101 protein-coding genes, 1 tRNA gene and 1 rRNA gene (1 of these 103 cut by a window edge) are annotated in these 113,020 nt (G+C 68.4%); 63 read left to right on the top strand and 40 right to left on the bottom strand.

What is annotated here, in order from left to right; translation table 11 throughout:
• Together metZ and DS843_RS05070 are read left to right on the top strand one after the other, a co-directional pair.
• On the top strand, nt 1-1,045 hold the 3' portion of the coding sequence (gene metZ, locus DS843_RS05075) for an O-succinylhomoserine sulfhydrylase (RefSeq protein ID WP_149467799.1). The gene continues 164 nt to the left of window position 1, outside the view; 1,045 of the gene's 1,209 nt are visible here — the last part of the coding sequence; the start codon falls outside the window, past its left edge; the stop codon is at nt 1,043-1,045.
• A gap of 74 nt (nt 1,046-1,119) precedes the next feature.
• On the top strand, nt 1,120-1,635 hold the full coding sequence (locus DS843_RS05070; RefSeq protein ID WP_149467798.1) for a phasin family protein: 516 nt from the start codon (nt 1,120-1,122) through the stop codon (nt 1,633-1,635).
• A 117-nt stretch (nt 1,636-1,752) separates the two neighbouring features.
• On the opposite strand, the gene DS843_RS05065 is transcribed toward DS843_RS05070, so the two are convergent.
• Nucleotides 1,753-2,778: a penicillin-binding protein activator gene (locus tag DS843_RS05065; protein ID WP_286191943.1), complete on the bottom strand. Its 1,026-nt coding sequence runs from the start codon at nt 2,776-2,778 to the stop codon at nt 1,753-1,755.
• A gap of 278 nt (nt 2,779-3,056) precedes the next feature.
• Between DS843_RS05065 and rsmI the strand changes: the two genes are divergently transcribed.
• From rsmI to DS843_RS05040, 5 genes are all read left to right on the top strand, one after another.
• The gene (rsmI, locus tag DS843_RS05060; RefSeq protein ID WP_149467796.1) at nt 3,057-3,878 is read left to right on the top strand and encodes a 16S rRNA (cytidine(1402)-2'-O)-methyltransferase; all 822 of its coding nucleotides are present in this window, start codon (nt 3,057-3,059) and stop codon (nt 3,876-3,878) included.
• Entirely contained in the window at nt 3,875-4,243 is a 369-nt protein-coding gene (locus DS843_RS05055) for a YraN family protein (protein WP_149467795.1), read from the top strand. The genes rsmI and DS843_RS05055 overlap by 4 nt, the downstream gene beginning before the upstream one ends.
• Before the next feature lie 36 nt (nt 4,244-4,279).
• Nucleotides 4,280-5,113 carry a SirB1 family protein gene (locus DS843_RS05050; protein WP_149467794.1) on the top strand — a complete coding sequence of 278 codons (834 nt, stop codon included), beginning with the start codon at nt 4,280-4,282 and terminating at the stop codon, nt 5,111-5,113.
• 33 nt (nt 5,114-5,146) lie between these two features.
• Nucleotides 5,147-6,103 carry a glutathione synthase gene (gshB, locus tag DS843_RS05045; RefSeq protein ID WP_149467793.1) on the top strand — a complete coding sequence of 319 codons (957 nt, stop codon included), beginning with the start codon at nt 5,147-5,149 and terminating at the stop codon, nt 6,101-6,103.
• 297 nt (nt 6,104-6,400) lie between these two features.
• Entirely contained in the window at nt 6,401-7,243 is an 843-nt protein-coding gene (locus DS843_RS05040; RefSeq protein WP_149467792.1) for a hypothetical protein, read from the top strand.
• A 123-nt stretch (nt 7,244-7,366) separates the two neighbouring features.
• Here the strand turns inward: DS843_RS05040 and DS843_RS05035 are convergent, their stop codons facing one another.
• The 5 genes from DS843_RS05035 to rph all read right to left on the bottom strand — a co-directional run bounded on the left by DS843_RS05035 (nt 7,367) and on the right by rph (nt 12,450).
• A complete protein-coding gene (locus tag DS843_RS05035; protein WP_149467791.1) occupies nt 7,367-7,864 on the bottom strand; it encodes a dihydrofolate reductase in 498 nt (165 codons plus the stop codon).
• A 33-nt stretch (nt 7,865-7,897) separates the two neighbouring features.
• Entirely contained in the window at nt 7,898-9,589 is a 1,692-nt protein-coding gene (locus DS843_RS05030) for a methyl-accepting chemotaxis protein (protein WP_149467790.1), read from the bottom strand.
• A 189-nt stretch (nt 9,590-9,778) separates the two neighbouring features.
• On the bottom strand, nt 9,779-10,945 hold the full coding sequence (gene hemW, locus DS843_RS05025; RefSeq protein WP_149467789.1) for a radical SAM family heme chaperone HemW: 1,167 nt from the start codon (nt 10,943-10,945) through the stop codon (nt 9,779-9,781).
• On the bottom strand, nt 10,933-11,535 hold the full coding sequence (gene rdgB, locus DS843_RS05020; RefSeq protein WP_149467788.1) for an RdgB/HAM1 family non-canonical purine NTP pyrophosphatase: 603 nt from the start codon (nt 11,533-11,535) through the stop codon (nt 10,933-10,935). Before rdgB ends, hemW begins: the two co-directional genes overlap by 13 nt.
• Before the next feature lie 195 nt (nt 11,536-11,730).
• Nucleotides 11,731-12,450 (bottom strand): ribonuclease PH, encoded by a 720-nt coding sequence (gene rph / locus DS843_RS05015; RefSeq protein ID WP_149467787.1) that lies wholly within the window; start codon nt 12,448-12,450, stop codon nt 11,731-11,733.
• Nucleotides 12,451-12,664: 214 nt separating this feature from the next.
• Between rph and DS843_RS05010 the strand changes: the two genes are divergently transcribed.
• The 4 genes from DS843_RS05010 (at nt 12,665) to DS843_RS04995 (ending at nt 15,712) form a co-directional block, all read left to right on the top strand.
• Nucleotides 12,665-12,958, top strand: coding sequence for a hypothetical protein (locus DS843_RS05010; RefSeq protein ID WP_149467786.1), 294 nt, complete (start codon nt 12,665-12,667; stop codon nt 12,956-12,958).
• A gap of 438 nt (nt 12,959-13,396) precedes the next feature.
• Entirely contained in the window at nt 13,397-14,437 is a 1,041-nt protein-coding gene (hrcA, locus tag DS843_RS05005) for a heat-inducible transcriptional repressor HrcA (protein WP_149467785.1), read from the top strand.
• Between the two features lie 30 nt (nt 14,438-14,467).
• Nucleotides 14,468-15,106, top strand: coding sequence for a nucleotide exchange factor GrpE (gene grpE, locus DS843_RS05000; RefSeq protein WP_286191969.1), 639 nt, complete (start codon nt 14,468-14,470; stop codon nt 15,104-15,106).
• 240 nt (nt 15,107-15,346) lie between these two features.
• Nucleotides 15,347-15,712, top strand: a complete 366-nt coding sequence (locus DS843_RS04995) for a response regulator (RefSeq protein ID WP_149467783.1) — start codon at nt 15,347-15,349, stop codon at nt 15,710-15,712.
• 54 nt (nt 15,713-15,766) lie between these two features.
• On the opposite strand, the gene DS843_RS04990 is transcribed toward DS843_RS04995, so the two are convergent.
• Complete coding sequence (locus tag DS843_RS04990) at nt 15,767-16,663, bottom strand: DUF1848 domain-containing protein (RefSeq protein WP_149467782.1); 897 nt, start codon at nt 16,661-16,663, stop codon at nt 15,767-15,769.
• Between the two features lie 133 nt (nt 16,664-16,796).
• Between DS843_RS04990 and DS843_RS04985 the strand changes: the two genes are divergently transcribed.
• The gene (locus tag DS843_RS04985; protein WP_286191941.1) at nt 16,797-17,285 is read left to right on the top strand and encodes a hypothetical protein; all 489 of its coding nucleotides are present in this window, start codon (nt 16,797-16,799) and stop codon (nt 17,283-17,285) included.
• A gap of 152 nt (nt 17,286-17,437) precedes the next feature.
• On the opposite strand, the gene DS843_RS04980 is transcribed toward DS843_RS04985, so the two are convergent.
• Nucleotides 17,438-17,641, bottom strand: coding sequence for a hypothetical protein (locus DS843_RS04980; RefSeq protein WP_149467780.1), 204 nt, complete (start codon nt 17,639-17,641; stop codon nt 17,438-17,440).
• Nucleotides 17,642-17,939: 298 nt separating this feature from the next.
• On the opposite strand from DS843_RS04980, the gene dnaK reads away from it, so the two are divergent.
• From dnaK to DS843_RS04965, 3 genes are all read left to right on the top strand, one after another.
• The gene (dnaK, locus tag DS843_RS04975) at nt 17,940-20,105 is read left to right on the top strand and encodes a molecular chaperone DnaK (RefSeq protein ID WP_353618328.1); all 2,166 of its coding nucleotides are present in this window, start codon (nt 17,940-17,942) and stop codon (nt 20,103-20,105) included.
• A gap of 161 nt (nt 20,106-20,266) precedes the next feature.
• The gene (gene dnaJ / locus DS843_RS04970) at nt 20,267-21,412 is read left to right on the top strand and encodes a molecular chaperone DnaJ (protein ID WP_149467778.1); all 1,146 of its coding nucleotides are present in this window, start codon (nt 20,267-20,269) and stop codon (nt 21,410-21,412) included.
• Nucleotides 21,413-21,707: 295 nt separating this feature from the next.
• Nucleotides 21,708-22,835, top strand: coding sequence for a GGDEF domain-containing protein (locus DS843_RS04965; protein WP_149467777.1), 1,128 nt, complete (start codon nt 21,708-21,710; stop codon nt 22,833-22,835).
• 12 nt (nt 22,836-22,847) lie between these two features.
• Here DS843_RS04965 and DS843_RS04960 read toward each other — a convergent pair whose 3' ends face one another.
• Both DS843_RS04960 and DS843_RS04955 read right to left on the bottom strand, forming a co-directional pair.
• Complete coding sequence (locus DS843_RS04960; protein ID WP_149467776.1) at nt 22,848-25,373, bottom strand: ABC transporter permease; 2,526 nt, start codon at nt 25,371-25,373, stop codon at nt 22,848-22,850.
• Between the two features lie 169 nt (nt 25,374-25,542).
• Nucleotides 25,543-26,277: an ABC transporter ATP-binding protein gene (locus DS843_RS04955; protein ID WP_149467775.1), complete on the bottom strand. Its 735-nt coding sequence runs from the start codon at nt 26,275-26,277 to the stop codon at nt 25,543-25,545.
• Between the two features lie 4 nt (nt 26,278-26,281).
• Here DS843_RS04955 and DS843_RS04950 point away from each other — a divergent pair, with 4 nt between their 5' ends.
• The 4 genes from DS843_RS04950 to thpR are packed head-to-tail and all read left to right on the top strand — an operon-like array spanning nt 26,282 to nt 29,809.
• Nucleotides 26,282-27,019, top strand: a complete 738-nt coding sequence (locus tag DS843_RS04950) for an arylesterase (RefSeq protein WP_286191939.1) — start codon at nt 26,282-26,284, stop codon at nt 27,017-27,019.
• A 6-nt stretch (nt 27,020-27,025) separates the two neighbouring features.
• The gene (locus DS843_RS04945; RefSeq protein WP_149467774.1) at nt 27,026-28,201 is read left to right on the top strand and encodes an FIST signal transduction protein; all 1,176 of its coding nucleotides are present in this window, start codon (nt 27,026-27,028) and stop codon (nt 28,199-28,201) included.
• A 12-nt stretch (nt 28,202-28,213) separates the two neighbouring features.
• Nucleotides 28,214-29,257: an NADP(H)-dependent aldo-keto reductase gene (locus DS843_RS04940; protein ID WP_149467773.1), complete on the top strand. Its 1,044-nt coding sequence runs from the start codon at nt 28,214-28,216 to the stop codon at nt 29,255-29,257.
• Nucleotides 29,258-29,272: 15 nt separating this feature from the next.
• Nucleotides 29,273-29,809, top strand: coding sequence for an RNA 2',3'-cyclic phosphodiesterase (thpR, locus tag DS843_RS04935; protein WP_149467772.1), 537 nt, complete (start codon nt 29,273-29,275; stop codon nt 29,807-29,809).
• Between the two features lie 15 nt (nt 29,810-29,824).
• Here thpR and DS843_RS04930 read toward each other — a convergent pair whose 3' ends face one another.
• A complete protein-coding gene (locus DS843_RS04930; protein WP_149467771.1) occupies nt 29,825-31,075 on the bottom strand; it encodes a UbiH/UbiF/VisC/COQ6 family ubiquinone biosynthesis hydroxylase in 1,251 nt (416 codons plus the stop codon).
• A gap of 317 nt (nt 31,076-31,392) precedes the next feature.
• On the opposite strand from DS843_RS04930, the gene glnK reads away from it, so the two are divergent.
• The 3 genes from glnK (at nt 31,393) to DS843_RS04915 (ending at nt 35,855) form a co-directional block, all read left to right on the top strand.
• On the top strand, nt 31,393-31,731 hold the full coding sequence (gene glnK / locus DS843_RS04925) for a P-II family nitrogen regulator (RefSeq protein WP_149165486.1): 339 nt from the start codon (nt 31,393-31,395) through the stop codon (nt 31,729-31,731).
• 296 nt (nt 31,732-32,027) lie between these two features.
• A complete protein-coding gene (locus DS843_RS04920) occupies nt 32,028-33,260 on the top strand; it encodes an aminotransferase class I/II-fold pyridoxal phosphate-dependent enzyme (RefSeq protein ID WP_286191938.1) in 1,233 nt (410 codons plus the stop codon).
• Between the two features lie 81 nt (nt 33,261-33,341).
• Nucleotides 33,342-35,855, top strand: a complete 2,514-nt coding sequence (locus DS843_RS04915) for a DNA translocase FtsK (protein WP_149467769.1) — start codon at nt 33,342-33,344, stop codon at nt 35,853-35,855.
• A 63-nt stretch (nt 35,856-35,918) separates the two neighbouring features.
• Here the strand turns inward: DS843_RS04915 and htpG are convergent, their stop codons facing one another.
• Both htpG and DS843_RS04905 read right to left on the bottom strand, forming a co-directional pair.
• A complete protein-coding gene (gene htpG / locus DS843_RS04910) occupies nt 35,919-37,820 on the bottom strand; it encodes a molecular chaperone HtpG (protein ID WP_149467768.1) in 1,902 nt (633 codons plus the stop codon).
• A 281-nt stretch (nt 37,821-38,101) separates the two neighbouring features.
• Entirely contained in the window at nt 38,102-39,721 is a 1,620-nt protein-coding gene (locus DS843_RS04905; protein WP_149467767.1) for a hypothetical protein, read from the bottom strand.
• Nucleotides 39,722-39,883: 162 nt separating this feature from the next.
• Here DS843_RS04905 and DS843_RS04900 point away from each other — a divergent pair, with 162 nt between their 5' ends.
• The 3 genes from DS843_RS04900 to DS843_RS04890 all read left to right on the top strand — a co-directional run bounded on the left by DS843_RS04900 (nt 39,884) and on the right by DS843_RS04890 (nt 43,831).
• Complete coding sequence (locus DS843_RS04900; RefSeq protein WP_167525200.1) at nt 39,884-42,397, top strand: helicase-related protein; 2,514 nt, start codon at nt 39,884-39,886, stop codon at nt 42,395-42,397.
• Between the two features lie 145 nt (nt 42,398-42,542).
• Nucleotides 42,543-42,977 carry an RNA-binding S4 domain-containing protein gene (locus DS843_RS04895; RefSeq protein WP_149467766.1) on the top strand — a complete coding sequence of 145 codons (435 nt, stop codon included), beginning with the start codon at nt 42,543-42,545 and terminating at the stop codon, nt 42,975-42,977.
• A gap of 122 nt (nt 42,978-43,099) precedes the next feature.
• Nucleotides 43,100-43,831, top strand: a complete 732-nt coding sequence (locus tag DS843_RS04890; protein WP_149467765.1) for a TerC family protein — start codon at nt 43,100-43,102, stop codon at nt 43,829-43,831.
• Between the two features lie 73 nt (nt 43,832-43,904).
• Here DS843_RS04890 and DS843_RS04885 read toward each other — a convergent pair whose 3' ends face one another.
• From DS843_RS04885 to DS843_RS04875, 3 genes are all read right to left on the bottom strand, one after another.
• Entirely contained in the window at nt 43,905-44,336 is a 432-nt protein-coding gene (locus DS843_RS04885; RefSeq protein ID WP_286191937.1) for a CBS domain-containing protein, read from the bottom strand.
• A 127-nt stretch (nt 44,337-44,463) separates the two neighbouring features.
• Entirely contained in the window at nt 44,464-45,078 is a 615-nt protein-coding gene (locus DS843_RS04880; protein ID WP_149467764.1) for a DUF938 domain-containing protein, read from the bottom strand.
• A gap of 10 nt (nt 45,079-45,088) precedes the next feature.
• A complete protein-coding gene (locus DS843_RS04875; RefSeq protein ID WP_286191936.1) occupies nt 45,089-46,282 on the bottom strand; it encodes a YbfB/YjiJ family MFS transporter in 1,194 nt (397 codons plus the stop codon).
• A 112-nt stretch (nt 46,283-46,394) separates the two neighbouring features.
• On the opposite strand from DS843_RS04875, the gene DS843_RS04870 reads away from it, so the two are divergent.
• The 7 genes from DS843_RS04870 to DS843_RS04840 all read left to right on the top strand — a co-directional run bounded on the left by DS843_RS04870 (nt 46,395) and on the right by DS843_RS04840 (nt 52,445).
• On the top strand, nt 46,395-47,318 hold the full coding sequence (locus DS843_RS04870) for a LysR family transcriptional regulator (protein ID WP_149467763.1): 924 nt from the start codon (nt 46,395-46,397) through the stop codon (nt 47,316-47,318).
• A 133-nt stretch (nt 47,319-47,451) separates the two neighbouring features.
• Complete coding sequence (gene fdxA, locus DS843_RS04865; RefSeq protein ID WP_149467762.1) at nt 47,452-47,781, top strand: ferredoxin FdxA; 330 nt, start codon at nt 47,452-47,454, stop codon at nt 47,779-47,781.
• Between the two features lie 334 nt (nt 47,782-48,115).
• Nucleotides 48,116-48,616 carry a CarD family transcriptional regulator gene (locus tag DS843_RS04860; protein WP_014238739.1) on the top strand — a complete coding sequence of 167 codons (501 nt, stop codon included), beginning with the start codon at nt 48,116-48,118 and terminating at the stop codon, nt 48,614-48,616.
• A gap of 198 nt (nt 48,617-48,814) precedes the next feature.
• The gene (locus DS843_RS04855) at nt 48,815-49,630 is read left to right on the top strand and encodes a hypothetical protein (protein ID WP_149467761.1); all 816 of its coding nucleotides are present in this window, start codon (nt 48,815-48,817) and stop codon (nt 49,628-49,630) included.
• A 260-nt stretch (nt 49,631-49,890) separates the two neighbouring features.
• Complete coding sequence (locus DS843_RS04850) at nt 49,891-50,793, top strand: RNA polymerase factor sigma-32 (protein ID WP_149467760.1); 903 nt, start codon at nt 49,891-49,893, stop codon at nt 50,791-50,793.
• Between the two features lie 201 nt (nt 50,794-50,994).
• Nucleotides 50,995-51,672, top strand: a complete 678-nt coding sequence (locus DS843_RS04845) for a LolA family protein (RefSeq protein ID WP_149467759.1) — start codon at nt 50,995-50,997, stop codon at nt 51,670-51,672.
• A 137-nt stretch (nt 51,673-51,809) separates the two neighbouring features.
• Nucleotides 51,810-52,445: an HdeD family acid-resistance protein gene (locus DS843_RS04840; RefSeq protein WP_286191935.1), complete on the top strand. Its 636-nt coding sequence runs from the start codon at nt 51,810-51,812 to the stop codon at nt 52,443-52,445.
• An 18-nt stretch (nt 52,446-52,463) separates the two neighbouring features.
• Here the strand turns inward: DS843_RS04840 and DS843_RS04835 are convergent, their stop codons facing one another.
• Entirely contained in the window at nt 52,464-53,996 is a 1,533-nt protein-coding gene (locus DS843_RS04835) for a YifB family Mg chelatase-like AAA ATPase (RefSeq protein ID WP_149467758.1), read from the bottom strand.
• A 165-nt stretch (nt 53,997-54,161) separates the two neighbouring features.
• Between DS843_RS04835 and DS843_RS04830 the strand changes: the two genes are divergently transcribed.
• The 4 genes from DS843_RS04830 (at nt 54,162) to DS843_RS04815 (ending at nt 58,364) form a co-directional block, all read left to right on the top strand.
• The gene (locus tag DS843_RS04830; protein ID WP_149467757.1) at nt 54,162-54,908 is read left to right on the top strand and encodes a creatininase family protein; all 747 of its coding nucleotides are present in this window, start codon (nt 54,162-54,164) and stop codon (nt 54,906-54,908) included.
• A gap of 99 nt (nt 54,909-55,007) precedes the next feature.
• The gene (locus DS843_RS04825; protein ID WP_149467756.1) at nt 55,008-56,534 is read left to right on the top strand and encodes an ABC transporter substrate-binding protein; all 1,527 of its coding nucleotides are present in this window, start codon (nt 55,008-55,010) and stop codon (nt 56,532-56,534) included.
• A 40-nt stretch (nt 56,535-56,574) separates the two neighbouring features.
• Nucleotides 56,575-57,522 carry an ABC transporter permease gene (locus DS843_RS04820; protein ID WP_149467755.1) on the top strand — a complete coding sequence of 316 codons (948 nt, stop codon included), beginning with the start codon at nt 56,575-56,577 and terminating at the stop codon, nt 57,520-57,522.
• Nucleotides 57,519-58,364: an ABC transporter permease gene (locus tag DS843_RS04815; protein ID WP_286191934.1), complete on the top strand. Its 846-nt coding sequence runs from the start codon at nt 57,519-57,521 to the stop codon at nt 58,362-58,364. The genes DS843_RS04820 and DS843_RS04815 overlap by 4 nt, the downstream gene beginning before the upstream one ends.
• A gap of 58 nt (nt 58,365-58,422) precedes the next feature.
• On the opposite strand, the gene gpt is transcribed toward DS843_RS04815, so the two are convergent.
• The gene (gene gpt / locus DS843_RS04810) at nt 58,423-58,923 is read right to left on the bottom strand and encodes a xanthine phosphoribosyltransferase (protein ID WP_149467754.1); all 501 of its coding nucleotides are present in this window, start codon (nt 58,921-58,923) and stop codon (nt 58,423-58,425) included.
• A 170-nt stretch (nt 58,924-59,093) separates the two neighbouring features.
• Between gpt and DS843_RS04805 the strand changes: the two genes are divergently transcribed.
• Nucleotides 59,094-59,170, top strand: a tRNA-Arg gene (locus tag DS843_RS04805).
• Between the two features lie 62 nt (nt 59,171-59,232).
• Here the strand turns inward: DS843_RS04805 and DS843_RS04800 are convergent.
• Both DS843_RS04800 and DS843_RS04795 read right to left on the bottom strand, forming a co-directional pair.
• Nucleotides 59,233-59,412, bottom strand: a complete 180-nt coding sequence (locus tag DS843_RS04800) for a hypothetical protein (RefSeq protein ID WP_149467753.1) — start codon at nt 59,410-59,412, stop codon at nt 59,233-59,235.
• A 63-nt stretch (nt 59,413-59,475) separates the two neighbouring features.
• Entirely contained in the window at nt 59,476-59,682 is a 207-nt protein-coding gene (locus tag DS843_RS04795) for a hypothetical protein (protein ID WP_149467752.1), read from the bottom strand.
• 414 nt (nt 59,683-60,096) lie between these two features.
• Here DS843_RS04795 and DS843_RS04790 point away from each other — a divergent pair, with 414 nt between their 5' ends.
• Nucleotides 60,097-60,678, top strand: a complete 582-nt coding sequence (locus DS843_RS04790) for a YgjV family protein (protein WP_149467751.1) — start codon at nt 60,097-60,099, stop codon at nt 60,676-60,678.
• Here DS843_RS04790 and DS843_RS04785 read toward each other — a convergent pair.
• Nucleotides 60,630-61,145, bottom strand: coding sequence for a YciE/YciF ferroxidase family protein (locus tag DS843_RS04785; protein ID WP_149467750.1), 516 nt, complete (start codon nt 61,143-61,145; stop codon nt 60,630-60,632). The two genes, DS843_RS04790 and DS843_RS04785, sit on opposite strands and share 49 nt — an antisense overlap.
• A gap of 179 nt (nt 61,146-61,324) precedes the next feature.
• On the opposite strand from DS843_RS04785, the gene DS843_RS04780 reads away from it, so the two are divergent.
• A complete protein-coding gene (locus DS843_RS04780; RefSeq protein ID WP_149467749.1) occupies nt 61,325-61,792 on the top strand; it encodes a PA2169 family four-helix-bundle protein in 468 nt (155 codons plus the stop codon).
• Nucleotides 61,793-61,800: 8 nt separating this feature from the next.
• Here the strand turns inward: DS843_RS04780 and DS843_RS04775 are convergent, their stop codons facing one another.
• The 5 genes from DS843_RS04775 to DS843_RS04755 form a co-directional block, all read right to left on the bottom strand.
• Complete coding sequence (locus DS843_RS04775) at nt 61,801-62,004, bottom strand: DUF1289 domain-containing protein (protein WP_149467748.1); 204 nt, start codon at nt 62,002-62,004, stop codon at nt 61,801-61,803.
• Nucleotides 62,005-62,103: 99 nt separating this feature from the next.
• Complete coding sequence (locus DS843_RS04770; RefSeq protein ID WP_149467747.1) at nt 62,104-62,637, bottom strand: ferritin-like domain-containing protein; 534 nt, start codon at nt 62,635-62,637, stop codon at nt 62,104-62,106.
• Entirely contained in the window at nt 62,634-63,476 is an 843-nt protein-coding gene (locus tag DS843_RS04765) for a 2-oxoacid:ferredoxin oxidoreductase subunit beta (protein WP_149467746.1), read from the bottom strand. Before DS843_RS04765 ends, DS843_RS04770 begins: the two co-directional genes overlap by 4 nt.
• Before the next feature lie 20 nt (nt 63,477-63,496).
• On the bottom strand, nt 63,497-65,221 hold the full coding sequence (locus DS843_RS04760) for a 2-oxoacid:acceptor oxidoreductase subunit alpha (protein ID WP_149467745.1): 1,725 nt from the start codon (nt 65,219-65,221) through the stop codon (nt 63,497-63,499).
• A 214-nt stretch (nt 65,222-65,435) separates the two neighbouring features.
• Entirely contained in the window at nt 65,436-66,104 is a 669-nt protein-coding gene (locus tag DS843_RS04755) for a sulfite oxidase-like oxidoreductase (RefSeq protein ID WP_149467744.1), read from the bottom strand.
• 202 nt (nt 66,105-66,306) lie between these two features.
• Between DS843_RS04755 and DS843_RS04750 the strand changes: the two genes are divergently transcribed.
• A complete protein-coding gene (locus DS843_RS04750) occupies nt 66,307-68,253 on the top strand; it encodes a sensor histidine kinase (protein WP_149467743.1) in 1,947 nt (648 codons plus the stop codon).
• Nucleotides 68,254-68,403: 150 nt separating this feature from the next.
• On the opposite strand, the gene DS843_RS04745 is transcribed toward DS843_RS04750, so the two are convergent.
• Both DS843_RS04745 and aceA read right to left on the bottom strand, forming a co-directional pair.
• The gene (locus DS843_RS04745) at nt 68,404-68,967 is read right to left on the bottom strand and encodes a DJ-1/PfpI family protein (RefSeq protein WP_149467742.1); all 564 of its coding nucleotides are present in this window, start codon (nt 68,965-68,967) and stop codon (nt 68,404-68,406) included.
• 653 nt (nt 68,968-69,620) lie between these two features.
• Complete coding sequence (gene aceA / locus DS843_RS04740) at nt 69,621-70,898, bottom strand: isocitrate lyase (protein WP_145623284.1); 1,278 nt, start codon at nt 70,896-70,898, stop codon at nt 69,621-69,623.
• 189 nt (nt 70,899-71,087) lie between these two features.
• On the opposite strand from aceA, the gene DS843_RS04735 reads away from it, so the two are divergent.
• From DS843_RS04735 to DS843_RS04725, 3 genes are all read left to right on the top strand, one after another.
• Nucleotides 71,088-72,530: a helix-turn-helix domain-containing protein gene (locus tag DS843_RS04735; protein WP_149467741.1), complete on the top strand. Its 1,443-nt coding sequence runs from the start codon at nt 71,088-71,090 to the stop codon at nt 72,528-72,530.
• A gap of 182 nt (nt 72,531-72,712) precedes the next feature.
• The gene (locus DS843_RS04730; protein ID WP_149467740.1) at nt 72,713-73,486 is read left to right on the top strand and encodes a ferredoxin--NADP reductase; all 774 of its coding nucleotides are present in this window, start codon (nt 72,713-72,715) and stop codon (nt 73,484-73,486) included.
• A gap of 204 nt (nt 73,487-73,690) precedes the next feature.
• Nucleotides 73,691-75,502, top strand: a complete 1,812-nt coding sequence (locus DS843_RS04725) for a glycoside hydrolase family 17 protein (RefSeq protein WP_149467739.1) — start codon at nt 73,691-73,693, stop codon at nt 75,500-75,502.
• 48 nt (nt 75,503-75,550) lie between these two features.
• On the opposite strand, the gene DS843_RS04720 is transcribed toward DS843_RS04725, so the two are convergent.
• Nucleotides 75,551-76,261 carry an orotate phosphoribosyltransferase gene (locus tag DS843_RS04720; RefSeq protein ID WP_149467738.1) on the bottom strand — a complete coding sequence of 237 codons (711 nt, stop codon included), beginning with the start codon at nt 76,259-76,261 and terminating at the stop codon, nt 75,551-75,553.
• Nucleotides 76,262-76,535: 274 nt separating this feature from the next.
• Between DS843_RS04720 and DS843_RS04715 the strand changes: the two genes are divergently transcribed.
• A complete protein-coding gene (locus DS843_RS04715; protein ID WP_149467737.1) occupies nt 76,536-78,194 on the top strand; it encodes a DUF3369 domain-containing protein in 1,659 nt (552 codons plus the stop codon).
• Nucleotides 78,195-78,219: 25 nt separating this feature from the next.
• Here the strand turns inward: DS843_RS04715 and DS843_RS04710 are convergent, their stop codons facing one another.
• The 4 genes from DS843_RS04710 to DS843_RS04695 form a co-directional block, all read right to left on the bottom strand.
• Nucleotides 78,220-80,532, bottom strand: a complete 2,313-nt coding sequence (locus DS843_RS04710; RefSeq protein ID WP_286191933.1) for a mechanosensitive ion channel domain-containing protein — start codon at nt 80,530-80,532, stop codon at nt 78,220-78,222.
• A gap of 199 nt (nt 80,533-80,731) precedes the next feature.
• The gene (locus DS843_RS04705; protein WP_286191932.1) at nt 80,732-82,429 is read right to left on the bottom strand and encodes an oligopeptide/dipeptide ABC transporter ATP-binding protein; all 1,698 of its coding nucleotides are present in this window, start codon (nt 82,427-82,429) and stop codon (nt 80,732-80,734) included.
• Nucleotides 82,426-83,241 (bottom strand): ABC transporter permease subunit, encoded by an 816-nt coding sequence (locus DS843_RS04700; protein ID WP_149467735.1) that lies wholly within the window; start codon nt 83,239-83,241, stop codon nt 82,426-82,428. Before DS843_RS04700 ends, DS843_RS04705 begins: the two co-directional genes overlap by 4 nt.
• Entirely contained in the window at nt 83,241-83,954 is a 714-nt protein-coding gene (locus tag DS843_RS04695) for an ABC transporter permease subunit (protein ID WP_149467734.1), read from the bottom strand. Before DS843_RS04695 ends, DS843_RS04700 begins: the two co-directional genes overlap by 1 nt.
• A gap of 327 nt (nt 83,955-84,281) precedes the next feature.
• Between DS843_RS04695 and DS843_RS04690 the strand changes: the two genes are divergently transcribed.
• The 3 genes from DS843_RS04690 (at nt 84,282) to DS843_RS04680 (ending at nt 88,842) form a co-directional block, all read left to right on the top strand.
• A complete protein-coding gene (locus DS843_RS04690; protein ID WP_286191931.1) occupies nt 84,282-86,504 on the top strand; it encodes a VTT domain-containing protein in 2,223 nt (740 codons plus the stop codon).
• Complete coding sequence (locus DS843_RS04685; protein WP_167525199.1) at nt 86,501-87,313, top strand: endonuclease/exonuclease/phosphatase family protein; 813 nt, start codon at nt 86,501-86,503, stop codon at nt 87,311-87,313. The genes DS843_RS04690 and DS843_RS04685 overlap by 4 nt, the downstream gene beginning before the upstream one ends.
• Before the next feature lie 308 nt (nt 87,314-87,621).
• Nucleotides 87,622-88,842, top strand: coding sequence for a polyhydroxyalkanoate depolymerase (locus tag DS843_RS04680; RefSeq protein WP_149467732.1), 1,221 nt, complete (start codon nt 87,622-87,624; stop codon nt 88,840-88,842).
• Between the two features lie 51 nt (nt 88,843-88,893).
• Here the strand turns inward: DS843_RS04680 and DS843_RS04675 are convergent, their stop codons facing one another.
• Complete coding sequence (locus tag DS843_RS04675; RefSeq protein WP_149467731.1) at nt 88,894-89,979, bottom strand: COX15/CtaA family protein; 1,086 nt, start codon at nt 89,977-89,979, stop codon at nt 88,894-88,896.
• A gap of 193 nt (nt 89,980-90,172) precedes the next feature.
• Here DS843_RS04675 and DS843_RS04670 point away from each other — a divergent pair, with 193 nt between their 5' ends.
• Complete coding sequence (locus DS843_RS04670; protein ID WP_149467730.1) at nt 90,173-93,682, top strand: pyridine nucleotide-disulfide oxidoreductase; 3,510 nt, start codon at nt 90,173-90,175, stop codon at nt 93,680-93,682.
• Nucleotides 93,683-93,713: 31 nt separating this feature from the next.
• Here DS843_RS04670 and DS843_RS04665 read toward each other — a convergent pair whose 3' ends face one another.
• Nucleotides 93,714-94,205, bottom strand: a complete 492-nt coding sequence (locus DS843_RS04665; protein WP_149467729.1) for a lysozyme — start codon at nt 94,203-94,205, stop codon at nt 93,714-93,716.
• Nucleotides 94,206-94,345: 140 nt separating this feature from the next.
• Entirely contained in the window at nt 94,346-94,609 is a 264-nt protein-coding gene (locus DS843_RS04660) for an usg protein (RefSeq protein ID WP_149467728.1), read from the bottom strand.
• Between the two features lie 305 nt (nt 94,610-94,914).
• Here DS843_RS04660 and groES point away from each other — a divergent pair, with 305 nt between their 5' ends.
• From groES to DS843_RS04625, 7 genes are all read left to right on the top strand, one after another.
• Complete coding sequence (groES, locus tag DS843_RS04655; RefSeq protein ID WP_109329221.1) at nt 94,915-95,205, top strand: co-chaperone GroES; 291 nt, start codon at nt 94,915-94,917, stop codon at nt 95,203-95,205.
• Nucleotides 95,206-95,259: 54 nt separating this feature from the next.
• The gene (gene groL, locus DS843_RS04650; RefSeq protein WP_149467727.1) at nt 95,260-96,903 is read left to right on the top strand and encodes a chaperonin GroEL; all 1,644 of its coding nucleotides are present in this window, start codon (nt 95,260-95,262) and stop codon (nt 96,901-96,903) included.
• A 198-nt stretch (nt 96,904-97,101) separates the two neighbouring features.
• Nucleotides 97,102-98,796 (top strand): catalase, encoded by a 1,695-nt coding sequence (locus DS843_RS04645; RefSeq protein WP_149467726.1) that lies wholly within the window; start codon nt 97,102-97,104, stop codon nt 98,794-98,796.
• 236 nt (nt 98,797-99,032) lie between these two features.
• On the top strand, nt 99,033-100,040 hold the full coding sequence (locus tag DS843_RS04640) for a cytochrome-c peroxidase (protein WP_149467725.1): 1,008 nt from the start codon (nt 99,033-99,035) through the stop codon (nt 100,038-100,040).
• A gap of 83 nt (nt 100,041-100,123) precedes the next feature.
• Nucleotides 100,124-101,272, top strand: coding sequence for a NapC/NirT family cytochrome c (locus DS843_RS04635; protein ID WP_149467724.1), 1,149 nt, complete (start codon nt 100,124-100,126; stop codon nt 101,270-101,272).
• Between the two features lie 109 nt (nt 101,273-101,381).
• Nucleotides 101,382-101,645, top strand: coding sequence for a hypothetical protein (locus DS843_RS04630; protein ID WP_149467723.1), 264 nt, complete (start codon nt 101,382-101,384; stop codon nt 101,643-101,645).
• Nucleotides 101,646-101,769: 124 nt separating this feature from the next.
• Nucleotides 101,770-103,002 carry a BaiN/RdsA family NAD(P)/FAD-dependent oxidoreductase gene (locus DS843_RS04625; protein ID WP_149467722.1) on the top strand — a complete coding sequence of 411 codons (1,233 nt, stop codon included), beginning with the start codon at nt 101,770-101,772 and terminating at the stop codon, nt 103,000-103,002.
• 8 nt (nt 103,003-103,010) lie between these two features.
• On the opposite strand, the gene DS843_RS04620 is transcribed toward DS843_RS04625, so the two are convergent.
• Nucleotides 103,011-105,197, bottom strand: coding sequence for a transglycosylase domain-containing protein (locus tag DS843_RS04620; RefSeq protein WP_149467721.1), 2,187 nt, complete (start codon nt 105,195-105,197; stop codon nt 103,011-103,013).
• A 208-nt stretch (nt 105,198-105,405) separates the two neighbouring features.
• Here DS843_RS04620 and DS843_RS04615 point away from each other — a divergent pair, with 208 nt between their 5' ends.
• Nucleotides 105,406-105,717 (top strand): polyhydroxyalkanoic acid system family protein, encoded by a 312-nt coding sequence (locus DS843_RS04615; RefSeq protein WP_014239097.1) that lies wholly within the window; start codon nt 105,406-105,408, stop codon nt 105,715-105,717.
• A gap of 6 nt (nt 105,718-105,723) precedes the next feature.
• Here DS843_RS04615 and pspF read toward each other — a convergent pair whose 3' ends face one another.
• Nucleotides 105,724-106,722, bottom strand: coding sequence for a phage shock protein operon transcriptional activator (gene pspF, locus DS843_RS04610; protein WP_149467720.1), 999 nt, complete (start codon nt 106,720-106,722; stop codon nt 105,724-105,726).
• Between the two features lie 164 nt (nt 106,723-106,886).
• Between pspF and DS843_RS31050 the strand changes: the two genes are divergently transcribed.
• From DS843_RS31050 to pspC, 4 genes are all read left to right on the top strand, one after another.
• The gene (locus tag DS843_RS31050) at nt 106,887-107,033 is read left to right on the top strand and encodes a hypothetical protein (protein WP_167525198.1); all 147 of its coding nucleotides are present in this window, start codon (nt 106,887-106,889) and stop codon (nt 107,031-107,033) included.
• Between the two features lie 62 nt (nt 107,034-107,095).
• Nucleotides 107,096-107,767: a phage shock protein PspA gene (gene pspA, locus DS843_RS04605; RefSeq protein WP_149467719.1), complete on the top strand. Its 672-nt coding sequence runs from the start codon at nt 107,096-107,098 to the stop codon at nt 107,765-107,767.
• Between the two features lie 98 nt (nt 107,768-107,865).
• Entirely contained in the window at nt 107,866-108,093 is a 228-nt protein-coding gene (gene pspB / locus DS843_RS04600) for an envelope stress response membrane protein PspB (protein WP_094307183.1), read from the top strand.
• 75 nt (nt 108,094-108,168) lie between these two features.
• Nucleotides 108,169-108,570 carry an envelope stress response membrane protein PspC gene (pspC, locus tag DS843_RS04595; protein ID WP_149467718.1) on the top strand — a complete coding sequence of 134 codons (402 nt, stop codon included), beginning with the start codon at nt 108,169-108,171 and terminating at the stop codon, nt 108,568-108,570.
• Between the two features lie 100 nt (nt 108,571-108,670).
• On the opposite strand, the gene DS843_RS31735 is transcribed toward pspC, so the two are convergent.
• Together DS843_RS31735 and DS843_RS04590 are read right to left on the bottom strand one after the other, a co-directional pair.
• The gene (locus DS843_RS31735) at nt 108,671-108,793 is read right to left on the bottom strand and encodes a hypothetical protein (RefSeq protein WP_286191930.1); all 123 of its coding nucleotides are present in this window, start codon (nt 108,791-108,793) and stop codon (nt 108,671-108,673) included.
• 290 nt (nt 108,794-109,083) lie between these two features.
• Nucleotides 109,084-110,637: a diguanylate cyclase gene (locus DS843_RS04590; RefSeq protein WP_149467717.1), complete on the bottom strand. Its 1,554-nt coding sequence runs from the start codon at nt 110,635-110,637 to the stop codon at nt 109,084-109,086.
• A 304-nt stretch (nt 110,638-110,941) separates the two neighbouring features.
• Between DS843_RS04590 and DS843_RS04585 the strand changes: the two genes are divergently transcribed.
• From DS843_RS04585 to DS843_RS04575, 3 genes are all read left to right on the top strand, one after another.
• A complete protein-coding gene (locus DS843_RS04585) occupies nt 110,942-111,415 on the top strand; it encodes a DUF411 domain-containing protein (RefSeq protein WP_149467716.1) in 474 nt (157 codons plus the stop codon).
• A gap of 97 nt (nt 111,416-111,512) precedes the next feature.
• On the top strand, nt 111,513-112,217 hold the full coding sequence (locus DS843_RS04580; protein ID WP_149467715.1) for a phosphatase PAP2 family protein: 705 nt from the start codon (nt 111,513-111,515) through the stop codon (nt 112,215-112,217).
• Between the two features lie 486 nt (nt 112,218-112,703).
• Nucleotides 112,704-113,020, top strand: a 16S ribosomal RNA gene (locus tag DS843_RS04575); the annotation flags it as partial.

The raw sequence follows: 113,020 nt of genomic DNA, 5'->3' as shown, positions 1-113,020 counted from the left end.
CGCCAACGACGGCGCCCGCCACGTCTATTCGCGCTTCCGCAACCCGACCACGGCCATGTTCGAGGACCGGCTGTGCGAGTATGAGGGTGCCGCCTGGGCCTACGCGACCACCAGCGGCATGGCCGCGGTGCACGCCGCCCTGTGGTCGAACCTGCGCACCGGCGACCGCATCGTGGCGCCGCGCTCGCTGTTCATCTCCTGCTATTGGGTCATCAAGGAACTGTCGGCCCGCTTCGGCGTGGAGGCGGTCTTCGTGGACGGCACCGACCTGTCGCAGTGGGAAGAGGCCCTCTCCAAACCGGCCAAGGTGGTCTTCCTGGAGACGCCCAGCAACCCGGGGCTGGAGGTCGTGGACCTGCGCGCCGTCAGCGATCTGGCCCACAAGGCCGGGGCCAAGGTGGTGGTGGACAACGCCTTCGCCACGCCGGTGCTCCAGCGCCCGTTCGAGATGGGGGCCGACGTCGTCGTCTATTCGGCCACCAAGCACATCGACGGGCAGGGCCGCTGTCTGGGCGGCATCATCCTGACCAACGACAAGCAGTACGGGTCGGACGTGATCCACCCCTACCTGCGCCACACCGGCCCGACCATTTCGCCCTTCAACGCCTGGCTTCTGCTGAAGGGGCTGGAGACGTTGGAACTGCGCGTGTCGGCCCAGAGTGCCTCGGCCCTGACGGTGGCGGAATTCCTGGAAGGCCACGCGAAGGTGGAGCGGGTGCTCTATCCCGGCCTGCCCAGCCACCCGCAGCACGATCTCTGCCGCAGCCAGATGACGGGCGGCGGCACCATGCTGTCGATCTTCCTGAAGGGCGGCAAGGACGAGGCGTTCCGCGCCCTGAACGATCTGCGGATGGTGATGATCTCCAACAATCTGGGCGACTCGAAGAGCCTCATCACCCACCCCGACACCACCACCCACTGCAAGCTGTCGCCGGAGGAAAAGGCGGCGGCGAACATCCGTCCGAACCTGCTGCGCCTGTCCATTGGTCTAGAGGACGCGCAGGACATCGTCGAAGATCTCGACCGCGCGCTCGCTTCCCTGTAAAGACTCGGACCCGGAACCAAATGCTGCAGTGCAGCGTTGGCGTCCGGGTCACAGTTTTTGGTGAGGTTCAAGGAATGGCGAGACGCAAGGCCGGCAACGGCGAACCGACGCAACGCTTCCTGGCGGTGGCGGGCGATCTGACCCGGACCGGCGTCAAGACGGGCGAGATGGGGGTCGCCGCGGCCCAGACCATCGGCTACCGCACGGCCATGATGGCGGCGGCCATGAACAACCCCATCGACCTCGCCAACCCGGAGTTCGTCCGCATGGGCTCCGAGAAGGTGGAGGCGATGGTGGAGGCCACCCACGCGGTCGCCAAGGGCATCGGCGAGATGCAGCAGGCCTGGATGACCCTCGCGCAGGGCCAGCTTCAGGCGGCCATGGTGATGGTGACCGGTCTCGGCCAGTGCCGCACGCCCGCCGACCTGATGGAGCTGCAGCGCCGCACGGTCACCGAGACGGTGGAGGCGGGCATCCACGCCGCGCTCTACATGGTGGAATCGGCCTCGGCCCTGACCCATGCGGGCATGACCCCCGCCTACCGCACCGTCCGCGCCAACGCCCGCCGTCTGGCGAAGCAGCACGGATAGATTTGCGGTTCACCACAAAGACACGAAGACACAAAGGCCGTCACAAAGGTCTTCGTGAAATTCTTCGTGTCTTTGTGTCTTCGTGGTGAAAATCCCTTTCACATCAGGACCTTACAATCACTGCCCCAGAACTTCGAAGCTGGACGGCGCGGGATCGAGCACGCGCGAGCCGGTCGGGGTGACCTCCAGCACGGCCAGCCCGCGCTCCACCACGCCGTCGGCGCGCAGGCGGAACAGGCCGTCGATCCCTTCGAAGCCGTTGGGGTTGTTCAGCGCCGCGCGGTCGAAACCGCCCGTCGGGCCGGGCATTTTGGACAGCACCGCGGCGATGGCCGTGGCGTCGTAGGACAGGGTGGCGATGCGCGGCGGCTTGCGCCCATAGGTCTTCTCGAAGCGCGCCTCGAAGTCGGCGCGGGCCTGCGGCGCCGGGGCGGCGAACCAGGCGCCGGCCAGGGCCGGTTCCTGGCCCAGGCCGGGCTCGTCCCACAGGCCGGTGCCGAGAAGCTTCACCTGCTGTGTGTTCAGCCCGTTGGCGGCCAGCGCGGCGGCCAGCCCCTGGGCGCGCGGCCCGCCTTCGGCCAGCATGACGGCCTGCGGCTGCACACCGGCCTGGGTCACCTGCCGCGCCGGCTGGGCGAGGTCGGTCACCGCCGGATCGTAGCGTTCGACCTGCGCCACCTGCCCGCCGAACTGGCGCGAGGCGGCCTGCACGGCGTTGACCACGGCGTCGCCGTAGGCGGTGCGCGGGGCCAGCGCGACGTAGCGCGTGGCGCCGCGCGACCGGGCGAAGCCGACCACGCGGGTGACCTGATCGGCGGGCACGAAGCCCAGCACATAGGTGCCGTTGCCGGCCTGGGTCCAGTCGTTGGTGAAGGCCAGCACGTCCACGCCCGCGCTCTGGGCGACGGGCTTCACCGCCGCCACGTCGGCGGCGAACAGCGGGCCGAGGATCAGGCCGGCACCCTCCGCGATGGCCTGCCGCGCCGCGTCGGCGGCGCCGGTGGGGGTGCCCTTGGTGTCGCGGGGAAGCAGCTCGAACCGGTCGCCGGCCAGATCGAACAGCGCCATCTGCGCCGACTCCAGCATGGCCTGCCCGATGGCGGCGCTGGACCCGGACAGCGGCAGCAGGATCGCCACCTTCATGGTCTGCGGTGCCACCGGAACGGAGCTGACCGGCGCTTGCGGCGCTTGAGTCGCCGGCGCCGGGGCCTTTACAGTCGAGCAGGCCGATAGCGTGCCAACCACCAACAGGGCGGCGGCAGCCTGCCGCCCCCAAGCGCGCGAGAAAGGTGTCGTCAAGCGTGCCACCAACGATCTCCACATCCGGTCCGGCGCCCGAACCCGTTTCCGGGCCCGGCGTCTCTGGTGACGCTGAAGGTAGCGAGCCGAGGGCCGCAAGTAAACTCGGCGCCGGCCTTTATGTGGTCGCCACCCCCATCGGCAACGCCGCCGACATCACGCTGCGCGCGCTGGACACGCTGCGCCGCGCCGACGCCATCGCCTGCGAGGACACGCGGGTGACGGCGAAGCTGATGGGCATCCACGGCATCCACACGCCCTTCGTCTCCTATCATGAACACAACGCGGCGAAGATGCGTCCGGTCCTGATCGGCCGCATGAAAGCGGGGGAGGCCATCGCGCTGGTCACCGACGCCGGAACGCCGCTGGTCTCCGACCCCGGCTACAAGCTGGTGCGGGAGTGCGTGGCGGAGGGGGTGGCGGTCACCACGCTGCCCGGCGCCTCGGCCCCGCTGGCGGCGCTGGTGTTGTCCGGCCTGCCGACCGACCGTTTTCTGTTCGCCGGCTTCCTGCCCAACAGGAGCAGCGCGCGGCGCGCCGCCGCCGGGGAACTGAAGGGCGTTCCCGCCACGCTGGTCTTCTTCGAGTCGCCGCAGCGCCTGCCCGAGTCGCTGGCCGACCTCGCCGACATCCTGGGCGCGCGGGAGGCCGCGGTCGCGCGGGAGCTGACCAAGCTCTACGAGGAGGTCCGGCGCGGCACCCTGCCGGAACTCGCGGCCCATTACGCCGAAGCCGGCCCGCCGAAGGGCGAGGTGGTGCTGGTCATCGGCCCGCCCGGTGAAGAGGCCACCCCGACCGAGGCCGACGTGGACGCCCTGCTGCGCGAGGCGCTGACCCGCCTGTCGGTCCGCGACGCCGCTGCCGACGTGGCCGCGCGCACCGGCCAGAACAAGCGCGCCGTCTACGCCCGCGCGCTGGAGCTGTCGCGGGAGGGGAAACCGTGAGCGCGCCGGACGCCCTGCGCCGCCGGGCCGAGAATTACGGCCGCTACGCCGAGCAGCTCTGCCGGATGGCGCTGCGGCTGAAGGGGTACCGCATTCTGGAAAGCCGCCTGCGCACCCCCATGGGAGAGATCGACATCGTGGCCCGGCGGGGCGACACTCTGGCCATCGTGGAGGTGAAGGCGCGGGGCGACTGGGACACCGCGAACGAGGCGCTCAACGCCCGCCAGCGGGGCCGCCTTGCGCGCGCCGCGCATGTGTATCTGGGGGCCAACCCCCAATATGCCGGCTATGCCTTGCGATTCGACGTCATGCTGGTTACCCCTTGGTCCTGGCCGCGCCACCTGCCGGATGCCTGGCGGGCCTGACGCGAAGGCTGAAGAAGAAGAGGAAGGACGTCGCCCGTGACCAGCCGCGCCGAAGCCCGTGAGATCCTGCGCCGCGTGGGGCAGCAATCGGACGAGGAGATCGATCTGGCCGAAGCCGCCCTGGCGCTGGGCGCGCTGGAGAGTCCGGGCGCCGTTCTGGCCGACTACCGCCGCCACCTCGCCGACATCGCCCACGATCTGGCCGAGCGCGCCTCGCCCGGGGCCGACGGGCTGGAGGTCCGCATCGCGCTGCTGCACGAGGTCCTCGTGGAGCGGCACGGCTATTCCGGCGACCACGACACCTACGACGACCTTCAGAACGCCAACCTGCTGCGCGTCATCGACCGCCGCCGCGGCCTGCCGGTGTCGCTGGGCATCCTGTTCATCCATGCCGCCCGCTCGCAGGGCTGGCCGGTGCAGGGGCTGAACTTCCCCGGCCATTTCCTGGTGCGGCTGGAGGCCGACGGCGCCCGCGCCATCATCGACCCCTTCAACGACGGGCAGGTGCGCACCGCCGTGGACCTGCGCGACCTGCTGAAGGCCTCCGCCGGCAGCGGGGCGGAGCTGGAGCCCGGCCATTACCAGCCCGTCTCCAACCGCGAGGTGCTGCTGCGGCTTCAGAACAACATCAAGCTGCGCCACCTCTCGGCCCATGACGTGCCCCGCGCCCTGGAGATTCTGGAGGCGATGCGGCTGTTCGCTCCGGGCGAGGCGGCGCTGTGGCGGGAAACCGGCCTGCTGGAGGCCCATGCCGGCAGGATCGGCGCCGCCATCGCCGCGCTGGAAACCTTCATGACGCTGTCCGGCAGCGAACGGCACCGCCATCAGGTCGCCGCGCTGATCCAGCAGCTCAAGAACCGACTGAACTGACCTTATTCAAAGCCCGTTTCGGAGATCCGCAGGATGAGCCTTGCCGTCGCCTTCCAGATGGACCCCATCGAGTCCATCAACATCGACACCGACTCGAGCTTCATGATGGCGCTGGAGGCCCAGAAGCGCGGGCACACACTCTACCATTACCACCCGCGCGACCTCAGCCTGACCGGCAACGTCCTGACCGCCCGCGTGCGGGAGATGACCGTGGTCCGGCAGAAGGGCGCGCACTACACGCTGGGCGAGCCGCAGGTCGTGGACCTGTCCACCATGGACGTGGTGCTGATGCGCCAGGACCCGCCCTTCGACATGGCCTACATCACCGCCACCCATATGCTGGAGCACATCCAGCCCAAGGTTCTGGTGCTGAACGACCCGGCGGAGGTGCGCAACGCGCCGGAAAAGCTGTTCGTTACCCATTTCCCCGACCTGATGCCGCCGACGCTGATCACCAGCGACAAACAGGCCGTGCTGGACTTCCGGGCGCAGCACAAGGACATCATCGTCAAGCCGCTGTTCGGCAACGGCGGGGCCGGCGTCTTCCACCTGAAGCCGGACGACGAGAATCTGGGCTCGCTGCTGGAACTCTTCACCCAGCTCTACCGCGAGCCGGTGATCGTGCAGAAGTACTTGGCCGAAATCCGCCAGGGCGACAAGCGCATCATCCTGATCGACGGCGAGCCCGCCGGCGCCGTCAGCCGCATGCCCCAGGAGGGCGAGGCCCGCGCCAACTTCCACGCCGGCGGCAGCGCGAAGAAGACGGAACTGACCCCGCGCGAGCAGGAAATCTGCAAGGCCATCGGCCCGGTGCTGCGCGAAAAGGGCTTGGTCTTCGTCGGCATCGACGTGATCGGCGACTACCTGACCGAGATCAACGTGACCTCGCCCACCGGCATCCAGGAAATCAACCGCCTCGACGGTTCCGCCCTGGAATCCACCCTGTGGGACGCCATCGAGCGCCGGCACCGGGAGAATTTAGGTATTTAAATTAATCTGGAGCATTCTTCGATTGCATAATCCCTGTTTCATTTTGTATGAAGCAGGGATTATATTAGATATTATATACAATGCATTGACTGTTTGGCTTTTATGTTAACGCTCAGATACATATTGTTTTTGTGTGTGTTGGTTTGTTTTTCTTAAGTGGTGCGCGCATCATTTGTGATTTATCTAGCTATGGAATTTTGTTTGAAAGCGAATAAATATAATCATTGACAATTAATAATATATAATTACTTTAATTTAACCTATTGTTTTCTCGTGTCGTCATCCTAGAGGCATTCGATGTGGAAAAGATTTAAAGAGGAAATAAAGAGCCCATACAATGCAGTATTTGGAGCTGTTGGTTTAATAAGCTTTTTGTTTGCAATATATACATGGTATTCAACATTGCAAAGATCAGAGATATCCTATCGCGTTGAACAAGTTCAGCTGATGGATGTTAGCCGAGTGGAAAATAACAAGCAGGGCGCAGAAGAGCCATTTAGTATTTTAGACTCAAATGGAAACAATATTAAGGAAAATATATATGGGGCAAATATTTCTGTATGGAATTCGGGAGATACTGATCTCGGCCGTGATAAAATACGAAAACCTTTGACATTTTTATTTAGTAATAGTGTAAGGATTATTGACGCTAGTATAACTTTTACTACAGACGATAATATATCTGAATTTTATATAAATAAAACTGTTAATATAGACAACATCATATATATTGGTTGGAAATATTTTGATCCTAAATCTGGATTTAGGTTGAGAATTATTTATACATCTCCTGACCAAGCTCAGTTGAGTGCTGGGGGATCAATATTGGGTGTGAAGTCTATATATGACTCATCAAATGGTATTTCAGGTGCAAATTTGATTAAATCTTACAAAGGAATTTTTTCTTTTTTTATGGTATTCGTCCTTTTCTGCAGTTTAAGTGGGTCAACGGAAAACTTTATCGGAGGAATTTTTAGGTATAGAAAAATGAAAATGGAGAGTGGTCATGTTCGCAGATCTGAAAAAATAAGTTCTTTAGTAATTTTAGCATTTAACTTTGTTTGGTGGGTGTCTTCTGTGGGGATTTGTATTCTTATTATAAGCCCTATTATAATGTTTGAGTCAAAGCCACCGTTTTGATTGGTTTCGATCTATGTAGAATATGAAAAGATACTAGTTTTACTTTCCTTGTCATTCGTAGTTTTGTAACTATAAATGTTAGATGGACGGATTTCTAATAATCCAGGATAATTGTAACGTAGGCTATAGATCGCCTTCTTTCATGAAATCTATAAATCGGTAATCCAGCCCGTTCTCGGTCAGGAGCGGGCCGCTCTCCGCCTCCACCCACTCCGGACCCAGCGGGGGCATCAGCGTGTCGCCGTCCACCTCCTGCTCCACGCGGGTCAGGTGGACGACGTCGGCCAGCGGCAGGGTTTCGCGGAACAGTTCGGCGCCGCCGATCACGCAGGCCTCCGCCGCACCCTGCGCCCGGCACCAGTCCAGGGCCGCGCCGATCCCGCCGAACCAGCGCGCGCCGTCCCGCTCCCCCGCCGGGACGCTGCGGCTGACCACCAGATTGTCGCGGCCCGGCAGGGGCTTGCGGGGCAGAGATTCCCAGGTGCGGCGGCCCATCAGGATGGGCTTGCCCATCGTCAATTCCCGGAAGCGCTTCAGGTCGCCGGGCAGGGTCCAGGGCAGGGTGCCGTTGCGGCCGATCACGCCGTTGCGCGCCGCGGCCACGACCAGACTGATTCGCATCCCAACCCCTTTCCCTTGCCCGTTCACCCCAGCTTACGCCGCGCGAAGCTGATGAAGGAAGCCGCCGACCTCGCGGTGCAGCGTGTCCAACTGGTGGCCGAGCTTGCGCGACATCTCCAAAACGTCGCGGGCGGTGGCGCCGCTCTGCGTCGCGGCGCCGGTGACGCCGGTGATGTTGGCCGACACCTCCTGCGTGCCCCCCGCCGCCTCCTGGACGTTGCGGCTGATCTCGCGGGTCGCCGCCCCCTGCTCTTCAACAGCGGAGGCGATGGACGTCGCGATCTCGTTCACCCGCAGGATCACCTGGGTCACACTCTGGATTTCGCCGACCGCCTCCCCGGTGACGGTCTGGATGTTGGTGACCTGGGCGGCGATCTCCTCCGTCGCCTTGGCGGTCTGGTTGGCCAGAGCCTTCACCTCGCTCGCCACCACCGCGAAGCCCTTTCCGGCCTCACCCGCCCGCGCCGCCTCGATGGTCGCGTTCAGAGCCAGCAGGTTGGTCTGGCTGGCGATGTCGTTGATGAGCTGGACCACCGCGCCGATCTTCTGAACCGCCTCGGCCAGCCCGCCGACCTTGTCGTTGGCCCGCCCGCTGAGGTTCACCGCCTCGCCCGCGATGCGCGACGACTCGGCCACCTGACGGCTGATCTCCTGGATCGAGCCGGCCAGTTCCTCCGACGCGGCGGCCACGGTCTGCACGTTGGCGGAGGTCTGCTCCGTCGCCGCGGCCACGGAGGTCGCCAGCGTGTCGGTCTGGGCGGCGGCGCGGTTCATTTCCGCCGCGCGCTCCTCCATCGCCGCAGCCGCGTCGGACACGGTGCGGACGACGGCGCCGATGCTCTGCTCGAAACTGGCGGCCAGCGCCAGCATGGCGCGGTGCTTCTCCTCCTCCGCGCGCTGGGCGGAGGCGGCCTGCTCGGCCTCCAGCCGCCGCTTGTCCCGGGCGTTGTTCTGGAAGACCAGCACGGCCTTTGCCATCGACCCGATCTCGTCGCCGCGCTCGGCTTCCGGAAAGCGGGTGGACAGGTCGCCGTCGGCGAGTTCCCGCATCTTGACGCTCAACCCGCGCAGAACCCGGCTGATGTCGGTGCCGACCCAGGCGATCAGGCCGATGGCCGGCACCGCCAGCGCCAGGATGACGAGGGCCAGCGTCCGGAGCTGCTCCAGGAAGGCGGCCCGAATGTCGTCGATGAAGATGCCGCTGCCGATGAAGATGCTCCACGGCTCGAACCCGTGGACATAGCCCAGCTTCACGGCCATGTCGGTGCCGCCCACCGTGCGCGGCCAGTCGTATTCCAGCACGCCGCCGCCGGACGCACGGACCATGCGGATGAACTCCACGATCATGTGGACGCCGTTGGCCGACTTCAGCGGCTTGACGTCGGCGCCGACCAGCTTCGGGTTGACGTGGGCGAAGCCGTAGCCGTCCATGGTGTGGGCGAAGAGATATTCCTTTCCGCCCGCGTAGCGGATGCCCGTCACCGCGGCCTTGAAGCGGGCCTGGGCCTCCTCGCGGGTGATCTTGCCGGCGGCGGCCTCCGCTTCCAGCGAGGCGGCCAGCGTGACGCCGGTCTCCACGACGCCGCGCAGCGTTTCCAACCGGTCTGCGTGCATGCGGTTGTAGTTCAGGGTGAGGCCGGCGCCCGCGATGGCGAAGCATGCGACCGACGCTGCGGCAACGAGCGCCCACAGCTTGGCCCGGATGGAAAGCCTGGTGAGGTTCATGACGTGTCTGCCTGGAACGGTATGCCCGGCCCGCGCCCGGGCGCGGCGCGGTTGTTCGCTCGTACCCTTTGGCCGGGACGTCAACGATGGCAAACACTCACAAGAAAATTGTAAATGCATGCATAAGAATTGGCGGCAGACGGGAGACTGGGCGCCTTTGTCACACGACCTTTCGTCGAGGACCCGACATCAGGCCAGAAGAGCCCCCAGCACGGCGTTCAACCTTTGTCTTCCTTCATGAGTGGCGCGCAACCTGTCCTTGTCGACCTCCAGAAAGCCGCCGGCCACCAGACGGTCCAGCGCGGCGGCATCGACGAGGTCCTGCAGATCGCGGCCCGTTTCTTCGACCAACCGGGCGCGGGCCACGCCTTCGCGCAGCCGGAGCCCCATCATCAGCAACTCCGACCCGCGGGCCTCGCGGGCGATGGGTTCGGGCGTGGCGGCGCCGTGGCCGTCGCGCTCCACCCGCTCCAGCCAGATTTCCGGGGCGCGGTGGGCGCGGGTGGCGAATTTCTCGCCGTCCAGCGTCAGCCGCCCATGGGCGCCGGGGCCGACGCCGACGTAATCGCCGTAACGCCAATAGGTCAGGTTGTGGCGGCTTTCCTCGCCGGGGCGGGCGTGGTTGGAAATCTCGTAGGCGGGCAGTCCGGCGCGCTCCAGCAGGCTCTGCGTCGCCTCGTACAGGTCGCCGGCCAGATCCTCGTCGGGCAGCACCAGATCGCCCCGCGCGTGCAGGGGGAAGAAGGCCGTGCCCTCCTCGATGGTCAATTGATAGACCGACAGATGGCCGACCGCGTAGTTCAGCGCGCGGGTCAGTTCCGCCTCCCACGCCGCGACGGACTGGCCGGGGCGGGCGTAGATCAGATCGAAACTGAAACGGTCGAAGGTCTTCGCGGCCAGTTCGATGGCGCCGGTGGCTTCCGCGGCGTTGTGCTGACGGCCCAGGAATTTCAGCGAGGCGTCGTCCAGCGCCTGGATGCCCATCGACAGGCGGTTGACCCCGGCGGCCCGGAAGGCGCGGAACTTGTCCGCCTCCACGGAGGTCGGGTTGGCCTCCAGGGACACTTCCAGGTCGGTTCCGACGGTCCAGCGGGCGGCGATGCGCTCCAGCACGGCGCCGACCGTGGCCGGCTCCATCAGCGACGGGGTGCCGCCCCCGAAGAAGACCGAGGTGACCCGGCGTCCGGACGTTGCGTCGGCGTAATGATCCAGCTCCCGCAGCAGCGCGGCTCGCCAGCGGTCATGCTCGACCCGCTCGCGGACGTGGCTGTTGAAGTCGCAGTACGGGCACTTCGCCTTGCAGAAGGGCCAGTGGATGTAGATCCCGAATCCAGGATCAGGAGTCACTTGAAGCATCGCTCCACAAGCTGGCGGAAGGCGTCGGCCCGGTGGCTCATCTCATGCTTCTTCGCCGGGTCCATCTCGCCGAAGGTGATGTCGTACCCGTCCGGCCTGAACATCGGATCGTAACCGAAACCATGCTCGCCGCGCGGCGGCCAGACCAGCGTGCCGGTGCAGCGGCCCTCCACCGTCTCCACATGGCCGTCCGGCCAGGCGAGCGACAGGGCGCAGACGAAGTAGGCGCTGCGGTCGGCTTGGCCTTTCAGCCCGTCCTCCACCTTGCCCATGGCCATCCGGAAGTCCTTCGTGGGACCGGCCCAGCGGGCGGAATAGATGCCGGGGTCGCCGTTCAGCGCCGGGACCACCAGCCCGCTGTCGTCGGCCAGCGCCACATGACCGGCCTTGGCGGCGGCCAGGGCCTTCAGCTCGGCGTTCGCGACAAAGGTCATACCCGTCTCCTCCGGCTCCGGCAGGCCAAGCTCGCCCGCGGACACGAAGGTGGCGGCGTAGGGGCCGAGCAGCTCCGCGATCTCGCGGACCTTGCCCTTGTTGTGGCTGGCGATCACCAGCGTGCCGCCCGTGAAGCGGCGGGGAGGCGTGGTCATGGGGAAGTTCCTTCGATGTGAACTGCTGCCCCCTCCCCGACCCTCCCCCGCCCTTGGCGGGAGAGGAGGCCTGTTCCCCTCCACCGCCAGCGGCGGGGGAGGGTGCCCGCGAAGCTCTCGCGCAAGCGAAGCTTGCGCTGACGCGGCAGGCGGACCCTTTGGGTCCGCCGAGAGCGGGCGGGAGGGGGCGACGCCTTACTTCACCGCGATCGCGGCCTTCTGCAAGACCACCAGCTCGTCGATGCCCTTGCGGGCGAGCGCCAGCAACTCCATGAACTGCGGCTCGGTGAAGGGGCGGTCCTCGGCGGTGCCCTGCACCTCGACGATGCCGCCATTGCCGGTCAGCACGAAGTTCGCGTCGGCCTGGGCGGTCGAATCCTCGGCATAGTCCAGGTCCAGAACGCTGGTGCCCTGGTGGATGCCGCAGGAGACGGCGGCCACATGGTCGGTCAGCGGCATGGTTTTCAGGGCGCCGATCTGCATCAGGTGCTGGAAGGCCAGATGCAGGGCCACGAAGCTGCCGGTGATGGCGGCGGTGCGGGTGCCGCCGTCGGCCTGGATGACGTCGCAGTCGATCTTGATCTGCTTCTCGCCCATGGCGGCGCGGTCGGTGACGGCGCGCAGCGCGCGGCCGATCAGGCGCTGGATCTCCTGGGTGCGGCCCGACTGCTTGCCCTTGGCGGCCTCGCGGTCGGTGCGGCTGTGGGTGGAGCGCGGCAGCATGCCGTATTCGGCGGTGACCCAGCCGAGCCCCGTGTTCTTCAGGAAGCGCGGAACGCCCTCGTCCACGCTGGCGGTGCACAGGACGTGCGTATCGCCGAACCGCACCAGGCAGGACCCCTCGGCGTGCTTGCTGAAATGGGGCTCAAGGGAAATGGTGCGCAACTGGTCGTGGGCGCGGCCGGAGGGACGCATCGGGCATGATCCGCAAGTCTGTTGAAATCGGCGGCAAGCTAGCGCCCGACGCCACCGCCGTCCAGCGCGCATCCGCGCCCATGCATACATAAGCATGCGGCATAACCCGGTATGTCTGTTTTTCTTGAAAGCCCTCACGGAAAGTCTTAGTCTAATAAAAGAGTATATAATTGCATACAAACGCGCGCTCTGCTTCGACAGTCCAGGTGACGCCATGAACAACTTAACCCGGAAAGATTGTGTGGGAATGCTGCCAGAAAGCATTCGTCTTGAGTACGAATGTGTGAACCGTTTGCATATCTTCCGCTCTCCGGACTTGCCCGGCCTGCTTGTTGCAAGAACCGAGCTGAACGACGCAGCAAGCGATTTGATTGAAGCTATCAAAGTCATCATCAAGACTGAGTACGGGATTGAAGAAAAAAATCTGATCGATAGCTGCTCCCGCAATCTGCTTGAGAAGATTGGGCGGGGACATATTCCTGATCACCAGTTCAGTTTGGTTTCATAAGAGAAGAGCCCGATGGCGAGGAGTGTCAAGAGCCCCTAAAAGGGGCTTCTTATTTGTCAAAAACCCACAAATTGAAAAACAATCACAGCCATGAAACTTATTAGCGAGCTTAATCTCCATCACGCTTTGAGACATTTAGGCTTCACGCCACCCAGCCTATCACGGCCAGTTAGGGCTGTGCTGAGCCAGCAATTCTGGCAGGCCCCCAGTGGCAAAACGCTGACTGTGCCCCCTCCCAACGAACGAAACCATACTGGGATGTGGTATTACTCTGACTATCTCTATTCCCTCATCATAGAAAAAGCAAAGGATCTACTATAAGTTTATAATTCAATGAATTGCACAACCTTCTGCTAGGCGCGCATTGATTCAATCGGACGGTCCACCTAAATTCGACACGCTCATTTCCCTTCGAGTCGAGCAGGTCCTGTCCCCGCCATGATCACCGAGCTGAACCAACGGTCCCGCGAAATCTTCCGGCTGATCGTCGACGCCTATGTGGCGACCGGCGAGCCGGTGGGGTCGCGCACCATCTCGCGGAGGCTCGGCATGGCCCTGTCGCCCGCGACCATCCGCAACGTCATGGCCGACCTGGAGGAGCAGGGGCTGCTCTATGCCCCCCACACCTCGGCGGGCCGCATCCCGACGGAGGCGGGGCTGCGCCTGTTCGTCAACGGCCTGCTGGAGATCGGCAGCCTGAGCGACGACGAGCGCGGCTCCATTGAGGCGAAATGCGCCTCCTCCGGGCGGTCGTTGCAGGACGTGCTGGGCGAGGCGTCCACCATGCTGTCGGGCCTGTCGCACTGCGCCGGGCTGGTGGTGGCACCGAAGACCGACCGGCCCCTGAAGCACATCGAATTCGTGTCGCTGGCCCCGGGCCGGGCGCTGGTCGTGCTGGTCAACGAGGACGGGCTGGTCGAGAACCGCGTCATCGAGGTGCCGGTGGGCGTGCCCGCCGCGACGCTCCAGATGGTGTCCAATTTCCTCAGCGCGAAGCTGGTCGGCCGCACGCTGGACGAGGCGCGGCAGGCCGTGCTGCGCGAGATCGAGGAGCAGAAGACCGAGCTGGACGAATTGTCGCAGCGCGTGGTTTCCGCCGGCCTCGCCACCTGGGCGGGCAGCGGCGGGCAGAGCAGCGGCCAGCTCATCGTGCGCGGCCAGGCGAAGCTGTTGGAGGACGTCACCGCCCTGTCGGACCTGGAGCGCGTGCGCGCCCTGTTCGAGGCGCTGGAGACCAAGGAGACCATGCTGCGCCTGCTCGACGCCACCGGGAAGGGGGACGGGGTGCAGATCTTCATCGGCGCGGAGAATGTGCTGTTTGGCCATTCCGGCTGTTCGCTCATCATCTCGCCGTTCCAGAACAGCCGCGAGCAGGTGATCGGCGCCATCGGCGTGATCGGTCCGACCCGCATCAATTATGCCCGCATCATCCCGCTTGTGGATTATACAGCCAAGGTCATCAGTCGCCTTGTCGGGTGATGACGGCTTGGCAACGCTTCGACCCAGCAGATCCCATCAGACGACGACACACGAGACGACAACGAGAGAGCCATGAGCGAAGAGCAGAACAAGCCCGCCGAAACCGACGTGGAGCAGACCGAAGCCGTCCAGGACAAGGCCGCGGACGCCGCCGGTGCCGGGGAGCGCGTGGCCCAGCTTGAGGCCGAGGTCGCCAACCTGAAGGACCAGCTCCTGCGCCAGATGGCGGAGGTGGAGAACACCCGCCGCCGCGCCCAGCGCGACCGCGAGGACGCCAGCAAGTTCGCCGTGTCCAGCTTCGCCAAGGAACTGGTGACGGTGGCCGACAACCTGCGCCGCGCGCTGGAGGCCGTTCCGGCGGAGGGCCGCGAGAACGACGACGTGCTGAAGGGCCTCGCCGTCGGCGTGGAGGCGACGGAGCGCCAGCTCTTCGCCGCCTTCGACCGCGCGGGCATCAAGAAGATCGACCCGACCGGCGAGCTGTTCGATCCGAACTTCCATCAGGTGATGTTCGAGATCGAGAACACCGGCAAGCCCGCCGGCACGGTCGTGCAGGTGCTCCAGCCCGGCTACACCATCCATGGCCGCCTGCTGCGCGAAGCCATGGTCGGCGTCGCCAAGGCCGGTCCTCACGAAATGGGCGGCCAGCACGTCGATACGAAGGCCTGATCGACCGGTCCGCGAATCAGGCGGCGCGTCCTGCGGCGGCGCGGCGGCTCGGCCCGCCGCGCCGTCTTTTTTGGTCCGGTCATTTTTCAGGGGCGGAGCCCGTCCGTTGATCCTAGAATATCGAAGGACTTGCGCCGGGCGGATCGTTCCCCTATTCGCATCGGGGAATTTCGCGGCGCACAATGAACCGCCCGTTTCAGGCCGCCGCTCATTCAGCCGCTCATTCAGGGAACCGGACCCGTGCCCAAGAGCATTCTGACCGTCGACGACTCCAAGACCATCCGCGACATGGTTGCCTTCACGCTTCAGAAGGCCGGCTACGCCGTCACCGAAGCGGCGGACGGCACCGCCGGTCTGGCCCAGGTGAACCGGCAGAAGTTCGACTGCATCATCACCGATCTGAACATGCCGGGCATGGACGGTCTGGCCCTGACCCGCGCGATCCGCGGCAGCGCGCTCAACCGCGCGACCCCCGTCCTTCTGCTGACCACCGAGGCCGACCCCGCCAAGAAGACCGCGGGCCGCGAGGCCGGCGCCACCGGATGGCTGGTCAAGCCCTTCAACCCGGACAAGCTGGTCGAGACGGTGAAGAAGGTCTGCCCGTAACCGACCCCATAACCGGGACGCTGCGGAAACTGCGGGCCAGACTTTTCACGGATTTCATACCGACCGTTCCCGGGGAAACAGGAACTCCCCCTCCGAGTCATGCGCCGCGAAGCGCCTTTGCGCGACGGCGCGGTTGGCGACGGCGTAACAGTAGACGCAGCCGTGGGGGCAGGTGTCGTAATCCCCGATGTCGCGGCTTTCCGCGCAGAGACAGCCGGGCCGGTTGCCCTTCTCCCGCGCGCCGATGGGCCTCCCGGCGACGTCGGACAGCCGCTCCGCGTCCACGCAGCGGGCCGGCGCCGTGCCGGGCACGCCGGCCAACTCCGGCTGGGTGCAGAGCGTCAGCGCCATACCGTGCTCCGCGGCGATGCCGGCCAGATCGGCCAGCAGGGCGCGCTTCTCCTCTGGCTCCGGGTCGCGCCAGGGCAGGCCGGCAGCGTCCAGGTTGCGCGCCGTCTTGCGGTAGGGCTGGAGGAAGGACACCACCGCCTCGTCGGTCAGGCCGCGCATCCGCTTCGCCAGCCGGGAGAAGGTTTCGCGGTGCCAGGACGGCGGCGAAGCGCCGGCCGTCACGATGGGCGCCGTCACGATGGGGTCGTAGCGCCACACCGCGGCGCGCGGCCCCCAGCGGTCGCGCAGCCGGGCGATATGTTCGACCGCGCGCTCAGCGTCGGGGACGGAGCGTTCCAGAGCGACCGGCAGGCCGGTGATGCTGTACTGGACGACGAAGGGAAAGCCGCGCCCGGACACATCCTCCAGCACCGGCAGGAAGGGGCCGAGGTTCTTGGTCCAGAAGACGAAGCCGTCCACCTCCCCGCGGGTCAGGCCGATGCGGTAGGTCTGGCCGCCGTAGGGGTTGACCATGCGGCAGTACCCGGCCTCAAGCCGGTTGAGGAACCAACGCCCGTAGAAGGCGGGGATGTCGGTTTTGTAACTGGCGGAAACGATCATCGGCGGACCATGGTGGCTCGGCGGACCGCGATCAAGGCTGGATTCGCGGACGCATCGGCCTAAAGTGCCGGCACAGGAGCCGGCACAGGACGAGGGGGAGGATGCCGTGACAGGCGGACAGGATGGCCACGCTGTGGGCAACGATGGGGGCCACAGCGTTGAATGGGACGGGTTGGTGCGGTTCCGGCTGCCGGACGGCTGGCGCGCCGATGTGGAGGAGCATGAGGGCCACGCCGTGGCGACCTTCCATCCGCCGGCTCCGGCGGGCGGCGTGCTTCGGCTGGTCACCGACCGGGTGGCGCCGAAGGACGGGCCGGACGGCGTCGTGGCGGTTCTGCGCGAGATGGCGCTGCGCTTCGTGCGCCCCGACGACCAGCGGGCCAGCGACCGCACCGTGGAGCCCTGGGGCGACGACGGCGTTCTGGCGCAGGCGGTGATGGTGACGGAGGAGGACGGCGGGACCGACGCCCATTATCTGTGGCTGGTCGGGACGGAGCGGGACGGCAAGGCGGCGGTCGCCATGTTCAGCTACCGCCTGCCCATGGTCATGGACGGGGACGAGTCCTGCGCCGGCACGCTGGCCCTCCTCGACGGAGCCATTCGCGCGGCGGACATCCTGTAGAGCGCTTCCGGAAACGTCCGGAAACAAGAAAGCCGCCCCGTCGAGGGCGGCTTTTTCTTTTCCGTCAGGTCAATTCTTTTCCGTCAGGTCAACCGTTCCGGCGTTCCCGCGCCGGAAGGGCCTGTCGGCGTGGGGCCGTCAGCGAGCAACCATCAGCAGTGGCCGGCGCCGCCGGACATCAGGGCCTTCAACTGCGCCGCCTTCGGATCGAAGGCCATGGCCGCCTCCTCCGCCGCCATGGCGGCGAGGCTGATGAAGCGCGCCAGATCGTCCAGATCGCACTTCGCCGCGTCGTCCATAAGGCTGTCGAGGCAGGATTTGATGGCCAGAGCCATGTCGCGCCGTTCGTCCATCATCTTGATCCCCCAATGGAATGCTGCACACGGTCCCGCTTCGGGAAGCCATGCCTGCGAACAAGAGCGGCCCCCTTACCACGGACGGATATATCATATTTCCTTCGGCTCTCCACTATTAGAATCTTGGGACAACAAAGAAAGCGGGCAACCGGCAATTGATTGGGCGAAGGAATGCACACCATTACTTGTTAATGAAAAATTAACGGGGAGGGTTGGCGGGACTTTGACTTGTGTTAAAGACCTGTAACAGACGGCTTTCCGCCGGAGGGGAGGGTGAAGGGGTGTCGATGCACGTCCTATGCTTCTGAATACCCCGGTATTCACTTGCGGCGCGAGGGCGCAGCCGCGACGATATGCCCCGGCGCAAGAGGTGGCTTTCGGCCTTTTGACGGTCTGCCGGATGACCGGGACGTTGCAGGCCGAAACGCACCTGCCTATATCTCCGGCGACAGACGTGATCCCACCCAACCGTTCCACTGACCCCAAGGGGATCGCGGCGGTGCCGGAACATACGGGCCGCCACGCATCTGCCGAACAACAGAGGCTGAACATGAGCAAAGTCATTGGCATCGACCTCGGCACCACGAACTCCTGCGTGGCCGTCATGGAAGGCTCCAGCGCCAAGGTGATCGAGAACGCCGAAGGCACGCGGACCACGCCCTCTATGGTCGCCTTCGCGCAGAACGCGGAGCGTCTGGTCGGCCAGCCGGCCAAGCGTCAGGCGGTGACGAACCCCGAGAACACCCTCTTCGCGATCAAGCGTCTGATCGGCCGCCGCTACGACGATCCGCTGACCAAGAAGGACCAGGGCCTCGTCCCCTACAAGATCATCCCCGGCGACAACGGCGATGCCTGGGTGGAGGCCGTCGGCAAGAAGTACAGCCCGTCGCAGGTCAGCGCCTTCATCCTGCAGAAGATGAAGGAGACGGCGGAGAACTATCTGGGCGAGAAGGTGACCCAGGCGGTCATCACCGTCCCGGCCTACTTCAACGACAGCCAGCGCCAGGCGACCAAGGACGCCGGCAAGATCGCCGGCCTGGAAGTGCTGCGCATCATCAACGAGCCGACGGCGGCCGCTCTGGCCTACGGCATGGAGAAGAAGGGCGCCGGCACCATCGCGGTCTACGACCTGGGCGGCGGCACCTTCGACGTTTCCGTGCTGGAGATCGGCGACGGCGTGTTCGAGGTGAAGTCGACCAACGGCGACACCTTCCTGGGCGGTGAGGACTTCGACGCCCGCATCATCGACTACCTCGCCGACGAGTTCCACAAGGAGCAGGGCATCGACCTGCGCAAGGACCGTCTGGCCCTGCAGCGCCTGAAGGAAGCGGCGGAAAAGGCGAAGATCGAGCTGTCCTCGGCCATGCAGACCGAGGTCAACCTGCCCTTCATCACCGCCGACCAGTCCGGCCCGAAGCACCTGAACGTCAAGCTGACCCGCGCCAAGCTGGAAGCCCTGGTGGACGAGCTGATCGCCCGCACGATCGAGCCCTGCAAGGCCGCGCTCCGCGACGCCGGCCTGAAGGCCAACGAGATCGACGAGGTGATCCTGGTCGGCGGCATGACCCGCATGCCCAAGGTCATCGAGGCGGTGAAGCAGTTCTTCGGGCGTGAGCCGCACCGCGGCGTGAACCCGGACGAGGTGGTCGCCATCGGCGCCGCCATCCAGGGCGGCGTGCTGAAGGGCGAGGTCAAGGACGTCCTGCTGCTCGACGTCACCCCGCTGTCGCTGGGCATCGAGACGCTGGGCGGCGTGTTCACCCGCCTGATCGACCGCAACACCACCATCCCGACGAAGAAGAGCCAGACCTTCTCGACCGCCGAGGACAACCAGAACGCGGTGACCATCCGCGTCTTCCAGGGCGAGCGCGAGATCGCCGCGCACAACAAGCTGCTCGGCCAGTTCGATCTCGTCGGCATCCCGCCGGCCCCGCGCGGCGTGCCGCAGATCGAGGTGATCTTCGACATCGACGCCAACGGCATCGTCAGCGTCACGGCGAAGGACAAGGCCACCGGTAAGGAGCAGCAGATCCGCATCCAGGCGTCGGGCGGCCTGTCGGACGCCGACATCGACAAGATGGTGAAGGACGCCGAGGCCCACGCCGCCGAGGACAAGAAGCGGCGCGAGCTGGTGGACGCCCGCAACCACGCGGACGCGCTGATCCACACGACCGAGCGGACCATCAAGGAGAACGGCGACAAGATCCCGGCCGCCGACAAGTCCGCCGCCGAGGCCGCCGTCGCCGAGCTGAAGTCCGTCATGGACGGCGAGGACGTGGAAGCCGTGAAGGCGAAGACCGAGGCTCTGGCCCAGGTGTCGATGAAGCTGGGCGAGGCCATGTACAAGGCCGGCCAGGGTGAGGCGCCGGGCGCCGGCGGTGCGGCGGGTGCCGCCCCGAACGAGCCGGGCGTGGTCGATGCCGACTTCGAGGAAGTGGACGACGACAAGAAGAAGTCGGCGTAAGCGTTCGAAACCGGAGGCAATCGTCGGGCAGCCGCCCGTTGCCTCCGGTGTCACAGCCGGGAGAACCCGGCGCCATGCAGTATCGTCCGGCCCGTCATCCGTCCTGCGGTGGCGGGCCGGAGATACGATTGGTCTATTGTATGTGAAGGCGGTCGGGGCCCATGGCGAAACAGGACTATTACGAGCTGCTCGGGGTGGCGAAGGGCGCCAGCGCGGACGAGATCAAAAAAGCGTACCGCAAGATGGCGATGCAGTATCACCCGGACCGCAACCAGGGTGACAAGGAAGCCGAGCACAAGTTCAAGGAAATCAGCGAAGCCTACGACGTCCTGAAGGACGACCAGAAGCGCGCGGCCTACGACCGCTTCGGCCACGGCGCCTTCGAAAACGGGCGCGGCGGGGCCGGTGGCGGCTTCGGCGGCTTCGATTTCGGCGGCGGTGGCGGCGGCTTCGCCGACATCTTCGACGAGATGTTCGGAGAATTCATGGGCGGGCGCCGCGGCGGCGGTGCCGCGTCGGGCCGCGGCCAGGATCTGCGCTACAACCTGGAGATCGGGCTGGAGGAAGCCTTCAAGGGCACCACGGCCAACGTCCGCGTCCCGACCACGGTCGCCTGCGATTCCTGCAGCGGCTCCGGTGCCGCGGCGGGGACCCAGCCGGTCACCTGCCCGACCTGCCAGGGCCACGGCAAGGTGCGCGCCCAGCAGGGCTTCTTCACCATCGAACGCACCTGCCCGGCCTGCCACGGCCAGGGCCGCGTCATCAAGGACCCCTGCAAGAGCTGCGGCGGACAGGGCCGCCTGCGCAAGGAGAAGACCCTTCAGGTCAACATCCCCGCGGGGGTGGAGGACGGCACCCGCATCCGTCTGGCCGGCGAGGGCGAGGCGGGGTTGCGCGGGGCGCCGCCGGGCGACCTCTACATCTTCCTGGCCATCGCGCCGCACCCGATCTTCCAGCGCGACGGCGCCAACATCCATTGCCGGGTGCCGATCCCCATGACCACCGCCGCGCTGGGCGGCACGGTGGAGGTGCCGACCATCGAGGGCAGCCGCACCAAGGTGACGGTCCCGCCCGGCACCCAGTCCGGCCACCAGTTCCGCATCAAGGGCAAGGGCATGTCGGTGCTGCGCAGCCAGCAGCGCGGCGACATGTACATCCAGGCCGTCGTCGAGACTCCGGTCAACCTGACCAAGAAGCAGCAGGAGCTTCTGCGCGAGTTCGACAACGCCGGCAAGGAAGGCTCGCACCCGCAGTCCGAAGGCTTCTTCGCCAAGGTGAAGGAGTTGTGGGAAGACCTTAAGGACTGATCGCGCCTCTTCTGCCCGTTACCGCCTGAAGGAACAGGCCCGGCCCGCCGCCGGGCCTTTTCTTTTGCGCCCGCGTGCTTTTGTCTCAGTGGTATGACCAATCCGGCGTTGACAGTGTCGGGGCGCGGGAAGATTGTCCCCCCAATTCGCACGGAAAGGCGCGGGTGCCACACCATGCGCCGCATACGCACGTAGCGCCGATCTCACAGGAAATGCCGTTGCCGATGGGGGGCATCGCGTGTATCAACAAGCGCTTAATCTCCTCAGGCAATTCGCGGAGAGGGCATTCCAGGCGGTGAGCGGCGATCTCTCCCTTGAGCAGTTGCGCGACCTGATGCATCCGGGTGGTCACACCCCGATCATCCAGCGTCGCCGGGCCGTGCTGATCCATTCCCGCGTCCGGATGGTCGCGGCGGCTTTCGCCGTGCTGACGCCGCTGTGGATCGTCATCGACGTCGTGATCTTCCCCTGGCCCTTGTGGGGCTATCTGGCCGGGCTGCGTCTGGTGTCCAGCTTCGCCTTCGGCGCGCTGGCGCTCGGCTACCGCATCTGCGACGACATGGGCAGCGCATGGCGGGGGCTGGCCTTGCTGCTGGCGGTGCCGACGGTCTTCTTCCTCGCCTCGCACCCCATGCTGAACGAGGACATGGTCGCGGGAAGCGCTCTCGCGGTGGCCGCCGGCTACGCCTTCCTGCCCTTCGTGATGGTGGCGGGGCTCAGCGTCTTTCCGCTGACCGCGCTGGAGGGGCTGATCTTCGCCACGCCGTTGCTGGCGGCCCATATGCTGGCCGGCGTCTACGGTTCGCTGGTCTTTCCCTTCCCGTCCTATCTGGGGGCCTTGTGGCTTCTGGTGCTCATCATGGTGGTGGCGACGCTGGCGGCGATGAGCCAGTTGCACTTCATGATGGCCCTGGTCGATCAGGCGTCGCACGACGGGCTGACGGGCGCCTTCTCCCGCCGCATCGGCGAGGAGCTTCTGCGGCTCCAGTTCGCCCACGCCCAGCGGTCGGAACACCCGCTGGCCGTGGTCTTCTTCGACCTGGACAACTTCAAGTCCATCAACGACCGGTTCGGCCACGACCAGGGCGACAAGCAGTTGGGACGGGCGGCGGAGGCCATCCGCGCCATGCTGCGCCAGTCCGACGTTCTGGTCCGCTGGGGTGGGGAGGAGTTCGTGGTCATCATGCCCAACACCCCCCGCGAAGGCGCCCTGATCGCGGTGGAGCGGCTGCACGAGCGGGGGTTCGGCAAGCGGCCGGACGGGATTCCCCAGACCGCCAGCATCGGCGTGGCCGAATACATCCACGACCGCCCGGCGGACTGGGAAAAGCTGGTGGAACTGGCCGATCAGCGCATGTACGCGGCCAAGCAGACCGGGAAGAACCGCATCGTCGCCGGGGACCGGGTCGCCCAACCGGCCTGATCTCTCCCGCCGTCAGTCGTTGCGCAGCAGGGGGGCGGAGGGCTGGCCGAGCGCCCGCCACGTCCCGAGGAAGCCGAAGGCCAGCGTGATGGCGGTGCTGAGCAGGGCAGTGGTCAGCACGGCGGACGGCAGGAAGGTCCAGTCCCAGCGCATCAGGAAGGTCATCACCGCCCAGGCCGTGATGGTGCCGATGACCCCGGCGATGGCGGCGGTCAGGATGCCCAGCAGCCCGTATTCCAGAAGAAACGCCTTCAGCACATCGGCCCGCGTCGCGCCCAGGACCTTCAGGACCACCGCGTCGTAGACCCGGCGGCGGTGCCCGGCGGCGACCGCCCCGGCCAGCACCAGCGTGCCGGCGGCCAGCGTGATGCCCGCGGTGATGCGCACCGCCGTTCCGATGTGGCCCAGCATGGTGCCCACCGTGTCCAGCGCGTCCTTCACCCGCACCAGCGTCACGTTGGGGAAGCGTTGCAGGACGGAGCGCTGAACCTCCGGCTCCGCCGCCGGGGTGCTGCGGACGGTGGCGATCCAGGTCTGCGGCGCGCGCTCCAGCGTGCCGGGAGCGAAGACCAGGGCGAAGTTGATGGCCAGCGTCGAGAAATCGGCGGCGCGCACGTTGGCGACCTTCGCCTCGATGGTGCGGCCCAGGATGTTGATCCCCATGGCCGCGCCGGGACCGATGCCGAAGGCGCTCGCCACATTCTGGTGGATGGAGATCAGCGGCGCGCCCTTGTAATCCTCCGGCCACCAGGACCCGGCGACGATCTCCGAATGCTCGGGCAGCTTGGCGGAATAGGTGATGCCGCGGTCGCCGGACAGCACCCAGGACTGCTCGGGATTGACCAGCGCCTTGTCCGCTGGCTGGCCGTTCACCGTCTCGATCCGCCCGCGCATGGACGGCACGGCCTCGAACCCGCTGGTGCCGGGCAGACCGGTGACCATCTGTTTCAGCGGTTCGAACTGGTCGGGCTGGATGTCCACGAAGAAGAAGCTGGGCGCGTCCTTCGGGATCGTCTCGTTGACGCGGCGGGAGAAGTTGCCCTCGATCAGGGCGATGGCGACCAGCACCGTCAGGCCGAGGCCGAGCGACAGCACCACCGCCCCGGTCGGGTTGCCGGGCCGGTGCAGGTTGGCGAGCGCCAGCCGCAGCCCCGGACGGCGCGGACGCCCAGCCGCCGCAGCCCCGCGCACCACCAGCCACGCGGCCACACGGAAGGCGAGGAAGGTGGCGATGGAACCGCCGACGAACCAGGCGGCGAACATCCTGTTGTGCGCCGTGGCGACGGCCAGCGCGGCCAGCGCCGCGACGGTCAGCGCCATCGCCGCCAGATAGACCGCGCGCGGGCGGCCCCCGGCGGGCGCCACGACGTCGCGGAACTGCGCCGCCGCCGGCACCTCCCGCGCGCGGCCCAGTGGCCACAGCGAGAAGGTCAGGGCGGTCAGCAGGCCGTAGAGCGCGGCCAGGGCCAAGGCGCCCGGATAGACGCCGATCCGGACGGGGACTGGCAGCACCGAATCGAGCAGCGACCCCAGCCCCAGCGGCGCCACCGCGCCAAGCAGCAACCCGAACAGGATGCCCAGCCCCGACAGCGCGAGGATCTGCAGCAGATAGACCTGGAAGACCAGATCGCCCGGCGCGCCCAGGCATTTCAGCGTGGCGATGGTGCGGGCGCGCGAATCCAGATGGCTGCGCACCGCGTTGCCCACCCCGACCCCGCCGACCAGCAGGGCGGTCAGCCCGACCAGCGTCAGGAACAGGGTCATGCGGTCGATGAAGCGCTCGATCTGGGGGGAGGCGTTGGTGAAGTCGCGGACCCGCCAGCCGGCGTCGGGAAAGCGCTCCCGCAGCCTCTCCTGCCACGCCGCCACATCGGTGCCCGGCGGCAGGGCCAGCTTGGCGGTCCAATAGACGATGCTGCCGGGCTGGAGCAGGCCGGTGCCCTCCAGCGACGGCAGGCCGATCATCACCCGCGGCCCCAGCGAGAAGGCGCCGTTGGAGGCGCGGTCCGGCTCCCGCGTCAGGACGCCGCGGACGGTGAATTCGCCTTCGCCCAGCCGCAGCGTGTCGCCGGTCTTCAGCCCCAGCCGGTCGAGCAGCCCGTCCTCGACCAGCGCGCCCCAGCGCCCGTCGCGGTTGGCGAGTGCCGTGTGCAGGTCCCCCTCCGGCGCCAGGGCGACGGACCCGTAGAGCGGGTAGAGCCCGTCCACCGCCTTCAGCTCCACCAGCGTGGACCGCACATCGTCGGCGGAGCGGGCCATGGCGCGCATCTCCACCGATTGCGACAGTCGACCGGCCTGTTCCAGCCAGGCACGCTGCGCGTCGGTCGGCGGCGTGTAGATCTGCCGCAGCGCGACGTCGCCGCCCAGGATCGCCCGCCCGTCCGCCTGCAACCCCGACAGCACGCCGCCGGACACGGAGTTCACCGCCGCGATGGCGGCGACGCCCAGCGTCAGGCAGGCCAGGAAGATGCGGAACCCCTTCAGCCCCCCGCGCAGCTCGCGGCGGGCCAGACGGAAGGCAAGGACGAGGTTGGTCATGGCGGTGTCCGGCGGGGAATGTGGCTGTGCGGGTGGATGGGGGAGTGGTCGTGTCGGGCCCCCACCCAACCCTCCCCCACCTTCGGCGGGGGAGGGCTTCATCTCCTCCCCCGCGAAGTGGGGGGAGGCCGGGAGGGGGGCCCAGCGCCCGCACCTCCCTAAAAATCTCTCAATCCCCCGCCACGCGCACGCGCTCGGCGCGGGCGGCCAAGCCGTCGTCCACGATGCGCCCGTCGGTCAGACGCACGGTCCGGTCGCAGCGCTCGGCCAGGGACGGATCGTGGGTGATCAGCACCAGCGTCGTGCCGCGCCGCTCGGCGAGGTCGAACAGCAATTCCACGATGGTGGCGCCGGTGCCGATGTCGAGGTTGCCGGTCGGCTCGTCGGCCAGGAGAAGCGACGGCTCCGCGACGAAGGCGCGCGCCAGGGCGACGCGCTGCTGCTCGCCGCCGGACAACTGGCCCGGATAATGGGTCAGCCGATGCCCCAGCCCGACCGCCTCCAGCCCGTCGCGCGCGCGGTCGAAGGCGTCGGCGGCCCCGGCGAATTCCAGGGGGATGGCGACGTTCTCCAGCGCGGTCATCGTCGGCACGAGGTGGAAAGCCTGGAAGACGATCCCCACATGGTCGCGGCGGAAGCGCGCAAGCCCGTCCTCGTCCAGCCGGCCCAGATCCTGTCCGGCGACGCGCACGGTCCCGCCCGTTGGGCGTTCCAGCCCGGCCATGACCATCATCATGGTCGATTTGCCGGAGCCCGACGGGCCGACCACGCCGACCCGTTCACCGGGCTGGATGCGGAGACTCAAGCCTCTCAGGATGTTGACGGGTCCGGCCGCGCTGTCCAATCTCAGATGCACCTCGTCGAGATCGACGATGGCAGAGGCAACGGAATCGGGTCGGGACATTGGCATGCGTCTCTGGAACGGGCAGGGGAACGGGCGGGAAAACCTCACGCCATATGGCATGGTGCGCCGCCATTTCAACATGGCCCTCCTTCGGTCGGGGCTTGCCGCTCTCGTCGCGGTTGCGGTGGCCGGCATGACGGCGCCCGCGCTCGCCCAGAACGGCGGGGGAAAGGGACCGTTCACGCTGCTCGCGCTCGGCGACAGCCTGACCGCCGGCTACGGCCTTCCCGAAGCACAGTCCTTCACTCCGCAGTTGCAGGCGGCGCTGCGGGAAAAGGGCTACGACGTGACCGTCGTCAACGCCGGCGTGTCGGGCGACACCACGGCGGGCGGGCTGTCGCGGCTCGACTGGGCGCTGGCCGACAAGCCGGACGCCGTGCTGGTGGAACTGGGGGCCAACGACATGCTGCGCGGGCTCGACCCCGCGGCGGCGCGCGCCAACCTCGACGCCATCCTGAAGCGGCTGACCGGCGAGAGGCTGCCCTTACTCCTCGCCGGGATGTACGCCTCACCAAGTCTGGGGCGCGCGTACGGAGAGCGCTTCAACGCCATATACCCGGAGTTGGCGAAGACGTACAACGTACAGCTCTACCCGTTCTTTCTGGACGGCGTGGCGGCGGACGCCGCGCTGAACCAGCCGGACGGCATCCATCCCAACGCGGCCGGCGTGAAGGTGATCGTGGAGCGCATCGCGCCCCATGTCGCCCGCCTTCTGGACGGCATCGCCAAGAACGGAGGCTGAAGACCCATGGCGACCCTGACCAGCGACACCGCCGCCACCGAAACCTTCTTCAAGGCCGCCTCGGCCACCGGCACCGAATGGGGCGCCGTCGTGAAGTCCTGCCTGGACGAACTCGGGAACGTGGAGGGCTGCAACCTCGGCTTCCTCTACATCACCGACGCGCTGGCGGAGCACGCGACCAGCATGGTCACGCTGCTGCGCGGCGTCACCGGCATCCGCGACTGGGTGGGCACGGTCGGCATCGGCGTCTGCGCCAACGACGAGGAAATCTTCGACAAGCCGGGCATCGCCGTCATGGTGGCGCGGCTTCCGGCGGAGGGTTTCCGCCTGTTCCCGGTGGTGTCCGGCGACATGGAGCCGTTGCGCCGCATGGCCGGCGGCTGGCTGGACAAGCACGGCGCCATGCTGGCACTCGCACACGCCGACCCGCGTCACCAGGATTTGGCGGGGTTGGTCGTTTCGCTGGCGGAATCGACGGGGGCTTTCCTGGTCGGCGGCCTGTCGGCCTCGCGGTCGGAGTTCCCGCAATTCACCATCCCCGGCAACACCGCCACGATGACCGCCGGACCGGTGGCGGACGGCGGCGTGTCCGGCGTGCTGTTCGCCCCGCAGGTTCCGGTCGCCACCGGCCTCAGCCAGGGCTGCACGCCCATCGGCCCCGTGCGCACCATCACCGCGGCGGAGGACAACGTCGTCCTGGAGATCGACGGGCGCCCCGCGCTGGACGTCTTCAAGGAGGACATCGGCGAACTGTTGGCCCGCGACCTGAAGCGGGTGTCCGGCTACATTTTCGCCGGGCTGCCCATCGCCGGGAGCGACACGGCGGATTATCTGGTCCGCGACCTGATCGCCATCGACCCGCGCGCCGGATGGATCGCCGTCGCCCACCATGTGCAGAGCGGCCAGCCCATCCTGTTCACCCGCCGCGACCAGCAGAGCGCCGAAGCCGACATGCGCCGCATGCTGGCGAACCTGAAGAAGCGCGTGAAGACCACGCCGAAGGGCGCGCTGTACGTCAGTTGCATCGCCCGCGGCCCCAGCCTGTTCGGCGAGGGCAGCCAGGAACTGGCGCTGATCCGCGAGACCTTCGGCGACATCCCGCTGGCCGGCTTCTTCGCCAGCGGAGAGATTTCCAACGCGCGCCTGTATGGATACACGGGCGTGCTCACCCTGTTCCTCTAAGGACCACATCCTATGCAATACCGTCCGCTCGGCCGCACCGGCCTGTCGGTCAGCGCCATCGGCCTGGGCACCATGACCTGGGGCCGCCAGAACACCGAGGCCGAAGGCCACGCCCAGATGGACTACGCGCTCGGCGAGGGCGTGACCTTCTGGGACACCGCGGAGATGTACGCCGTCCCCCCGACCGCCGACACGTACGGACGTACGGAGGAGATCATCGGCACCTGGTTCAAGGCGACCGGCAAGCGCGACAAGGTGATCCTGGCGACCAAGGTCATCGGCTTTGCCGACGGCGGTTTTTCCTGGGTGCGCGGCGGTCAGGCGAAGCTGGACCGCGCCAACATCTTCGCGGCGGTGGAGGCCAGCCTGCGCCGGCTCCAGACCGACTACATCGACCTGTACCAGCTTCACTGGCCCGACCGCCCCACCAACCGCTTCGGTGCGCGCAACTACGTCCACCGGCCTGAGAAGGATGGCACCCCCATCGAGGAGACGCTGTCCGCTCTGGACGAGTTGGTGAAGTCCGGCAAGGTGCGCCACGTCGGCGTGTCCAACGAGACGCCCTGGGGCGTGATGCAGTTCGTGAAGCTGGCGGAGGAGAAGGGCCTGCCGCGCATCGCCTCGATCCAGAACGCCTACAACCTGCTGAACCGCAGCTTCGAGCAGGGGCTAGCCGAGGTGTCGATCCGCGAGGATGTCGGTTTGCTGGCCTACTCGCCGCTGGCCGCCGGCACCCTGTCGGGCAAGTATCTGGACGGCGCCATGCCCGCCGGCAGCCGCCGGTCGCTGGATCACCGCAAGTCGCGCTACGCCACCGTCAACGCCGACCTCGCCACGAGCGAGTACCTGGACGTGGCCCGGCGCCACGGCCTGTCGCCGACGCAGATGGCCATTGCCTTCACCCTGCACCAGCCCTTCGTGGCGTCCTCCCTGATCGGGGCGACCAACATGGAGGACCTGAAGTCCAACATCGCGGCGGTGAACGTCACGCTGTCGGACGAGGCGTGGAAGGACATCGAGGCGGTGAACGCCCGCTTCCCCGATCCCTGCCCGTAACCGGCCCGTAAACCCATGATTCGTCTCTTCGTCGCTCTCGATTTTCCGGAGGATGTGCGCCAGCGTCTGGCGGGGCTGGGCGGCGGCGTGCCCGGCGCCCGCTGGACCGATGCGGACAACCTGCACCTGACTCTCCGCTTCATCGGGGAGGTGCCGGACGATCAGGCGGCGGAGATCGACGAGGCTTTGGCGCAGATCGCGGCTCCGGCCTTCGATCTGGTTTTGGACGGCGTGGGCGTGTTCGGCAGCGGCCGGGGCGCCCGCATCCTCTGGGTCGGGGTGGAGCGCAGCGACGCCTTGTCGCACCTCCAGTCCAAGATCGAATCGGCGCTGGTCCGCTGCGGCCTTCCGGCGGAGGAGCGCAAGTTCTCGCCCCACGTCACGCTCGCCCGGCTGAAGGACGCGCCGAAGGACCGGATCGGGCGCTTCGTCGAGGAACGCGGGCTGTTCCGCGCCGGCCCGATCCGGATGGACCACTTCACCCTCTACCGCAGCCACCTGGGCAAGGGGGCCGCGGTGTACGAGGCGTTGTCGGAGTATGGGTTGGGGTGATGGGCGAGCCGCCCCTTACAGCGGCACGCCCCGGATCATCCGCGGCAACTCACCCACCACGCCCATCGCGTGCCGCATGAAGAAGCGCTTCAGCGGCGGCAGGCGGTTGACGACGGCCATGCCGACGTCGCGGGCCAGCTTGATCGGCGGGATGTTGTTGGAGAACAGGTGCACCAGACCGTCGCACACCGCGGCCAGGAGCACCGTGTCGAAGCGGCGCCAGCGCTGGAAGCGGGCCAGCACCTCCGGAGAGCCGACGTCCAGCCCCAGCCGGTGGGCGTCCACGATCACCTCCGCCAGGGCCGCCACGTCGCGCAGGCCCAGGTTCAGGCCCTGCCCGGCGATGGGATGGATGGCGTGGGCGGCCTCGCCGATCAGGGCCACGCGCTCCGCGATGAAGCGCTCGGCCAGCAGGACCGACAGCGGCCAGGCGTCACGCCGGGTCAGCAGTTCGATGTCGCCCAGATAGCCACCGGACCGCCGGGTCAGCTCGTCGATGAACTGGTCCTCCGGCAGCTTCAGGTACATGTCCACCAGCGACCGCTTCTCGCTCCACACGATGGAGGAGCGGTTCTCCGTCATCGGCAGAACGGCGAAGGGGCCGTTGGGCAGGAAATGCTCCACCGCCACGCCGTTGTGCGGCTCCGAATGGCGGATCGTGCAGATGATGGCGGACTGGTCGTAGGCCCAGGTGCGCAGCTTGATCCCCGCGCTTTCCCGCGCCAGCGAGCGGCGCCCGTCGGCCCCGACGACCAGCCGCGCCTTGACCACCCGCCCGTCGGCCAGTTTCACGGTGGCGCCGCTGCGGTTGCGCTCGATCGAGACGGCCTGGGCCGGGGCCAGATGGTGCAGGCCGGGCAGTTCCTTCGCGCGGGCGAACAGGGCGCGGCGCATGTCCTTGTTGTCGAGAATCCAGCCGAAGGGCTGGTTCTTGCCGTCCCAGGTCAGGTCCTTGTGGTCGTAATGGACGAACAGGGGCGAGAACTGGTCGGCCACGCGGATGTCCAGGATGGGACCGGCGCAGGGCTCCATGTGCTTCCACACGCCCGCCCCCTCCAGCACCTTCATCGAGGCGTAGGCGACCGCCGTGGTGCGGATGTCGAAATCGTCCCCCGCCTGCCGGTCCGGGCTGTCGCGGTCGATGCAGACCACCGGAACGCCCGCGGTGGCCAGCGCCGCCGCCATGCTGAGCCCGGCCAGTCCGCCGCCCAACACGACGACCTCGGTCGTGATCTCCTGCGCTGCGGTGGTGCCCGATTCGGTCATGATGGCGCTGCCCTTCGATCAGTGTAGACGGGTACGAACAATCGTTCCGCTTGGTCCGGATGTCCAGCGGCGCTGCGTCGCGGCCCCTGGATTGCGTAAAGAATAGGCATGACCTGCCCAATCGAATGGCGAAACAGCCGAAAACCTCTGAAAAGGACGGCTTCTGCAACCGGCACGATTTTTGAAGACGTTGATTTTTGCGGTCGAGGCGAACACGCTCGAGTCACGTTCGGATAACCCGCCGGCAAGGCGGGATCGGCCGAGAGGGACCGGGCGACCGCAAGAGCCCGCAAACATGCATACCAAGGGGAAGCCACATGAAACTGGTTATGGCCATCATCAAGCCGTTCAAGCTCGACGAAGTGCGCGAGGCGCTGACCTCGCTCGGGATTCAGGGCCTGACGGTGAGCGAGGTGAAGGGCTTCGGACGCCAGAAGGGTCAGACCGAGATCTACCGCGGCGCCGAGTATTCCGTGAGCTTCCTGCCCAAGGTGAAGGTCGAGGTCGCCGTGTCCGACGACCAGTACGAGCAGGTGGTCGAGGCGATCCAGAAGGCCGCCAACACCGGCCGCATCGGCGACGGCAAGATCTTCGTGCTGGACATCGCCCAGGCCGTGCGCATCCGCACCGGCGAGACCAACGCCGAAGCTCTCTAAGACGGATCGGGCGAAGGGGGCAGGGGGCGGACAGGGCGGGGCGGAACGGCCCGGCCCCTTCCGCTTTTTCTTTCCGTGCGGCGCCGATGATCTGCTTGGCGACTTGAGGCCGGGGACGCCAGTCTTTCCGCCGCGGTGCCAATGCCGCCGGAACCTGCGGCGTATGCTTTCCCTTGACCGGGCCTCGTCCGGTTTTGTGCCCTTGTGCCGGGACTCCACCGCCGGTAGGATCGTTTCCGTTTCGTATCGGGCCGCGCCTCTTCCGGGCCGTCCTCATGGAAAGGATCTTCGGCGGCATGTCGCTCCCGGACCTCGGCACCTTCGCTCTCGTCAACGACCGGCTCGACCGGCTGTCCGACTACCCCTTCACCCGGCTGGCGGCGCTGCTGTCCGGGGTGACGCCGCGCACCAACGCGGAGCCGATCATGATGTCGGTGGGCGAGCCGCAGCACCAGCCGCCGGCCATCATCGACGAGACGCTGCGCGCCAATGCCCATCTGTGGGGCAAATATCCGCCGGTCGGCGGCACGCCGGAGTTCCGCGAGGCGGTTGGCGGCTGGCTGTCGCGCCGCTACGCCCTGCCGGACGGTCTGTTCGACGCCGAAACATCCGTCCTGCCGGTGTCCGGCACGCGCGAGGCGCTGTTCCTGCTGGCCCTGCTGGCCGTGCCGCAGAGCAAGGCGGGCCGTCAGCCGGCGGTGCTGATGCCCAACCCCTTCTACGCGCCCTACGAGGGGGCGGCCCTGCTGGCCGGGGCGGAGCCGGTGTTCCTGCCCTCCACCCGCGAGACCGGCTTCCTGCCCGATCTGGACGCGCTGACTCCGGAGCTGCTGGAGCGCACGGCGCTGTTCTACCTCTGCACCCCGGCCAACCCGCAGGGGGCGGCGGCGGACGCCGCCTATCTGGAGCGGGCGATCGGGCTGGCGCGCCGCTACGGCTTCATCCTGGCGGTGGACGAGTGCTACGCCGAGATCTACCTGGACAAGCCGCCGGTCGGCGCGCTGCAGGTCGCTTCGGGGCTCGATCACGGTGGGAAGCCCTGGGCGAACATCCTGGTCTTCCATTCCCTGTCCAAGCGGTCGAGCGCCGCCGGGCTGCGGTCGGGCTTCGTGGCCGGCGATCCGGAGCTGATGTCCCGCTTCACCCGCCTGCGCAGCTACTCCAACGCCGGGATGCCCCTGCCGGTGCTGGCGGCCAGCGCCGCCCTGTGGCGGGACGAGGCGCATGTGGAGGAGAACCGCGCGCTCTACCGCGCCAAGTTCGACGCGGCGGAAGCTTCGCTGAAGGGGCGTTACGGCTATTACCGTCCGGACGGCGGCTTCTTCCTGTGGCTGGAGGTCGGCGACGGAGAGGAGGCGACGCGCCGCCTGTGGGCGGAAGGCGGCATCCGCGTCCTGCCCGGCGCCTACCTGACCCGCTGCAACCCCGGCGAGGCGAATCCCGGCGCGCCCTTCATCCGCATCGCGCTGGTGAACGACGCCGAGACGGTCGGCCACGCCTGCGCCGCCATCGCCCGCATTCTGGGATAAGAGTTTTCGTCCATCCCATCACCCCGGCCCGTTTTCCAAAAGGTCGGGTCCGGTACAGCATGTTCTGAGGACCTTCTGCCCATGGCACGACCCGCAAGCCCCCGCAGCGGAAGCGGAAAAAGCGCCGGTGCGCGGCCCGAAAAGCCGCCCTTCTTCTCGCCCGCCACGCGCGCCTTCGTGGTGGCGCGGGCGCGCGAACTGGCGGGATTCGCGCTGGGCGTCGTCGGTCTGGTGCTGATGGTCATACTGGGAAGCTACGACCGGTCCGACCCCTCCTGGAACGCGGTCCCGGCGGCGGGCGCCCACATCCACAACCTGTTCGGGCGGTTCGGCGCCTATCTGGCGGACATCCTGATCCAGTCGCTGGGCTGGACGGCCTATCTGCTGGCGCTCGTCCCGATGATGTGGGGCTGGCGCCTCAGCCTTCAGAAGAGCGTGCGCCACCCGCTGTTCCGCAGCGTGCTGGCGGTGTGGGGCGTGCTTCTGGTCGCCATGTTCCTAGCGGGGATGAGCAGCGGGAGCGAGGACCCGCTGAAGAGCCGTCCTGGCGGCAGCTTTGGCGGTCTGCTTCTGGACGGCGTCAGCAAACTGCTGTTCGGCGCGCCGGGAAACCCGGCGGTCGGCACGGTGGCGGGCGTGGCCGGCGGGCTGATCCTGTTCGTCGCCATGGGCCTGTCGATCCGCGAATGGGTGGCCAGCCTGCGCGAGACCGCCGCCGCCATCGCCCGCATCGGGCGGGGTGCCCGCACCGGCCTGTCCTTCGTGCGCGACAAGGGTGCCGAGGCCGCGCGCAACGCCGCCCGCCAGACCGGCGGTCTGCTGCGGCGGGAACCCAGCCTCGCGGCGGCGGGGAAGAGGGGCGCCGCCCCGTCGCTGGACGACGCTTCGGACGAGAACAGCGGCTCCGCCACCCTGCGCGCCGCGCCGCGCTCGCGCCTGTCCGACTCCATCAGCGTGGAGCCGCGGGCCGAGGCCAGGACCCGCGCCGTTCCCGTGGTGACCCCGCCCGCCGGAGGCAAGGCGAAGGCCGCCGACCAGGGGCGGCCATCCAAGCAGACCGCCCTCGATCTGGAGGAGGCGGACGGCTACGAGCTGCCGCCGCTCGACCTGCTCCAGATCGTCCCGACCAGCGCGCGCGGCGAGAAGGTGGACGAGGCGGCGCTGCGCGAGAACGCGGTGAGGCTGGAGGGCGTGCTGTCCGACTTCGGCGTGCGCGGCGAGGTGCAGAAGGTCCATCCCGGCCCGGTGGTTACGCTCTACGAGCTGGAACCGGCCCCCGGCACCAAGTCGTCCCGCGTCATCGGTCTGGCCGACGACATCGCCCGCTCGATGAGCGCGGTGTCCGTCCGCGTCGCCGTGGTGCCGGGCCGCAACGTCATCGGCATCGAGCTTCCCAACGCCAAGCGCGAAACGGTTCTGCTGCGCGAGCTGCTGGCCGGCGACGTCTTCGACAAGACGGCGGGCAAGCTGCTGCTGGCGCTCGGCAAGGACATCGGCGGCCAGTCGGTGGTGGCCGACCTCGCCCGCTTCCCGCATCTGCTGGTCGCCGGCACGACGGGCTCGGGCAAGTCGGTGGCGATCAACACGATGATCCTCTCGCTGCTCTACCGCCTGCCGCCCGACCGCTGCCGCTTCATCATGATCGACCCCAAGATGCTGGAGCTGTCGGTCTACGAGGGCATCCCCCACCTGTTGACGCCGGTCGTCACCGACCCGAAGAAGGCGGTCGTCGCCCTGAAATGGACGGTGCGGGAGATGGAGGACCGCTACCGCAACATGTCCAAGCTGGGCGTGCGCAACATTGAGGGCTACAACGCCCGCCTGCGCGAGGCCCGCGCCGACGGCGAACTGCTGACCCGCCGCGTCCAGACCGGCTTCGACCCCGACACCGGCAAGCCGATCTTCGAGGAGCAGCCGCTCGACCTGAAGGAGCTGCCCTACATCGTGGTCATCGTGGACGAGATGGCCGACCTGATGCTGGTGGCGGGCAAGGACATCGAGGCGGCGATCCAGCGGCTCGCCCAGATGGCCCGCGCCGCCGGCATCCACCTGATCATGGCGACGCAGCGCCCCTCGGTGGATGTCATCACCGGCACCATCAAGGCCAACTTCCCGACCCGCATCAGCTTCCAGGTGACCAGCAAGATCGACAGCCGCACCATCCTGGGCGAGCAGGGGGCGGAACAGCTTCTCGGCCAGGGCGACATGCTCTACATGGCCGGCGGCGGCCGCATCACCCGCGTCCACGGTCCCTTCGTCGCCGACGGCGAGGTGGAGCAGGTGGTGAAGTTCCTGAAAACGCAGGGCGAGCCCAGCTACGTCGACGCCATCACGGAAGAGGACGACGAGGACGGCGGCTCCTTCGACGACGGGTCGGGCGGGGCCGGCGGCGGCTCGGGCGACGACCTCTACGACAAGGCGGTCGCCGTGGTCTGCCGCGAGCGCAAGGCGTCGACCAGCTTCATCCAGCGCCAACTCCGCATCGGCTACAACTCCGCCGCCCGGCTGATCGAGCGGATGGAGACCGAAGGCGTGGTCAGCAAGCCCAACCACGCCGGCAAGCGCGAAGTCCTGGCCCGCAACATCGAGGAATAAGCGCCCGTTCCCCCGCTCCCGGCGACCCTCAGGTCCGCCGGGAGCGGGGGGCAGGGAGGAACGTTACGCCAGCCCCTTCTCCATCGCGCTCGCCAGACGGCGGGCGAAGGCGGCGGGGTCAGGAAGGGCCTCGCCTTCCACGATGCGGGCCTGGTCGAGCAGCAGCCACGCCGCGTCGTCCAGCGAGGTCGCGGCCCCGCTCGCCTTGGCGCGCTCGGCGAGACGCTTGATCAGCGGATGGCTGGGGTTGACCTCCAGGATGCGCTTGGCCGCCGGGGCGTCCATGCCAAGCTGCTTGTGCTGCTTCAGCAGGCGTTCCAGGTGCATGTCCATGTCGTTCTCGTCGGCGACGAGGCAGACGGCGCTGTCGGTCAGGCGCTCGGACGGGCGGACATCCTTCACCGCGTCCTGGAGCGTCAGCTTCAGCAGGACCAGCAGGTCGGTCAACTCGCCTTCGGACGCCTTCTCCTCGGCGGGCTTCTCCTCGCCGCCCTGGATCTTGCCGAGATCGGCGCCGCCGCGGGTCACCGACTTGAAGGGCTTGTCCTGGAAGCTGCCGACCGACGGCACCCAGAACTCGTCCACCGGGTCGGTCAGCAACAGCACCTCGACGCCCTTGGCCTTGAAGCCTTCGAGCTGCGGGCTGCGCTTCAGTGTCTCGATGTCGTCGCCGCTGATCGTGAAGATGGCCTCCTGGCCCTCCTTCATGCGGCCCAGATACTCCTCCAGCGAGACCAGTTCGTCACCGGCGGTGCTGCGGAAGCGCATCAGCTTCAGCAGATCGTCCCGGTGCTCGTAGTCGTCGTAGAGACCTTCCTTCAGGACGGCCCCGAAATTCTCCCAGAAGGCCGCGTATTCCTCCGCCTTCTCGGTGTCGCGGGCCTTCTTGCCCAGCTCCGACAGGACGCGGCGGGTCAGGCCGGCGCGGATCTTCGCCAGCATCGGGTTGTGCTGGAGCATCTCGCGGCTGATGTTCAGCGGCAGATCCTCGCTGTCCACCACGCCGCGCAGGAAGCGCAGATAGGGCGGCAGCAGACCTTCCGCCGAATCGGTGATGAAGACGCGCTTGACGTACAGCTTCACCCGGTGGGCGCGCTTGGGGTCGAACAGGTCGAACGGCTTGGAGGACGGCACGAACAGCAGGTTCGTGTATTCGATGGCCCCTTCCGCCCGCCAGTGCAGGGTCAGCCACGGATCGTCGAAGGCGTGGCCGACGTGGTGGTAGAATTCCTTGTACTGGTCCGCGGTGATCTCGTTCTTGGAACGCATCCACAGGGCGGACGCGCTGTTCAGCGACTTGGCGTCATCCCCTTCGCCGAACAGGATCGGGATGGCGATGTGGTCGGAGTATTTGCGGACGATGGTGGCGAGCCGGTGCTCCTCCAAATACTCGTCGTCGCCTTCGCGCAGGTGCAGCTTGATCTGCGTGCCGCGCGGCAGGTCGGCCGCGTCGGCGATGGTGAATTCACCCTTGCCGTCCGACAGCCAGCGCCAGCCCTGAGCCTCCCCGGCCTTGCGGGTCAGCACCTCCACCCGGTCGGCGACCATGAAGGCGGAGTAGAAGCCGACGCCGAACTGGCCGATCAGATTGACGTCCTTCTTGGCATCCCCGTCTTTGGCGCCCTCCTTCGCGCTTTCCTTCAGGCTGCGCATGAAGGCGGCGGTGCCGGAGCGCGCGATGGTGCCCAGGTTCTCGACCAGATCCTCGCGGTTCATGCCGATGCCGTTGTCGGCCACGGTCAGGGTCCGCGCCTCCTTGTCCACGATCAGCCGGACCTTCAGGTTCGGGTCGTCCGCGGACAGTTCGGGTTGCGTCAGCGCGGCGTAGCGCAGCCGGTCGCAGGCGTCGGAGGCGTTGGAAACCAGCTCGCGCAGGAAGACTTCCTTCTCGCTGTAGAGCGAGTGCGCGACGATGTCGAGCAGGCGGCTGACCTCGGCCTGGAAGCTGAGCCGTTCCTCGGTCATGGTGTCATCCTTGATCGTTCTTGTTGATGGGCTTGTCGATGGGTCGGAAGGACGGCGCAGATATGTGGGAGTGCGCCGCCCCATGCAAGAGCGGCGGCTGGCGTCGGCGTGGAGTTTCGCAACCGGAGTGGGTGCGTGCTGGGATGGGGAACTGTTGCCCCCTCCCTAACCCTCCCCCGCTGCGCGAGGGAGGGGACTAAGTTTCCCTCCCCTGCGCAGCGGGGGAGGGAAGGGACCCGCGGCGAAGCCGTGGGAAGGGTGGGGGCAACCCGCCCCAAACCTCAGCGCTTCTTCCCCTGGATCGGCTCCGGCTCCGGCGTCGGCTGGCCCATGCCCATCAGCGCGCTCATGTCGGCGCCGTTCAGCAGGAGCTGGCCGGTTTCCGTGACGTCGATCTTGTAGCTGCGGACGTCGTTGCCGGCGTCGTCCTTGGACGCCTGTCCGAACGCCTGGAGCATGGCGATCACGCCCAAAACGTTCTGGGTGTCCTCGTCGGCCTTCCGGCCCGGCTTGGGCTGCATCGCCTTGGCCGCGGCGTCCAGCCCGCGCAGCAGCACGGTGGAACTGCCCACCGCGCCGAAGGCGGAGTTGGCGGCCATGCGCATGGCGCCGGTCATGGTGCCGGAGGTGGCCGGCGTGTTGACGACGAAGCGGTCGATGCGCAGTTCGGTCCCAACCTCCGCCATGGCGCCCATCAGCCGGTTGCCGATGGCCGCCACTTCCGCCTCGTCGGCCTGGGCGGCTTCCTCTTCGTCCTCCTCCTCGTCGCCTTCCGCGTCCGCGTCGGCCTGCGTCTCGGCAAGCGCGGCGAGGTCGGCGAAGGCCCGCCAGAGCGAGGCGGTCGGCAGCTTCGCGGTGGTGATGTGAAGGTCCAGCTTGTCCGGCATGAAGGACTTCGGCGCCACCTCCGGCTCCAGCGACAGGCCGCTGGATTCGATCCCGAAGGTGGAGGAGGCCATCGGCTTGTCTAGATCCTCGGCGCTGCCGCTCAGGACGAGCTGGCCGAGGGCGAGGCGGGTGCCGTCCTCCGGGTTCAGGGCCTTCAGGCCGGACAGGCGGACGCGCCCGCTGGCCCCGGCCATCAGGCCCTGCATCAGCGGGATCAGCTCCGCCGCCGGGGGCTGGGTGCCGGCCAGGGCGTGGGCCTGGGTCAGCCGCTGCATGGCGTCGGCGCGGGCGAGGTCGACGCGGGTGTAGGTGCCCTCCATGGTGAGGCCGGCGAGGTTCAGCACCTCCTTCTTCGCCTCGTCGACGAAGCGCAGGTTGCTGACCGACATGGCGCCCGGGCCGCTCCACAACGGGGTACCGGCGGCGGCGGTGCCGTCCGGCTTCAGCTCCCCGGCGACGGTGATGGCGCCGACGGTCAGGGCGCTGTCGTCCTTCTTGCCCTTCTTGTTCTTGCGGTCGCTGGTGACGGACAGGTCGCCAAGCTCCGCGTCCATGGACAGCGCCGCCTCGTAGGTGCCGGACCACAGGGCGCTGATGCGCTGGCGGCCCAGCCGGATGCTGGCGGACGGCTTGCCGTTGTCCAGGATGGCGACGTGGTCGGGCAGGGTGGCGGTGACGGCGTGGGTGTTGCCGTCCTGCGGCTTCACGGTCAGGCGGATGGTGCCGATGTTGGCGGTGGTGCCGTCGTCCGACACGGCGGTCAGGGCGGGCAGGGCCACCTTGTAATGGTCGCCGGCGGGAGTCGCCACCGGATCGCCGGACCAGCGCAGCTCGGTCGCGTCGTCCTTGCCCTTCGGGAACCAGCGGGCCAGTCCGTCCTTCAGCGCGGCGGCGAGCGCCTTGGCGCCATCCTCCGTCACCGGGGGGGCGTCCGCGCGGGCCGTGGCGGGCGGCAGCGCCAGGGTTGCGAGCATCAGCGCGGCGGCGAGCGGACGGGCGGGAAAACGGCGCATGAGGAATCCCTTTGGGTGGAGCGCGCAAAGGGTAGACGGGATAACCGGTGCCGGTCCACAGGCCCGTCGTCTTATACCACTCTCCGAAGAGTGCGGCATCGCAGCACGGCACGGCCGCCCTGACGCTTGCATTGCCGGTTCCCAGGCCCAAAACTTACCCCTATGACCTCTGTCCTTTCTTCGTCCGGGGGCGGTCTGGGTGCGGGTGGCCGGGTGGTCGCCGTGCTGGGGCCGACCAACACCGGGAAAACCCATCTCGCCATCGAGCGCATGCTCGGCCACCGGACGGGGATGATCGGCTTTCCGCTGCGCCTGCTGGCCCGCGAGAACTACGACCGCATCGTGTCGATCAAGGGCCGGAACGCCGTGGCCCTGGTGACGGGGGAGGAGAAGATCCTGCCGCCCAGCCCGTCCTATTGGGTCTGCACGGTGGAATCCATGCCGCTGGACCGGGCGGTGGACTTCCTGGCGGTGGACGAGGTGCAGCTCTGCGCCGATCCGGAGCGCGGGCACATCTTCACCGACCGGCTGCTGAACGCGCGCGGGCTGGTGGAGACGATGTTCCTCGGCTCCGACACCATCCAGCCGCTGATCCGCCGGCTGGTGCCGCGGGTCGAGTTCATCAGCCGCCCGCGCTTCTCGCAACTGACCTATGCCGGCTACCGCAAGCTGACGCGCCTGCCGCCGCGCTCCTGCGTCGTGGCCTTCTCGGCGACCGACGTCTACGCGCTGGCCGAGATGATCCGGCGCCAGCGCGGCGGCACGGCGGTGGTGCTGGGGGCGCTCAGCCCGCGCACCCGCAACGCGCAGGTCGGGCTCTATCAGGCGGGGGAGGTGGATTATCTGGTGGCGACCGACGCCATCGGCATGGGGCTGAACATGGACGTGGACCATGTGGCCTTCGCCCGCATCGTGAAGTTCGACGGCTTCGCCCCGCGCCGCCTGCGCGCGCCGGAGGTGGCGCAGATCGCCGGGCGCGCCGGGCGGCACATGTGCGACGGCACCTTCGGCACCACCGACGAGGTGGGGGAACTGGAAGCCGACGTGGTCGACCGCGTCGAGAACCACCAGTTCGATACCATCAAGACGCTGATGTGGCGCAACAGCAAGCTGCGCTTCGACACGCCGGGCTTCCTGCTGAAGTCGCTGGAGGAGCGCCCGCCGATCCCGGAGCTGCTGCGCGCCCGCGACGCCGACGACCATCTGGCGCTCCAGGCGCTGGCCCGCGACCATGAGGTGATGGACCTCGCCAAGGGCCGCGACAATGTGCGCCTGCTCTGGGAGGTCTGCCAGATCCCCGACTTCCGCAAGGTGCTGTCGGACGCCCACACGCGGCTGCTCGGGCAGATCTTCCGGCAGTTGCGCACCGGCATCGGGCGGCTGGACGAGGATTGGGCGGCCAAGCAGATCGCCCGGCTGGACCGCACGGAGGGCGACATCGACGCGCTGGTCGCCCGCATCGCCCACATCCGCACCTGGACCTACATCTCCAACCGGCCCTCCTGGCTGACCGATCCCGTGCACTGGCAGGCCCGCACCCGCGCCATCGAGGACAAGCTGTCCGACGCCCTGCACGAGCGGCTGACCCAGCGCTTCATCGACCGCCGCTCCGCCACTCTGGTCCGCACGCTGAAGGACGGGCGGGAGCTGATCGGCGGCGTGCGCGCCGACGGGGAGGTGGTGGTGGAAGGCCACCCGGTGGGCCGGCTGGAGGGCTTCCGCTTCGTCCCCGACGCGCCGGAACGGTCGGAGGAGGCCAAGTCCCTGCTGACCGCCGCCCGCCGCGCGCTGCGCGAGGAGGTGGCGTCCCGCCTGCGCGCCTTCGAGCAGGAACCGGACGACGTGTTCGCTCTCGGGCCGGACGGGGTGCTGACGGCGGACGGGCTGCCGGTGGCCCGGCTCGGCCCCGGCCCGTCCGTGCTCACCCCGGCGGTTCTGCCCTTCGACGAGGGGCTGCTCGACCAGGGTCAGCTCGACCGGGTGCGCGCCCGGCTGGAGCGCTGGCTGAAGGACCGCGTCGCCGCCCGGCTGCGCCCCCTGCTGGCGTTGCGCGACGCGGCGGATCTGACGGGTGCCGCGCGGGGGCTGGCCTTCCAGCTCGTCGAGAACATGGGGGCGATGCCCCGCGCGCCGGTCGCCCCGCTGGTGGAGGGGCTGGAGAAGGCCGACCGCAAGGCGCTGTCCCGCCACGGGGTGCGGCTCGGCGTGTCGCACCTCTACCTGACGGCGCTCGCCAAGCCGGGGGCGGTGGAGCTGCGCGGGCTGCTGTGGGCGGTGAAGCACCGGCTGCCCCTGCCCGTGCCGATCCCGCCGCCGGGCCGCGTGTCGGTCGAGGCCACGGGCGCGCCGCCCGCCTTCTGGGAGGCCATCGGCTATCCGGCGGCGGGGCCGCGTGCGCTGCGGGTGGACATGCTCGACCGGCTGGAGACCGAGCTGCTGACCGCCGCCAAGGAGGGCCGGGCGGTGACCGAACCGGCGCTGGCCCAGATGATCGGCGCCAAGCCGGACGAGCTGGGGGCGGTGATGAAGGGGCTTGGCTACACGCGCTCCGTGGCGGAGGATGGAACGGTCTCCTGGCGCCGCCGCCGCAACCCGCGCGGCAAGCCCCGCCGCGAGGCCCCCGTCAACGCCGACCACCCCTTCGCCAAGCTGCGCCAGCTTTCGGGAATTGGATGAAGAGATATACACTTGCCCCCACCCTAACCCTCCCCCGCTGGGCGGGGGAAGGGATGACGTTTGCGTGGTGGAAAACCCCCTCCCCTGCCCAGCGGGGGAGGGAAGGGGCCCACGGCGTCAGCCGTGGGAAGGGTGGGGGCGCCGCATGACCGACCTTGATGACAACGACGACAACCTCCCCGACTCCGACCCCACCCCGGCAGGGCGTCTGCGGATCGACAAGTGGCTGTGGTTCGCGCGCTTCTTCAAGACGCGCAGCCTCGCGGCGAAGCTGTGCAACGGCGGCGGCTTGCGGGTGTCCGGCACGGTGGTGAACAAGGCGCATTACGCGGTGAAGCCGGGCGATGTGCTGACCTTTCCGCAGGGGCGGCACATCCGCGTGATCAAGGTGATCGCGCTCGGCAGCCGGCGCGGCCCGGCGCCGGAGGCGCAAGCCCTTTACGAGGACCTCGCCCCGCCGGTGCGGGAGGAGGCGATCCAGGACCCCTACCGCGCGCCGCCGGCCCCGCGGGAGCCCGGCGCCGGGCGTCCGACCAAGCGCGACCGCCGGGCGCTCGACCAGCTCTACGGAGAGGAGTAAGCCGGAACCGCTGGGAAAAGCGGCGGCGAGGCGCAAGCGGGGCCATTGCCATTCGGGCACCGCACCCTCATTTGCGCAAAATAATCCCGCAACGGGCGATTTTTCCGGAGCCATCCCTCCCAATGCTCGAACTGTTCTCCGACCCGCAGGTCTGGGCCAGCCTCCTGACGCTCACCGCGTTGGAGATCGTGCTCGGCATCGACAACATCATCTTCATTTCGATCATGGCGGCCAAGCTGCCGGTCCACCAGCAGCAGAAGGCCCGGCAGCTCGGTCTGGCGCTGGCGCTCCTGATGCGGTTGGCGCTGCTCGCCTCCATCTCCTGGGTGGCGACCCTGACGGAACCGCTGATCACCGTGTTCGGCATGGGCTTCTCGGGCCGCGACCTGATCCTTCTGGGCGGCGGCCTGTTCCTGCTGGCCAAGGGCACCATCGAGATCCACAACACCGTGGAAGGCCACGAGGAGGACAGCGCCGCCCCCAAGATCGCCAGCTTCGGCGCGGTGGTCGGGCAGATCATCGTGCTGGACATCGTCTTCTCGCTGGACAGCGTGATCACCGCGGTCGGCATGTCCAACGATCTGCCGGTGATGGTCACCGCCGTCGTCATCGCCATGGCGGTGATGCTGTTCGCCGCCCGACCGGTGGGCGACTTCGTGAACCGCCACGTCACCGTGAAGATGCTGGCCCTGTCCTTCCTGCTGCTGGTCGGCGTGGCGCTGATCGCCGACGGCTTCGGCTTCCACATCCCGAAGGGCTATCTGTACTTCGCCATCGCCTTCTCGACGCTGGTCGAGGCGCTGAACCTGATGGCCGCCGCCCGCCGCAAACGGAAGAAGGCCGAAGCGCACTGACGCTCCGGCCTTCCTGAACAGGCGTTTCGACGGGCCGTCCCTTCGCCGGGGGCGGCCCGTTCTTCGTTCGGGATCAGGTCCGCATCAGATTGTCGCGGAACTCCACCTCCTCCACCAGATGCTCGTAGGCGAGCTTGAACAGGTCGCGGATGGAGACGATGCCGACCGCGCGCTTGCCCTGGGTGATGGGCAGGTGGCGGTAATGCTTCGACTGCATCAGGGTCAGCGCGTCGATGGCGTCCGCGTCCGGGGGCAGGGTGTCCGGGTTGCGGGTCATGATCGCCGACACTTCGGTCTCCAGCACGTCGATCTGGGTGGAGAGCACCTTGTTGTTCAGGTCGCGCTCCGTGACGATGCCGACGAGGTCGCCATGGTTGACCACCAGGACGGCGCCGATGTTCTTCTCCGCCATCAGCTTCGACACGGTCAGGACGGAGGTGTCCTCCGTCACCAGGATGAGTTCCTGCGACTTCACCACGTCCGGAACCAGCTTCCGCTTCATCATTTCCCCCAAATTGTAATTTGTTTACAAACTCAAGCGCTGCGGGGAAACAATAGCAAATCTCGCGGGTGCAAAACTGCGGCAGAACACCGCACCTCGAAAGGGGTGGTCCGAAATCGGGGGGCGGCCGTCAGCGGCGGCGCAGCACGACGGTCAGGTTGTTGGCGGGCATCTCCGCCACCTCGGCCAGGGTGAAGCCCGCCGCGGCGCGCTCCACCGCGTCCAGGTCGCGGACTCCCCAGGCGGGGTTGCGGGCCTTCAGGTCGGCGTCGAAGGCGGCGTTGCTGGGGGCGGTGTGGCGCCCGCCGCGCCGGAAGGGGCCGTAGAGCAGCAGCGGCCCGCCCGCCGGCAACAGCCGCTCCGCCCCGGCGAACAGGCCGAGCGCCGCCTGCCACGGGGCGATGTGGATCATGTTGATGCAGACCACCGCGTCGGCGCTCCGGATCGGCCAGCCGGCGGAGGCGGCGTCGAGGTCCAGCGGCTCCCGCAGGTTGGGCAGAGTCGCCGCAGCGGCCCAGGCGCGGATGCTGTCCCGCAGGGCCGGGTCGGGATCGCTCGGCTGCCAGATCACGCCGGGCAGCGCCCCGGCGAAGGCGGCGGCGTGCTGGCCGGTGCCGCTCGCCACCTCCAGCACCAGACCTTGCGGTGGCAGGGTGCGGCGCAGCACCTCCAGGATGGGCGCGCGGTTGCGCTCCGTCGCGGGGGCGTGGCGGCGGGAGTCCTCGGGGTGCAGCGGATCGAACATGACGGGCAGGCTACCCCCGCCCGGCGCGCAGGGCAACCGCGGCGGGGTCGCGGCGCCCGGCCATCCAGGCCCCGGCGGCGAGAAGGAGCGCGCCGGCCAGAACCGCCGCGGCGGCTCCCATCAGGGCGGAGTCGAAGCTGCCGGTGCGCTCCACCACCAGCCCCGCCGGTATCGGGCCGATGATCTGCCCCAGCCCATAGACGGCGGTCAGCGCGCCGATGACGCGCGCCGAGGCCCCGCCCGACAACTGCCGGCCCAGCGTGAAGGACAGGGTGACGATCCCGATGAAGGTCCCGCCGAACAGCGCCGCCGACACCACGGCCGCCGTCGGCGACCCGGTGATGGGCAGCAGGATGCCCACCGCCTGCACGACATGGGCGAGGATCAGCGCCCGCCAGGGGCCGAGCCGCCGCCCCGCCGCCGCCCAGATGATGCCGGAGGGCATGGCCGCCAGCCCGGTGACCATCCAGGCCGCGGCGCCCAATTGCGCCGTCTCCGGCATGGTCTTCAGGATGGCGACCAGGAAGGTGCCGGTGACGATGTAGCCGCCGCCCTCCAGGAAATAGGCCAGCGTCAGCAGAACCAGCGGGGCGGAGGGGAGCGCGCGGCCATGGACGGCGCTTCCGGCGGCGGCGGTATGGTGGGGCTCGCGCGGCGGATCGGTCACCCACAGCCAGGACAGCGTGCCGAAGCCCAGGCAGGCCAGCCCCAGCCACAGCCAGTCGCCGCGCCAGCCCAGCCGCTCCCCCATCAGGGCGACGAACAGGCCGCTCGACGCGATTCCGATGCCGACGCCGGTGTAGAGCCAGCCGGTCCACGCCTCCCGCCCGGCGCGGGCCAGAGCGTCCAGGGTCATGGCGATGCCCAGGATGAACATGCCGGCGCTGGCCAGCCCGGAGACGAAGCGCAGCACCGCCCAGACCGCCATGTCCTCGGTGAAGCCCATGCCGGCGGTGGAGGTGACGCTGGCGATCAGCGCGGTGCGGAAGACCGCGGTGCGCACCGCGCCGTGGGGCACCAGCCCGGCTCCCAGCGCCCCCAGGAAATAGCCGAGATAGTTGAGCGAGGCGAGCAGCCCGGCGGCGTCGGTGCCAAGCCCGGTGGCCGCCTGCATGGCCGGCAGGATCGGCGTGAAGGCGAAGCGTCCCACACCCATGGCGATGGCCAGCGCCAGCACGCCGCCGATCAGCACCCGGACCATCATTTCCCCCGACAGGTTCGCGTTATTCGTGTGCGCTCATCCTCGCGCGGCGTACCCCTCATTTCCAATGAATTGTTTCGATGCTATGCTTCACTCACGGTGATGGGAGAAAGCGATGGATCTCGCGGGCCTGCGTGTGGTGAAGGCGGTGGCGGACACCGGCAGCGTCAGCCGGGCGGCGGAAACCCTGAACTGCGTCCAGTCCAACGTGACCGCCCGGCTGAAGCGGCTGGAGGAGGATCTGGGCGTGCCGCTGTTCCTGCGGCTCAGCCGCGGCATGGCTCCGACGCCCGCCGGGCGGGTGCTGGCCGATTACGCCGACCGGGTGCTGCGCCTCGTCGCCCAGGCGCGCGACGCGGTAGCCGATGCGGCGGGGCGTGGCGGCCGGCTGGCCGTGGGCACCATGGAGACGACCGCCGCCGTGCGGCTGCCGCCGATCCTCGCCCGCTTCCACGCGGAGAATCCCGACGTCGAACTGACCATCGTCCCCGGCCCCACCGAGACCATGCTGGGGGAGGTGCTGGCCGGGCGCATCGACGGCGCCTTCGTCTCCGGGGCGGTGGAGCACCCGGAACTGGTCAGCCAGCCGGTGTTCGACGAGGAACTGGTGCTGGTCGAACCCGTCTGCGGCATCACCAGCGAGTCGGGGCGGAACACCCTGCTGGCCTTCCGGCGCGGCTGCGCCTACCGCGCGCGGGCGGAGACGGCGATGCGCGAAGCGGGGCGGGTTCCCTACCGCCTGATGGAGTTCGGGTCGCTGGAGGCCATCCTGGGCTGCGTCGGCGCCGGCATGGGCGTCACCGTGCTGCCCCGTGCCGTGGTGGAGCGGGAACCCTGGCGCGGCCTGTTCACCGCCCGCCCGCTGCCGCCGGAACTGGCGCGCATGCCCACCCGTTTCGTCCGCAGGGCGGATTCGGTGGAGACGGTGGCGCTGCGCGCCTTTTTGGAAGCGGTCGCCGCGGGGAATTCGGGGGGCGGGGCTGCGTCGCAAGCGCCCACACAACCGGCGGGGTTGATCCCGTCTCGGGCGGCGTGCTAGGCAAGCGCCGCGATCAGGCTAAGGTCTATATCCAGACCACGCGCGAGAACGTCAGTCGAAGCGTCTATCGAAGCGACTCGAACCCCGGCGCGTGAACACCGCCGGAACTGGCGAGAACAGCGGAGAACGAATCATGCCCTACGTCGTGACGGAAGACTGCATCAAGTGCAAGTACACCGATTGCGTCGAGGTCTGCCCCGTGGACTGCTTCTACGAGGGCGAGAACATGCTGGTCATCCACCCGGATGAGTGCATCGACTGCGGCGTGTGCGAGCCGGAATGCCCGGCGGAAGCCATCGTGCCCGACACCGACGGCCGCGCGGAGAAGTGGATGGAGCTGAACCGCGAGTACGCCGGCCAGTGGCCCAACCTGACCCGCAAGAAGGACGCCCTGCCGGACGCCGATGCGATGAAGGGCGTGGACGGCAAGTACGAGAAGTTCTTCTCCCCCAAGGCGGGCTGAAAAGCGGGGGCTTGAGCGGAGTCGGGGCTATCGCGGTGCATGGCGTGGATTTGCCGCCATGCAAAATGGACAGGTCGGCCATCGGCGGGCAACGTCGGAATCCAGACGGCTGCCCGCGGGTAACCTTTGTAACCGGACCTTAACATTGCTATAATCCGCGCCCGGAGCCGGCCTCAGCGTCATTGCCGGATTTCCCATAGACCAAGGGCTCAGTGCAACAGTGCGCGGCGTGGAGGACCCCATCCCCACGGTGCGCGGTTGTCACCGGGCCTTTTTCGCCCCCTCCACCGGGGCGGCAAAATGGCGCGATCGCGAGAAGTGAGAGCCAACCCAAATGTCGAACAAGCTTGACTTCGAGGCCGGTGACTTCGTCGTCTACCCGGCCCATGGCGTCGGTCGGGTCGAGGGCATCGAGACCCACAGCATCGCTGGCATGGATGTTCAGCTCTACGCGATCACGTTCGAAAAAGAGCGCATGACGCTCAAGGTTCCGGTCGGCAAGGCCAAGGCCGCCGGCCTGCGCCGCCTCAGCACCAAGGACCGGATCAAGGTCGCCCTGGAGACGCTGCAGGGCCGTTCGCGCGTCCGCCGCACGATGTGGAGCCGCCGCGCCCAGGAGTATGAGGCCAAGATCAACTCCGGCGACCCGGTGGCCATCGCGGAGGTCGTGCGCGACCTGTACCGCGGCGCCGACCAGTCCGACCAGTCCTACAGCGAGCGCCAGATCTATCAGGCCGCCCTGGAGCGTCTGGCCCGCGAGTTGGCCGCCGTCGAGAAGATCGACGAGACCAAGGCCACCGAGCGGCTGGAACTGGTCCTGAAGAAGGCCGCCTGAACTCGGGTGAAAGCCCTCTTCCGCCTCGGGAGAGGGAACTCCGGTCAGGGTCCGATGTTGACGATGAAGGCGCGGCGGATTGGCCGCGCCTTTGTCTTGAGTTTTCGTCTTTCGCCGGGCCTGCGCGGCGCCTACACTCCCGCCCCCGGCCTGTTCTGGGCCGGTCCGTGACCGCTGGATGGGGTGAGCGTCTCCGGCATGTCTGAAGCGCAGAAATTCATCGATCTCCGAAACCCGCGGCGCGTCTGGGCCGTCGGCTCGATCCACGCTCAGACCGATCATCTCCACGCCGTGCACGAGGTGATCGCGGCGCGCTTCCTGCCCGGCGACCGGCTGGTCTATCTCGGCAACATGGTCGGCTGGGGCGAGCGGGTGTTGGAGACGGTGGACGCGCTTCTGGCCTTCCGCACCTGGCTGCTGAGCTGGCGCGGCATGGAGGCCGGCGACATCGTCTATCTGCGCGGCGCGCAGGAGGAGATGTGGCACAAGCTGCTTCAGCTCCAGTTCGCCCCCGACCCGCAGCAGGTGCTCGACTGGATGACCCGCCACGGCGCCGGGACCACGCTGGCCGCCTATGGCGGCACGGTGGAGCAGGGCATGGCGGCGGCCCGCGGCGGCACCATGACGCTCGGCCGCTGGACCCAGGGGCTGCGTCAGGCGATGCACGCGCAGCCCGGTCACGAAAATGTGTTCAACTCCCTGCGCCGCGCCGCCTACTGCACCGGTCCGGAAAGCGGGGAGGGGGGCGTGCTGCTGGTCAGCGCCGGTGTGGACACCCGCCGCCCGCTGGCGCACCAGGGCGACGCCTTCTGGTGGGGAGCGCCCGGTTTCGCCCAGATGTCAGGGCCTTACGGCGGTTTCACCCGCGTCGTCCGGGGCTATGACCCGGCCCGCAAGGGCGTCGCCGTGACCGACCATGTGGCGACCTTGGATGGCAATTGCGGATGGGGTGGGCACCTCGTCTGCGGCTGTCTGTCGCCTTCGGGTGAGATCCTGGACCTGTTCCAGGTCTGATCCATCTCCCTTTTTCCTGCCCGGCTTACCCATCCCCCCGGCATCCGCCACCGATTCCCTTCCGGTCCGGATGATCCGAAGCGTCTTGTCCTGCGTATCACAGTGCAACAGGGCGAGGGGAAAGGCTGTTGTCCCAACCGTCGGCAACCCGTGACCAACCGACGGACCACCGGACCTGAGGGGTCGACCCCTTCGGACTCCGCAGCACAGGGCATGAGCAGCCTGAAAACGCGGCCGCCCAGATGGGAAGGAAGGGACGTATGGCCTACATCGACGATCCCGAGACTCAGCGCGCGAACCTGAGTTTCATCAAGGCGTCCATGCGTGAGCCTCTGCTGACGCGCGACCACGAATTCGATCTGGCCCGGAAATGGCGCGAGGCCGGGGACGAACGGGCCTTGCACGAGTTGGTCCGGGCCTACACCCGGCTGGTGGTGGCGACCGCGGCGCGTTTCCGCAATTACGGCCTGCCGATGGGCGATCTGGTCCAGGAGGGCAACGTCGGGCTGATGCAGGCGGCCAGCCGGTTCGAACCGGACCGCGAGGTGCGCTTCTCCACCTACGCGGCCTGGTGGATTCGCTCCGCCATGCAGGACTACATCCTGCGCAACTGGTCCATCGTCCGCACCGGCACGACCGCCGCGCAGAAGTCGCTGTTCTTCAACCTGCGCCGCCTGCGCGCCCGCATCGAGAGCCTCAGCCAGGGCGGAACCGGGTCCGGAAACGGCCTGACCAAGGAAGGGCGGGAATGGATCGCCGGTGAACTCCAGGTGGACGTGACGGAGGTGGAGGCGATGGAGATGCGCCTGTCCGCCTCCGACCAGTCGCTGAACTCCCCGGTCGCCGACGGGTCCGACGAGGACTGGCAGGATTTCCTGGCCGACCAGCGCCCCTCGCCGGAGGAGGTGGTGATCGGCATGCGTGACAGCCGCACCCGTTCGCAATGGCTGGCGGAGGCGCTGGGCGAACTCAGCCCGCGCGAACGCACCATCATCCAGGAGCGCCGCCTGCGCGAGGAAGGCGCCACGCTGGAGGAGTTGGGCCGCGAACTGGGCGTCAGCAAGGAGCGTGTGCGCCAGCTCGAACACCGCGCCCTGCTGAAGCTGCGCCAGTCGATGCTGAAGCGGGTGGAGGGATTCGGGGATCTGCTGGCGGACGCGTAGAGGAGGGTTTCTCCGATCCTTGTTCCCGCCCGCGCGGACGAGACGAAAACAACCGCTGCGGATCGTGGCGCAGGGGAGGTAGATTGCGGCGGAGCGGCGGCAGTCCAGGGGACATCGGGGAGGGGAAGGCACTCCTCGATCCTTGGAACCCGCGCCGCGACGCCCCATTTCCGCCCGGAACGTCCGGTAAAAGCAGGCATCATGAAAGCCGTGTTCCGCCGCACCCTGGCCGCCGCCACCCTCGCCGTTGCCGCCCTCGCCGTTTCCGTCACCATGACGGGCGCATTCCCCGCGCCGGCACTCGCCGCGCCGCGCGCCGCCGCCCTATCTGCTCAGGATCAGGCGCTGGTGGCGCAGGCGGAAGGCTATCTGAACGGCATCGGCACGCTGCAATCGAAGTTCGTTCAGGTCGCCCCGAACGGGCACCAGACCGCCGGCACCTTCTATCTGTCGCGTCCCGGCCGGATGCGGCTGGAATACGACCCGCCGGTGAAGGACTTCGTCGTCGCCGACGGCGCCTTCATCTTCTATTGGGACGGGGAGATGCGGCAGCAGTCCAGCGCCCCCATCGGCAGCACGCTGGCCGACTTCATCCTGCGCCGGAACATCCGTCTGGCCGGCGACGTGACGGTGACGGGCGTCCATCAGGCGCCTGGCGTGGTGGAAATCAGCCTGACCGAGACCAAGGACCCCGGCAAGGGCACGCTGACCCTGGTGTTCGAGGACCGGCCCTTCCAGCTCCGCAAATGGCGGGTGCTGGACGCCCAGGGGCTGACGACCGAGGTGGCCCTGCTGAACCCGCGCGAGGGCGTGCAGTTCGATTCGAAGCTCTTCTACTTCATCGAACCCAGCAAGGGTGATTACGGGCGGAACAACTGATCCGCTCGGATTTCGCGCGAATCCCATCTCTGCGACAACTCGCCGCCGCAACGAAGTCGTCCTGATCCTGTTGCCGTGATGTACCGGGCGCGGTCACCCGCGTCCGGTGCACTCGAACGGATAAGGGGAGACGGGCCATGGCAACGGATCGGTTGGCGACGGAGGCGATGTACGAGGCCCGGCGGGTCCAGGGCATGAACGATCTGCTGGCGCGCAACTGGTGGGCGCTGGCGCTGCGCGGGGCCGCGGCGGTGATGCTCGGCCTGCTGGCCTTCCTTTTGCCGGGGGCGACGGTCGCCACGCTGGCGATTCTCCTCGCGGTCTATCTTCTGATGGACGGGCTGTTCGCCATCGTCGGCGGCATCCGCGCCGCCCGCGCGCAGGACCGCAGCCTGCCCTTCATCCTGGACGGCGTGGTCAGTCTGGTGGCGGGCACCGTGGCCCTGCTGTGGCCGGAGGCGAGCCTGTTCGCCCTGGTCTTCGTGATCGCCGCCTGGTCGGTCATCACCGGCTTCGCCAAGATCATGACCGCGTGGCGCATGCACCGCACCCACGGCAAATGGGCCTGGGGCGTGGCGGGCGCGCTGTCGGTTCTGTTCGGCATGGGCATGTGGGTGCTGCCGTCGCTGGGGCTGCTCGCCCTGGCCCTGGGCGTGGGCAGCTTCCTGATCGCCTACGGCGCGCTGGCCATCATCACCGCCTTCCGCCTGCGCCGCTGCCACAACGACCGCAACCACCACTCCAACCACGGCAACGCCGTGGCGGCGGAGTGAGGCCGTCGGTCTGAAGGTTCACCGTCCGGGGGCGATGCGGCGGTAGCCGAGCGCCTCCGCGACGTGCGGGCGGCGCACGCCGCCTCCGCCTTCCAGGTCGGCCAGCGTGCGGGCAACGCGCATGACGCGGTGGTAGCCGCGGGCCGACAGCTTCAGCCGCTCCGCCGCCTCGGTCAGCAGGGCGCGGCCCGGCTGGTCGGGGGCGGCGGCCTTCTCCAGCAACTCGCCGTCGGCCTCCGCGTTGGTGCGCACCGCCCGGCCCTCGGGGAAGGGGCCGAAACCGGCGTAGCGCTCCGCCTGGACGGCGCGCGCCACCGCCACGCGGGCGGCCACGTCGGCGCTGCCCTCCGCGGGCGGCGGCAGGCTGAGGTCGGCGGGGCTGACGGCGGGCACGTCGATGTGCAGGTCGATCCGGTCGAACAGCGGGCCGCTGATCTTCGACTGGTAGTCCGCAGCGCATTTCGGCGCGCGGGCGCAGGCCAGCGACGGGTCGTCCAGATGGCCGCAGCGGCAGGGGTTCATGGCCGCGATCAACTGCACCCGCGCCGGATAGGTGACATGATGGTTCACCCGGCTGACCACCGCCTTCCCGGTTTCCAGCGGCTGGCGCAGCGCCTCCAGCGTGGCGCGGGGGAATTCGGGAAGCTCGTCCAGGAACAGCACGCCCTTGTGGGCCAAGGAGATCTCGCCGGGCTTGGCGCGCGATCCGCCGCCGACCAGGGCGGGCAGGCTCGCCGATTGGTGCGGTGACCGGAAGGGGCGCTGGCGCAGCAGCCGGCCCCCCTCCAGCAGCCCGGCGACGCTGTGGATCATCGAGACCTCCAGCGCCTCCGCCGGGTCGAGCGGCGGGAGCAGGCCCGGCAGCCTCGCCGCCAGCATCGACTTGCCGGAGCCGGGCGGCCCGATCATCAGGAGATTGTGCGATCCGGCGGCGGCGACCTCCAGCGCGCGCTTGGCCGTCTCGTTCCCCTTCACGTCGCGCAGGTCGAGCGGCGCCTCGGCGCTTTCCTGAAGGCGCGGGCGTGGGCGTGTCAGCACCTGCTGGCCACGGAAATGGTTGATGAGAGCCAGCAGCGTGGCGGGCGCCAGCACGTCCAGCCCCTCGCCCGCCCAGGCGGCCTCTCCGCCGCAGGCTTCCGGGCAGATCAGCCCACGGTCGCGGGCCAGCGCGTTGATGGCCGCGGGCAGAACCCCGGCCACCGGCGTCAGCGCCCCGTCCAGCGCCAGTTCGCCCAGCGCGCAATAGCGGCTCATCTCCAGGTCGGGCAGCACGCCCATGACGGTCAGCAGAGCCAGCGCGATGGGCAGGTCGAAATGGCTGCCCTCCTTCAGCACGTCCGCCGGGGCGAGGTTGACGGTGATCCGCTTGGCCGGCAGGGCGAGGCCGAGCGCGTGCAGCGCCGCCCGCACCCGCTCCCGGCTCTCGGCCACCGCCTTGTCGGGCAGACCGACCACGGTGAAGGCGACGATGCCGCCGGACATCTGAACCTGAACGTCGATGTCCAGAACCTCGATGCCCTGAAACGCAACCGTGTTGATCCGCGCAACCATGCCAGACGCCATGCCTTGAAAAATGCACGCCACTGTATGTCTCTGCGGCGGGAAATGCCAGAACGACGGGCCGCGCAGAGCCGTTCTGCGGCCAAGCGTCCTTGGGCGTCGGGCCGCTCTGCCCTACACTCCTTGTCAGCAGAACATCAGCAAAGGTCAGAGACCGTGCAGCTTCTTCTCAGCACTTGGGCCGAGGCCGAGGCCTACCTGAAGACGTCCAAGGGCATCATCATGCCCATCGGCTCCACCGAGCAGCATGGGCCGAACGGCCTGATCGGCACCGACGCCATCTGCGCCGAGGTCGTGGCGCGCGGTGTCGGCGACGCCACCGGGGCCATGGTCGGGCCGACCATCCCGGTGGGCATGGCCGTGCACCACATGGACTTCGCCGGCTCCATGACGCTGAAGCCCTCCACCCTGATCGCCCTGCTGCGCGATTATGTGATGTCGCTGGCGGAGCACGGGTTCGAGCGCTTCTTCTTCGTCAACGGCCATGGCGGCAACGTCGCGTCCGTCCGCGCCGCCTTCTACGAGATCTACGCGGAGAACCGCGCCCTGCGGGGCCGGGAGGCTCCGGACCTGCGCTGCACCCTGGTCAACTGGTGGGAAAACCAGGAGATCGCGCGCCTGTCGCGGGAGCTGTTCGGGGCCAGGGAAGGCTCCCACGCCACGCCCAGCGAGGTGTCGCTGACCCAGTTCGCCTATCCCGACTCGATCAAGACGGCGGCGATGGACCCGGAGACCGCCGCGCCCGGAGGCTTCTACGACGCCCGCGATTTCCGCCGACGTCACCCGGACGGGCGCATCGGCTCCGCCCCCGGCCTCGCCACGCCGGAGCATGGCAAACGCCTGTTCGAGACGGCGGTGGAAGCGATTTCCCGGCAGTACGGCACCTTCATGGCGGAGGCCTGAGCGGAAAAGCGAGCGGAAAGGCGCGCTTGCAGCCTTGAACTTGGGCGGGGCTTCACCGCATCATCCCGCGCCGAAACAACGATTGGGGGAACAGCCGTCATGCCGAACCGCCGGAGGCGCGCCGCGCTCGCCATCACCATGGGGGCGGTCCTCGGGCTGGCCGGCGCGCTGGCCGCCGGTCCGGTCCTCGCGCAGGCCGCTCCTCGTACGGATCTGGCCCGTACTGACCTGGTGGTCGGGATGCGGCTGGAGCCGCCGCACCTCGACCCCACGGCGGGCGCCGCCGCGGCCATCGACGAGGTGACCTACGCCAACCTGTACGAGCCGCTGACCCGCATCGACGCCGAAGGCAAGGTCGTGCCGGGCCTCGCGGAAAAGTGGGAGGTGTCGGCGGACGGGCTGACCTACACCTTCCATCTGCGCAAGGGGGCGACGTTCCACGATGGTACCGCCGCCGATTCGGCGGACGTCAAGTTCTCGCTGGACCGCGCGCGGGGCGCCGAGTCGGTCAACGCGCAGAAGGGCTATTTCGCCGCCATCGCCGGGGTGGAGGCGCCGAACCCGCAGACGGTCGTGGTCACCCTGTCGCGGCCCGACGGGCTGTTCCTGTTTCATATGGCGTCGGGCGACGCGGCCATCGTGGCGCCGGAATCGGCGGGCACCAACAAGCAGACCCCGGTCGGCACCGGTCCCTTCAAGTTCGAGCGCTGGGTGGCCGGCGACCGGGTGGTTCTGGTGCGCAACCCCGATTACGACGGGCCGAAGCCGGCGCTGGAGCGCGTCACCTTCCGCTTCATCAGCGACCCGGCGGCGCAGGTCGCCGCGCTGAAGGCCGGCGACATCGACAGCTTCCCGCAGTTCGACACCTACGAGGCGCTGCCCCAGTTCCGCGACGACGGGGCTTTCACCGTCATGGTCGGCACGACGGAAGGGGAGACGATTCTCGGCACCAACAACGCCCGCAAGCCCTTCGACGACGTGCGGGTGCGCCGGGCCATGGCCCACGCCATCGACCGCAAGACGCTGATCGATGGGGTTCTGTTCGGCAACGGGGCCGCCATCGGCAGCCACTTCCCGCCGCACCGCGCCGGCTATGTCGACCTGACCGGCCTCTACCCCTACGACCCGGACAAGGCGAAGGCTCTGCTGGCCGAGGCCGGCCATCCGGAGGGGTTCGAGACGACGCTGCGCCTGCCGCCGCCGATCTACGCCCGCCGCTCCGGCGAACTGATCGCCGCCATGCTGGCGGAGGTCGGCATCCGCGTGAAGGTGGAACCGATGGAATGGGCGCCCTGGCTGGAGAAGGTGTTCAAGGGCAAGGATTACGACCTGACCCTGATCGCCCACACGGAGCCGCTGGACATCGACATCTACGGGCGGCCCGACTATTACTTCAACTACCGGAGCGAGCGTTTCGACGCCGTGGGGGCGGAACTGGACCGCACCCAGGATACCGCCAAGCGCAACGCCCTCTACGGCGAGCAGCAGCGCATCCTGGCCGAGGACGCGGTGAACGGCTTCCTCTTCATGCTGCCTTCGGCCACCGTGCAGAAGTCGGCGGTGCAGGGCATGTGGGTCAACCGCCCGATCCAGGCTAACGACGTGACGGGCGTCCGGTGGAAGTGATCCGGCGCGGCCGGACCGGACCGATCGGGGGCTGAGCCGCGTGCTGGCCTTCCTGGTGCGCCGTCTGCTGACCCTGGCGCTGACGGCGTGGCTGGCCACGCTGGCGGTCTTCGCCGTGCTGGAGGCGATCCCCGGCGACCCCGCCTTGGTCATGTTGGGCACCAGCGCGCAGCCGGAGGCGGTGGCCGCCCTGCGCGCCCAGATGGGGCTGGACCGGCCCTGGCCCGTCCGCTACGCCGGCTGGGTGGGCGGCATGTTGGGCGGGGATTTCGGGACCAGCCTGACCTACGCGCGCCCGGTCGCCGGGCTGGTCGCCGACCGGCTGGCCGTCACGCTGCCGCTGGCGGCGCTGGCGCTGGTTCTGTCGGCGGGGGTCGCCATCCCGCTGGGCCTGTTCGCCGCCGGGCGGCAGGGGCGGGCGGGGGATTGGGCGGTCATGGCCTTCGGGCAGATGGGCATCGCGGTGCCCGGCTTCTGGTTCGCCATCCTGTTGATATTGCTGTTTTCCGTGCGGCTCGGCTGGTTCTCCGCCGGGGGCTTTCCGGGGTGGGAGGCCGGGGCGGGACCGGCGCTGAAGGCGCTGCTTCTGCCCGCCGTGGCTCTGGCCCTGCCGGAGGCGGCGATCCTCGCCCGCATCACCCGCACCGCGGCGCTCGACACGCTGCGGGAGGAGTATGTGCGCACGGCGGTCGCCAAGGGACTGCCGCGCCGCGCCGTCCTGCGCCGCCATGTGCTGCCGAACGCGCTGATCCCGGTCGCCACCATCCTGGGCCTGCAATTCTCCTTCCTCGTCGCCGGGGCGGTGGTGGTGGAGAACGTCTTCACCCTGCCGGGGCTGGGGCGGCTGCTCTATCAGGCCATCGGCCAGCACGACCTGATCGTGGTGCAGAGCGTCGTCGTGCTGCTGGCGGTCACGGTGGTGGCGGTCAACGCGCTGGTGGACATCGCCTGCGCCGCCATCGACCCGCGCCCGAGGGTCCAGGCATGACGCGGCTCATGAGAAGATTGCGGCGTCTTCCGGTCAGCCTGCTTCTGGGCGGGCTCCTTACCGCGCTGGTGGTGGGGGCGGCGCTGCTGTCCCTGGTTTGGACGCCCTTTCCGGCGGAGCAGGTGCGGGTGGTCGCCCGGCTGCGCCCGCCGGGGCCGGTCCACTGGCTGGGCACCGACCATTTCGGGCGGGACGCGCTGTCGATGATCCTGGTCGGCGCCCGCAATTCCCTGGCCGTCGGGGCGGCGGCGGTGGCTCTGGGGGCGGTTCTGGGCGTGCCGCTTGGGCTGGCGGCCTCCGCCTGGGGGCGCTGGGGGGACGAGGCGGTGGCCCGGCTGGGCGACCTGCTGTTCGCCTTTCCCGCGGTGCTCACCGCGATCCTGCTGACCGCCGTTCTGGGGGCGGGGGCGGTGAACGTCGTGCTGGCGCTGGGCTTGTTCAACGCCGCGGTCTTCGCGCGGGTGGCGCGCGGGGCGGCGCTGGCCGTCTGGCGGCGGGACTTCGTGCGCGCCGCGCTGGCGCTGGGGCGCGGGCCTCTGTCGGTGACGCTGGTGCATGTGCTGCCCAACATCGCCGGGGTGGTGATCGTCCAGGGGACGGTGCTGTTCGCCGTGGCCGTGCTGAACGAGGCGGCGCTGAGCTACCTCGGCCTGGGCATCCAGCCGCCCTCGCCCTCCTGGGGCAAGATGCTGGGCGACGCGCAGACCTTCCTGTTCACGGCCCCCCTCCAGGCGATCTTTCCGGGGGCGGCCATCGCGGTCACGGTGCTGGGGCTGAACCTGCTGGGCGACGGGCTGCGCGACGTGCTGGACCCGCGCCACCGCTCGGCGGGGCTGCTGTAGACTTGACAGTCTGCCACTTGACACAAGGCGCATGGCCTTGTGTCAAGTGGCTGGACGGTCAGCCGTTGCGGTGCTGCTTGGCGATCGGCTGGGAGAATTGCAGCTCGATGTCCCAGGGGAAGTGAATCCAGGTGTCCTGGCTCACCTCGGTGATGAAGGTGTCAACCAGCGGGCGGCCCGCCGGCTTGGCGTAGACGGTGGCGAAATGCGCCTTGGGCAGCATCTTGCGCACGACCACCGCCGTCTTGCCGGTGTCGACCAGATCGTCGATGATCAGCCAGCCTTCGCCTTCCCCGGCGTTGGCGCCCTCCACGCCCTTCAGCACCATCGCCTCGCGCTGGTTCTGATGGTCGTAGCTGGAGACGCAGACGGTGTCGATCAGGCGCAGCTCCAGCTCGCGCGCGATGATGGCTGCCGGGACGAGTCCGCCGCGGGTGATGGCGATGATGCCCTTCCACGGACCCTTGTCGATCAGGCGCCAGGCCAACGCCTTGGCGTTGCGGTGAAGCTCCTCCCACGACACGGGGAAGTGCTTGTTGAACGGAACGGCTTCTGGCACGGCTAGGAACTCCGAAAGAAACGTGCGCCGCTTATAACCCAAGCCCCACCGCCGGGCAATCGACCGCGTGAAAGGGCGAAAAAAGGTCTTGCAGCCCGGAATCCTTTTGAGTAAGTTGCGCGCCTCGACGACGGACGGTCACCGCCGCCGCCGGGAAGACAAAAGGAAAAGCGCCCGTAGCTCAGCTGGATAGAGCACCAGACTACGAATCTGGGGGTCAGGAGTTCGAATCTCTTCGGGCGCGCCATTCCTTCTGGATTGCACAAGAAAGCCGCCCTTGGGCGGCTTTTCTGCTTTCCGGCGGTTGCATCAGCGGCTTTTCTTTTTCCGCGCCGGACGCTTCGCCTTCGGCGGTTTGGTCATCGCGTTGAGCAGGGCCGTCTGGTTGCGCCGGGCGGCGGCGCCGACCAGCCCGGTCCAAAAGCCGATCGCCTGATTCGCCGACCGGTTGGCCATAGACAGCCAGACGCTGTGCGGTGTTCCCTTCATACATTCCCTCCTTTGATGAACGCGGTGGTCGATGAACGCGGTGGTCGATGAGCGCGGTGTGTTTCAGGCACCCGCCACCATCGCGCGGCGGTGCCGGACCCGTGTCCAGGACATGGTCAGGCCCGCCCGCTCGGCGCAACTGTAGTGCCAGGGGCGGTTCTCGGCGTCGCCGGCCCAATGCGGCTCCCCGGCCCGCAAGGGCAGCCCGCAATGGCAACAGGTCGGTGGCGCGGGAAAGCGTGCGGCGTCCCGTTTCGTCAGCTGGGTCATAGGGCATCTCATCCAGAGCGTCTTAATCCAGAGGCGTCTCAGGCACGGCGTTTCGGGAAGGCACGGCGTCGAGAGCGTGTGTCGTTGGGCGTGTCATCTTGCGGTGCGAAGAATGACCGCCCGGCCTTTCCGGGGAAACGTCGCAAAAGTGAAATGCCCATGGGGTGCCCCTGACCAGGGGGGTATGCCCATGGTCAGGACCATGCCGCGAACTCCTTGGCATTCAAGTCTTTTTGTCCCTAGCCCGGACAACCGGCAAGGAGCGGGACGGCCACTCTTGATCACACCCCGATTCACAGCCGGTTAACCATCCGCGCCTAGCGTCCGCCCCCTTCGCTGCGGCCTTTTGCTGCGCCGCAGCATTCCGAGGGCTCCATTCCGAGCGGCCCGTTCCGAAGGACAAAGGCACGTTTCATGATTTTCCTGTTGCACCACCTGCCGTCCCTGTCGCTGATCGCGGCGACCGGGCTTGCCGGTCTGGCGTTGGGCGTTCTGTCCACCCTGCTTCAGGACCGGCGGGCGATCCTGGCCGCGCAGGCCGGCGCCAGCGCGCTGTTCGTCGTCCATTTCTTCGCTCTGGATGCCCGCACCGGCATGCTGATGTGCGCGCTTGGCCTCGTGCAGATGGCGACCGCCTATCCGGAGCGGCGCCCGCGCTGGTTGGGCGCCGTCTTCGCCCTGACCGTTCCGGCGGCGCTGGCCGTCGCCGCGGCGACATGGCAGGGTCCGATGTCCGCCCTGTCGGCGGCGGGATTCGTTCTGGGCACCATCGGCCGCTGGCAGAGCCGGGTCGGGCGGATGCGGCTGTTCTTCCTGTCCTCCACGGTGGTCGGGGCGGGCCACAACGCGTTGGCCGGCTCGGCCTTCGGGCTGGCGTCGGACGCCATGACCCTGTCCGGGCACCTGTTCAGCCTGTGGCGCGACGGCCCGCCCCGTTACGGCATCGGTCAGCGCTTGGCTTCCGCGACGCCCGCGGTTTCCCGGCGCTCCAGATAGGTCTTGGTAAGCTGCGGCAGGCGCTGCTCCAGCCACGCGGCCATCTCCAGCTCCTCGTCCAGACTCGGCTGAAGCATCCGGGCGATTTCCGGCTCACCGGCCTGCTCCGCCGCGGCGATCAGGGCGCGGTAGTTGGCGATCTCGAAATGCTCGAAGGAATAGTCGAAGATCGACGCCTTCACGATTTCGTCCGACGCGACGACGCCGGACAGCGATTGGGCGTTGCCGATCAGCATGGCGACGCCGGTCTTGATGGCCGAGGTGTCGGTGCCCAGACGTTGCAGGCACTGCTTCAGCCGGTCGGCCTGCCGGTTCGACACCTCGATGTGCTCCTGCACCTTGGCGAGGATTTCCGGGTAGTTCTTGATGCGCTCCGCCTGCCGTTCCAGCATCTCGACCGCCTGGCTTTCCATGCCGTGGGCGTCGCGCAGCCAGTCGATCAGGGTTTCCTTGATGGTGTTGGCCACAGGTCCTCTCCCTCGTTGCGTTATCGGATCAGTCCTTCGGGGATGACGCGACAACAGGGCGGGGGGCGCTTCGTCACCATGGGGCAGCTCGAAAGCGCGCCCCGGAAGCATCAAGGAACCTTCACCGGGGCGGGAGGTTGTCCAACCGAACGGGCAGCCTGCCAGGGGAGGGACCGGCCATGTCGGCAAATGAACCGGCCAAGATGGGTAAAGACCAGATCGTGGACACTCTCAACGATCTGATCCGGATCGTCGAGGACAGCCACGAAGCCTATCGTCAGGCCGCGGAAAGCTTGGAAGACGAGGATTTGAAGGCCCTGTTCAACGATCTGGCCGCCCAGCGCGGCGCCATCGTGCGGGAGGTGCAGCGTCTGGTCGCCGAACAGGGCGGAGCACCGGACATGGGCGGCACCGTTATGGGCGGCGCGCACCGCTTCTTCCTGGAATTGAAGACCAATGTGCTGGGCCAGAACCGCGAGGCGATCCTGGCCGAGGTGCAGCGCGGGGAGTCCGAATGCGTCCGCGCCTATGAGGACGCCCTGGCGAAGGAGCTGCCCTTGCCGATCACCGCCGTGGCGGTTCAGCATCTGGACCGCATCCGGGCCGACCGCGACCGCATGACGATGCTGCGCGGCGCGGCGGCCTGACGGGGGACTTACTCGGCGGCGGCCCGCCGGTTTTCCAGATCGGCCAGCAGGGCGCGCTTCTGGTCGGCGTCCATGTGCTTCCAGCCGCGGATTTCCTCCAGCGTGCGCAGGCAGCCGATGCAGTAGGCACGGTCGGCGGTCAGCTTGCACACGCTGATGCAGGGGGACGGGACGAGAACGGCGGGCGCGGTGTCGGGGATTCCGTCGGTCATTACCAAAGGCCAAAAGGAAACGGGACGGCGCTGGGCCGTCCCGTCCTTACCATCCGGCGGTGCTCCGCCTCAATCCCAAACGCTTTTGGCCCAATCGCCTCAGTCGGAAATGTTGGGCGGATCGGGATCGTCCGACCAGTCGTCCTTCGGGGCCGGGTAGCGCTCCAGCCATTTGCGGACCAGCTCGACGTGGCCGGCCTCCTCGTCCGCGAACTCGCGGGCGAGGCGGGCGACCTCCGGGTCCTTCGTCTCGGCGGCGACCGAGGCGTAGTAGTTGTTGCCCTGATGCTCGCTGAGCAGCGCCATCTTCAGCGCGTGGTGCGGCTTCATCAGATAATGGGCGTTCTCGAAAGCCGCAGCCTCCGGCGACTCCTTGGTGGCGTCCCACTGGAACTCCCAGGGGGCGACCTTCGGCAGCGAGCCGTACTCGCGGGCGAGCTGCTTCACCTCTTCGGCGTGCTTGGCCGAGTAGGTGGCCAGATCGCGGAACAGCTTGGCGACCTCCACATTGTTGTGGGACTCCATGCTGTCGGCCAGCTCGTTGTAGCGGTCCACCGCCTCGATCTCCAGCTCCAGCGCGTGGGCCAGGAACATGCCGACGTTGGAGGCCCCGTTCAGAACTTTCGTCTTCATACCGCGAACCCCTCTTCGATCTGGGCGATGCTGCGGGTGGCCGCCGATTCCGGCTGGAACGGACGGCGGTTGCCGGCGAGGAAGATGCCGAGGCCGAACCCGTCGTCCTCCAGGACGGCGCGCATCGCCTCGTTCGGGTCGTCCGTCGGCTCGCGGCCATAGGGATGGACCGTGCTCTTCCAGCCGCGCTGCTCGGGGCGGAAGGTGACGCAGGGGGACAGGATGTGGATGACCGAGAAGCCGGGGTGCTTCACGCCCTCCACGATCAGGCGGGCGACCTCGTTCGGGTCGTTGGAGAAGCCGCGGGCGACGAAGTTCGCGCCGCAGGCCAGAGCCAGCGCGACCGGCTGGATCGGGTTGACGCCCGGGCCTTCCGGGGTCAGTTTCGATTCGCACCAGTCGGCCTCGGTGGTCGGCGAGGCCTGGCCCTTGGTCATGCCGTAGACCTGGTTGTCCATGACGATGTAGGTCATGTCCACGTTGCGGCGGCAGGCGTGCAGGAAGTGGTTGCCGCCGATCGAGAAGCCGTCGCCGTCGCCGCCGAAGATCAGCACGTTCAGCTCGGGCCGGGCCAGCTTCACGCCGGACGCCACGGCCAGCGAACGGCCATGCACGGTGTGGTAGCCGTAGACGCTGGTGTAGGCGGGAATGCGCGACGAGCAGCCGATGCCCGACACCACGACGGTGTTGTGGCGCTCCAGCCCCATGTTCGCCATGGCGCGGGTGATGCCGGCCAGCACGGAATAGTCGCCGCAGCCGGGGCACCAGATGGGCTTCACGTCGGACTTGTAGTCGCCGGGCACCGGGGCCACGGCATCGTCGGACAGATGGGTATCCATGGATTTCGTGCTCCGGCCGGTCAGATCAGGGAAAGAAGCGTCTCGTGAACCTCACGCGCGCGGATCGGCAGTGGGCCGGGGCGGCTGAACACCGACACCTCGCCCGGCAGGTCGTAATGCCCGCGGAGGAACTTGTGGAACTGGGCGCCGTGCGTCTGCTCGACGACCAGGACCTTCGTGACGCCGTCCAGAGCCGCGGCCAGCTTGGCCGGCTGGACCGGGGAGATCAGGCGGATGGCGACCAGCCGGGCCTTCGTGCCGGCGGCCTCCAGCCGGCGCACCGCCTCGCGCGACGGGCCGGTGGCGGAGCCCCAGGTGACGACGGCGATCTCGCCCTCGCCCTCAATGTCGGCCCAGGCGTCGCCGTAGTCGTAGGAGGTCAGCTTGCGCAGGCGCTTGTCGAGCTGCTTCTGGTGATCGGACGCCTGCGAGGAGGGCAGGGCGTTCTCGGCGTGCTCCAGACCGTCGGCGGTGTGCTCGCCGCCCGGCATGCCGGGGATGGCGGCGGGGGAGATGCCCGATTCGGTGTTGGCGTAGCGCAGATACTTGCTCTCGCCGCCGAGATCGGCGGCCAGCAGGCGGTTCGCCTTGTAGGGGGCGTCCGCCGGCTTGTCCACGATGGCGCGGGACTGGCCCATCGCCTGATCGGACAGCACGATGGCGACGGTCTGAAGGGCTTCGGCCAGATGCACCGCCCACTGGGTGGTGAACAGGCAGTCGCCGATGGAGGTCGGGCCGACCACCAGATGCGGGGCGTCGCCGTGCAGGCCGTAGACGGCGATGTTCAGGTCGGACTGTTCGGACTTGGTCGGGATGCCGGTGGAGGGGCCGCCGCGCTGCACGTCGACGATCACCACCGGAGTTTCGGACGCCACGCCCAGGCCGATGCATTCGGTCATCAGCGACAGGCCGGGGCCGGCGGTCGCGGTGATCGAGGGCACGCCGCTGAAGGAAGCGCCCAGGCACATGGCGATGGAGGCCAGCTCATCCTCCGCCTGGACCAGCTTGCCGCCGGTCTTGGCGAGGTTGGGGGCCAGCCATTCCAGGATCTCGGTCGCGGGCGTGATCGGGTAGGCGGCGCAGAACTTCACCCCGCCCTTCAAGGCACCCAGCCCGGCGGCCTCGTTGCCGGAAATGTTCCAGCGGACGGCGCCGTCCTGCTTCGACGGGGCGGCCAGTTCCAGGCCCAGGTTCCAGCCCGCGGCTTCCTTCGCACCGGCGTCGATGCCGGCGTTGGACGCCTGGATGGCGGCCTCGCCCTTCTTGCCCAGCGCCTTTTGGATCACCGCGTCGATGCCGGCGCGCGGCAGGCCGATGACCGCCGCGACGGCGCCGAGGCCCACCATGTTGACGCGCCCGCCGGGGATGCGCCCGGCCAGTTCCTTGATCGGCAGCTCCATCTGGCGGGCGCCGCTGGCGGCGAGGACCGCGGGCACCTCACCCTGGCTGGGATCGGTTATGATGACGCTCTTGTCCGACAGGGGCAGTTCCGCCGCGAAGCGTTCCACATTCTGCCAGTCGAAGGCGATGATGATGTCGAAGCGGTCCCCCGGACCGTGAACGGGTGTCGGCGACAGGCGAACGAGGGCGGCGGCTTCACCGCCACGGATCTGCGGGCCGGTGGACCGCGACATCAAACCGTACCATCCCACGTTGGCGGCGGCATCCAGCAGCATCTGTCCGGCGGTCATCGCGCCGGCGCCACCGCTGCCCACCAGGGCAATCGTGACCGAGTCCACTGTCATATGGTTAATCCCTTGCGTCCGAATGTGAGTCGCCCGACGCCCGTACGGCTACTTCAGCATTGCGGAACAGGGGAATGATCTGGCGCAAATCGGACGAATGACGTCGCGATTTTCACAAGTTGCGCCCTGGATTGGTCCGACCAAGTCTTGCCCGGTCACCGGCCATCCCTTTGCGCCGATTGTTGTCGGGCCGGAATGGCCGTTTGTCCGGGCGCTATTCGGTGTAGCGTTCTTCCTTCCAGGGGTCGGCGTCGTTGTGATAGCCGCGGACCTCCCAATAGCCGCGGCGGTCCTCCGCCAGCAGCTCGATTCGCTTCACCCACTTGGCGCTTTTCCAGAAATAGAGCTTCGGCACGACGACTCGGACGGGGCCGCCGTGGTCGCGGCTGATCGGCTGGCCTTCCCAGGCGGTGGCGAGCAGCGCGTCCTCCGCCGCGAAGGCGTCCAGCGGCAGGTTGGTGGTGTAGCCGTCCGAGGAGTGGCAGAGGACGAAGCGCGCCTCCGGACGGGGCCGCACGACCGACAGCAGGCGCCGCGTGGACACGCCCTCCCAACGGTTGTCGTAGCGCGACCATGTGGTGACGCAATGGATGTCGGAGACGACGCTCTCCCGCGGCTGCGCCTGGAAATCCGTCCAGCTCCAGGTGACGGGATTCTCGACCAGCCCGTCCACCGTCAGGGTCCAGTTCGCCTCCGTCACCCGCGGCACGATGCCGAGGTCGAGCACCGGCCAGCTCTCCACCAGCCGCTGGCCCGGCGGCAGCCGGTCGCGCGCCGGATCGCCGGTTTCCCCGGTCAGGCCCCGGCCGTCCCGCGCCCATTGCTGCTTGGTGGCGATCAGCGTGTCGTGGATTTGCCCGTCCTGCGGGATATCGTCCGCCATGGGAGTCCTCTGCCTTGCCAAGCGAGATCTCGAGATCTGCGGGAGTAATCGGCGGAATTATGCATGGATGCAGGCCGGTGTCAGCGGCGATGCCGGGATTTTTCGGTGCAAAAGGCTGAATTCCCGCCGATCCTTCCCCTGTTCACGCCCCGCCCTGCTCTGATAGCATGTCGGCCATGCAGTACCAGCCATGTTGCCGCCCATGACCACCGTCCTGCCCATCGCCCCGCACTCCGATGCGGCGCCCTCGGGTTTGGAGATGGCCAAGCTGGAGATGGCCAAGCTGGAGATGGCCGGGATGGAGTTGGCTGGACTGGACTGGCTGGATGCGCTCGCCATGCCCCTGTGGCTGATCCACGCCGACGGCCTGGCCGTCTGGATGAACGCCGCCGCCCGCGCGCTGATCGGGCTGGAACGCGACGCGCCCGCCGCCGCCGTCCGGATCGCTTTGGGCGGCCGGCCCTCCGATGCGCTGGAGCAGGCCGCCGCGGGGCGGACGCTGGAGGTGCGGGCGACCATCCACGCCCCCCTGACCCTGCCCGTGGAGGTGGAGCTTCGGCTGTCCCCGGCGCCGCGCCCGGCGGGGCTGATCCTGGCCGAGGCGCCCGCCGACAGCGGCGCGCGGCAGGAGATGATGCGGCTGAACGAACAGCTCATCGCGCTCTCCTACGCCTACCCGGACATCCGGTTCGAACTGCTGCGGGACGGCACGATCCTGGATTTCGCCGCGGCCAGCCCCGGCGACCTGAACGTCCCCGCCGAACGCTTCCTGGCCCACCGCGTGCAGGAGGTGCTGCCCGAACCCGCCGCCGGCCTGCTGGCCGCGGCGCTGGGGCGGCTGAACGAAGGGCAGATGGTCATCGGGCTGGACTTCGCCCTGCCGCCGCCTTCGGGACAGATGGGAGGCGGTCTGGCCGGGACCGAAAAATCCTTCGAGGCGCGGCTGGTCGCGCTGCCCGACAGCGACCGCGTGATGTGCAGCATCCGCAACGTCACCGAGCGGGTGCAGGCCGAAGGCTCCGCCCGGCGCGCCCACCATCTGCTGTCCGACGCCATCGAATGCATCACCGAGGGCTTTGTTCTGTACGATGCCCAAGACCGGCTGGTGCTGTGCAACGCGCGCTTCCGCGAATTGTTTTCGGTCAACACCGACCTCATCGCGCCGGGCACCGATTTCGAGACGGTGCTGCGCGGCGGGGCGTCGCGGGGCATCTACCGCGTGCCGGGCGGGAACCTGGAGGACTGGATCGGGCAGCGCATCGAGCAGCACCGCAACGCCGGCCCGCCCATGGAGGTGCAGCTTCACGACGGACGCTGGATTCGCATCGAGGAATGGCGGACCCATGACGGCGGCACGGTGGGCATCCGCGCCGACATCACCGACCTGAAGGCCCGGGAGGCGGAACTGAGCGCCGCCCGCGACGAGGCCGAGCAGGCCAACCAGCGCAAGTCCGACTACGTCCACCATCTGAGCCACGAGCTGCGTACGCCGCTGAACGCCGTGCTCGGCTTCGCCCAGATCATCCATGACGAGATGATGGGGCCGAACAACCCGCGCTACCGCGACTATGCCGGGCAGATCGCGGCGGCGGGGGTCTATATGCTGGACCTCATCAACAACCTCCTCGACCTCGCGCGGATCGAAGCGGGGCGGATGGACCTGCACGAGGAGGCCTGCAACCTCTCCCTGCTGGTCGACCTGACCTTCGGCATGATGCAGCCGCGGGCGTCCGAGGCCGCGGTCACGCTGTGCATGGAGATCCCGGACGACCTGCCGAGCCTCCGCGGCGACGCCTCGCAGATCCGGCAGATGCTGACCAATCTGATCGGCAACGCCATCAAGTTCGCCCGCCCCGACGGCGGTCATGTGCGGGTGCGCGCGGAACGGACGGCGGAGGGCGGCATCGCCCTGACCGTCGCCGACAACGGCATCGGCATGAGGCCCGAACAAATCCCGGTGGCGCTGGACGCCTTCGGGCAGGTGCACGGGCGCGACCGGACGGCGGAGCGGGGCTCCGGCCTGGGTCTGCCGCTGACCCGCGCGTTGATCGCGCTGCACGGCGGCACCTTCCACATCGACAGCCGCGTCGGGGCCGGCACGACCGTGCGCCTGACCTTCCCGCCTTGCCGGGTCGGCGGCACCATGTGATGGAAACGAAACCCTGAAACGCGGGTCCTGAAACGCGCAACGGCCGCGCGCGCTTGGCAGCGCGGCGGCCGTGGACCAACAAGACATGTCTCGCAGGAAAGACGGGCCTCTTGCCGAAACGCGGTTCCTTAAGACCCTTTGGGAAGACCCTCAGGCGGCCTTGCGGACGGCGGCGGCCTCGGAGAAGACCTTCACGACCTGCTCGACGAAGGCGGCCAGTTCGTCGTGGCCCAGCGCGGTGATGGTCACGTTGTCGACCACCAGGGACTCGTCGCTGATCGTGCCGCCGGCGGCTTCCAGCTCGGCGCGGATGGCCTCGGGAGCGGTCAGCGTGCGGCCCTTCAGCTTGCCCGGGATGGCGAGGAGCTGGATGCCCTGGTCGATCGCGGCGATCGGCTTGCCGGCGTCCAGGAAATGGCCGACGATGCGGCGGGTGTGGGCGCTCTGCTGGAGCTTGGTGACGCTGCGCTCGCCACCCGGCAGCAGCAGCATGTCATAGTCGGCACCCAGAACCTCGCCGACCTGCTTGTCCACCGGGAAGTAATGGCCCCAGGACTTGCCGTGCCAGCCGTTCACCAGACCCTGCTCGGGGGAAATCGTACGAAGAGTAGCGCCGGTCTTGAGGAGAGCCCGCTGCGGCTCCGTCATCTCCAGTTCCTCAAAGCCGTTGGCGACGAGAATGGCAATGCTCTTTCCTGCGAGGGGTTGATCCATACTGTCTTGTCCTTTCATCGTTCAACCAGTGTGTGCGGGCCGCCGTCGGGGAAATGAAACGGCGCACGCCGCGCAAGGTTTTGCGCGGCGGTGGGACCCGCAGCCGGCCCTCGTCAAATGAGTTCCGGCGGGGGGGCGGTCACGCCCCTGATCGGTTTGTGGTGAGCATGGAACACAAGTGGCGGCAACGAGGTCCCAAGTCAATGGCTTATTCCGCACTGCAATGCCGCTTCCCCGCCGTCCGGCAGGGCATCCGGTGCGGCGATTCCGCGGTTGCGCTCAAGACTTAATCACGTTTTCCCGATTATGCCGATCGGGATGGCGCAGGTCAGCCATGCCGCCATGTCGCGGCTGTGACAAGGAATGGGCAGGAAAAAAAGCGGCCGGAGGCGAACCTCCGACCGTTTGAAGTCAATAGCGTCAGCCGTTCGAAGAGATCCGGCTCGCACACCGGATCGGGAACTGCCGGTCACCGGGGCGGCGGGCCGAAGCCAGCCGCCCAAGGGGCCGGTGGAAACCGGTCATACGGCCGGAGCCGGGGAGGCTTCCGTGATGGTCGGCCGTATGACCCTTTCGCACTTTGCTGCGCAAAGTGCTGTCCGGTTCGAACCGCGAGCGTTCGATGGTGTCCATCGAGCGCTCGCGGCGGCAGATCAATGGAACTGATCGGCCTCGGTGGAGTCCTTGTAGGCGGTGGTGGAGGACTGGCCGCCCGAGATCGCCGTGGCGACCGCGTCGAAGTAGCCGGTGCCGACCTCGCGCTGGTGCTTGGTCGCGGTGTAGCCTTCGGCCTCCGCCGCGAATTCCGCCTCCTGCAGCTCCGAGTAGGCGGCCATGCCGCGCGCCGCGTAGCCCTTGGCCAGCTTGAAGGCCGAGTAGTTCAGGCTGTGGAAGCCGGCCAGCGTCACGAACTGGAACTTGTAGCCCATGGCGCCGATCTCGCGCTGGAACTTGGCGATGTCCGCCTCGTCCAGGTTGGCCTTCCAGTTGAAGGACGGCGAGCAGTTGTAGGCCAGCAGCTTGTTCGGGAACTCCTTGCGGATCGCCTCGGCGAAGCGCTTGGCCTCCTCCAGGTTCGGACGCGAGGTCTCCCACCACAGCAGGTCGGAGTAGGGGGCGTAGGACAGGCCGCGGGCGATGCAGTGCTCCACACCCGTGCCCTTCTTCAGGCGGAAGAAGCCCTCCGAGGTGCGGCCGGCGTCGAAGTCGATGAAGGGATGGTCGCGCTCATCAACGTCCGAGGTGATGAGCTGCGCGGACTCCGCGTCGGTGCGGCAGAGCACGATGGTCGAGGTGCCCATGGTGTCGGCGGCCAGACGGGCGGCGTTCAGCGTGCGGATGTGCTGCTGCGTGGGGATCAGCACCTTGCCGCCGAGATGGCCGCACTTCTTCTCCGACGCGAGCTGGTCCTCGAAGTGGACGCCCGAGGCGCCGGCCTTGATCATGGCCTTCATCAGCTCGAAGACGTTCAGCGGGCCGCCGAAGCCGGCCTCGGCATCCGCGATGATCGGCGCGAACCAGTAGGTGTCGCCCTTGCCCTCGGCGGTCTGGATCTCGTCGGCGCGCTTGAAGGTGTTGTTGATGCGCTCGACCACCGCCGGCACCGAGTTGGCCGGGTACAGGCTCTGGTCCGGGTACATCTGGCCGGCCAGGTTGGCGTCGCCGGCGACCTGCCAGCCCGACAGGTAGATGGCCTTCAGGCCGGCCTTCACCGCCTGCATCGCCTGGTTGCCGGTGAGAGCGCCCAGAGTGTTGATGTACGGCTCGGTGTTCAGCAGCTCCCACAGGCGCTGGGCGCCCATTTCGGCCAGCGTGTACTCGATCTTGACCGAGCCGCTGAGGCGCTTCACGTCGTCCTGGGTGTAATCGCGCTTGATGCCTTCGAAGCGCGCGGCGCGGAGAGCGGCCTTGGTCTTTTCGTCGAGCGACATGGTCGGTTTCCTTCTTTTCGTCACCGTTGCGCTGCTTTTCGAGCGCTGCCCTGACAAGACAACTAAAACGGCCTCCGCTGCCTTGCAACATGCCCTTGTTTGTAAAAGGGTCTGTTTGTAAACTGCCGTCCGAAAAGTCCTGTAAATCGGTAAATCTTGTAAATCCGCAGAGCTGGAGTTGGGGCGGCCATGGACAAGAAGGCGATGCTGGGTCCGAAGGTGCGCCGGCTGCGCCGCGACCATGGGCTGACCCAGGCCCAGATGGCCGAGCAGTTGGGAATCTCCCCCAGCTACCTGAACCTGATCGAGCACAACCAGCGCCCGGTCACCGTGCCGCTGCTGCTGAAGCTGGGCCAGAATTTCGGGGTGGACCTGCAGAGCTTCGCGGAGGACGAGGAAAGCCGTCTGGTCGCCGGCCTGCGCGAGGTGTTCGCCGACCCGCTGTTCGACGGCTCCGACATCAAGAACCAGGATTTCCGCGAACTGGCCGCGGTCGCCCCGACGCTGGGGCAGGCGGTGGTGGCGCTCTACCGCGCCTTCCGCACCTCCCGCGACGACTTGCAGACCCTTTCGGAACGGGTGGCCGACCGGGAGAAACTGCATCTGGTCCAGAACTCCTCCTTTCCGCAGGAGGAGGTGCGCGACCTGTTCCAGGCCCATTCCAACCACTTCGCGGAGCTTGAGGCCGCGGCGGAGGAACTGTGGCAGGAAGGCCGGCTGGAGAAGGGCGACCTGTACCGGGGCCTGACCGATTATCTGCTGAACAACCACAGCGTCCGCGTCCGGCTGCTGCCGTCCGACGTGATGGGCTATGCCGTGCGCCGGTTCGACCGGCACGGGCGGCGCATCCTGCTGTCGGAGATGCTGGCCCCGTCCGGGCGCAACTTCCAGCTCGCCTGCCAGATCGCCCTGCTGCGCCACCGCGACCTGCTGAACCACATCGTCGAGTCGTCAAGCCTGTCGGGCGACGAGGCCCGGCGGCTGGCCCGCATCGGTCTCGCCAACTATTTCGCGGCGGCGGTGCTGATGCCCTATGCCCGATTCTGGGAGGCGGCCAATCAGGTCCGTTACGACATCGAAATATTACGCCGCCGGTTCGATGCCTCGTTCGAGCAGGTCTGTCAGCGGCTGACCACCCTCCAGCGGCCCGGCGCGAAGGGCGTCCCCTTCTTCCTGATGCGGGTGGACAGCGCGGGCAACGTGTCCAAGCGCTTTTCGGGCGCCGGATTCCATCTGGCGCGCTTCGGCGGCGGCTGCGCGCGCTGGATCGTCTACGAGGCGTTCCGCACGCCGGGGAAAATCCACAGCCAATTGGCGCAGATGCCCGACGGCACCACCTACTTCTCCATCGCCCGCACGGTGGTGAAGGCCGGCGGCGGCTTCCGCAGCCCGCCGCAGCAATTCGCCATCGCTCTGGGCTGCGACCTCCAGCATGCCGCGCAGATCACCTATGCGGACGGCGTGGATCTGGAGAACACGGAGGCGGCGACGCCCATCGGTGTGAATTGCCGGCTCTGCCCGCGGCTGGATTGTTCCCAGCGCGCCTTCCCGCCGTTGAATCACCGGCTGATCGTGGACGAGAATCTGCGCGGCCTTTCGCCTTACCTCTTCGCTCCGCCGGCAGGGGAATGAGTTCCACTATTTTGCAAACCAGTCTTGTGATAAGCGAAAGGCCACAACAAAATTGTTGGTATAAATTAGTGGTCTGTTCACGAATTTGTTGTTAAAGAGATGTGCTGCAATGCGGCACGGCTTGGCTTCTGAAACGACACCGGCCACAGCATGCCGGTCACCGAAACGGACCTGCGGATTCCATGAGCAATCTGATTCATGAGCGCGTCCTGCGCGTTCACCACTGGACGGACACGCTGTTCAGCTTCACCACCACGCGCGATCCCTCGTTCCGTTTCGACCCCGGACAGTTCACCATGATCGGCCTGGAGGTGAACGGGCGTCCCCTGCTGCGCGCCTACAGCCTGGTCAGCGCCAGCTACGAGGAGACGCTGGAGTTCTTCTCGATCAAGGTGCAGGACGGCCCGCTGACCTCGCGCCTTCAGCATCTGAAGGAAGGCGACACGCTGCTGGTCAACCGCAAGGCGACGGGCACGCTGGTCACCGACAACCTGCTGCCGGGCCGGAACCTGTACCTGCTCAGCACCGGCACGGGCCTCGCCCCGTTCCTCAGCATCATCAAGGACCCGGAGATGTACGCCCGGTTCGACAAGGTGATCCTGACCCACACCACGCGCACGGTGGGCGAGCTGGCCTACGCCGACATCATCAACACCGTCCTGCCGGAGAACGAGTTCTTCGGGGAGGACGTGAAGCAGAAGCTGATCTATTACCCGACCGTGACGCGCGAGCCCTTCCGCAACGAGGGCCGCATCACCGACCTGATCCGCAATGGCAAGCTGTTCTCGGACGTCGGGCTGGCGCCCTTCGACCGCGAGGTGGACCGCGTGATGATCTGCGGCAGCCCGGCCATGCTGGACGAGACCAGCGGCATCATGAACGAGCTGGGCTTCTCCATGGGACACAACGGCGAGCCCGGTCATTACGTGATCGAAAAGGCTTTTGTGGAACGGTAGGCGAATTCGCCGGAATAAACCGGGGCCGTGGTTCGTTGATGGATCGTGACGATGGCACGTCATCAACTCCAGACGGCCCGGTCGGGCCGGATTGGTCCTTGACGGGCGCGCCTCCCACCGGGGGGTGCGCCCGTTTTCCTTCTGGAGCGACCCGGTTCGCCAGACCGTTTTGCCGATCCCGCATTTGGTGTAGACATCCCCTCCATGCGCCTCATCACGATCCTCGCCGTGCTGCTTGTGGCCGGCCTCGCGAATCTTGCCGTCTGGTCGCTGCCGAACCAGCCGGTGCCGCTCGACCCGCCGCCCGGCGGCAAGCTGAAAAGCGTGTCCTTCGCGCCCTTCCGCGACGGGCAGAGCCCGCTGACCCAGACCTTCCCCAGCACCGAACAGATCGACGAGGATCTGGCGGCGCTCGCCCCGCAGGTGGCGGGGGTGCGCACCTACACCTCGCTGGAAGGGCTGGAGGTGGTGCCGGAGCTGGCCCGCCGGCACGGCATCCAGGTCACCATGGGGGCGTGGCTGTCGTCGCGGTTGGACAAGAACGAGAAGGAGATCGCCTCCCTCATCGACCTCGCCAACCGCTACCCGGACGTCATCACCCGCGTGATCGTCGGCAACGAGGTGCTTCTGCGCCGCGAGCTGACGCCGGAGCAGGTGACCGGCTACATCGACCGCGTGAAGGCGGCGGTGAAGCAGCCCGTGTCCTACGCCGACGTGTGGGAGTGGTGGCTGAAATACCCGCAGATCGCCGATCATGTCGATTACCTGACGATCCATCTCCTGCCCTATTGGGAGGACGTGCCGACCGACGTGGCGGGCGCCATGGAGCGCATCCGCGCCAGCTACCGCACCATCGCCAAGCGTTTCCCCGGCAAGCCGATCCTGGTCGGCGAGACCGGCTGGCCGACGGAAGGCCGGTCGCGGGGCGCCGCGGTCACCGGGCTGGTCAACAAGGCCAGGTTCGTCAACGGCTTCGTCCGCCTCGCCGAGCAGGAAGGCTTCGACTACAACGTGATCGAGGCGTTCGACCAGGGCTGGAAGGCGAAGCTGGAAGGCACGGTCGGCGGCCATTGGGGTCTCTACACCGCCGACCGTCAGGCGAAGTTCGATCTGGCCGGGCCGGTGGTCGAAAACCGGCGGTGGCCGGTGCTGTTCGGCGTCTCCTCCGGCCTCGCACTGGTGCTGGTCATTGGGCTGACCCTGCGGGGCCGTCCGCTGACCGCCGGGGCCTTCGCGTCCCTGGCCTTCCTCACGCAGGCCTTGTCCACCCTCTACGTCCACGCCGTCTGGGGCGCGCTGCACGGCAAGCACTACCCGCAGGACGTGGCGCTGTCCGTCGTCATGCTGGCCGCGACCGCCGTCCTGTCGGGGACCGTTCTGCTGGCGGCCCGCCGGGCGCTGGGCAGCGGCGGTCTGGCGCTGGAACCGCTGGCCCCGCTGCGCGCCCGCCCGGCGCTGTCGCGGCTGGAGACGGTGGGCACCGTGTCCGCCGTGGTTCTCGCCCTTCTGGCGATCGTCTGGAGCGTCCTGATCGTCTTCGACGGGCGCTACCGCGACTTCCCCAACGGGTATTTCGCCCTGCCGGCGCTGGGCCTGCTGGCGCTGGGCGCCATGCGCGCCGCGCGGCGTCCGGAGGGCGCGGGGGCGCTGGCCGCCTGGGGCATCGGCGGGCTGTTCCGCCCCGCCGTCCCGGTGGCTGACATCCCGGCAAACGGCCTGTGCGGCGCCGTCCGCCGCCTGCCGCTGGAGTCGGCGCTGGCCGTTCTTCTGGTGCTGGGCGCGGCGCTGACCGTTCTGGCGGAGGGCGTGGTGCCTCTCGAGTCGCTGATCTACGGGCAGCTTCCCATCAGGGAGGCCCTGCACGAGGTGGTGTGGACCAGCCCGAACTGGGAGGCGCTGTCCTGGGCCGGGCTTCAGCTTCTGCTGGCGGTGCCCTACGCCGCCGCCGTCCTGGCCGCCCGCTGCGGCGAGGCCGCCCGTGCCGGCCAGCAATGGCTCCGCGTGGCCGGAGAGTGACGGTTTTCCCCTCTCCCGCTTGGCGTGGGAGAGGGGGAACGCCCCGCCTCAGGCCGCCTTTTCGCTCTTGCGGCGGCCCTGATGCTCCGCGGTCCAGCGCTTGGGATCGTGCAGGAAGGCGTGGATCTCGCCCTGGGCCTGACCGTCCAGGTAATGGCCGCGGTTCGCCACCTCCAGCACGTCCCACCATGTCGCCAGCGCGTGCATGGTGATGCCCAGCGGGGCCAGATGCTCCTGGATCTCGTCGAAGATCCCGTACTGGAACAGGACGAACAGGTCGCGCACGTCGCAGCCCGCCTCCTTCAACGGCTGGGCGAAGCGGGCCTTGCGGTGGCCGTCCGCGGCGATCTGCTCGACCAGAAGCACGCGCCAGCCCGGCTCCACCCGCCCTTCGATCCGGTGCTTGTAATCCTGCTCTCCCTCCGGCGCCTCCTTGCGCACGAAGACGAGGGGAAGCTCCAGCCGGTCGGCGATCAGCGCGGCCCAGGGCACGCCGGCTCCTTCGGCGGCGGCAATGGCGTTCAGTTCGCCGGGGCCGATCTCCTGCTCGACCATCCGCAGGGCGAAATCCAGCACCTCGGCGCGCACCGCGGGGTAGGAGAGCAGCCGCCGCCCCTCCAGATGGACCGGGCTGACCAGCCCCGACCCGTGGCGGCACAGATGGTCCGGGTCGTACCGGACGCAGCCCGTCTCGATCAGGTGGCGGGCCACGGCGATGGCCCCTTCGCGCAGCTCGATGTCCCAAGCGTCCGGTATCATGGCCTGCCCCCATCGTTTTTGTGTTGTCGTCAGCCCCGTGCCTTCCCCTGATTGATCCTCCGTTCGGGGCGGTCCGCAACCCCTCCACGCGCGCCGGGGCGGGCGCTTTGGCGGTAGCCGGAACGGGGAAGGACAAAGCGCCGCAGCCACCTTCCGCCTGCAGCCGGGGGATCGAAAACACCAGAACGGTTGACAGAAAGCGCCGCTCACGCTGAAAAAGTAGAGCAGGATCGTGGCCGTGCAGCTTGGCGCGGCTGGGCGGGGAGCGACGGCGATGCCGGACATCCATGGCGAGGAATTGGGCAAGGAATTGATCGAAGGGCAGGACGACGGCGACGATCTGGAGTTCGCCGACGAGGACGCTCCCGACCCGTCGTCCGCCCAATCCGGCGCGCCGCCGCCCTGGAAGCTGCTGATCGTCGACGACGATCCGGAGGTGCACGCGATCACCCGCGTCGTCCTGAACGACGTCACCTTCGACGGGCGGCCCCTGCATTTCCTATCCGCCCATTCGGGGCGCGAGGCGCGGGCGATCCTGGACGGCCATCCCGACATCGCCGCCGTTCTGCTGGACGTGGTGATGGAGACGGACGACGCCGGCCTGCGGCTGGTCCACCACATCCGGGAGGAGCTGGGCAACCGGCAGGTCCGCATCATCCTGCGCACCGGCCAGCCGGGGCAGGCGCCGGAACGGCAGGTGATCGTCGGCTACGACATCAACGACTACAAGGCCAAGAGCGAGCTGACCGCCCAGAAGCTGTTCACCACCACGGTGGCGGCCCTGCGCTCCTACCAGCACATCGACGCGATCGAGCGGAACCGGTTGGGGCTGGAGAAGATCGTGGACGCCGCCGGCACCCTGTTCGAGCAGCGCTCCATGAACCATTTCGCCGCCGGCGTGGTGCAGCGGATCGCCTCCCTGCTGCCGCGGACGGCGGGCGCCTTCCTGTGCGCCGTCCCGCCCGGCCCGGCGACAGGCGCCAGGGGTGGCATGACGGCCGGGGAGGCGGCCGGAGAGGCGGAGGTTCTGTGCGGAACCGGCCACTTCGCCGACACCACCGGATGCCCGGTCAGCGCCGTGGTGCCGGACGCGGCCTGCGCCGACATCGCCGCCGCCCTGGCCGGGCGCCGCAGCCTGCACCGGGACGACCACAGCGTCATGCCCTTCCAGCCGCACCGTTCCCACACCCATGGCCCCAGCGCCTTGTTCATCGGCGGGCACGGCGGCCTTTCGGACGTCGAGCGGCGGTTGGTGGAGATCTTCTGCTCGAAGATGTCGGTGGGGTTGGACAACGTATCCCTCTACGAACAACTCCGCCTCGCCCAGCTCGCCACGGTGCACGCTCTGGGCAAACTGGCCGAGTACAAGGACGAGATCACCGGGGAGCATGTCCGGCGCATCGGGCGCTGGGCCACGGCCATCGCGCGCGAACTCCTGGCGCGCGGCGACGGCGGCGGCGAAGCGGACGACGGGTTCTGCGAGCTGATCGGGCTGGCCAGCATGCTGCACGACGTCGGCAAGGTCGCCATCCCCGACCAGATCCTGCGCAAGCCCGGCAAGCTGGACCCGGAGGAAATGGCCCAGATGCGCGAGCATGCGGCCATCGGCGGGCGCATCCTGCGCGACGCCTCCGGCGCGGTCGGCGGGCGCAGCTATCTGACGATGGGGGCGGAGATCGCCGAGAGCCACCACGAGAAGTTCGACGGCTCCGGCTATCCCCACGGGCTGGCGGGCGACGCCATCCCGCTGTCGGGCCGCATCGTGGCGGTGGCCGACGTCTACGACGCCCTGCTGCACCGCCGCCCCTACAAGGAGGCGTGGGAGCCGGCGGCGGTGGTCGATCTGATCCGCGCCGAATCGGGCCGGCACTTCGACCCGCGGGTGGTCGACGCCTTCGTCGCGGTCCTGGAGCGGGGCGGGCCGGAGGCGTAACCGCCCCCGGCCGCCCGGCCCTCCGTCACGACCCCTGGCTCAGCGCCTCGGCCAGCGCGCGGTCGGGATGCTGCCCGCCGACGATGAGCTGCATGGAGCCGGTCGGCACCTCCACCCCCAGCTCCTCGAAGCGCTTCTTCATGCGGCGGTTGAACTCGCGCGACACGCCCCACTGCTTGGTCGGGCGGGTCTTGAAGCGCGCGGTGATGAGCTGAGTCGAATCGGGCTGGAACTTGTCCAGGCCCATCACCTCCAGCGGCGCCATGATGTCGGGCGCGAACAGGGCGTCGGCCTGCAGGCTGGTGCCGATGTCCTTCAGCAGCTCGATCACGCGGTCGGGGTCCTCGCGATAGGCGACCCGCACCTCGAACAGGGCGTAGGAGAAGTCCTTCGACATGTTCTTGACGGTGCTGACCGAGTTGAAGGGCACCGTGTGGATGGCGCCCGACCCGTCGCGCAGCCGGATGGAGCGGATGGAGATGGCCTCCACCACGCCGGAATGGCCGCCGCCCACATCCACCACGTCGCCGATGGAGATGCTGTCCTCGAACAGGATGAACAGGCCGGTGATGATGTCCTTGACCAGCGTCTGCGACCCGAAGCCGACGGCCAGACCGACCACGCCGGCACCGGCCAGCAGCGGCGCGATGTTCACGCCCAGCTCCGACAGGGTGATCAGCGACACCATGGTCACCAGAACCACCAGGAAGGCGTTGCGCAGCAGCGGCAGCAGGGTGCGCACCCGGGCGCTGCGCTCGATCCGCGTGCCGTTGCGGTCTGTGGAGGCCAGGAAGCGCTCGATCATCGCGCTCACCACCTCCCAGGCGATGACGGAGCCGGCCAGCAGCAGGCCGATGGTGATCGTGCTGCGCAGGATGCGCTGGCCCAGCCGGGTGTCGGTCCAGGCCAGCGTGTCGAAGCCCCAGCCGTAGAGGATCATCATCGCCGCCCCGACCCAGATCACCGTCTTCACCAGCCGGTGCAGGAAGGGCAGGTAGAGGGACGCGCGGTCCTTCAGCGGCGGCAGGGCGCCCTGGCTGTCCGGCACCATGCGCAGGCCGCGGCGCAGGCCGCGGTTGATGCCGTTGACCAGCAGCCGGGCGGCCACCGCAACCAGGATGGTGATGCCGGTGGCGCGGGCCAGATACTCGAACCCGCCATAGACGTTCAGCACCCAGACACCGAAGGTGACGACCACATAGACGATGGCCAGCACATGCCAGACGTCGGCGAAGCGGCGGCGGGCGGAGCGCAGGACGGCGCCCTGACCCTCCGATTCGCGGGCCGTGGTGGCCGTCGGGTCGCCGTCTCCGGACAGCGGGTTGCCGTGCATCCAGTCGGCCACCGTCCGGCGGTTCTGCAGGATCAGCGCGATCGTCATGCCGGCCAGCGCCAGCCCCAGCAGCTTCAGAAGCGCGCCGTAGGCGCCCAGCGGCAGGCCCAGCACATAGGCGCCCTCCGCCAGGAAATAGCCGTAGACGCCGACCGCGGCCAGCCGGCGGACCCAGCGGTAGAGGCGCAGCGCGTTGGCGTCGCCCATCCGCACCAGCCGCAGGGCGGGCGCGAAGGGCGAGATCAGGATGCGGGCGGCGACCAGCAGGATCTGCAGGATGACGGTCGCGTTGATGACGGCCAGCGCAACCAGCCGGACGCGCGGCCCCGGCTCGCTGACCGACAGGATGGCGTAGCCGACGACGATGAAGGCGGCGATGGGCGCCAGCTCCAGCAGCGCGCGGCCCAGCAGCAGCGGAATCCGCACCAGCACCGTCGCGGTCGCGGCCCCCCGGCGGGCGGCCAGGGCGTTGCGCGGCCGGGCGAGCAGCCAGCCGACGAAGCGCTCCACCACCAGCCCGGCGGTCAGGATCATCGTCAACTGGATGGCGATCTGCACCCAGCGGTCGCGGGCGGAGGGGTCCTCCATCTGCCGGTTCACCCAGTCGATGGCGCCCGGAAGCTCCTTGAACACGTTGCCGACCTGGACGAGCTGGCGGCTCAGCACGTCCATGCGCTCCGCCAGGAAGGACAGGGCGCTGGCCCCGATGGTCTCCGGCAGGGTGCTGGCCGCCGGCGCCTCCTCGGCCTTGGCCTGCTCCAGCCCCCTCTGGGCGGCGACCAGCGCCTTCAACTGCTCCACCAGCCGGGCGCGGGCCGCCGGGTCCTCCAGCGTCACGATCATCGCCTGCATCTGCTCGGGCGTCGGATCGGGGGAAGCGGCGGGCTCCGCGGGAGCGGCAGCGGCGGCGGGGGCCGGCATGGCGGCGCCCGGCACGGGGCCGGCGGCCAGCGACGGCTGGGCGAATCCGGCGAGAAGCAGCAGAAGGGCGGCGATTGCGCCCATGCGGGGGACCGGCCACCGGGTGCGTGCGCGAAGCATCCCTGTCCTATTCCGTGGTTTCGACGATGTGGCGATGAAGGGCGGTGATAAGGCCGGGGACGTTATCCCGCGCCCGTGCCCTTGCCAACCCGTGCAGTTTCAGACCTTTTTAGGACGAAATTGCGGTCACGCCCAAGGCGCGGGGCCGCTTTCCCCGGCGGGGTCACGGTTCGGCCCCGCCATTCCCAACATGGCAGGCGACACGGTGCCCCGGCGCGACGGGGTCGAGCGCCGGGGCGATCTGCGCGCAGCCGTCATGGGCGAGCGGGCAGCGCAGCCGCAGGGCGCAGCCGGTCGGCGGGCGCAGGGGGGAGGGCGGATCGCCGTGCAGCGCGGGCCGGGCCGGGCCGGACGCGGCGATCAGGGCGCGCGTGTAGGGGTGGCGCGCTCCGGACGCCAGAACCGCGCTGTCCGCCGATTCCACGATCCAGCCCAGCAGCAGAACCAGCGCGCGCCGCCCGATCCGCAGCCCCTCCGCCGCGTCCTGGGTGGCGTAGAGCAGGGCGAGCCGGCGGCGGCGGCGCACCGCCTGCAGGAGGTCCAGGAACGCCGCCCGCTCCGCCCCGTCGAGCGTTGCCGCCGGCTCGTCGCAGACCAGCAGGCGCGGTCCGGTCAGCAGGGCGCGGGCCAGCCCGGCGCGCGCCGCCTCCGCCGGGCGGAGCGAACCGGGATGGAGGTCCAGAACCGCGTCGGGCAGCCCCACCTCCTCCAGCGCCTCCTCCATCGCCCGGGCCAGCCGCGCGGCGCGGTCGGCGGAGGGAGTGTCCGGCAGAAGCGAGTCGAGCGACTCGGCGAACTGCGCGCCGATGGTCATCAGCGGGTCGAAGGCCGCCCGCGGATCGGGGAAGAGGATTTGCAGGTCCCGCCGCGCCCGGCGCATCGCCTCCGGCGGCGCCGCGGCGAGGTCCGTCCCCAGCCAGGACACCTGCCCGCCCACCGGCGGGACCAGTTGCAGGATCGCGCGGGCCAGCACCGACTTGCCGCTGCCCGTTTCGCCCAGCAGGGCCAGCGAATCGCCCTCGGCCAATTCGATGGACAGGCCGTCCACCACGGTCAGCCAGCGTTCCTCGCCGCGCCAGCTCCGCCCCAAAGGGAAGGCGACCCGCAGATCGCGCACCGACAGCACCGGCGGGCCGGAGGGGGGCGGTTCCTTGGAGGGCGGGGCGGGGGCCGGGGCGGGGTCCTCTTCCGGACTCTCCAGCCGCCCCCGGTCGAGGACCAGCCGGCGGTCGGCCAGACCGGAGCGGGTGGGGTCCGGCCCGGGGCGACCGGTCAGCAGAAGCGCCGTCCCGGCCTCCCGCGTCCAGGCGATGAGATCGCTCAGCAGGCGGACGCGCTGGGTGGGGTCGAGCGCGGCACCGGGGGCGTCGGCCAGCAGCACCGCCGGCTCCGCCGCCATGGCCAGAGCCAGCGCGGCGCGCCAGCGCATCGCCTCGCCCAGCTCATGCGGGTGAAGCGCCAGCCGGCGCGCGGCGGCGGGCACCTCGAAGCGCTCCAGGGCCTCGGCGGCGCAGCGCATGGCGGCCCGCTCGTCCAGCCCCCGATGCAGGGCGAGCAGCTCCGCGAACTGGGCGCCCAGGGTCCGGTGCGGGGCCAGCGCGCCGTCCTGGGTCACCAGGATGCGCCGTCCCCGGATGTGGACATCGCCCAGCGCATCGACGCCCCTCGGGGCCAGACCGGACAGGGCGCGCAGCAGCAGCGTCTTGCCCGTCCCGGCGGCGCCGGACAGGGCCAGCACCTCCCCGGCCTCGACGGCGAAGCTCAGCCGGTCGAGCAGGAGGTCGCGGCCGGTCAGAAGCGACAGCCCCTCCACCCGCAGCGGTGTGCGGTCGTCTGGTTCGGTCACGTCCGGTCCGGTCACCGGTGCCCCCCGCTGGTGAAGGCCAGCCGCATCCCGTCGCCCACGGCGTGCAGCGCCCACAGGGCCAGCGCCAGCAGCAGGGCCGGGCCGGCCAGCGCCGCACCGTCGCCCGCCCGCGCCGCCGCGCCGATGGCGGTGCCCCAGCCCGTCACCCCCTCCGGCAGGCCGAGGCCGAGCAGGCTGGCGAAGCTTTCCGCCATCAGGGCGCGGGGAAGGGCGGTCCAGGCCGCGGCGGCCAGGGGCATCACCGCGTTGGGCAGGATGTGGCGGCGCAGCCGGCGCCCGGCGGGCAGCCCGGCGGCCTGGGCGGCGGTCAGGAACTCGCGGCGCAGCAGGACGCGCAGCTCCTCCCGCGCCAGGACGGCCACCGCCGGGGCGGCGATCAGCGCGCTCACCGCGGCCATCGGCGCCAGCCCGCGCTCCGGCCCCAGCAGTCCGCCGGCCAGCGGCAGGGCCAGCGCCAGGGGAAGGCCGGTCAGCGCGGCGGCGGGCGCCATCATCAGCCGCTCCGCCCGCTCGCCCAGAGCCACGGCGGCGGCGGCCCAGGACAGGCCGAGCGCCGCCCCGATCAGTCCGGCGAGCAGGGCGAAGGACAGGCTCTGATGCCCGGCGGCCAGCGCCGCCCCGACCGGGCCGGTCCCGGCGACGAGGCCCGCCGGAACCGCCAGCATCAGCGCGGCGAGAAGGGTCAGCCCCACCGCCGCGGGCCGGTGCGCGGTCAGCCGGTGCCCGGCCTTCTGCCAGGGGCCGTCGCGCCAATGAGGGTCGGTGCGGGGGGCGGTGCGGGGTTCGGGGCCGGCGGGGTCGCGCATCAGGCCATCCGGGCGCGCGGGTCGATCCAGCCGCGCAGCGCGCCGCCCAGGGCGTTCAGCAGCACGGCGAGGCCGAACAGTCCGGCGAGCGCGGCGGCGGCCATGCCGGCGTCCCCGGCCCGCGCCGCCTCCACGAACAGGCGCCCGGCGCCGGTCCGGTCGAACAGGCTTTCCACCGCCACGGCGCCGGTCACCGTTCCCGCCGTGGCGCTGCGCAGGCCGCCCGCCGCCGCGGACAGGCCCAGCGGCAGCGCGTACCGCCACAGCAGGACGGGGCCGTTCAGCCCGCGCCCCCGCGCCGCGAGCAGAACCGTGTCCTCCGCCCCGGCCCGCGCCCGGCCGGCGAGCGTCGCGGCCTGGGCCGCGGCGGGCAGGGCAAGGGCGGCGAGGCCCGGCAGGACGGGCGCCGCCGTCGCGGTGGCGGCAAGGACGGCGGCCAGAAGGAAGGCGGGAATGGCCGGGCCCGCCCCGCCCAAAGCGGCGCCGATGCCTCCCCCCGCGCCCGGCAAAGTGCCGAGCAGGGCGCCCAGCCCGGTCCCGAGAGCCAGCGCCGGCAGGACCAGCGCCAGCGTCGCGGGCAAGGCGGCCAGCGCGGTTCCCAGCGCCGACGTCCAGCCGTTTCCCGTCAGCGTGGCCACGGCGGCGGCGGCCAGCGCGAGGCCCAGCAGGGCCGGCACCGCGGCGGCGACCCGGCGCAGGACGAGACTCAGCATCGGCAGCCTTGGTACGGGATCGGGGAGACGACGGACAAGCGGGGCACGAGGACGATGGGGGATACGAATGGAGTGATCCTGACGGTACCCAGGTCCCGGCCGGTCGGGCAACGGAATTTCGCCTCACGGCGGATGGCGGGGAGGGAAGGGCGGCTGCGGTGTTGTTCCGGCATTCGCCTTCCTGGCCGGTCGCAGCCCGCCGGAGACGCATCATATGTGAAGCCCCCGTATGTGAAGCCCCCTATGTGAAGTCCGATGTCGATCCCCGCAGGAATTCCGGTCCCCGTCCCCGTCCCGCTGCATCCCGCGCCCCACCCGGCGCCACACGTGGCGGCGGAACCGCTTCTGGTGCCGGGCCGCACCTGCTGGCGGGTGGAGCGGGCGGAGCGGGTCGGCGTCATCGTCGACGCGGAGGACTACTTCGCGCTCGCCAAGGCGGCGATGCGGCAGGCGCGGCGCAGCATCTACCTGACCGCCTGGGACTTCGACGCCCGCATCCGGCTGACCCCGCAGATGCGCCGCCCGCGCCGCCCGGACAAGCTGGGCAACCTGCTGAACTGGCTGGCCGCGACCCGCCCGGACCTGACCATCCATGTGCTGAAGTGGGACTATGCGGAACTGTTCGATCTGGCCCGCTGGTCGCAGCCGCTGTTCCTGCGGAGCTGGCTCAGCCATTCGCGGCTCCAGTACCGGCTGGACGGCGACCACCCCGCGGGGGCCTGCCACCATCAGAAGATGCTGGTGATCGACGACCGCCTAGCCTTCTGCGGCGGGCTGGACATCACCGCCAACCGCTGGGACACGCGCGCCCACCGCCCCGACGAGCCGCTGCGCCGCCAGCCGGACGGCACCCCCTACGAGCCGTTCCACGACGTGATGATGGCGGTGGACGGCGACGCCGCCCGCGCGCTGGGCGACCTGTTCCGGGAACGCTGGCGCCGCGCCACCGGCTGCACCCTGTCCCCGCCGGCCATGGACATTCCCGGCGGCGGTTTGGGTCCCCGGCATCGGCTGCGGAAGGCGCGCCGGGCTGGGCCGGACAGCCCCGACCCCTGGCCGCCCCAGCTCGCCCCGCTGCTGAAGGGCATGCCCGTCGGCATCGCCCGCACCGAGCCCGCCTACAACGGGCGCGACGAGGTGCGCGAGGTCGAGGCGCTCTACGTCGCCGCCATCGCCTCGGCCGAGCGTTTCATCTACATGGAAAGCCAGTATTTCGCCTCCACCGCCGTGGCCGAGGCGCTGAAGGCGCGGCTGGCCGAGCCGGAGGGGCCGGAGGTGGTCATCGTCAACTCCGCCCGCACGTCGAGCTGGCTGGAGAACACCGTGATGCTCGGCGCCCGGGCCCGTCTGGTGAAGGAGCTGCGGGAGGCCGACCGGAACGGGCGGTTCCACTTCTACATCGCCAGAACCGGCGACATCGGCATCACCATCCACGCCAAGGTGATGGTGGTGGACGACCGGCTTCTGCGCATCGGCTCGGCCAACCTGAACAACCGGTCGATGGGGCTGGACACCGAATGCGACCTGGCGTTTGAGGCTCCCCACGGGCGTGCGGAGGGGCGCGAGGCCCGCCACGCCATCGCCGGAGTGCGCGACGACCTGATCGCGGAGCATCTGGGGGTGGCGCCGGAAAGCGTGGCGGCGGAACTGCGCCGCTCCGGCTCGCTCGTCCGCACGGTGGAGGCGTTGCGCCGTCCCAACGGGCGGACGCTGGAGCCGCTGGAGGACGCCGACCCCGGTCTGCTGGCCGTCGCCGTCGCCGACGCCAAGGTCTTCGACCCCGAACGCCCGGTCGGCGCGGCGGACATCGTGCGGCGGGTCCTGCCGTCGCGCATCCCGCGGCGGCACCATTGGCTGGCGCTGGCGGTCATCCTGGCGGTGGCCGGCGGGGTCTGGGGTCTGTGGAACCACACGCCGCTGCGCGACTGGGCGACGCTGGACGCCGTTCTGGACGCCTTCGGGCGGCTGCGCGAGTCGGCGTTCGGGCCGCTCTGGCTGATCCTGCTCTACGTGGCGGGGGGCTTCGTGCTGTTTCCGGTGCTGCTGCTGATCGCGGCGACGGCCATCGCGCTGGGCCCGTGGATGGGCTTCCCGACCGCGCTGGCCGGCGTTCTGGCCTCCGCCGCGGCGCTGTTCTGGGTGGGCCGTCTCGCCGGCCAGCGCCCGATCGAGCGGTACGGCGGGGCGGTGGTGCGGCGGGCCAGCGAGGCGTTGGGCCGGAGAGGCGTGCTGGCCATGGCGGCGCTTCGGGTGGTGCCGGTGGCGCCCTTCACCGTGGTGAACCTTGTCGCGGGGGCTTCCCGCATCCGTTTTCTCGACTATCTGTTCGGGACGGTGCTGGGAACGGCGCCGGGAATCCTTGTCTTCAACCTGCTCGGGCACCAGCTTGAGCGTGTGTTGACGGAACCGACGCCCACCGACATGGTTCTTCTGGGTCTGGCGGCGGTGACGGCGCTGGGGCTCGGCTGGGCCGGCAATCGGCTGGTGCGGGCTCTGGGGGCGGGACGGCCGGCCGGCGGAGAGACAGCGAAGGGAGACCAGCAGCGGTGATCCGATTCAGCCGAGAGCGTGTGGAGCGGATCGCCTCCGCGCTGCGCGCCGCCCGTGCCCGACGCCCGAAACGCCGCGTGGACGGCCGCAGCGGAACGGTTCCGGACGGCATGGCGCCGCTGCGCGTGGCGACCTGGAACATCCACAGTTGCGTCGGGCTGGACGCGCGCTTCGCGCCGGACCGCATCGCCGAGGTCATCAAGGAATTGGACGTCGATCTGGTCGGCCTTCAAGAGGTCGGCTGGCACCACCGTGGCGAATCCGGCCTGGACCAGTTCGCCTTCCTGGAGCGGGCGACCGGCCTGAAGGCCCACGCCGGCCCGACCAAGCACAACGCCCACGCCCATTACGGCAACGCCATTCTGACCCGGCTGCCGGTCCTGAAATGCGTGCCCATCGACCTCAGCGTCGGGCGGCGGGAGCCGCGCGGCGGCATCGACGTGATCGTCGAGGTGGAGGGGCGCCCGGTGCGCATCATCGTCGCCCATCTCGGCCTCGACCCGTGGGAGCGCGCGCGGCAGGTGGGCGCCATCGTGGATTTGCTGGAGGAGCAGCCGGCCCTGCCGACCCTGTTCATGGGCGACCTCAACGAATGGGCGCCGAACTCCCCCCGGCTGCGCAAGCTGGCGGAGGCCTTTCCCGACTGGGCCAGCCCGCGCAGCTTCCACGCGCGGATGCCCACGCTGCGGCTCGACCGCATCTATGTGAACAACGGGCTGACCATCCCGTCCTACGAGGTGGTTCGCACGGTGCTGACCCGCCGTGCGTCCGACCATCTGCCGGTGCGCGCCACCGTGGCGGTGCCATAACCGATTTTCCCGCTCGGGTATGCCGGGTTCCTGTTCGCTGCAAGGCGCGTGCGCGGTTCCGCGGGCGCGCCTTTTTCTTTGGGCTTGCTCCTCCCGCCTTGCCTCCTTTGCAGTGCAGCGTTGCGCGGTCTGTTTCGTGTCGCTGACTGTTTCCTCTGCAAGTTTTTTTGCCCGAGAAAGGGTGTCGGCTATTGACCTTTCGGATAAGGACTGGCCAATCTGTTGGTTGGTCATACGACCAATGATGTCTGACCAACGACAGCACCCAGCCGACCGGGCGTGGGATCAACCGCCGAAGCGAGGACCTGTTGCTCTACCATCTCTACGATCTGCAGCACGCCGCCCTGCGCCCGATGCGCCTGCTGGCGGAGGCCACGCAGCACACCTTCCAGAATCCCTTCAGCCCGGTTTCCTACACGCGCGTCGGCCGCGCCATGGCCGCCAGCGCGGAACTGGTGGAGCGCACCACCCGCCGCTTCCCCAAGCCGGAGTTCGGCCTGAAGACCACGGTGGTGAACGGCGAGACGGTGGCGGTGACCGAGCGCATCGCCCACCGCAAGCCCTTCTGCAACCTGCTTCACTTCGCCAAGCCGGAAGGCACGCCGGCGCAGCCCCGCGTCCTGCTGGTCGCTCCGATGTCGGGGCACCATGCGACGCTGTTGCGCGGCACGGTGGCGGCGCTGCTGGCCGACCACGACGTCTTCATCACCGATTGGATCGACGCCCGGCTGGTGCCGCTGGCGCGTGGGCGGTTCGACCTGGACGACTACATCGACACGGTGACGGAACTGATCCGTTTCCTGGGGCCGCAGACCCACGTCATCGCGGTGTGCCAGCCGGCGGTGCCGGTGCTGGCTGCGGTGTCGCTGATGGCGGCGGGAGACGAGACGGTGCAGCCGCGCTCCATGACGCTGATGGGCGGCCCCATCGACCCGATGGCGAACCCGACCGTCCCGGTGAAGCTGGCCGCGACCCGCCCGCTGTCCTGGTTCGAGCGCAACGTCGTCACGACGGTTCCCGCCTATTATCCGGGCGGCTTCCGTCAGGTCTATCCGGGCTTCATCCAGCTTTCCGGCTTCATGTCGATGAATCTGGACCGCCACATCGGCGAGCATCTGGGCCTATTCCGCCACCTCGTCCGCGGCGACGGCGATTCCGCGGAGCAGCACCGCCGCTTCTACGACGAGTATCTGTCGGTCATGGACCTGTCGGCGGAATTCTACCTGCAGACCATCGAAACGGTGTTCCAGAAGCACGCGCTCGCCAACGGCACCATGGAGTCGCGCGGGCGCCGGGTGGAGCCGGCGGCGATCCGCAGGACCGCCCTGATGACGGTGGAGGGCGAGTTGGACGACATCTCCGCCCCCGGCCAGACCGAATCGGCGCACCGCCTCTGCGCCTCGCTGCCCGACGGCATGCGCGCCCGCCATTTCCAGAAGGGCGTCGGCCATTACGGCATCTTCAACGGGCGGCGCTGGCGCGAAAGCATCATGCCGGCGGTGCGGGACTTCATCCGCAAGCATGATTGAGGCACATCCCCCGCCCGCCGCCTTACGGCGTGGCGGGGGATGTTTCCATGGTCAGCGCTTCGGAGCGCCCACCGGGCGCAGTTCGTGCAGCAGCCAGACCAGTCCAGTCACCAGCAGGATCGCGCCCGCCTGATGGGCGGCGGCCAGGGGAATCCACACGAAGCTCAGCAGCGTGGCGATGCCCAGCCCGATCTGCGCCAGCACCATCGCCGCGGTCAGCAGAGCCACCCGCCCGGCGCGGCCCGGCAGGCGGGCCAGCCACACCCGCAGGGCCAGCCACAGCACCGCCACGCCGGTCAGCAGGGCCAGCGCCCGGTGCATCAACTGGATGGCCGCGGTGTTCTCGACGAGGTTGATCCACCAGGGCGTCAGGTTGGCGACCTCCGGCGGGACGATGTGGCCGGCCATCAGCGGGAAGGTGTTGTAGGCAAGCCCGGCGTCCGTTCCGGCGACGAAGGCGCCCCAGACGATGGTGACCCCGGTCAGCCCCAAGGCCCAGCGCGCGTGCCGGCGCAGCCGGCCGGACTCTGTCGCCCAGCCCGCCAGCGGCAGCGGGTCGAGCAGCCCCAGCGCCGTGCGCAGCAGAAGCCCGTAGATCAGGATCGCCGTTCCGAGATGCAGCGCCAGCCGGTAATGGCTGACCTCGGGCCGGTCGACCAGCCCGCTCTTGACCATGTACCAGCCGATCCCCCCCTGAAGCCCGCCCAGAAGGAACAGCCCGGCCAGCTTCGGCCACAGGTCGGCGGGGATGCGGCCGTTGATCCAGAAGCGCAGGAAGGGGATCAGGAAGACGAACCCGATCAACTGACCCCACAGCCGGTGGAACCATTCCCACCAGAAGATTTGCTTGAAGGCCGCCAGATCCATGGCGGAGTTGTAGACGCGATATTCCGGCGTCGCCTGATACAGGCCGAACACGCGGTTCCACTCCGCCTCCGACAGGGGCGGCAGGATGCCGATCAGCGGCCTCCACTCCACCATCGACAGGCCGGACTCGGTCAGGCGCGTGATGGCGCCGATCACCGCCATGGCGAAGACCATGGCGCAGCAGACCAGAAGCCAATAGGCGATGGGGCGGGTGGAGGCGGGCGAGCGGACGTCTTTCCCGGCGAGGACGGGGGCGGTGATGTCGGTCACGGACGGGCGGCTCCGGATGATGCGGAAAAGTTCCGGGGGGATAGGGACCTCCGGCTCATGTGGGGTGCGGCGCCGGCTGCGTCAAACGGACACGGGTTACCCCGCCGCGGCGATGGCGGGTTTCGGGTGAAGGCGCCGGGTTGCGGGTGTTACAAAGATCAGTCTAACCAACGGTTTCGGATGCGGGGCGGCGATGGCGGACCTCACCCTCGGCTTCGGTCTGGCGTTCCACGAGCTTTATGCGGAGGACGGGCTGGCCCGGCTCGACCGCGTCTTTCTGGCCCGGCTGTCCGACACGGACCTCCCGCTCGCCAACCGGCTGCTGTCCGCGCGCGCCCAGCCCGACCGGCTGGAGGCCAAGGCCGAAAGCGACCTTCTGATCGCGCTTGCCCCCCACCTGGAAGATTTCATCGGCGAGCTGTTCGGCATCCGCGTCGCTCTGGATGGGCTGCGCGCCCGCCATACGGAGCTGGCGCCGCTCTACACCGCCAAGCGCCTGTTCGTTCAGCGCCGCGCCGCCAAGGCGGTGAAGCCGGAGGAGGCCGCTTCGCTCGACGGGGCGGAACTCGCCGCGCGGCTGGAGGACTGGCTGGGCGGCCCGCTGACCGAGGCCGGCTTCGCCCGGCAGGTGCTGGCCTGGATGGAGGACGAGGCCGCCCACGCCGACCAGTTGGACAGCGCCGCCCGATACGCCGCCTGGGCCGTCTTCAGCGAGGCCGGGCGCGCCCGGCACGGCGGCGGCGTGCTGTTCCAGGTGCCGCACCGGACCGACCCGGAGCGTCTCGTCTCCGTGGAGACGGTGGAACTGCACGGCGTCACCATGATGCGCCTGCCCGAGATGCGCTTGCCTGGCGGGGCGTGCCGCGAGCGGCAGGGATTCCACCTGACCGACCCCGGCACCGATCTGGCCGGGGCGCTGGACGAGGCCAACTACTGCATCTGGTGCCACAACCAGGGCAAGGACAGTTGCTCCAAGGGCCTGCGCGACCGCAAGACGGGCGCGTTCCAGAAGAGCGCCTTCGGCGTCACGCTGGCCGGCTGCCCCTTGGACGAGAAGATTTCCGAGATGCACGCGCTGAAGGCCGAGGGCGTGCCCGTCGGGGCGCTGGCCGTGGTGGTGGTGGACAACCCCATGTGCGCGGCCACCGGCCACCGCATCTGCAACGACTGCATGAAGGCCTGCATCTATCAGAAGCAGGAGCCGGTGGACATCCCGCAGGCGGAAACCCGCACGTTGAAGGACGTGCTGGAACTGCCCTGGGGCTTCGAGATCTACAGCCTTCTGACGCGCTGGAATCCGCTGGACCTGCGCCGCCCGCTGATGCGCCCGGACAGCGGCTGCAAGGTGCTGGTGGCCGGGCTGGGACCGGCGGGCTTCACCCTGGCGCACCATCTGATGAACGACGGCCACACGGTGGTCGGCATCGACGGGCTGAAGATCGAGCCGCTGCCCGCCGACCTCTCCGGCGTCCTGCCCAGCGGCACGCGGGTTCCCTTCCGGCCCATCCGGAACGTGCGGGACCTTTACGACCGGCTGGACGAGCGGGTCATGGCCGGCTTCGGCGGGGTGGCCGAGTACGGCATCACCGTGCGCTGGAACAAGAATTTCCTGAAGGTGATCCGGCTGCTGCTGGAACGCCGGTCGCGCATGACGATCATCGGCGGGGTGCGGTTCGGCGGCACGCTGACCATCGACGGGGCGCTGGGCCTCGGCTTCGACCACATCGCCCTGTGCATGGGTGCGGGCAAGCCGACCGTCGTGCCGATGGCGAACGGGCTGGCCCGCGGGGTGCGGCAGGCGTCGGACTTCCTGATGGGGCTGCAACTGACCGGGGCGGCCAAGGCGGACAGCATCGCCAACCTCCAGGTCCGGCTGCCCATCGTGGTGATCGGCGGTGGCCTGACCGCCATCGACACGGCGACCGAGGCGCTGGCCTACTACCCCGTCCAGGTCGAGAAGTTCCTGTCCCGCTACGAGATCCTGGCGGCGGAGCGGGGGGAGGCGGCGGTGCGCGCCCGCTGGACGCCCGACGAGGCCGCGCTCGCCGACGAGTTCCTGGGCCACGCCCGCGCCATCCGGGCGGAGCGTCTTCAGGCCGGGGAGGAGGGGCGGGAGCCCCGCGTCACGGCCCTGCTGCAATCCTGGGGCGGCTCGACCATCGCCTACCGCCGCCGGCTGATCGACAGCCCCAGCTACACGCTGAACCACGAGGAGGTGGCGCATGGGCTGGCCGAAGGCATCCGCTTCCTGGAATGCGCCGCCCCGCGCGGGGTGGAGATCGACGGGACGGGGGCCGCGCAGGCGATCCGTCTGGCGATCAGCCCGGTCGGGCCGGACGGGGTGGTGGCCCCCGCCGCGGTGGACGCGCGCCTCCCCGCCCGCACCATCCTGGTCGCCGCCGGCACCCAGCCCAACACCGTCCTGGCCCGCGAGGAACCGGAGTGGATCGAACTGGACGGGCGCTTCTTCCGCGCCATCGGCGAGGACGGCAATCCGGTGACCCCGGAACGGCTGAGCAAGCCGGCGCAGGCGCATGTGCTGATGGCCAGCAGCCCGGACGGGCGGTTCCTCAGCTTCTTCGGCGACCTGCACCCGTCCTTCGCCGGCAATGTGGTGAAGGCGATGGGTGGGGCGAAGCGCGGCTATCCGGTGGTCAGCCGCGCGCTGGCCCGCCGGGCGCCCACCGCCGTGACGCCGGAGGCTCTGGTTCAGCGCCTGAACGCCGAACTGCGCCCGCTGGTGCACGGCGTCACCCGCCTGACCCCGACCATCGTGGAGGTGGTGGTGAAGGCGCCCGCCGCGGCGCGCCGTTTCGAACCCGGACAGTTCTACCGGCTCCAGAATTTCGAAACGCTGGCGCAACGGATCGGCCGGACCACGCTGGCGATGGAGGGGTTGGCCCTGACCGGAGCCTGGGTGGACAAGGAGGCCGGGCTGCTCTCCCTGATCGTTCTGGAGATGGGCGGCTCGTCCGACCTCTGTGCCCTGCTGAAGCCGGGCGATCCGGTGGTGGTGATGGGGCCGACCGGCGCCCCGACGGAGATCCCGGAGGGGGAGACGGTGGCGCTGGTCGGCGGCGGGCTGGGCAACGCGGTGCTCTTCTCCATCGGGCAGGCCTGCCGGGCGCGCGGCTGCCGGGTCGTCTATTTCGCCGGCTACAAGCGGATGGAGGATCGTTACAAGATCGAACAGATCGAGGCCGCCGCCGACCGCGTCGTCTGGTGCTGCGACGAGGCGCCGGGCTTCGCCCCCTCGCGCCCCGGCGACCTGAGTTTCGTCGGCAACATCGTGGAAGCCATGCGCGCCTACGCGGCGGGCGAGCTGGGGCCGGTGGACATTCCACTGGAGACGGTGGACCGGATCGTCGCCATCGGCTCCGACCGGATGATGGCGGCGGTGGGGGCGGCGCGGCACGGCGTGCTGAAGCCCTGGCTGAAGCCGGGCCACGCGGCCATCGGCTCCATCAACTCCCCCATGCAATGCATGATGAAGGAAATCTGCGCCCAGTGCCTGCAACGGCACACCGACCCGGCGACCGGACAGGAAACGGTGGTCTTTTCCTGCTTCAACCAGGACCAGAGCCTGGACCGCGTGGATTTCGGCAATCTGAACCAGCGGCTTCGCCAGAATGCCCTTCAGGAGAAGCTGACCGCCCAGTGGATCGACCGCGGGCTTCGGCTGACCGGCCAGCGGAAAAGGTGACGGGGGCGGTGGGCCGCCCCCGTCGGTCCGATCACGCGCCGGTCGCGGTGCTGACTTCGGCCTGCGGCAGCGGCTCCGTGGAGCCTTCGAACAGGTCGGCCTCGGCGGCGCGGCGCTTCACCAGACCGGGAAGCTGCGTCTTCACGCCGTTGACCGTGGCGTAGACCCAGCGGCCGAACTGGCCGGCGGCCCCGTCATAGTCGCCCTGGTTCAGCAGGCGCAGCAGGGTCGAGGACTGCAGGCTGCCGGCCCCCAGGTTGAACACGAAGGAGGCCAGCGCGCCGCGCTGCTGCGGGTTCAGCGGGACGGTGACCAGCTTGTCAACCTGCGCCGCGGCCGAGGTCAGGTCCGACGTCAGGAAATCGTCGGCCTGCGCGGAAGTGATGGTCTGCCCCATCTGGACCCCGGCGGTGTGGCCGTAGCCGATGGTCGGCACCCCCGCCGGGCACAGATAGGCCTTCAGGTACAGACCCTCGAAATGCTTCACAAGATTGACCGCTTCCTGGCAAACCGGCGTCGTCATGATCGTTGTTCCCCCAAGCTTTCCATGTGCGTGCATCGGCACGAACGGCTCGTGCTTTGAGGAAGCTATCTGAAGCAATAACCTTCTAGAAATGGTTTATTTTTTCACGTTCACCCGTTTAAGGAGAGGGGTGCCGGGAGTCAGTTCCAGCGAAACTCCGCTGCCACCGCGCGGGCCTCCCCCGGGGTGATCAGGCGGTTGGTCGCCAGCTTGACCGAATGCAGCTTGCCGTCCAGGTTGGCCTGCCAGAAATCCAGGAACCGGCGCAGCACCGGATAGCCGGGGGCTATGTCCAATTCCTGCCAGAGATAGCTCTGCAACAGGTGCGGGTGGTCCGGCATGTGGTACAGAATCTCCGCCGTGGTCAGGCGGTAATCGCGAAGCTGAAGTCCCAGACTGGCCATGCGCTGCCTCCATGCTGGTGGAACCGGTAGCGTCCTTCTGCTCGGAACGTGTGACCCCGTCTTGAAAGTGTGCCGTTCGCAGGCGCGGCGGGCAACAAAAATTTTTGTTCTGTTTCAATGTGTTAGCAGCAAGATGGGCCGGCTGCTGCCAGAAATTGCCCAGGAATCGCACGGATTGCCCCAACGACCCTCTTGAATCGAAACGGCCACTCGATTAGCTGTCTGGCACTCGCCGGGGGAGAGTGCTAACAGCCCCGAGCCCGGCGCCAATCCTTTCAATAAGCCTTGATCCTGGAGGCATCCCCATGAAGTTCCGTCCGCTGCACGACCGCGTCGTCGTCAAGCGTCTGGAGTCCGACACCAAGACCAAGGGCGGGATCATCATCCCCGACACCGCGAAGGAAAAGCCCCAGGAGGGCCAGGTCATCGCGGTGGGTCCGGGCGCCCGTGACGAGAGCGGCAAGGTCGTTGCGCTCGACGTGAAGGCCGGCGACCGCATCCTGTTCGGCAAGTGGTCGGGCACCGAGGTGAAGATCGAGGGCGAGGATTTCCTCATCATGAAGGAATCCGACATCATGGGCGTCATCGAGGCCTGAGCCTCCGCCCGCGCTGAGCGATCCAACCCCCCGAAATTCAAGGATAAGTGAGCAATGGCTGCCAAGGAAGTTAAGTTCGGCGCTACCGCGCGCGAGAAGATGCTGCGCGGTGTGGACATTCTGGCCGACGCCGTGAAGGTGACGCTGGGTCCGAAGGGCCGCAACGTCGTGATCGAGAAGTCCTTCGGCGCTCCGCGCATCACCAAGGACGGCGTCTCGGTCGCCAAGGAAATCGAGCTGTCGGACAAGTTCGAGAACATGGGCGCCCAGATGGTGCGCGAGGTCGCGTCGAAGACGAACGACCTGGCCGGCGACGGCACCACCACGGCGACCGTTCTGGCCCAGGCCATCGTCCGCGAGGGCGTGAAGTCGGTGGCCGCCGGCATGAACCCGATGGACCTGAAGCGCGGCATCGACCTCGCCGTCGAGACCGTCGTGAACGACATCCGCGGCCGCGCCAAGAAGGTCACGACCAACGACGAGATCGCCCAGGTCGGCACCATCTCCGCCAACGGCGAAGCCGAGATCGGCAAGATGATCGCCCAGGCGATGGAGAAGGTCGGCAACGAGGGCGTCATCACGGTGGAAGAGGCCAAGAGCCTGGAGACCGAGCTGGACGTCGTCGAGGGCATGCAGTTCGACCGCGGCTACCTGTCGCCGTACTTCATCACCAACGCCGACAAGATGATCGCGGACCTCGAGAGCCCGTTCATCCTGCTGCACGAGAAGAAGCTGTCGGGTCTGCAGGCCCTGCTGCCGGTCCTGGAGGCCGTCGTGCAGTCCTCGCGTCCGCTGCTGATCATCGCCGAGGACGTCGAGGGCGAGGCGCTCGCGACCCTGGTCGTGAACAAGCTGCGTGGCGGCCTGAAGGTCGCCGCCGTGAAGGCCCCGGGCTTCGGTGACCGCCGCAAGGCGATGCTGGAGGACATGGCCATCCTGACCGGCGGCCAGGTCATCTCCGAGGATCTCGGCATCAAGCTCGAGAACGTCACCATCGACATGCTGGGCACCGCCAAGAAGGTCGTGATCTCCAAGGAGAACACCACCATCGTCGACGGCGCCGGCTCGGCCGAGGACATCCAGGCCCGCATCGGCCAGATCAAGGCGCAGATCGAGGAGACCACCTCGGACTACGACCGCGAGAAGCTGCAGGAGCGTCTGGCGAAGCTGGCCGGCGGCGTGGCCGTCATCCGCGTCGGCGGCGCCACCGAGGTCGAGGTGAAGGAGCGCAAGGACCGCGTTGACGACGCGATGCACGCCACCCGCGCCGCGGTGGAAGAGGGCATCGTGGCCGGCGGCGGCACCGCCCTGCTGTACGCCACCAAGGCGCTCGACGCCCTGAAGCCGATCAACGACGAGCAGCGCGTCGGCATCGAGATCATCCGCCGCGCCCTGCAGGCCCCGGTCCGTCAGATCGCCTACAACGCGGGCACCGACGGTTCGATCGTGGTCGGCAAGCTGCTGGACCAGAACGACGCCAACTTCGGCTACGACGCCCAGAAGGGCGAGTTCACCGATCTGGTGAAGGCCGGCATCATCGACCCGGTGAAGGTGGTTCGCACCGCCCTGCAGGACGCGGCCTCGATCGCCGGCCTGCTGATCACCACCGAGGCGATGATCGCCGAGAAGCCGGAGAAGAAGGCTGCTCCGGGCGGCATGCCGGGTGGCATGGACGACATGGGCGGCATGGGCTTCTGATAGCCCGCGTCTCTCGGTACGTTTGCGGAAAGGGCGGTCCCTCGGGGCCGCCCTTTTCCGTTTGGGCATCTCCCTGACGGACAGGCGGCCGCCGGACGGCGGTTTAGATTGGAACGCTTCCAAATTCGGGGGCGTTGACGATGGACCGGACGTCCATGAAGGCGTGCCGGAACGGCTTGCTGTTCAGGGGAGAATGCGATGGCTGACCAATCGAAGACTCTGACGAACCGTCAGGGCCACCCGATCACCAACAACCAATCCCAGCGCACCGTGGGAAGCCGCGGCCCGGCGACGCTGGAGAACTATCAGTTCCTGGAAAAGATCACCCACTTCGACCGCGAGCGCATTCCGGAGCGTGTGGTCCACGCCCGCGGCTTCGTCTGCTACGGCGAGCTTGAAGTGACCGGCAAGATCGGCGACGAACCGGCGTCCAAATACACCCGCGCCAAGCTGTTCCAGCAGGCCGGCAAGAAGACCCCGCTGGCCATCCGCTTCTCCACCGTCATCGGCGGACGCGATTCGTCGGAGGTGGCCCGCGACCCGCGCGGCTTCGCGGTGAAATTCTATACCGAAGACGGGAACTGGGATCTGGTCGGCAACAATCTGGCCGTCTTCTTTATCCGCGACGCCATCAAATTCCCGGACGTCATCCATTCGCTGAAGCCCGATCCGGTGACGTTCCGGCAGGAGCCGAACCGCATCTTCGACTTCATGAGCCAGACGCCCGAATCCATGCACATGCTGACGCACCTGTTCAGCCCGCGCGGGATTCCGGCCAATTACCGGCACATGGAAGGCTTCGGCGTGAACACCTACAAGATGGTGAACGCGAAGGGCGGCACGGTGCTGGTCAAGTACCATTTCCACCCGCGCTGCGGCGTCGCCTGCCTGACGGCGGAGGAGGCGGCCAAGGTGCAGGGCCACGATCTGGGCTCCGCCTCCAAGGATCTCTATGAGGCCATCGAGCGTGGCGACCATCCGCAATGGGACATGTATGTCCAGATCATGGAGGACCACGACCATCCCGAACTGGACTGGGACCCGCTGGACGACACGAAGATCTGGCCGGAGTCGGACTTCCCGCTGCGCCACGTCGGCGTCATGACGCTGAACCGCAACGTGGAGGACTTCTTCAACGAGAATGAGCAGATCGCCATGGGCACCGGCGTGCTGGTGGACGGTCTGGACTTCTCCGACGACAAGATGCTGGTCGGGCGCACCTTCTCCTACTCCGACACGCAGCGCTACCGGGTCGGCACCAACTATCTGCAACTGCCCATCAACCAGGCCAAGAACGCCGCGGTCGCCACCAACCTGTCCGGCGGCACCATGTCCTATCGGCGCGACCTGGCGCCGGGGCAGAACCCGCACATCAATTTCGAGCCGTCCATCCACGACGGGCTGAGCGAGGCCCGGCGGGAGGAACCGAACAACCCGCCGGAAATCCACGGCCGCCTGACCCGCAGCGTGATCGAGCGCCGCAACGACTACGTCCAGGCGCGGGGCCGTTACTGCACCATGATGGACTGGGAACGCGACGATCTGGTCCTGAACATGGGCACCCTGCTGGGCCAGTGCGAACGGGACGTCCAGGAGAGGATGCTCTGGCACTTCTTCCTGGTCCATGACGACTACGGCAGCCGGGTGGCCGGTATGCTGGGCATGACCGCCGCCGACGTCGCCGGGCTGCCGCCGCTGCCCAAGCAGGTGCTGACCGACGAGGATCAGAAGCGGCTGAAGTCGCTCGGCAAGAACGGCGACAAGATCGACCCGAAGGCCTGGGGCCAATGGACCGGCTCCGTCAAGGTCCATCGGGCGACGGCGGACGAGGTGACCGGCGGCATGCGGTCTGGCACCCGGAGCGGCATGGCCGGTCAGGCCGCCGCGGAATAGAGGCTACCCTGAGTTGTTGAATGAGCTTCGTCCCTAGGGGGCGGCGGGATATTCCGCCGCCCCCTTTTCATGCGCGTGTTCGGAAGGGGGAGACATAACCGTAATATGTGTACGGACATGCGGCAAGTTGCCGCGCGACACGCCTGTCACTGGTATCACCAGAAGCCTTCATGCAACAGTCATTTCGCATCAAGGAATTAGCAACAACATTAGAACACCGATAAGGGAGAAGTGCGATGTCCAAGCGTGTTGCCGTGTCCTTCGCGGCCATGCTGGCGGCCACCGTCGCCACCTTCGGCGTGCCGGCCTTCGCCGCAGCCAACGAGCCGATCCAGCCGATCGAGGCGGTCAAGTCCAACAATCCCGGATTGATCGAGCTCGGGAAGAAACTGTACTTCGATCCCCGCCTGTCCAAGTCGGGCTTCATCTCCTGCAATTCGTGCCACAACCTGTCCATGGGCGGCACGGACAACCTGAAGACCTCCATCGGCCACAATTGGCAGCAGGGCCCGATCAACTCCCCGACGGTGCTGAACTCCAGCCTGAACGTCGCGCAGTTCTGGGACGGCCGCGCCATGACCCTGCAGGAGCAGGCCGGCGGCCCGATCGCCAACCCCGGCGAGATGGGCTCCACCCACGCGCTGGCGGTCGAGGTGCTGCGCTCCATTCCGGAATATGTGCAGGAGTTCAAGGACGTCTTCGGCGAGACGAAGATCACCATCGACGAGGTGACGAAGGCCATCGCCGCCTTCGAGGAAACCCTGGTCACGCCGAACTCCCGCTTCGACAAGTGGCTGAAGGGCGACAAGAAGGCGCTCACCACCGCCGAGCTGGAAGGCTACGAGCTGTTCAAGGATTCGGGCTGCACCGCTTGCCACAACGGTTCGGCGGTCGGCGGCAACACCTTCCAGAAGATGGGCGTGGTCGAACCCTACAAGACCAACAACCCCGCCGAAGGCCGCTTCGCGGTGACCAAGGAGGAAGCCGACCGCTTCAACTTCAAGGTTCCGACGCTGCGCAACGTCGCGCTGACCTACCCGTACTTCCATGACGGCGAGGCCGCGACCCTGGCCGACGCGGTGGACGTGATGGGCCGCATCCAGTTGGGCAAGAAGTTCTCGCCCGACGAGAACGCCAAGATCGTCGCCTTCCTGAAGACGCTGACCGGTGACCAGCCGAGCTTCGCTCTGCCGATCCTGCCGCCGTCCACGGACCAGACGCCGAAGCCGCGTCCCTTCGACTGACGCGTCGGGGCTGAATGGGGCCGGGCGGCGTAAGGGCGGCCCGGCCCCATTCCTTTTCACAGGTGGTTTTCAGGGTATCGGACATGCGGTGGGGATGGAAGACGGCGGGCGGCATCGGTGCGCTCGCTCTGGCCGGTCTGGTCGGCGTCGTCGTGGGGGTGGTCGGCTGGGGTGGCTTCAACACCGTCATGGAGGCCACCAACAGCATGGAGTTCTGCATCTCCTGCCACGAGATGCGCGAAACCGTGTACGCCGAATACAAGACCTCGCCGCATTACCAGAACGCTTCCGGGGTGCGGGCGACCTGCGCCGATTGCCACGTCCCGCGCGATTGGACGCACAAGGTCATCCGCAAGGTCCAGGCGTCCGGCGAGCTGTATCACTGGCTGATCGGCTCCATCGACACCAAGGAGAAGTTCGAGGCGAAGCGGCACGAGCTGGCGCGCCGCGAATGGGACCGCATGCGGGCGTCCGACAGCCAGGAATGCCGCAACTGCCATTCCTTCGGCGCCATGGATTTCCACAAGCAGACGCCGAAGGCAGCCAGCGCCATGCAGGGCGCCGAGAAGGCCGGCAAGACCTGCATCGACTGCCACAAGGGCATCGCCCACGCCTTCCCCGACGTCACCGCCGGCCATCGCCGACTCTTCGCCGGCTTGTCGGAACAGGCCAAGGCGCTGGCCCTGAAGCCCGGCGACACCGCCTACGCCCTGACCGGCCTCGCCCTCTACACCGCGCCACCGGCGCCGGGGTCCGCCGGTGACGGCGAGATCGCTGCGGCGACTCCCGTCAAAATCCTGGCGGCGGAGGGCGGCGCCCTGGAGGTGGAGATCACCGGCTGGCAGCGCGGAAGCTCCGCCCAGACCCTCTACGCCCAACCGGGCAAGCGCATCACCACCGCCAAGCTGAGCGCCGCGGCGGCGGGGCGGGCGGAGACTCTGCGCACCGTCACCGACCCGGAGACCGAACAGGACTGGACGGAGGTCCGGCTGACCGCCTGGACCGGGGCCGGCGGCTATGCGGCCACGCTCGGCGCGCTGTGGGATTACGGCGCGCGGGTCTACGACGCCAATTGCTCGCTCTGCCACGCTCCGCACCCGCCGGGCGATTTCGGCGCGAACGACTGGATCGGCAAGATGAACGCCATGAGGCGGCTGACGAAGCTGGACGAGGAGGAGGGCCGCCTGCTCCTGACCTATCTGCAGAGCCATGCGAAGGACAGCGCGCGATGATCGCTGCGGCGAGAACCCGAAGCTGCTAAGAGGAGGTTTCTACCACGGGCCGGCACCGAACACGCCGCGCCCGACGGCAGACGACCACTTGAGAAAGAGGACCTCCGCGATGTCGACCCTGCACAAACAAGCCATGGACGCAGTCCTTCAGGCCGCCTCTCACGACATCGTCGGCACGCTCCAGGAGCGTGGCGTCACCGACAAGCACAGCGAGGAGGGCGACCTCGCCGTTCTCGACGTCGCGATCCTCCACGCCTACCGCATCTTCATGCGGATTTGCGAGGAGAACGGGCTGGAGGTGGACGCGGGCTATTTCGCCGACATGGCCAACGACCTTGCCGACGAGGTGGCCCAGGAGGACGACGCGGACTGAGCCGGTCCCGCGTCCCCGATCCCTGCTTCTTGAGCACACCGGTCCCGTCCGTGTCCGCCTGTCCCTTTGGCGAAGGCGGTGCGGACGGGACCGGTCGACACTTTTCCACCCTTCGGGGGACCCGATGACCGACGCCCCTGACACGATCTTTTCTCCCGATGCCGCCATCATCGGCGCCGGCCCGGCCGGGCTGATGGCGGCGGAGGTCATCGCCGCCGCGGGCCGGTCGGTCGCCGTCTTCGAGCGGATGCCCACCCCGGCGCGCAAGCTGCTGCTGGCCGGGCGCGGCGGGCTGAACCTGACCCATTCCGAAGCGCTGGACGCCTTCACCGCCCGCTACGGCGCGCAGGCCCCTCTGTTCGCCGATCTGCTGGCCGGCTTCTCCCCGGCGGACCTGCGGGACTGGGCGGCGGGGTTGGGGATCGAGACCTTCGTCGGCTCCAGCGGGCGCGTCTTCCCGGTGCAGATGAAGGCCTCCACCCTTGTGCGGGCGTGGTTGCGCCGGCTGGAAGGGCTGGGGGTCACCCTGCACACCCGCCACCGCTGGCTCGGCTGGGACGCGTCCGGCGCGCTGCGCTTCCAGCGCGGCGACGGCACCGAGACCACCGTCGCCCCGCGTGCCACGCTGCTGGCGCTGGGCGGGGCGAGCTGGCCGCGCACCGGCTCCGACGGCTCCTGGACGGAACTGCTGGCGGCGCGCGGGGTGGACATCGCGCCGCTGCGCCCGTCCAACATGGGCTTCGAGGTCCCCTGGTCCGATCACCTGCGCGAGCGCTTCGCCGGCCAGCCGGTCAAGAGCGTCGGCCTCGCCTTCGGCGACCGGCGGCTGAAGGGCGAGTTCGTCATCACCCGGACCGGCATCGAGGGCGGCGCCGTCTACGCGCTGAGCGCCCCGCTGCGCGACGCCATCGAGCGCGAGGGCTGGGCCGCCCTGACCATCGACCTGATGCCGGATCTGCCGGAGTCGGCGATCGCCAAACGGCTGCGCCGCCGCGGGGCGGAGTCGCTGTCCACCTTCCTGAAGAAGGCGTTGTCGCTGACCGGTCCGCGCGCCGCCCTGCTGCGCGAATTCACGCCCGCCTCCGACCTGTCCGACCCGGCGGCGCTGGCCCGTCGCATCAAGGGCCTGTCGATGGTGCTGACCGGCGTGCGGCCCATCGACCGCGCCATCTCCACCGCCGGGGGCGTCCGGCTGACGGATGTGGACGCATCGCTGATGCTGAGCCGCCTGCCGGGGACCTTCGTCGCCGGGGAGATGCTGGATTGGGAGGCGCCGACCGGCGGCTACCTCCTCCAGGGCTGCTTCGCCATGGGTGCCCGGGTGGGGAAGGGTGTGCTGGGTTATCTGGGGGGGTGAGAGGGCACTCACCGCACCGGATTGCCGTAATCATACTGCACCTGGGGCGCGCTGCCCTTGCCGGTCAGGCTCTCGATCAGCGAACCGATGCCGGAGGCCACGCCGCCCGAAGACCCACGCGTGGGGGCCGGGGCCGCCGCCGGGGTGGCGCGGGCGGGTTCGGCGATGCCGCCGGACGCGACATAGGCGGGGGCGCCCTCCATCCCCGGCAGGGGGCGGGGCGGGCGGCCGGCGTGGGCGTCCAGCATGAAGCCCTGCCACAGCTTGGCCGGCAGGGAACCGCCGGTGACCCGCTTCATCTCGGCGTTGTTGTCGTTCCCCAGCCACACACCGGCCACGAGGTCGGCGGTGAAGCCGACGAACCAGGCGTCGCGGTAGTCCTGGGTGGTGCCGGACTTGGCCGCCGCCGGGCGGTCGAGCTTCGCCGACTTGCCGGTGCCATACTCGATGACGCCGGTCATCATGCGGGTGAGCTGCACCGCGTGCGCCGGGTCCACCACCGGGGCGGAGCCGCCGGCCTGCCGCCGGTACAGGACGTTGCCGTCGCGGTCCCGGATTTCGGCGATGGCGTAGGGCCAGACCGGCGCGCCGCGGTTGGCGATGCCGGCATAGCCGCGGGTCAGCTCCAGCAAATTCACTTCGCTGGTGCCCAGCGCCAGCGACAGGTCCTTGCCCATGGGCGAGTTGATGCCCAGCCCCGCCGCCACCCGGCGCACCCGCTCCACCCCGATGCGGTCGATGATGCGGACGGTGGCGGTGTTGGACGAATGGGCCAGCGCGGTGGCCATGGTGACGGTGCCGCGGAACTTGCCGTCGTAGTTGCCGGGGCTCCAGCCGCCGATGCGGACGGGGGCGTCCTCGACCGGGCTGTCGGGCGACCAGCCGGCCTCCAGCGCGGCCAGATAGACGAAGGGCTTGAAGGCCGATCCCGGCTGGCGCATCGCCTGGGTGGCGCGGTTGAACTCGCTGGCGTCGTAATCCCGCCCGCCGACCAGGGCGCGCACCGCACCGTCGGTGGTCATGGCGACCAGGGCGCCCTGGCGCGCGTTCGCGGCGCCGCCGGGGCCGGACAGGATCTCCTCCAGCCGCTGCTCCGCCGCGCGTTGCAGCTTCAGGTCCAGCGTCGTGCGGACCACCACGTCGCCGTGGCCGGAGCCGACGAAGGCCGACACCAGCTCCGTCACCCAATCCGCGAAGTAGCGCCCGTCGCCGCCCGGCTTCCGTTTGGCCGAGGGCGGGGCGTTGCGCGCCGCCTCCAGCTCCTGTGCGGTGATGAAGCCGGCGTCCACCATGGCGGCCATCACGACGCGCGACCGCTCCGCCGCCTCGTCCGGGTTGGAGGTGGGGGCGTAGCGCGAGGGCGCCTTCAGCAGACCGGCGATGATCGCCGATTCCCGCAGTTCGAGCTGGGTCGCCGGCTTGCCGAAATAGGTGCGCGACGCCGCGTCCACGCCGAAGGTGCCCGCCCCCAGATAGACGCGGTTCAGATAGGCGGTGAGGATCTGGTCCTTGGTGAAGCGGTACTCCAGCCACAGCGCCAGCATGGCTTCCTGGACCTTGCGCTTCAGCGACTTCTCGGGCGTCAGGAACAGGTTCTTGGCGAGCTGCTGGGTGATGGTGGAGCCGCCCTGCGCCGAGCGTCCCGACCGCCAGTTGACGTAGAGCGCGCGGGCCAGACCGATGGGATCGACGCCGAAATGCGAGTAGAAGCGCCGGTCCTCGATGGCCAGCACGGCATGGATCAGATGCGGCGGCAGGTCGCGCACGCCCAGAGTCGTGCCGTGCAGGTCGCCGAAACGCGCGAACTCCGTCCCATCCGCCGCCAGCACGGTGACGGAGGCGCGCCGTTCGAACTGCGCGACCTTGGAGATGTCCGGCAGGTCCAGCGCGAACCAGCCCAGCACCCCGCCCAGCGCGATGCCGCACCACACCCCGGCGACCGTCCCGGCATAGACCAGCGTGCCGAGGATCGTCCGCCGCCGTCCGCCACCCCTGGTGCTTTTCGATGGCGCCTTCCTGGGCGGCGGGGCGGGCTTGCGCGGCTTCTCCGCCTTCGGCTTTTCGGGCTTTTCCTCTTTCGGCTTTTCCGGCTTGGGCGCGCGCTTGGGCAGACGGGGGCGCAGCGACGGCTCCTCCCCGCGCGTCTGGATGGGGCGCGGCCCCGCAAAGAGTTCGCCCGGTCGATCGTTGCTCACGGCGCGGTCGCGGCCCCCGGTAAATCCAAGCCCGATGGAATCTGTGATGGAAAGCTATACGCCGCCGCCCCGCCGCGACGAAAGAGCGCGCTCGAAAGAGATAAGATTTGTCTTGGCACCGTTGCAGATGGATGACGGGGGTGGAAGAAAAGCCGCTCCGGACTGTTGGTCCCATGGAATAAGCGTTGACGCAGCGGAGAGACTGTTCATGTCGAAGCCCCTGACCGTTTCCATTCCCCACAAGCTGGGCCGGGACGAGGCGAAACGGCGCGTGGCGGAGGGGGTGGGGCAGGCCCGCTCCCACCTCGCCGCGGTCGCCAGCAGCATGGACGATCATTGGACCGACGACCGCGTGGATTTCCGCGTGGTGGCGATGGCCCAGACCGTCACCGGATTCATCGACGTGCAGGACGACAGCGTTACCGTGGAGGTGCAGCTTCCCTGGGCGCTCGGCCTGCTGGCGAACAAGGTCAAGGACCGGCTTCAGAGCAAGGGCACCCTGCTGCTGGAAAAGAAGTAGCCAGCCCTATTCGGGATTGCCGATCAGCCCGTGCTTCTTCAGAAGCCCGCGAAGCTGGTGGTAGCCGAGCCCCAGCGCCTGGGCGGTCTGGCGCTGGTTGAAGCGGTTGCTCTCCAGCGCCGTCTTCAGAAGCCCGGATTCGAAGCGCCGCACCCGCTCCTGAAAGTCTCCGGCAGGAACCGGCGGCTCCTCCGCCACCGGTGACGGGGTGGGCGACGGCGGGGCCGCCGGGCGCCAGGAGGAGGCGAAGGGGTCGAGAAGGATCTCCTCCACCGGCCCCTCCGGGTCGGACGCGGCGACGGACCGCTCCACCGCGTTGCGCAGCTCGCGCACGTTGCCCGGCCAGCCATGGTCCAAGAGCTGCTCCAGCGCCTGCGGGGCGAAGCCGGGGAACAGGGGGCGTTCCAGCTCCCGCACCATGCCCAACGCGAAATGCTCGGCCAGCACGGGGATGTCCTCGCGCCGGGCGCGCAGCGGCGGCAGGGTCACCACGTCGAAGGCCAGCCGGTCCAGCAGGTCGGCGCGGAATTGCCCGGCCTCGGCGAGCGCCGGCAGGTCGGCGTTGGTCGCCCCGATCACCCGCACATCGACGGTCTGGGTCCGCCCGCCGACCCGCTCGATTTCCCCATACTCCACGGCGCGCAGAAGCTTCTCCTGCACGGCGGGGCTGGCCGTGGCGATCTCGTCCAGGAACAGCGTGCCGCTGTCGGCCTGCTCCACCCGCCCGATCTGCCGCCGGATGGCCCCGGTGAAGGCCCCGGCCTCGTGCCCGAACAGCTCGGAATCGAGAAGGCTCTCGGTCAGCGCGGCGCAGTTCACCTTCACGAAGGGGCGGTCCCAGCGCCGGGACAGATAGTGCAGGCGGGCGGCGATCAGCTCCTTTCCGGTCCCGCGCTCCCCGATGACCAGCAGCGGGCGCTCCAGCGGGGCGACGCGGGAGACGTGGGCAAGGGCCGCATGGAAGGCCGGGGACTCCCCCAGCAGAGGGGGTGGGCTGGGCAGCATGGTCAAATCGGAGAATGTTTGGTGGATTTCTTTACTCTATCTCCAAATCGGCGATGCTCCAAGGTCGGTCTCCGCTCCCCCACCCCAGGAAATCCAAGGATTTGCGGGGATGCCCGGCTTTGGCACGGCCATTGCGAAGAAGGGAGCCAAGCAAGGAGACCCGCATGAGCCACTACAGCGACTACCATCGCCGCTACACCCGCGAAGCCCGTCCTCTGGCGGCGCGCATCCGGACCTACCTTTCCACCCGCCCGACCGAAAGCTGGGCGTTCTTCGCCGCCGGCCTGCTGATCGCGACGATCCTCGGCTGACCCCACAGACGCTTGATCGAACCGACGCCGACCAACACGCGACCAACAACGGACACATCCCCATGAGCATCTTTTCGCGCCTGACGGACATCGTGCAGTCCAACCTCAACGCGCTGCTCGACCGCGCGGAAGACCCGGAGAAGCTGATCCGGCTCATCATCCAGGAGATGGAGGACACGCTGGTCGAGGTGCGCTCCTCCACGGTGAAGATCATCGCCGAGCGCAAGGAGATCGAGCGCCGCATCGCCGACCTGCACCGCGAACGCGATAGCTGGGACCGCAAGGCCGAGACCGCCCTGACCCACGGCCGCGAGGATCTCGCCAAGCAGGCCCTGATGGCCAAGTCCCGCGCCGCCGAGGAAGCCGAGATCCTGAGCACCCAACTGGCCCAGGTCGAAGAGGCCCTGTCCAAGTCCAACGAGGACATCGGGCGCCTCCAGGCCAAGCTGACCGACGCGAAGAACCGCGAGAAGGCGCTGGTCGCCCGCACCAAGACGGCGGCGAACCGCGTGCGCGTCCGCTCCACCCTGCATGACGAGCGGATCAACGACGCCTTCTCCCGCTTCGAGCAGGTGGAGCGCAACCTTGACGAGCTGGAAGGCCGCGTGGAAGCCTACGACGTGGGCCGCACCAAGACCCTGACCGAGGAGATCGCGGACCTGGAGGCCGACAAGAAGGTCCAGGACGAGCTGGCCGCCCTCAAGGCCCGCGTCGCCGCCCGCCGGGGAAGCTGATCGCGCACCGGCCCCATCACCAACGCGGGCGTTGAGCCCCCTCTTCCGCCGGTCGGCGGGAGAGGGGATTCCCAAACAACAAGAAAGGCCGTCCCCCGATGAGCGGTTTCAGCTTCGTCCTCGCGGTGCTCTTCATGACCGTGGTGGCACCGCTGTGGATCATCTTCCACTACATCACCAAATGGCGTGGGCAGCGCGGGTTGTCCGCCCAGGACGAACGGCTGCTGGCCGAGTTGTGGGACATCTCGAACCGGCTGGAAGGCCGCATCCACGCGCTGGAACGCGTGCTCGACGCGGAGTCACCCAATTGGCGCGACAAGCTCTGACCCTGCGCCCCGACACGACCATTCCGACCTGGACCATTCCGACCTGGACCATTCGAACCTGACGGGAGCCCGACGATGGACCGTTCTTCGCCCTACGACTCGCCAAACCCGCATCGGCTCTACCGCGATCCGCAGCGTGGCGTGGTGGGAGGCGTGTGCGCCGGCATCGCCGACTATTTCGGGTTCCGGCCCGGGCTGGTGCGGCTGGCCGTGGCGCTGGCCCTGTTCTTCTTCACGCCGCCGGTGATCCTCGCCTATGTGATCGCGGTTCTGGTCCTGCCGGTGAAGCCGCCGGCGGTCTACAGCAACCCGGAGGAGGAAGCCTTCTGGCGTGGCGTGTCGATCAAGCCCGACCGGACGCTGGCCGGCTTGACGCAACGCTTCCGCGATTTCGAAAAGCGCGTCGGAAACCTGGAAGCGCACGTCGCTTCCAAAGAGTTCGAACTCAACCGCGCGATCCGGAATCTGGACCGCTGACGACGCCCCCGAAACCCATCCGGGGCGGGGCCGACGTTCAACCGGGAACATCCAACCGCGAACATCCGACCACGGCGCTGCGGCAGGCAGCGCCGGGCGGTCAGCGCCGCCGACGGTTCCGGCTGCGCACGCGCACCGGCTTCATGGCCGGGCGGGCGGCAGCGATACCGGCGAGGGCCGCAGCCATCGCCCCAACGAGCACGACCAGATCGAGATCCATCATGGCTCCTCCGCTTGACCCGATCAGAATGACGCAACTGTGAGGCACATGGTAGCGAAAAGAGGTGATAGCAACCGTCCGACAGGCAGATGACTGCCGCCGGAGCATCCCCAAACGGGGCGGGGCGCCCGTCCGATGCATCGTTCGGGGTGCGGCCACGCCGAAAGAATGGAGAGGCCGTCACGCTTGGGATGAGGGGCGCTGACCTTCTTCACCGGTACAACAACCTGCGCATGGACCGTGGGGACTGTCCCCATTCCTTCACTCACGGCCCCGAACACTGCGGAGCCGGATCAGGGCGCGGCTGAAATCTTCGGCTCTTCCGCCATGCACACGCGATTCCGCCCGGCCAGCTTGGCGCCGTAGAGCGCGGCGTCGGCGCGGCGCAGGGTGAGTTCGATGGACGGCTCCGCGCCGTTCCATTCGGCAACGCCCAGGCTGGCGGTGATGGGGATGGTCCGCCCGTCGGTCGCCACCGGGCTTCCGGCGATGGCGGCCCGAACCCGCTCGGCCACGATGTGCGCCCCGGCAAGGTCGGTTTCCGGCAGCAGGGCGACGAACTCCTCCCCGCCGAAGCGGGCGATCTGGTCGGAGGTGCGCAGGGCGTCGCGGGTGCGGGCCACCGCGGTGCGCAGCACCTCGTCCCCCGCGGCGTGGCCGTGGCCGTCGTTCACCGCCTTGAAGTTGTCGAGGTCGAGCAGGAGGACGCTCAGCCGCCGCTTGTGACGCCGCGCCCGCCCCAGTTCGGCGGCGGCGAGGTCCAGGAAATGCCGGCGGTTCCACACGGCGGTCAAGGGATCGATGGTCGCCAGCCGCTCCAGCTTGGCGTTCGCCGCCTCCAGCGCGTGGGTGCGTTCGGCGACGCGGGCCTCCAGCGTCTCGTTGGCCTCGCGCAGCCGCTCGTACAGGCTGACGTTGGCGAAGCTGATGGCGATCTTGGAGGCGAACACCTCGACCAGCCCGCGATCCACCTCGTCCAGCGGGCGGTCGGTGTGTATCCAGGCCGCCACCTCGTGGCCGTCCGGAACGCGGATGAACAGGGTCGTTTCGTTGGGGCCGTAATGGCTCCGGCGGCTGCGGAAGGCTTCGGTGATTCGTCCCGCGAGGTCCGGCGGGATGACCGCCCCGGCCGGCAAGGCCGTCCGCCCCGCGGCCTCGGCGTAGCAGCCGGCCCCGGCCAGCACGTAGAAGGCGCCGTCCGGCAGGGGGTGGCCGGTGGCGCCGCGCTGGGCGCACAGGATCGCGTTGGGCTTCACCCGCAGGAAGGCCGAAAGCTGGGTCAGCACGCCGGCGGCGAACTGCTGCATGGAGCGCAGCTCGAACAGCCGGTCGGTGGATTGGATGATCTGCTGGAGTCCGCGGCGGTTGGTCTCCAGCGCCACGATGTCGGCGTAGGCGCGCAGGGCCGAGACGACGGAGGTGAACAGCTTCTTCGCCGTCAGTTCCGCCTTCGACTTGTAGTCGTTGATGTCGTAGCCGAGGACGACGTCCTCCTCCGGCGCCTGGCCGGGCTGGCCGGTGCGCAGGATGATGCGGATGGCGTGGTTGTTCATCTCGTCGCGGATGGTGCGGACCAGCCGCAGCCCGGCATCGTCCGTCTCCATCACCACATCCAGCAGGATGATGGCGACGTTGGGGGTGCAGTCCAGGATGGCCGCGGCCTCGCCCGCCGACAGGGCGCTGATGAGCGACAGGCGCCGCCCCTTGTAGCGCAAGCCCCCCAGGGCCAGCCGGGTGACCGCGTGAACCTCCGGATCGTCGTCCGCGATCAGCACGATCCACGGCTCCGCCCTGTCTTCGGGCGGTGGCGGCAGATCGTCGTCTGCGAACAGAAGGTCGGTTCCCATGCTGCGCGTTCCGCCCGTCCTGCCGGTTGCCGGCCAACAACCGGTTCCCCGGCGGTGCCGGCCAGGGTTTGCCACGCGGATTGCTGTCACCCAGCGGTAACCGATGCAACTTCACCTGCGCAACGGGTTCGTTGTCCTTACGAAGTGATTATCGTCCTCTCTCAACCGAGGGTCCGGGGGCATCGCTTGACCACGATCAAAGCGGGCGGAGCGTGCGGGCGGGCAGAATGCGTTGAAACGGGATGGCCGAATGCCATCTTTCCGCAAGACTGTGGAGCGGGTGTTGGGAATGTTGAATCGGCGGATGTTTCTCACGGCCATGGGGGCGAGCCTGACGGTGGGCGCCCTGGCCATCGCGGTGCGCGGCATGGCCGGCATCGACTCCGCTTCGGCCTCCACCGGCGCGGCCAAGCCCGAAGTGACGGTGTGGAAGTCGCCGAGCTGCGGCTGTTGCGGCGGTTGGGTGGACCATATGCGGGCCGCCGGCTTTCCGGTGACCGTGCACGACGTGGACGATGTGGAGCCGGTGAAGGCGCGCCTCGGCGTGCCCGCGCGGCTTCAGTCCTGCCACACCGCGCTGGTCGGCGGCTACGCCCTGGAAGGCCATGTGCCCGCCGACAGCGTGCTGCGGCTGCTGCGCGAACGCCCGGCGGCGGTCGGGCTTGCCGTTCCCGGCATGCCGCAGGGCTCGCCCGGCATGGAGACGGGGGTGAAGGACCCCTACGACGTCGTTCTGTTCGGCGCGGCGGGCGGCGACAGCGTGTACGAGCGGCGCTGACGCTTCGGGGATAAGCCCAATACACCATGCCCGCAGGGCTTGCGCTTCCGTTCCTTCCTTCCAACGGCTGATTGCTTGGCTGGAAGGGGGGAACGGCGTGACCACGGCATTCGATATCGTCATCATCGGCTGGCTGAACGGCTACAGCCGCGCCAGCATGGCGGCGGACAAGACCATCTACGTCATCGCCCAGAGCGACCTTCTGAAGGGCGGCGTGCTGATGGCCCTGCTGTGGTGGTGCTGGACCCGGCGCAGCGGGCGGCTGATCGGGCCGGACCTCTACGCCTTGCGGACCATCGTGGGGGCGCTGCTCGCCATCGCCATCGGGCGCGGGATGCAGAACTTCCTGCCGATGCGCCTGCGCCCGGTCCACGATCCGGAGCTGGGCTTCGTCATCCCTTATGATGTGAACGCCTGGGCGGTGGACGGCTGGAGTTCCTTTCCCAGCGACCACGCCGTCCTGTTCTTTGCGCTGGCCGCGGCCCTGTGGTGGTCGAACCGTCTGGTCGGGGCCTTCGCCTTCCTGTGGACGCTGGTGGTGATCTGCCTGCCGCGCGTCTATCTGGGCCTTCACTTCCCGACCGACATCCTGGCGGGCGGGGTGGTCGGTGTCCTCATCATGACGGCGGTGCTGGCCGTCCCGGTGCCGGAGCGCCTGACCCGCCGCGTCCTGCATTGGCAGGAGACACAGCCGGGGATCGTTTACGCGCTGGCCTTCCTCGTGACCCTCCAGATGGCGACCCTGTTCGCCAACGCCCGGCGGCTGATCGAAGGGGCGATGACCGTCCTTTTGGGCTCGTGATGCGGTGCAGCGAAAAAACGCTCGCCGCTGAAAAAACCTCTTGCCGGGCTATTCCAACCCGCCTATAACCCGCCTCCCACGACGCCGGGGCCGCTGAGAAGCGGGACGGCGGCAAGGGAACGGAAGATGAGACGAAGTAAAGTTTGGCCGGCGTGAAAACAAAGGCTTGACAGAGCAAGTCGAAGCTTCTAGATACAGCGCCCCGACGCGCCGCACCGGACCCCGGTGGCGCAGCGCGGAACGGGCAGCGGTCCTTACCTGAGGATCGCGGGATCTTGGAAATCGTTGATACCGTGTTGTGAGAAGGGATGCGCAGGCGGCGGTATGGACCGTTGGCCGCGGGTTGGTTCCGGATGGAGCCGGCATCGCGGGTCGCTTGAGCATCTCGGTCAAGCAGTAAGAGACGAACAGTTTCGAAGGCTTGGGTGAGGTCGCTTTGAGCGGCCCTGTCAAGTGGGCTCGGTCTTCGGATCGGGGGCCCAGCTTGAACCTGAGAGTTTGATCCTGGCTCAGAACGAACGCTGGCGGCATGCCTAACACATGCAAGTCGAACGAGGGCTTCGGGGCCCTAGTGGCGCACGGGTGAGTAACACGTGGGAACCTGCCTTTCGGTTCGGGATAACGTCTGGAAACGGACGCTAACACCGGATACGTCCCCCAGAGAGATTTGGGCGGAGAAAGTTTACGCCGAGAGAGGGGCCCGCGTCCGATTAGGTAGTTGGTGGGGTAATGGCCCACCAAGCCGACGATCGGTAGCTGGTCTGAGAGGATGATCAGCCACACTGGGACTGAGACACGGCCCA

This window comes from Roseomonas genomospecies 6 (assembly GCF_008365375.1).
Taxonomy (GTDB): Bacteria; Pseudomonadota; Alphaproteobacteria; order Azospirillales; family Azospirillaceae; genus Azospirillum.
Note: the sequence above shows the minus strand (reverse complement) of the source record. Positions and strands in the feature narration are given on the sequence as shown.

Coding starts and splice junctions, on each gene's coding strand:
- rdgB (WP_149467788.1), bottom strand. CDS start 11,535: ATGACCACGCCTCCCCGCCGCTTCACGGGCGGCACGCTGGTGATCGCC.
- DS843_RS04720 (WP_149467738.1), bottom strand. CDS start 76,261: ATGATACCGGACGCTTGGGACATCGAGCTGCGCGAAGGGGCCATCGCC.
- DS843_RS04765 (WP_149467746.1), bottom strand. CDS start 63,476: ATGGATACCCATCTGTCCGACGATGCCGTGGCCCCGGTGCCCGGCGAC.
- DS843_RS04710 (WP_286191933.1), bottom strand. CDS start 80,532: ATGGGCGCAATCGCCGCCCTTCTGCTGCTTCTCGCCGGATTCGCCCAG.
- DS843_RS04890 (WP_149467765.1), top strand. CDS start 43,100: ATGCTCGAACTGTTCTCCGACCCGCAGGTCTGGGCCAGCCTCCTGACG.
- pspF (WP_149467720.1), bottom strand. CDS start 106,722: ATGCTGCCCAGCCCACCCCCTCTGCTGGGGGAGTCCCCGGCCTTCCAT.
- DS843_RS04780 (WP_149467749.1), top strand. CDS start 61,325: ATGTCGGCAAATGAACCGGCCAAGATGGGTAAAGACCAGATCGTGGAC.
- DS843_RS04630 (WP_149467723.1), top strand. CDS start 101,382: ATGTCGACCCTGCACAAACAAGCCATGGACGCAGTCCTTCAGGCCGCC.
- DS843_RS04945 (WP_149467774.1), top strand. CDS start 27,026: ATGGCGACCCTGACCAGCGACACCGCCGCCACCGAAACCTTCTTCAAG.
- DS843_RS04850 (WP_149467760.1), top strand. CDS start 49,891: ATGGCCTACATCGACGATCCCGAGACTCAGCGCGCGAACCTGAGTTTC.
- hemW (WP_149467789.1), bottom strand. CDS start 10,945: ATGCTTCAAGTGACTCCTGATCCTGGATTCGGGATCTACATCCACTGG.
- DS843_RS04885 (WP_286191937.1), bottom strand. CDS start 44,336: ATGATGAAGCGGAAGCTGGTTCCGGACGTGGTGAAGTCGCAGGAACTC.
- DS843_RS04900 (WP_167525200.1), top strand. CDS start 39,884: ATGACCTCTGTCCTTTCTTCGTCCGGGGGCGGTCTGGGTGCGGGTGGC.
- DS843_RS04815 (WP_286191934.1), top strand. CDS start 57,519: ATGACGCGGCTCATGAGAAGATTGCGGCGTCTTCCGGTCAGCCTGCTT.
- DS843_RS04775 (WP_149467748.1), bottom strand. CDS start 62,004: ATGACCGACGGAATCCCCGACACCGCGCCCGCCGTTCTCGTCCCGTCC.
- DS843_RS31735 (WP_286191930.1), bottom strand. CDS start 108,793: ATGATGGATCTCGATCTGGTCGTGCTCGTTGGGGCGATGGCTGCGGCC.
- htpG (WP_149467768.1), bottom strand. CDS start 37,820: ATGACCGAGGAACGGCTCAGCTTCCAGGCCGAGGTCAGCCGCCTGCTC.
- DS843_RS04855 (WP_149467761.1), top strand. CDS start 48,815: ATGTCTGAAGCGCAGAAATTCATCGATCTCCGAAACCCGCGGCGCGTC.
- DS843_RS04875 (WP_286191936.1), bottom strand. CDS start 46,282: ATGATGGTCCGGGTGCTGATCGGCGGCGTGCTGGCGCTGGCCATCGCC.
- DS843_RS05070 (WP_149467798.1), top strand. CDS start 1,120: ATGGCGAGACGCAAGGCCGGCAACGGCGAACCGACGCAACGCTTCCTG.
- DS843_RS04800 (WP_149467753.1), bottom strand. CDS start 59,412: ATGAAGGGAACACCGCACAGCGTCTGGCTGTCTATGGCCAACCGGTCG.
- DS843_RS04895 (WP_149467766.1), top strand. CDS start 42,543: ATGACCGACCTTGATGACAACGACGACAACCTCCCCGACTCCGACCCC.
- DS843_RS04980 (WP_149467780.1), bottom strand. CDS start 17,641: ATGATGGACGAACGGCGCGACATGGCTCTGGCCATCAAATCCTGCCTC.
- DS843_RS31050 (WP_167525198.1), top strand. CDS start 106,887: ATGAGCCACTACAGCGACTACCATCGCCGCTACACCCGCGAAGCCCGT.
- DS843_RS04670 (WP_149467730.1), top strand. CDS start 90,173: ATGGCGGACCTCACCCTCGGCTTCGGTCTGGCGTTCCACGAGCTTTAT.
- DS843_RS04725 (WP_149467739.1), top strand. CDS start 73,691: ATGCGCCTCATCACGATCCTCGCCGTGCTGCTTGTGGCCGGCCTCGCG.
- DS843_RS04835 (WP_149467758.1), bottom strand. CDS start 53,996: ATGGTTGCGCGGATCAACACGGTTGCGTTTCAGGGCATCGAGGTTCTG.
- DS843_RS04840 (WP_286191935.1), top strand. CDS start 51,810: ATGGCAACGGATCGGTTGGCGACGGAGGCGATGTACGAGGCCCGGCGG.
- DS843_RS04915 (WP_149467769.1), top strand. CDS start 33,342: ATGGCACGACCCGCAAGCCCCCGCAGCGGAAGCGGAAAAAGCGCCGGT.
- DS843_RS04845 (WP_149467759.1), top strand. CDS start 50,995: ATGAAAGCCGTGTTCCGCCGCACCCTGGCCGCCGCCACCCTCGCCGTT.
- DS843_RS05030 (WP_149467790.1), bottom strand. CDS start 9,589: ATGAACCTCACCAGGCTTTCCATCCGGGCCAAGCTGTGGGCGCTCGTT.
- DS843_RS04625 (WP_149467722.1), top strand. CDS start 101,770: ATGACCGACGCCCCTGACACGATCTTTTCTCCCGATGCCGCCATCATC.
- DS843_RS04955 (WP_149467775.1), bottom strand. CDS start 26,277: ATGTCCCGACCCGATTCCGTTGCCTCTGCCATCGTCGATCTCGACGAG.
- DS843_RS04790 (WP_149467751.1), top strand. CDS start 60,097: ATGATTTTCCTGTTGCACCACCTGCCGTCCCTGTCGCTGATCGCGGCG.
- dnaK (WP_353618328.1), top strand. CDS start 17,940: ATGCTTCTGAATACCCCGGTATTCACTTGCGGCGCGAGGGCGCAGCCG.
- DS843_RS04825 (WP_149467756.1), top strand. CDS start 55,008: ATGCCGAACCGCCGGAGGCGCGCCGCGCTCGCCATCACCATGGGGGCG.
- DS843_RS04745 (WP_149467742.1), bottom strand. CDS start 68,967: ATGGATCAACCCCTCGCAGGAAAGAGCATTGCCATTCTCGTCGCCAAC.
- DS843_RS04930 (WP_149467771.1), bottom strand. CDS start 31,075: ATGACCGAATCGGGCACCACCGCAGCGCAGGAGATCACGACCGAGGTC.
- DS843_RS05065 (WP_286191943.1), bottom strand. CDS start 2,778: ATGAAGGTGGCGATCCTGCTGCCGCTGTCCGGGTCCAGCGCCGCCATC.
- DS843_RS04940 (WP_149467773.1), top strand. CDS start 28,214: ATGCAATACCGTCCGCTCGGCCGCACCGGCCTGTCGGTCAGCGCCATC.
- DS843_RS04750 (WP_149467743.1), top strand. CDS start 66,307: ATGACCACCGTCCTGCCCATCGCCCCGCACTCCGATGCGGCGCCCTCG.
- DS843_RS04905 (WP_149467767.1), bottom strand. CDS start 39,721: ATGCGCCGTTTTCCCGCCCGTCCGCTCGCCGCCGCGCTGATGCTCGCA.
- DS843_RS04960 (WP_149467776.1), bottom strand. CDS start 25,373: ATGACCAACCTCGTCCTTGCCTTCCGTCTGGCCCGCCGCGAGCTGCGC.
- DS843_RS04660 (WP_149467728.1), bottom strand. CDS start 94,609: ATGGCCAGTCTGGGACTTCAGCTTCGCGATTACCGCCTGACCACGGCG.
- rph (WP_149467787.1), bottom strand. CDS start 12,450: ATGCGTCCCTCCGGCCGCGCCCACGACCAGTTGCGCACCATTTCCCTT.
- DS843_RS04700 (WP_149467735.1), bottom strand. CDS start 83,241: ATGCGCGACCCCGCCGGCCCCGAACCCCGCACCGCCCCCCGCACCGAC.
- gshB (WP_149467793.1), top strand. CDS start 5,147: ATGAGCCTTGCCGTCGCCTTCCAGATGGACCCCATCGAGTCCATCAAC.
- pspB (WP_094307183.1), top strand. CDS start 107,866: ATGAGCGGTTTCAGCTTCGTCCTCGCGGTGCTCTTCATGACCGTGGTG.
- DS843_RS04860 (WP_014238739.1), top strand. CDS start 48,116: ATGTCGAACAAGCTTGACTTCGAGGCCGGTGACTTCGTCGTCTACCCG.
- groES (WP_109329221.1), top strand. CDS start 94,915: ATGAAGTTCCGTCCGCTGCACGACCGCGTCGTCGTCAAGCGTCTGGAG.
- DS843_RS04880 (WP_149467764.1), bottom strand. CDS start 45,078: ATGTTCGATCCGCTGCACCCCGAGGACTCCCGCCGCCACGCCCCCGCG.
- thpR (WP_149467772.1), top strand. CDS start 29,273: ATGATTCGTCTCTTCGTCGCTCTCGATTTTCCGGAGGATGTGCGCCAG.
- aceA (WP_145623284.1), bottom strand. CDS start 70,898: ATGTCGCTCGACGAAAAGACCAAGGCCGCTCTCCGCGCCGCGCGCTTC.
- groL (WP_149467727.1), top strand. CDS start 95,260: ATGGCTGCCAAGGAAGTTAAGTTCGGCGCTACCGCGCGCGAGAAGATG.
- DS843_RS04795 (WP_149467752.1), bottom strand. CDS start 59,682: ATGACCCAGCTGACGAAACGGGACGCCGCACGCTTTCCCGCGCCACCG.
- pspC (WP_149467718.1), top strand. CDS start 108,169: ATGGACCGTTCTTCGCCCTACGACTCGCCAAACCCGCATCGGCTCTAC.
- DS843_RS04735 (WP_149467741.1), top strand. CDS start 71,088: ATGGACAAGAAGGCGATGCTGGGTCCGAAGGTGCGCCGGCTGCGCCGC.
- DS843_RS04730 (WP_149467740.1), top strand. CDS start 72,713: ATGAGCAATCTGATTCATGAGCGCGTCCTGCGCGTTCACCACTGGACG.
- DS843_RS04695 (WP_149467734.1), bottom strand. CDS start 83,954: ATGCTGAGTCTCGTCCTGCGCCGGGTCGCCGCCGCGGTGCCGGCCCTG.
- DS843_RS04665 (WP_149467729.1), bottom strand. CDS start 94,205: ATGACGACGCCGGTTTGCCAGGAAGCGGTCAATCTTGTGAAGCATTTC.
- DS843_RS05035 (WP_149467791.1), bottom strand. CDS start 7,864: ATGCGAATCAGTCTGGTCGTGGCCGCGGCGCGCAACGGCGTGATCGGC.
- glnK (WP_149165486.1), top strand. CDS start 31,393: ATGAAACTGGTTATGGCCATCATCAAGCCGTTCAAGCTCGACGAAGTG.
- DS843_RS04950 (WP_286191939.1), top strand. CDS start 26,282: ATGCGTCTCTGGAACGGGCAGGGGAACGGGCGGGAAAACCTCACGCCA.
- dnaJ (WP_149467778.1), top strand. CDS start 20,267: ATGGCGAAACAGGACTATTACGAGCTGCTCGGGGTGGCGAAGGGCGCC.
- pspA (WP_149467719.1), top strand. CDS start 107,096: ATGAGCATCTTTTCGCGCCTGACGGACATCGTGCAGTCCAACCTCAAC.
- DS843_RS05010 (WP_149467786.1), top strand. CDS start 12,665: ATGAACAACTTAACCCGGAAAGATTGTGTGGGAATGCTGCCAGAAAGC.
- DS843_RS04590 (WP_149467717.1), bottom strand. CDS start 110,637: ATGGGAACCGACCTTCTGTTCGCAGACGACGATCTGCCGCCACCGCCC.
- DS843_RS04715 (WP_149467737.1), top strand. CDS start 76,536: ATGCCGGACATCCATGGCGAGGAATTGGGCAAGGAATTGATCGAAGGG.
- fdxA (WP_149467762.1), top strand. CDS start 47,452: ATGCCCTACGTCGTGACGGAAGACTGCATCAAGTGCAAGTACACCGAT.
- DS843_RS04645 (WP_149467726.1), top strand. CDS start 97,102: ATGGCTGACCAATCGAAGACTCTGACGAACCGTCAGGGCCACCCGATC.
- hrcA (WP_149467785.1), top strand. CDS start 13,397: ATGATCACCGAGCTGAACCAACGGTCCCGCGAAATCTTCCGGCTGATC.
- DS843_RS04615 (WP_014239097.1), top strand. CDS start 105,406: ATGTCGAAGCCCCTGACCGTTTCCATTCCCCACAAGCTGGGCCGGGAC.
- DS843_RS04760 (WP_149467745.1), bottom strand. CDS start 65,221: ATGACAGTGGACTCGGTCACGATTGCCCTGGTGGGCAGCGGTGGCGCC.
- DS843_RS05040 (WP_149467792.1), top strand. CDS start 6,401: ATGTGGAAAAGATTTAAAGAGGAAATAAAGAGCCCATACAATGCAGTA.
- DS843_RS04755 (WP_149467744.1), bottom strand. CDS start 66,104: ATGGCGGACGATATCCCGCAGGACGGGCAAATCCACGACACGCTGATC.
- DS843_RS04640 (WP_149467725.1), top strand. CDS start 99,033: ATGTCCAAGCGTGTTGCCGTGTCCTTCGCGGCCATGCTGGCGGCCACC.
- DS843_RS04585 (WP_149467716.1), top strand. CDS start 110,942: ATGTTTCTCACGGCCATGGGGGCGAGCCTGACGGTGGGCGCCCTGGCC.
- DS843_RS04770 (WP_149467747.1), bottom strand. CDS start 62,637: ATGAAGACGAAAGTTCTGAACGGGGCCTCCAACGTCGGCATGTTCCTG.
- DS843_RS04870 (WP_149467763.1), top strand. CDS start 46,395: ATGGATCTCGCGGGCCTGCGTGTGGTGAAGGCGGTGGCGGACACCGGC.
- DS843_RS04635 (WP_149467724.1), top strand. CDS start 100,124: ATGCGGTGGGGATGGAAGACGGCGGGCGGCATCGGTGCGCTCGCTCTG.
- DS843_RS04920 (WP_286191938.1), top strand. CDS start 32,028: ATGTCGCTCCCGGACCTCGGCACCTTCGCTCTCGTCAACGACCGGCTC.
- DS843_RS04990 (WP_149467782.1), bottom strand. CDS start 16,663: ATGATCGTTTCCGCCAGTTACAAAACCGACATCCCCGCCTTCTACGGG.